The sequence below is a fragment of the Shewanella marisflavi genome, from assembly GCF_002215585.1.
Taxonomy (GTDB): domain Bacteria; phylum Pseudomonadota; class Gammaproteobacteria; order Enterobacterales; family Shewanellaceae; genus Shewanella; species Shewanella marisflavi.
In genome coordinates, this window is the sequence record NZ_CP022272.1 from 3918659 (window position 1) to 4034001 (window position 115343).

Genomic DNA, 115343 nt, shown 5'->3' on the forward strand with positions numbered 1-115343 from the left:
AGACAACCGCCGCAGTGAGGTGATCGATCGCGTGCGCCAGGCCGCACTAGAGGGCGGGCGTCAGGCCTATTGGGTCTGCACCCTGATCGAAGAATCTGAGGTACTCGAATGTCAGGCGGCAGAAGATACCGCCGAAGAACTAAAGCAAATATTGCCGGAACTTGCCATTGGTCTAGTGCATGGCCGCATGAAACCCGCTGAGAAACAGGCTGTCATGGACGCCTTTAAGGCGGGCGCCATTCAGCTGCTGGTCGCCACGACTGTGATTGAAGTTGGGGTAGATGTGCCCAATGCCAGCCTAATGATCATCGAGAATCCTGAACGTCTGGGACTGGCACAGCTGCATCAGCTACGGGGACGTGTCGGACGTGGCGCCGTGGCCAGCCACTGCGTGTTGCTCTATAAGGCGCCCTTATCGCATACTGCCACCCAACGCCTCGGCGTACTCAGAGACAGCAACGATGGCTTTGTGATCGCCCAGAAAGATCTGGAAATTCGTGGTCCGGGTGAAGTCCTGGGCACCAAGCAGACGGGAATTGCCGAAATGAAGATCGCCGATCTGGTCAGGGATCAGGCCCTCATTCCCCACATTCAGAAATTAGCCCTACATGTGATGCAGCAGGTACCGGAAAATGTTGACGCCATAGTGCTGCGCTGGTTAGGGGAGCGCCAGCAATACGTGCAGGCTTGACTAGGGCCTGCCAGCAATTAAATATTTTTTATTTCACTGGCCACCCCTAGACAAGCCCGGTGAATTTTGCAGAATGGAGTAAGGCCTCTGTGGTCACAGGGCCAATCCAGCCACAATTCAAGGAAATCTCATGCAAGTCAGTCAAGAAGATAGAATTGCCCCACAGACATCGCGCAATGGAATTAATGCGCTCAGTATTGCAGTGGTGATCATTGTGCTCATGCTCGCCGGCGGCGCCTATTACTTCCTCGGCAGTGACGAACCTCAGCCTGAGCCAGAGATACCGGCGCCCATAACCCTGCCCGAGCCAGAACCGGAGCAGCCCTTAGTGACAGACGCCGCCTTGCCTGAGCCTGACATTATCGAACCAGAGGTGGAAGACCCCATCCCTGAGTCCCCAAGCGAAACAGAAGTTCCGTTGCCAACATTGGCACAGAGCGATGAGTATATTGTTGATAAGACGGTCGAAGTCGCCAATGGCATGAAGATTGAGCCCATCTTGGTTGAAAAAGATATCGTCAGACACTTCGTGGTGTTTGTTGATAATCTGGCCCAAGGCGAATTGGCGCGTAAGGTCAGCCCGCTCAAGGCGCCCAACAGCAAGTTTACCGTCTCCGAGGTCACCAATAAGACCTATCTCAATCCTGATAGCTATCATAGATACGATCTCTACGCGAACTTCGTGGACAATCTGGATGAACAGCAGCTCTTCGCCACCTACAACAAGGTAAAACCGCTACTGGGCGAGGCATTTGAAGAGTTAGGTTATCCAGACATGAATTTCGATGATCGCATGATAGAGGCGATCGATGTCATGCTCTCAGCCCCCGTTATCGAGGCGCCCATAGAGCTAGACAGCGTCAGCGTTAACTACAAGTTTGTCGACCCTGCGCTTGAAGGCCTGCCCAATGCACAGAAGTTGATGATTCGCATGGGCCCAGAGAACAGCAAGAAGGTCAAAGCCGCCCTGCGTAAGCTCAAGAAGCAGTTAAAACAGTCATAACAGACCTGTCGCCCGATCCTGATCGGGCGACATTTTCCCTGCAGCCACGCCGCGATCCCACGCCATTATCTCTCAACAATCACATATTTATGTAAACCGTGAATAGGTGTACAATAGCCGCCCCACAAATTTACCTTGTGGCTTAGTTTCTGGTTATGGAAAACATCAGCAAGATGCTGTATTTAGAGGCAAAGTAGTGCGGTTACACTTTCATATACACTCAGCGGGTGCCTGGTCTCCCCATTACCAGCAACTGGACGACTGGCAGCAGTGGCCCTCTATTGCCAACGAGACAGAAACGTCAGCGCAGACTGTACCGGCTCTCAAGCAAGTGCCCGCCATGCAAAGGCGCCGCTTTAGCAAGCTCACCAAGATGCTGTTAGAGGTTGCCTTTCAGTGCGAGGCGCCGTCCCAGTGCCGCACCATATTTGCCTCGCGCCATGGTGAACTTAATCGCACTGTGGATCTGCTGCATGACATAGTGCGTCAGCAACCTATCTCACCCATAGGATTTAGTCAGTCGGTGCACAATACCGCCAGCGGTATCTTCAGCATTCTGACCGATAACCGCTCACCATCGACATCGATCGCCGCCAGTGAAAATACCTTGTCCCAGGCGATAATTGAGGCATACGGCCAACTGGCCGAAGATAACAGTCCACTTTTATTGGTCTTTGGCGATGAGCCGGTATCAGACATCTATAAAGAGTTTACCCAAGAGCCTGAGCTCCCCATCGCCCTCGCCTTACAACTCTCGCTGGCCGCGCCAGAGCAAAAAGGTCTGACGCTGACGCTGGATACGACCCCCTCTGCGACCGAATTGGCTGCGGTCCCGGAGATCGGCTTTGGCCAACTACTACATACCATTGCCAGCTTACAGCCACTCGAAGGCCGTCTTAACCAATACCTTTACCGGATAAACCATGACTAGCCAGGTCGTTGCCAAACGCCTGACCGGCATCGCCTATATCCCCCGTTGGCTAGGCGGTGTAAGCTGCTATATCGCCTTTGGCCTAGGCGGCTTACTCAGTTCGCTCACTATACTGCCGGTACTGAGATTATGGCCGGGCACGCAAGCGGCACGCGTCGCCCGAGTGCAACGGACTGTACACCTGATGTTTCGTGGCTTCGTACATATGCTCACCTGGGCGGGCGTGATTCGGGTAACCACCCAAGATCTTCATCGATTGCAACAGGCCAAGGGCAAGGTGATCATTGCCAATCATCCCACCCTAGTGGATGTGGTGGTGCTAATAAGCTTAATGCCCAATGTTGGCTGTATCGTCAAACAGGGGCTGTGGCGCAATCCGTTTATGCGGGGCGTGGTTTCTTGTGCCGGGTATATCCCCAACCGCGGCGCCGATCTGCTGCTCAATGACTGTAGTCAGGTACTGGCCCAAGGCACTAATATGATTATCTTTCCCGAAGGTACCCGCACCCGCAAAGGAGAGATAATTAACGATTTTGCCCGTGGTGCCGCCAATATTGCACTACGCACTAACACAGATCTGATCCCAGTTGTATTAAGGACCAATGCCGTTGGACTGACTAAGCAGGAATCCTGGTATCAGATACCTCGCCAAACCATAGGCATGAATGTCGAAGTAGGCGAAACTATTGAACATATCAGGTATCATGCTCAAGCTGGCGGTGATGCCAAAATGGCGCGGCAATTGACGCGGGATCTCGAAGAATATTATAAACAACAACTTGATATTAATTATGAGCTTACAAAACGAAATTAAACAACTCATCATAGATTGCCTCGATCTAGAAGATGTCAGCATCGACGATATTGAAACCGATGCACCCCTCTTTGGTGACGGTTTAGGGCTAGATTCTATCGATGCGCTTGAGCTGGGCTTGGCAATTAAGAAACAGTTCGATGTCAAAATCGAAGCCAACTCAGAAGCCACCAAGGCTCACTTCTATAGCGTTGCCAGTCTGGCAAGCTTTATCGAATCTCAACGCGGTTAGGAGGCAGCATGCAAAATCGTGAACAAATTCTACAGATGCTGACTCAGATCCTGGTCGATGAGTTTGAAATCGATGCCGACGATATCGCGCCAGAGGCGTCACTGTACCAAGATCTTGATCTGGACAGCATAGACGCGGTTGATCTGGTCATTAAACTGCAACAACTCACGGGTAAGAAGATTCAACCCGACGAGTTTAAAGCCGTTCGCACCGTCAACGATGTCGTGACGGCTATCGAAGGGCTAGTGAAGCAGTAATGCGTCTGTTTCTGCAATTAGTCACTGGCCTGGTGCTGCTGGGGTACCCCCTCGCCGTCTACTTTGGCCTAAACTATTTGCCGCCGGGAGTGATTGCGCTCGCCCTCTGTAGCCTGCTGTTATTGCGACTGGCGCTACAGAGACAGCAGGTGAGAGCCATGATGTTGCCCATCATAGTGGGCATTTTTCTGACCGCCGGAAGTTACCTGGCAAAACAGAACGCTTGGCTACTCTACTATCCTGTAGTGATCAACCTGAGCATGCTGGCGCTGTTTGCCTACTCGCTCAACCACGGCCCTACCATGATAGAGCGCCTTGCCAGACTCAAGGAGCCAGACCTGCCCGAGGAAGCGATTCCCTATCTGCGTAAGGTCACTATGCTGTGGTGTGGCCTGTTTATCTTTAACGGTGCCATGGCGCTGTACACGGCTAGCGCCACCAGCCTAGCCACTTGGACACTCTATAATGGATTTATTGCCTACCTGCTGATTGGTTTGCTACTCGGCGGAGAATGGCTATATCGAACATTCTGGTTAAAAAAGTCATGACAGCCCTACTCAAACATTGGCTCAAACACGGCCCTGCGAGTCAGCAGCTAATAAGCTTCAATCACCACGATATAGTGAACGGTGCCGCCTTTACCGCTCAAGTCGCAGCAGTCTTTGAGACCCTTAGCCAGCATCAAGCCAAACGCTGGTTGCTGGCCTGTGACAGCAGCGACCTCTTCGCGGTGGGCCTCTGCGCCGGGCTCTTAGCAGGTAAACAGCTCATCTTACCGGCCAATACCCAGAGTGGCACCCTGAGCGAACTCGCTCTGGAATTTGACGGCGTGCTGTCAGACCATCCTCTGTGCGAGGCCAAAGATCATATCGTCCTGAGTAAAGATCTGAAGCATGCTGGCCCCTGGCCAGTCAGTCAGGGTTTTGGCGAATTGATCTTGTTTACCTCGGGCTCTAGCGGTCAACCCAAGGCGATCACTAAGACACTTGATCAGCTCGATGCCGAAGTCACTGTGCTAGAACAGACTTTTGCCAATCACCTGCCCCAGTGCAGTGTGATCTCAACAGTCTCTCATCAGCATATCTATGGTCTGCTGTTTAAGGTGCTTTGGCCACTAGCCGCCAGCCGCCCTTTCCTAAGCGATCTGGTGGAATACCCCGAAACCTTAACTTATTACGCCAACCTGTTTCCTAATCTCTGCCTGATCAGCAGCCCGGCGCAGTTGTCACGCCTGCCCGATGCCCTAGACCATCAGCCACAGATGCGCGCGCCTAGCCTTATCTTCAGCTCTGGTGGCCCCTTGAGCCTGGAAGCTGCTAATGCCATTGCCCACTGTTACGGAAAACCGCCCATCGAGGTCTTTGGCAGCACAGAAACCGGTGGTATCGCCTATCGTCGCCAGCACGCTCACCAGCAGAACTGGAGAGCCTTTGCCAGTCACGAGATCAAACAAGATCCCCAAGATGGTGCGCTCTGGTTAAAATCCCCCTATCTACCAGACAACGATTGGCTCAAATGTGACGACAAGATAGAGCTACTCAGCTCCAACGAATTTGTGCTGCAGGGTCGTCTGGATCGCATCGTCAAGATAGAGGAGAAACGTCTGTCACTCGTGCAGATGGAAGCCCTGCTGGAGAGTCATCCACTGGTCGAGCAAGCCGCCTTAGCCGTATTGGAACAACCCAGGGTAATACTGGGCGCAGCCATAATGCTGTCAAGCGAGGGCAAACAACTGCTGGAAGCTCAAGGTAAGTTGGCGGTCAATAATGCCCTCAAGCAACATCTTCTCAGTCAGTTTGAACGTGTCACCCTGCCAAGGCGCTGGCGCTATCCTGATGCCTTGCCAATAAACACTCAGGGTAAGCGTATTCACGCTGAACTGTTAGAATTGTTTAATCATGATTAAGTCAAGTTTACCCCCCATTATCAGCAAACAGGTGCTGGAAGATGGCGTCGAGTGGCAACTGCGCATCGACGCCGAGCTGCCCTACTTTAACGGCCACTTTCCCGAGCAAGCCGTGCTACCCGGGGTGACGCAACTGGATTGGGCAGTGCAGCTGGGCGCGGCAGAATTTGGCTATCGTCCCGAGGTGCAGACCCTTGAGGTGCTCAAGTTTCAACAGTTGATCTTGCCTGGCAGCCAAGTCCGTCTCAAGATCAGCCTCAACCGTGCTAAACATAAGCTTACCTTCGCCTACTATCAGGACGATCAGCGCTACGGTTCAGGCCGTATTTGCCTTGCCCCGCTGCAAAGCAACCAGGAGGCTTGCTGATGCAACTGGCGTTAGTCATTCCAAACTACAACCATCGCCAGGCGATCAAAGCAACGCTCGCGCGCCTGGAACCTCTGGGAATGACCTGCTACCTGGTCAACGATGGCAGCGATGACGAAACCCGCCATCTCTTGTGCCAACTGGCGGCGCAATACGACTGGGTGCGATTGTTACATCACCCGTTCAATCGTGGCAAAGGCGCGGCGGTAATGACAGGGCTTAGGACGGCTTACGCCGATGGTTTTAGCCATGCGCTGCAGGTGGACGCCGACGGTCAACACGACCTCGACGATATTCCTAAGATGATCGAAACGGCACAGGCTCAGCCCCAGGCGCTGATCTCCGGACTGCCTCAATATGACGAATCCGTTCCCAAGGGACGCCTCTATGGCCGCTACCTCACCCACTTCTGGGTCTGGGTTGAAACCCTGAGTCTGGAGATCCAAGACTCCATGTGTGGCTTTCGCGTTTACCCCTTAGCCGCCACCGAACAACTGTTTCTCAGTGAACAACTGGGCGAGCGGATGGATTTCGACATCGAGGTGTTGGTCAAACTCTACTGGCAAGGCGTTGAGGTCAAACACCTGCCAACACGAGTGATCTACCCCGAAGATGGCACCAGCCACTTTCAAGGGGTGAAGGACAATGTGCGTATCTCCGTTATGCACACTAAGCTTTTCTTCGGCATGCTAAAACGTGCCCCTAAGCTGCTACGCCATAAACGCAGCCGACCACAGAAAGTGCAACATTGGTCGCGCATCGGCGAGCGAGGCAGCTACTGGGGGATCAAATTGCTGGCCGAGAGCTACAAACTGGGCGGCCATTGGTTATGCCGCGCCATCATGTATCCGGTGATCTGCTACTTCTTTGCCACTGGCTCTGCGGCGCGCCGTGCTAGCCAAGGGTTCTTACGTCAGGTACAAACGCTAGAACCCAAACATCCCGACCTTCAGGGCGAGATAGGCTGGCGCCATAGCCTGAAACACTTTTTCGCCTTCGGTAACGCAGCGCTGGATCGTATCGATGCCTGGTGCGATCGCATCAAGCTCAGCCAGGTCGATTTTCCCGACCGCGAACTATTGGCTAAGCCACTGGCTCAGGGCCAGGGCGCCGTGCTGCTGGTCTCTCACCTGGGGAATCTAGAGCTATGCCGCGCCATCTCAATTCACCAGCGCAAGGTGAAGGTCAATGTGATGGTGCTGACCCAGAACGCGGAGAACTTCAATCGGGTGCTGAAACAACTCAACCCAGATAGCGCCCTTAACCTTATCCAGGTCACCGAACTGGGCCCCAGCACCTCTATGTTGCTACAGCAAAAGATAGAGCAGGGAGAACTTGTGGTGATCGCTGGCGATCGTACTTCCACCAGCAGCGAAGGCCGGGTGCTCTACGCTCCTTTCATGGGCAAAGAGGCACCCTTCCCCCAAGGCCCGTTTATTCTGGCCAGCCTGCTGGACTGCCCTGTCTACCTGATGTTCTGCCTCAGAGAAAATGGCCGCTACCGTGTCCATGTAGAACACTTTGCCGACACACTCAAGGGGCCGCGCGCCGGCCGCATGGAACGATTACAACAGGCGGTAAACCGTTACGCCGAGCGACTGGAACACTATGCCCGCCGTGCACCGCTGCAATGGTTTAACTTTTTTGATTTTTGGCGCAAGGATGATGAACTCCTGCGCGAGGCCAAGCCTCAAACGCTCAACAGGACAGAGAAATAGATGACACAGACAACCCATAACCCTGCATCCAGCGCCCAGGTCAAGTTTGGCCAACGTAACCTCTCCCTCGAGGAGGTCGTTGCCATTGCCAAAGGTGCTCAGGCCAAGCTCGATGACAGCGCCGACTATCAGGAGTATATCCAAAAGGGGGCTCGCTTTATCGATAGCCTGCTGGCCGAAGAGGGCGTGGTCTATGGGGTAACAACAGGCTATGGCGACTCCTGCACAGTCACCGTTGGGTTAGATCTGGTCCATGAGCTGCCACTGCATCTGTCACGTTTTCACGGCTGCGGCCTGGGTAATATTCTCAGTGTCACCCAAGCCAGGGCCGTGATGGCCTGTCGCCTCAGCTCTCTTGCAGTCGGTAAGTCCGGGGTCAGTTATGAGCTGCTTCAACGCATCGAAACTCTTCTAAACCTTGGCATCACGCCGGTGATCCCCGAAGAGGGCTCGGTTGGCGCCAGTGGCGATCTCACGCCGCTATCCTATCTGGCTGCGGTACTGATTGGTGAGCGCGAAGTGTTTTACCAAGGTGAGCGTCGCGACACTGCTGAGGTTTACCGCGAGCTCAATATCACGCCGCTGACCCTGCGCCCCAAAGAGGGCCTCGCCTTGATGAACGGCACAGCCGTGATGACAGCGCTGGCCTGTCTAGCCTACGACAGAGCCCAGTATCTCAATCGCCTGGCCAGTCGTATCACCGCCATGGCGTCATTGACCCTCAAGGGTAACTCGAACCATTTCGACGATATCCTGTTTGCGGCCAAGCCTCATCCTGGCCAGAACCAGATTGCCGCCTGGATACGTGACGATCTTAATCACCATGAGCATCCTCGTAACTCAGACAGATTACAGGACAGATACTCGATCCGCTGCGCGCCGCACATCATAGGGGTGCTACAAGATGCCCTGCCCTTCATGCGTCAGTTTATCGAGACCGAGCTCAATAGCGCCAACGACAACCCTATCGTCGATGGTGAGGGTGAACACGTGCTCCACGGCGGTCACTTCTATGGCGGCCATATCGCCTTCGTGATGGACTCGATGAAGAACGCCATCGCCAATATCGCCGACCTTATCGACCGTCAGATGGCACTGGTGATGGACCCTAAATTTAATAACGGCCTGCCCGCCAACCTCTCGGGCGCTCAGGGTAACCGTAAAGCGATCAACCACGGCTTCAAGGCGGTGCAAATCGGCGTCTCGGCCTGGACCGCCGAGGCACTTAAAAACACTATGCCTGCCAGCGTCTTCTCTCGCTCCACCGAATGTCACAACCAGGACAAGGTGAGCATGGGCACTATCGCCGCCCGCGATTGTATGCGTGTGTTGCAGCTTACCGAACAGGTCGCTGCAGCCGCACTGTTAGCCATGACCCAAGGTATTCATCTGCGCATCGCCCAGGGCGAATTGTGTCACGCCTCGCTGGCCAGCTCAGTAGCCAAGACCCTAGATCAGGTCAGCGCCGACTTTGAGCTACTCACCGAAGACAGACCACTGGAAAGCGTGCTCAGACAGACGGTGGACAAGATCCAGCAGGGACAGTGGGAAGTGTGTCACTAGGAGGTATCAGATGAAGGCACTGCTCACCACAGAGATGGAGATGGTCATCCCCTTTCACGATGTCGATTCGATGGGGATCACCTGGCACGGCAACTACCTAAGGTATTTCGAGATCGTTCGCTGCCAGTTGCTGGACGAGATCGACTACGGCTACCGCAAGATGCAGGCCTCGGGCTATGCCTGGCCCATTATCGATCTACAGATCAAGTATGTGCAGGCCAGCACCTTTGAGCAGAAGGTCAAGGTGATCGCCTCATTAGTGGAGTGGGAAAACCGTCTCAAGATCACCTATCAGGTGCGTGATGCCCAGACCAATCAACGTCTGACCAAGGGGTATACTGTGCAGGCCGCGGTCGAGATCGACAGCAAGGAGCTTTGCCTGGTCACGCCCACTTGCTTTCGCGACAAGATAGCCCACCTGCTGAGCACAGAGGAGCGTGAATCCCTATGATGGCCAGACTCGACCTCAAGCTAGGGCTAAGCGCACTGCTGCTTTGCCTGAGTTTCATTAGCTTGGTCACTCATGCAGATCAATCAGCCGATTATGAGGCACTTTTTAAAGCGCCAGCGGACAAAGCAGCCTTAAGCGCCTTAGCTAAGCGTCTCGGTGGTGGTGACGCCGCAAAGGGCGAGTTTAGCCAATCCCGCTATCTCAAGGTACTGAAGAAACCGCTACTGAGTCAGGGAGAATTTCTGTTTCAGGACAAACTGGGGATCGCCTGGCTGCAAACTGCGCCATTCTACAGTGGACTGATTCTGACCCAGAATACCTTGGTGCAGATAGACGCCGACGGAAACAAGCAGGTAAGCCACGCCGATGAAAACCCTCAGGCAGGCGCCATGGCGCAGATGATGCCTAAGCTGATGAGCGCCTTGCTCAGTGGCGATCTCGTCCCACTAGAGACCCAGTTTACGCCGCATCTTATCCAACAAGCTGGCAGCTGGCTGCTGGGACTTGAACCCAAAGATCCCCTTATCAAGCAGGCGATGCCGCGCATCGTACTGCAAGGCGCCGAATCACTAGACTCGCTAACCCTGTTAGACAGCCGCGGCGATCGCAGCGTGATCAGCTTTAAAGCGCTGCAAAAACGCCCGCTGACACCTCAGGAACAGACCTATTTCGACCTGAGTCCGCCTCAGGCTCAGCCCGCGCAAGAGACAAGATGATCCTCAAGCTCAGCGACTGGCTAAGTCGTCTCTCCGCCAACACCAGACTCGCCATCTGGCTAGTGTTGCTGGCTGTCATGGCACTGCTAGCCCTGCAGGCATTGAATCGCGGCGCCGGCGTACAGAGCGATATTCTGGCCATGTTACCCAAGATCCAGGAAGATCCCCTGACCCAAAGGGCGATAGACAGGGTTGAGCAGCAACTGGCGGATCGCATCTACCTTGGCGTCGTCAGCCAAGATGAGCGCGTAGCAGTGCAAGCTGCCCAACAGCTGATGGCCACGCTCGGTGCGACCCCGGAGGCCTTTACCCAAGTGCAGAGCGCAGATCTACGCGGCGTCCAGGCCCTCAACCGCTTCTATTTTTCCTATCGATTCCACCTGCTTACCCCTCAGCAGAAGCTCAGGTTAGAAAATGGACAATTAGCGAAGTTAGAGGCTAATACATTAGCCCAGCTGTACAATGCCTTTGGTTACGCCAATAGCCAGCTACTCAGCCAAGATCCCCTGCTGCTCTACCCTGAGGTACTTAAACAGCTATCGCCACAACAACGACTCAAGGTAGTCGATGGCGTCTTGGTTGGGCAAACCAATACCGCAGATCAGCCGGCGGCCAGTGTCGCCATCATCATGGCTAAGGGTGTCGGCAGTGCCTTCAACCCCAAGGCGCAGGAGCGCCAGTTAAACACGCTAGAAAGCGCGATAACCCAGATGCAGCAAAGCATAGGGACTCAACAAGCGGTCAGTGTGCTGCGCGGCGGCGCACTATTTCATGCGGCCGCGGCGACCCAACAGGCCAAGCAAGAGGTTTCCAGCCTGGGATTGGCCTCGCTAGTTGGTGTGATTATTCTGGTGTGGCTGGCATTTCGCTCTGTCATGCCGCTCACCATAGCGGCCATAACAATTGGTACCAGCCTGTTATTTGCCATGAGCACCACGCTCTGGCTCTTTACCCAGGTACATCTGCTCACCCTGGTCTTTGGCACTAGCCTTATCGGTATCGCCATCGACTATAGTTTCCATTTCTATTGCGAGCGTTTGCAGGCCCAGGGCATCACCCATGATAGCCAGGCCGCCAGCAAGGCGGTGACCAAGGTGTTTCCCGCCGCCAGCCTGGCGCTGCTAACGACTGTGATCGCCTATCTCGCCATCGGACTAACGCCCTTTCCTGGTATGCAGCAGGTGGCCGTTTTCTGCGCCGCCGGACTCTTGGGCGCCTATTTGACGCTGATCTTCGCCTATCCCAAGCTTGCCAACAGCGCCATGAAGCCAGCTCCAAAGGCCTTGGGCTATGCCAGCAACTACTTACAACTCATGCAGCGTCTCGCTCGCCAATTCAGAGGAAAAGGCCTTGTAGCGCTGCTAGCTCTAGCAATAATGACCACATGGGGATTGTCACGCCTTGGCGTCAACGATGATATTCGCGCGCTGCAGCAAAGCCCAGAGCGAGTCACCCAGAGCGAGCAGCAGTTACGTCAGGTGATGAGTGGCGGTACCGACAATCAATTTATTCTGGTGCGCGCAGACACCCCCGAAGCCCTGCTAACACAGCTTGAGGGGCTAACGCCCATATTGGCAGCACTGCAATCGCAGCAGGCACTGGGCAACTTTGTCAATCTGGCTAATTACCTACCGAGCCAAGCAAGTCAGCAAACCGCATACCGACTTCAGGGACAGATCTATCAAGACTTACCCGCTCTGCTCGATCGCCTGGGCCTGGATGACAGCCTGGCGCCGCCGTTAATCCAGGCTTATGAAGCGAGCGCAGCCAAGACCATTATTCCTGATAGCTTTCTTGCCTCTGACGCAGGTGCTTTATTTGCGCCGCTCTGGCTAGCCCCTAAGGATAAGGGTGAGCAATACGCTGCTATCCTCTTACTCGGTGGCATCAAACGCCTAGAGACTCTTAAGGCGGCAATCGCTCCTCTAACGGGCGTCGGTCTGGTCGATAAGGTGCTGGATATTTCCGATGTGATGGCCAAATATCGCAGCCTCACCCTCGGCCTGTTAGCGCTGGCACTGTCGGTTGCCGGGACGATATTCTCCCTGCGCTTCGGTCTTAAGATGGCGCTATGGATAACCTCAGTGCCCGCCCTGGCGGCACTCTTGACCCTAGCCCTACTGGGGATAACAGGCTCACCACTGACCCTGTTTCATGCTTTGGCGCTGATCTTGGTATTTGGCATCGGCGTCGACTACAGCCTGTTTTTTGCCGAAAGCCAGCAGGGAGAGAGCGTGATGATGGCGGTCTTCATGTCGGCCTGTTCGACCCTGATGGCCTTTGGTTTGCTGGCCTTCAGCCAGACCCCTGCCATCCACTATTTTGGCCTGACACTCCTCTTGGGGATAGCCCTGACCTTTGGGTTATCTCCATTTATTCATACATTAACAAGGATTGATAAGTGATGATATCAGCGCAAACGCCGGAGCTTAAGGCGCATTATGATGTGATAGTGATAGGCGCCGGTCCCTCAGGGAGTGTTGCCGCCAGCCTGTTACATCAAGAGGGCAAGCGAGTGCTTGTGCTGGAGAAACAACATTTTCCCCGTTTCTCCATCGGCGAGAGCCTGTTGCCCTGCTGCATGCAGGTGATTGCCGAGGCCAATATGCTCGATGCCGTCAACCAGGCGGGTTATCAATTCAAAAATGGCGCCGCCTTCAACGCTAACGGCCGCTCCACCTACTTCGACTTTACCGACAAGTTTACCCCAGGTCCGGGCACCACGTTTCAGGTCGAGCGCGGCAACTTCGACAAGCTGCTCGCCGATACGGCCGCAAGCCAAGGGGTCGAGATCCGCTATGGTCAGTGCGTCGAGGCCGTCGATCTAACCCATCAACCCAGACTCACCATCAGCGACGAGCAGGGCCAGCGTTATGAGCTCAGCGCCGATTACCTGCTCGATGCCAGCGGTTTCGGCCGCGTCCTGCCGCGTCTTTTGGATCTAGAGCGGCCATCTGGTCTTCCCAGCCGCACCGCCATCTTTACCCATATCAGGGACAATATCGACAGCGTCGACATGGGCGATTATCACTTCGACCGCAATAAGATATTGATCAGCGTTCACCCGGACAACCGCGACATCTGGTACTGGCTGATCCCCTTTAGCGATGGCCGCTGCTCACTCGGAGTGGTAGGGGAACCTCACCTTCTCGGCGATGCTGATGATCTGGAACAGACCCTGATGCGTCTGGTGCGCGAAGAGCCCAGGCTCAAACAACTGCTCAGTCAGGCAGAAATTATTCGCGAACCCGCCAAATTGGCAGGTTACTCGGCCAACGTCAGCACTCTGGCCACGGATAAGTTCGCCTTACTAGGCAATGCCGGTGAGTTTCTCGACCCTGTTTTCTCATCAGGTGTCACCATAGCGATGCAATCAGCTTCTATAGCGACTAAATGTGTCGTGAAACAGCTCAATGGTCAGGCGGTCGACTGGCAAACCGAATACGCCCAGCCGCTGATGCGCGGTGTCGATACCTTCAGAACCTATGTCCAGGCCTGGTATGATGGACGCTTCCAGGATGTGATCTTCTATCAAGAGCCTAACCCTAAGATTAAGCAGATGATCTGCTCTATTCTGGCGGGTTATGCCTGGGATGAGAACAACCCATTTGTCGCCGAGTCTGAGCGTCGTCTTAATATGGTCGTGGAACTATGCCGCTAACCCGAGGCCTGATGCTTGCAGCCATCTTGCTGCTTAGTGCTTGCGCCCAAACGCTGGACAGGCAAACCTGCATGGTACTGGCGCAGGGGGTCGACTATTGTCTGGCGCCTCTGCCAGCAGAGACCAACATTAGCCAGAGCCAACTGGTGAAGCTCAAGGTAAAACAATCCAGACATCAACTGCTGAGCCAACTGGATCTCTCGCCGCAGACGCTCACCTTAGTAGGGCTTGCGCCCCTGGGGCAGCCACTGTTTACCCTCAGCTATGACGGCGACCAGCTAACCAGTGAACAGAGTCTACTATTGGGTGAGCAATTTAAGGCCGAGTATCTTCTTGGGCTGCTGCAATTGATATACTGGCCGACCGAGGATGTAAATCGCTATTTACAAGGGGCGACACTCGCCAGTTATGAGTGTGATGCACCGCGGTGCAGAAGATTATATGCTAACGACGGCGCGACCATCATGGATATCCGCTACAGTCAGACAGCACCTTGGGCAGCACAGGTAAACCTGGATTTTCAGCAGGCGCAGCTTTCGCTTGATATCCGGCCCCTTGAGTAAATCAACCGCGACATAGCAAAAGAACGGACACAATGACACAGATAGCTATCACCCACTTAGGATTATCCACACCACTGGGCGATGATCCCCAAACAGTCCTGCGCCACCTGCTCGACGGCGATACCCAGGGCATGCAGTGGCGTGACGACCTGATCCCAGACACTCGCGTACTCGTGGGCATGGTGAACTCAGCGCTGCCGAGCATAGCACCTGAGCTACAGAGATTTGACTGTCGCAACAACCAGCTGCTCCAATGCGCCGCCGAACAGATCGCCCCAGCCGTCGAACAAGCCAAGCAGCAATACGGCGCCGATCGCATAGGTATCGTCTTAGGCACCAGCACGTCGGGGATCGCCAAAGGCGAGAAGGCGCTGGCCTACCGCGCCGAACATGGTGTCCTGCCAGCCGATTACCTCTACTCTAAACAGGAGCTAGGCAACAGTTGCGACTTTCTGCAGCACTATTTTGACCTCACCGGCCCCTGCTATACGGTATCGACCGCCTGCTCCTCCAGTGCCAAGGTGTTCGCCAGCGCCAAGCGCCTACTACTGGCTGGCGTGTGCGACATGGTGATCGTCGGTGGTGCCGATAGCCTGTGTAAGCTCACCCTAAACGGTTTTCACTCGCTGGAGTCTGTCTCTAAGGCCCATTGCCAACCTTTTAGCCGCAACCGCGACGGCATTAATATCGGTGAAGGCGCCGCCCTGTTCACCCTCACCTTAGGCAAGGCCGAGCTGATGCTGGCCGGTGTGGGAGAATCCAGCGATGCTCACCATATCTCCTCACCCCACCCTGAAGGCACGGGCGCGGTTGCCGCCATCGAGATGGCGCTGCAAGATGCCGGTATCGCCCCATCACAGGTGGGCTATGTCAACTTACATGGGACGGCAACCATGAAAAATGACGCCATGGAGAGCCGAGCTTTACTTAAGGTCTTTGGCGAGCATATCCCCCCAGTGAGTTCTACCAAGCCCCTGACCGGACACGCCCTGGGCGCTGCCGGCGCCTTGGAAGCCGCCTTCTGCCTGCTCTTACTGTCACAATATAATGATCAGCAAGCACTGCCTCCTCAGGTAGGCGATCAAGAGTGGGATGGCGACAACCCTGAGCTTCCTTTTGTTACGCCGGGTCAAACCCAGGCACTCGACTACATCATGAGTAACTCCTTTGCCTTCGGTGGCAGTAATGCCAGCGTGATCTTCTGCCGGGGAGAGAGCTAAACCATGCCGACAATAACGCCATTAACCGATATCCCATTAGAACAGGTGCTGCCTCACCGCGCGCCGATGATCCTTATCGACAGGCTGCTGGAACATGCTCCCGATACCTTGCTCACCGAGGTCTGCATTGGGCCACAAAGCGCCTATTTCGACGCCGCCAGTCAATCTGTCCCCAACTATGTGGGCATAGAGTATATGGCTCAGAGCATCGCCGCCCTCGCCGGACTGGAAGCGAGCGCCCGGGGAGAGGCGATTCGGGTCGGTTTTCTGCTGGGCACGCGCAAGTTATCATTGGCAATCCCCGCCTATGAACAGGGCGAGTGTTATCAAACCCGGGTCACTCGCCTCTATCAGGAAGACAACGGCCTGGCGGTATTTGATTGTAAAATATTCCATAACAATCAACTTGTAGCAGAGGCGAATGTTAATGTATTCCAGCCCCAAGATACCCAAGCCTATATCTTGGAGAGTCAAGCAGGGAAAGAAGAAGAGAAAGTAAAATGAACAGACGTGTGTTAATTACCGGTGCCAGTCGCGGTATCGGCAAGGCTATTGCCCTTAAGCTGGCCGAAACGGGCCATGATATCGCCCTACATTTTCACAGCAACCAGGCGGCGGCCGACGAGACCCAGGCAGAACTTGAGGCCCTAGGGGCCAAGGTGAGCCGCCTGCAGTTCGACGTGGCCGATCGCGTCGGCGTCAAAGCCGCCATTGCCGCCGACATCGACAGTCATGGCGCCTATTACGGCGTGGTACTCAATGCCGGTATTACCCGCGACACCGCCTTTCCCGCCATGACAGATGAGGAGTGGGATGGGGTGATCCATACCAACCTGGATGGCTTCTACAATGTTATTCAACCCTGCACTATGCCGATGATCCAAGCAAGACAAGGCGGACGCATTATCACCATGGCCTCGGTATCAGGCATCGCAGGCAACCGTGGTCAGGTGAACTACAGCGCCTCCAAGGCAGGTATCATAGGGGCCACCAAGGCGCTGAGCCTGGAGCTGGCCAAACGTAAGATCACGGTTAACTGCATCGCTCCCGGTCTCATTGAGACAGATATGGTCAGCGACTTCCCTCAAGAGATGGTCAAGGATATGGTGCCGATGCGTCGCATGGGCAAGGCCTCAGAGATCGCCGGCCTGGCGAATTTCCTTATGTCCGATGAGGCAGCCTATATTACCCGTCAGGTGATCTCAGTTAATGGTGGCATGATCTAATGAATAGCAAGACTCGACGCGTAGTGATCACTGGCGCCGGCGGCGTCACCGCCCTGGGGCACGATTGGCCCAGCATCGCCCAGCGCCTGCAAGCAAAGCAAAACTGCGTGCAGCGTATGGAGGAGTGGGACAGATTCGACGGCCTTAACACGCGTCTGGCCGCTCCTGTCACCGACTTTGAGAAGCCGGCGCACTATTCACGTAAGAAGATCCGCGCCATGGGCCGGGTCTCTGTTATGGCTGCCTGGGCCAGCGAAAAAGCACTGGCTGACGCAGGCCTATTGGATGACCCTATAGTCACCTCAGGTGCCATGGGTATCGCCTACGGCTCCTCCACCGGCAGTACAGATCCTATCGTCGCCTTTGGCGACATGCTGAAGCACGGCGACATGTCGGGAGTCACCGCCACCAGTTATATCCGCATGATGGCCCATACCACGGCGGTTAACGTCGGCGTCTTCTTCGGTCTCAAGGGACGGGTGCACACTACCAGCAGCGCCTGTACCTCGGGCAGCCAAGGCATAGGCTATGCCTATGAGGCGATCAAGTATGGTCAGCAGGATCTTATGCTGGCCGGTGGCGCCGAAGAGCTCTGCCCCACCGAAGCCGTGGTATTCGACACCCTATTTGCCACCAGTACCAAGAACGATAACCCCAGCGAGACACCTAGTCCCTTCGATCGTGACAGAGATGGCTTAGTGATTGGCGAAGGCGCCTGTACCCTGGTTCTGGAAGAACTTGAGCACGCCAAGGCGCGCGGCGCTAAGATCTACGCCGAGCTGATTGGTTTTGGTACAAACTCGGACGGACTGCATGTGACCCAGCCCAACGCCGAGACCATGGAAGTGGCTATTCGACAGGCACTCAAAGATGCCGATCTGGCAGCCGACAAAGTCGGCTATGTCAATGCCCACGGCACAGCGACCGACAGAGGGGATATCGCCGAAACCCAAGCGACTCATGCCGTCTTTGGCGAGCGTATGCCTATCTCTTCCCTGAAGAGCTACACAGGCCACACCTTAGGCGCCTGCGGTGCCCTAGAGGCCTGGCTCACCATAGAGATGATGAACGCAGGTTGGTTTGCTCCCACCCTCAACCTGAACAATATCGATCCCGCCTGTGGCCAGCTCGACTACATCAAAGATGAAATGCGCCAGCTCGACACCGACTATGTGATGAGCAACAATTTTGCCTTTGGTGGCATTAATACCTCGCTGATCTTCAAGCGCTGGCGCGGCTAAATAGGTTACTGATCGCCACCAGTTCCCAAACCTGTGGCGGTCAATGCCTCACTGGCACAGGCCTTGCTGAGACCTTAGGTCCCTAAATACAAGATGGAGCTTAAGATGCAGTTTGTACTCGGTGTGGTCACCAACGCCAGTGTGGTCAAGATGCTTGAGCAGCACCTGGAAGATATGTACGCCACTTCCCCCGCAGAAAGTGTGCACGCTTTAGATTTAAGCGAGTTAAAACAAGACGATATTCGATTTTGGACCCTATGGGAAAGCGACCGACTCTGTGGCTGTGGTGCTATTAAGCGCCTCTCCTCAAACCATGGGGAGCTCAAGTCGATGCGAGTAGCCAACTACTATCGTCAGCGTGGTATGGGAGCCAAAATATTGCACCATCTTCAGGCAGATGCAGCACAAATTGGGATCACTCGTCTCAGCCTGGAGACCGGCAGTATGGGGTTCTTTCTGCCAGCGCGTCGCCTGTACCAAAAATTTGGCTTCGTAGAGTGCGCCCCTTTCGGTCAGTATCGCCCGGATCCCAATAGCGTATTTATGACGAAACAGTTGTCGTGAAATCTAGCTTGTACTGCTAAATCAGACTTGCACTCCTTAATAGATTAGAATAATCTTATTGAAGTTTTTCTAATTGTTGGGGTAGACCATGTTTCAATCACTCTTATCCAAGCTATCAGGTAGTCATCCGGCAGAGCAGTGCTGGCAACTGATCGAGCAGGGCGTGCAGGTACTCGACGTGCGCACGCCACAAGAATATGCCAGTGGTCATCTCCCCATGGCGACCAATGTGCCATTAGACCAGCTTTCCCAGTGGCTGGCTGAGCATAGCGATAAACAGACTCCTTTTGTCCTCTATTGCGGGGCGGGGATCCGCGCGCAAAAAGGCTGTGAGATCCTTAAAGCCAATGGTTTTGAATGCGCCATCAATGGTGGTGCCCTCAAAGATCTGCTCTGTTACCAACCGCAAAAGGCGCTGGAAGGCTAACAACTCATATGAAACAAGTGCCCCACACCCCAGCAGAGAAGGCCAATACGCCAGCTAGTCCTGCGCGCCCAAGATATCGCTTTAGTGCCAATCGCAGTCAAGGGTGCCACAGGGTGCGATATGTGGAGACGAGTCAACAGAGTGAAGAGTGCACCCTGTGCGAGCTGACACAAAAATAATGGCGCAGTAAAAAAAAGGCGCTCAACTTGAGCGCCCTAACCTAGAGATGGGTTAAAAAGATGATGATGAAAAGTATCAAGACTCAATACAAGACAGAGCCTAGGCTAAATTAAGCAACCAGCTGCTCTATGCTCTGCTTCGCCTCACTGATCCCCTGCTCGCTTGCTTCAGGTCCCATGTTAAGGGCTTCGCCGTAAACAGTTTCAACGTCAGTGATACCGATAAAGCCAAGTACAGTTTTCAGGTAAGGCACCACATGATCGCTGTCGCCATTTTTGTGCACGCCACCATGAGTGGTCACCAATACCGCACGCTTACCGTCGACCAAACCTTTAGGGCCAGTCTCTGTGTAGGTAAAGGTCACGCCCGCACGGGCTATTAAATCGATCCAATTTTTCAGCTGGGTGGGAATACTGAAGTTGTACATAGGCGCGGCGATCACAATCGTGTCGTGAGCCTTAAGTTCAGCCACTAACTCATCAGACAGTGCCAGCACCTCTTGTTGACGCGCAGTCAGTTCTTCGCCGCCACGCAGTCCCATGGCGATCTCACCGTCTAACACGGGCAGAGGCTGCGCCGCTAAATCTCTCACCGTCACCTCGGCGCCCTGGCCCTGCCAGTGCTGTTGCAGGTGGTCGATCAGCTTAGCCGACTGTGAATAATCCCCTAATATGCTCGATTTCAATACCAATACTTTTGCCATAACTTGCTCCAATTCAGAATCTCTGTAACAACCAATTGAGGCCAGTTTATCCAGCATTTAATTGAAGGATAAGCGCATAAAATGCGCCAAAACATTCTAAATAAACGAAAGAAAAAGCAAGGCAAATGCTAACCGCCAGCTTCAGCAGCAATCAGCCTCAGACAATTCAATAAATAACCGACTGATTAATATCAAGTTATCTTTAGCGCAAAAAATAATCATTAAATATTGAGCTGTCATTATGATCCCTTGGGCACATCTAGTCGTAACGCACTAGGAACTCAACCCTTGTTAAGGAGAAGCTGATGAAAACGATCTATCCGGCGCTAATGCTAAGTGCCATGATGGGTATTACGGCCTGTGACAGTGATGACTCAGATGAAGTAGTCAATATGGTTCCCGCGCCCGTTGCTGAAGCACATGTTCGTATTATTCACGCTGGCATCGACGCCCCCAAGGTCAACGTGACGGCTAATGATAACGAACTGCTTGCCGATGTTGACTACGGCATATCGAGTGGTTTCTTAACCGTCCCTGTTGGCATGTATGACGTAGAGGTCAATGCTCAAATCGCCGACGGATCTTTACTTAAGGTGCTTACCGCAGACCTGGATCTATCCGCCGATATGGAGTATACGGCTGTAGCGCTTGGTAAGGTGAGCGACGATACATTACAACTTAAGCTTGTGGCCAACCCCAGCGCCGATATTGCCGCTGATTATGCTCGTGTGCAGGTATTGCACGGCGCCTCTGACGTCGGCCTGGTCGATGTGTACGTCACCGCACCCGGCGCTGACATTAGCGACACAGCGCCCACGTTATCGGCTAACTTCCTCGATACCAGCACCCAGATAGAAGTCCCCGCCAGTGACTATCAGATCCGTATCACAGCATCGGGACAGAAGACACCGGTGTTCGATTCCGGAACCGTCCCCCTGATGGCAGATACTGATTATTTCATTACCGCGATTGCCAATGCCTGGAGCGGCGACTCACCCGTTGCCTTACTAGTCGCCCTGGCGGATCAGCAGGCGTTACTCCTTGATGAGATGAGTGGCAGCGATGTGCGGGTAATTCATGCGGTAGCAGACGCTCCGGCGGTCGATATATTTGTCGATGGAGCCACGACGCCCGCAGTCGACATGTTTAGCTTCGGGTCTGTGACAGACTATCTCAATCTCGCAGATGGCGCGCACACAGTCACAGTTGCAGCCGATGCTGACAACAGCGTGGTGGTTATCGATGAAGCCGCCCTCTCCCTGGAAAAGGGTCAAAGCTACAGCGTATTGGCAACTGGGTCACTAGGCGATATGGATATTAATCCTTGGGTAGTGATGGAAGAGGGTCGACGTGTTGCCACCGAGGCTAAGATAAACATTGCTCATGCAAGTTATTCCGCTGGCAATGTGGATATCTACCTCACCCCAGATAGCGATATCTCGTCGGCAACCCCGGTATTGAGCGATATTCCCTTCTTAGCTGCGTCGGGCAGTTTGTCAGTAGCCCCAGGAAACTATGTCGTCAGCGTGACCCCAACGGGCAGCAAAACAGTCGCAATCGGCCCTCTCGATATTAGTCTGGCCGCGGGCGGACTCTATGGTGTGGTGGCTGTTGATGCTACGGGCGGCGGCGCGCCATTGGGTGTGATCCTCTTGGATGATTTTGTCACCGCCATGTAGTGTAAACGCTAATACCATGTACCCAAGTTAAGCCAAGCGCCCCTTTTTGTGGGCGCTTTTTACTGCTTAGTCAAACAAGAGTGATCCCCTATCACCAACTGTCGCACCAAAGCAGACAAATTAGGGATTACTGTTCATTTTCTGGTATTCTATGGCGTTATTAAACATGACTCCTATGCATAAAGAATAATGCCCAAACAAGACTCTCTTTGGTTTAAATCCTTACGTTGGATCCAGAAGAAACTCGTGCACACCATAGTCGTGCCTCAGGATCCCTTTGCCGATCTTAACCTGGATTCAGACAGACCTCTGGTCTACGTCATGAAAACCGAATCCATCAGTGATATTGCCGCCCTGAGCGAAGTGACCGACAAACTCGGCCTACCCAGCCCTTATCAGCCGCTGAATGTCGAGGGCGAAGAAGCTCCACGCGTGGTCTGTGTCGAAGGCGCCAAACCCCTGTTTGGTCAAAGGGAAGGCAATGAGTTTTACCTCGACAGCTTCTCACGCCTGCTGAGTGCCCATAAACGTCACCCAGATCTGGATATTCAACTGGTGCCGGTCAGCCTCTACTGGGGCCGTACGCCGGGCAAAGAAGACGACACCATGAAGGCAGCCGTCCTCGAGCGCGAGAATCCCACCTGGCTGCGCAAATGCCTGATGATCCTCTTCCTGGGCCGCCACAACTTTGTGCAATTCTCTAATGCCATGTCCCTAAGGTATATGGCCGACGAACACGGCACCGACAAACGCATTGCCCAAAAGCTGGCACGAGTCGCCAGGGTTCATTTCAGTCGCCAACGTAAGGTGATGACAGGACCTGTATTGCCAAATCGTCAAAACTTATTTCACGCCCTGCTGAAATCTGAGTCGATGAAGAAGGCGATTCAGGAAGAGGCACAAAGCAAGAAGATCTCAGAGTCCAAGGCGCGCGAGACGGCCATGGAATACCTCGATGAGATCGCTGCCGACTACTCTGACAACCTGGTGCGTATCGCCGAGCGCTTCCTCACCTGGCTGTGGAACAAGCTCTACAAGGGGATCAACATCAAGGGCGCCGAGCAGATCCGTCAGCTGCATCACGACGGCCATGAGATCGTCTATGTGCCTTGTCACCGCAGCCATATGGACTACCTGCTACTCTCTTATATCCTTTACTACCAAGGCATGGTTCCGCCTCATATCGCCGCCGGGATCAACCTGAACTTCTGGCCGGCCGGTCCCATGTTCCGTCGTGGCGGCGCCTTCTTTATTCGCCGTAGCTTCCGCGGCAACAAGCTCTATACCGCGGTATTCCGTGAGTATCTGGATCAGCTGTTTGCCAAGGGCTATTCGGTCGAGTACTTCACCGAAGGGGGCCGCTCTCGTACCGGCCGCCTGCTGGCACCTAAGACGGGCATGATCGCCATGACCCTCAACAGTGTGCTGCGCGGTGTCGAGCGCCCAGTCACCCTAGTGCCTGTCTACCTGGGTTATGACCATGTGATGGAGGTTGCCACCTACCACAAAGAGCTGAGCGGCAAGAAGAAACAGAAAGAATCTGTTTGGCAGGTGTTTGGCGCTATCCGCAAGCTGGGTAACTTCGGTCAGGGCTATGTTAATTTCGGCGAGCCAATCACCTTACATAATTACCTCAACGAGCAGGTACCTCAGTGGCGCGAAGAACTGGCGCAAGATCCTGAGCAGAAACCAAGCTGGTTAACCCCTGTGGTCAATACCCTGGCAAACCGCGTCATGACTCGAATCAACGATGCCGCAGCGGTGAGCTCTATCACCCTGACCAGCCTGGTACTCTTGGCATCAGAGCAAAATGCCCTGCAGCGCAGTCAGCTGGAGAAGCAGCTGGATCTCTATCTGTCGCTACTCAAGAGCGTACCTTACACGGATTACACCTCTGTGGTCGAAGGCGATGGCGCCAAGCTGGTCGCCCAAGGTCTCGAGCTGAAAAAGTTGAAGCTGGACAGCGATCCGCTTGGGGATATCATCTCTATCGATGAGAGCCTGGCCGTTGCCATGACCTACTACCGCAACAACATCATCCACTTAATGGTGATCCCATCTCTGATTGCCAGCTGCCTGACCCGTCAGGACAACTGCACCAGGGCGGATATCATTGCCACGGTGAAAGATTTCTATCCATTGCTACAGGCCGAGCTGTTTATGGGGATCGACGATCTCGAATCTCACGTCAATCAGCTACTGGATCAGCTGCTGGCGGAAGATCTGATCAGCGAAAAGCAGCACTTCACCGTTAAGCCACATGGCCTTAATCAACTGCTGCTGCTGGCAGGTACCATTAGCGAGACCATGCAGCGCTACGCCATTATTTTCAACATTCTGGCCAACTCACCTAAGATTGAGCGTGCAGAGCTTGAGAGCGACAGCCATCAGTTGGCTCAGCGTCTGGGTGCGCTACACGGCATCACTGCGCCCGAGTTCTACGATAAGAAGCTTTACGGCACCCTAAGTGTCAAGCTTAAGGAGCTGGGTTATCTGGCCGATGACAGCCATAGCCAAGAAGTCCTGCGTATTCGCAATCGGGCCAACAGCCTGCTGCGTACCTCGGTAAGACAGACCATAGTTGACAGCGTAGCCGCGGAGCATAAAGCCTAATGGCAAATCATATGAATGCGGCCAAGCATAAGGCCTCTAGTAAATCGCTGCTCGGCGGCGCCATGATCATCGCCGGTACCGCTGTTGGTGCTGGTATGTTTTCCCTGCCCGTGGTGGGCGCTGGCATGTGGTTCAGCTATTCGGTACTGATGATGCTTGGCGTCTGGTTCTGCATGCTGGTTTCAGGCCTACTGCTACTGGAAACTAACCTGCACTATGAACCCGGTGCCAGCTTCGACACCCTCACCCGGGATACCCTAGGTAACTTTTGGCGTATCGTTAATGGCCTCTCTATCGCCTTCGTGCTCTATATCCTGGCCTATGCCTATATCAGTGGTGGCGGCTCTATCGTCAATCACAGCCTCAATAGCCTAGGGGTCGAACTCCCCCAAAGCATCGCCGGGCTCATCTTTGCGCTGGGACTGGCAATTGTCGTCTTTATCAGCACTAAGGCGGTGGATCGCATTACCACCATCATGCTGGGCGGAATGATCATCACCTTCTTTCTCGCAATCGGCAATCTACTGATCGAGATAGAACCCAGTAAGCTGTTTGTGCCCGATGGTGAGGCCAGCTATCTGCCTTACATGCTGGCGGCGATCCCCTTTGGATTGGTGAGCTTTGGCTATCACGGTAACGTACCCAGCCTAGTGAAATACTATGGCAAAGATGCCAGCACCATAGCCAAGGCCATTACGCTCGGCACCCTGATCGCCTTTATCATCTATCTGTGCTGGTTAATCGCCACCATGGGCAACATCAGCCGTAGTGCCTTCGTCGATATTATTGCCCAGGGCGGTAACATGGGCGTGTTAGTGGCCGCACTTTCTGATGTGATGGCAAGCGACTGGCTAACCACTATGCTGACTCTGTTTGCTAACCTGGCGGTAGCCTCTTCATTCCTGGGGGTCACCCTTGGTCTGTTCGACTATCTGGCAGATCTGTTTGGTTTCGATGAGTCATCTAGCGGACGCCTTAAGACGGCGGCTGTCACCTTCTTGCCGCCCACTCTGCTAGGGTTGCTCTTCCCTAACGGCTTCTTGATCGCCATCGGCTTTGCGGCTTTGGCAGCCACGGTATGGGCCGCCATAGTGCCTGCACTCATGGCCTATAAGGCAAGACAACTGTTTCCCGACAGCCAGGGCTTTAAGGTACCGGGCGGCACCGCAGTGATTGCCATAGTGATCTTTTTTGGTGTGCTGACGGCGGCCTGTCACCTGCTGGCCATGGCCGATCTATTGCCCTTGTATGGCTCGTAAGGTCAAGGAAGCATTGAGCTAAGCCAGTTTTCACCGCTTGGCTTACACGGCAAAGGCGCTCTAGGAGCGCCTTTTTGCTATATGGGCATTAGTGATGCAATTTCGGCTTCATGGTATCGGCGACCAGATGAAGCAAGGCTACCCATGCTTCGCGAACGTCCCGAGAATAGGCCTCGCCCAGTCCCGTCTTCAGTGTATACAGGAGTGCATTACCCACCGGAGTAAAATGCTCACGCTTAACGCCATAAGCATTGTGTCTGTGAGCGAGCTCCTGCAACTGAGGCACTAAGGCATCAAGATCATTGAGCCCCTCCACGGCCGCCTTTAACATGGCCAACAGTTTACGCCCCTGATGACGCAAATCCTGCTTAAATAGCGGCTTTAAATTTGGATCTATCTGAAACAGGGCATCATAAAATATCGCCGCTGCCTGCTCGCTAATGGGCTCAACTTGTTTGAAAGATGTTTGTACAAGATCGATTTGGGTGGATGTCAGGCTCATCGAAACTCCCTCTTCTGAATTAGTCTCCTCTCAGCATAGACATAAATGGCAAAACAGGCTTAACTAAATTGATATCACAAAAGATTTTTCATTAGGGAAGGTGCGAACAAGTCGTCGCAGAGCTCTGGCTTTGATAGCAGCGACAGTTCTAGGCATTCAACTGAAGGCATGCCGAGGCCTGCTGAAGTTGAATAACACCGAAATGGTGTTGCTATCAAAGCCCCGCAGGGCGAGGCTTACAGCGGTATTTGCTGCGTTACAGTTCTTGCGAAGGACTAGGGCCATTCGCAAGAACTGTGCCTTGCATCTATCCACTTTAAGCACACGCAGAGCAAGCACGGGACTTATTCGCACCTTCCTCAACAAAGGACTCCAAGATGAAGATTGCAAGCTATCAACATGGCGATCCCTGCTGGATTGAGCTGGCCAGTCATGAGGCCGCCTCGGGTAAGCACTTCTACAGCGAACTGTTCAATTGGCAGCTAAAGGATATGCCCATCCCTGATGGTGTCTACACCATGTTTGCCACAGAAGATGATGATATAGGCGCCATGTATCAGCTGCCGCAAAACATGATAGATGACAAGGTACCGACTCACTGGAGCATCTATTTTGCCGTCGACAACCTGGAAAACAGCCTAGAGGCAGTGATCGCGCACGGCGGCCAGATACTCTTAGGCCCTCACAGCGTAGGAGATGCAGGTAAGATGGCACAATGCCTAGACCCGGAAGGTGCTAGTTTCTCCCTTTGGCAAGCGGGCAATCATATAGGCTCTATGCGCATGGGCGAGCCAAATACCCTCTGCTGGGTCGAGCTATGTTGCCGCGACACCGCCAGAGCCATAGCCTTTTACAGCCAGGTCCTGGGTTGGCAAGTACGTGAATCTCAAATGGAGGATTTCATCTACTACGAATGGATGCAGGGTGAACGCGCTATCGGCGGCATGATGGCCATGACAGCTGAATGGGGCGACATGCCTCCCCATTGGATGCCCTACATTATGGTAGACAACTGTGATGCCACCGTCGCCAAAGCCACAGAGATTGGCGGCAGAGTCTGCGTACCGCCAACGGATATTCCCGAAGTAGGACGCTTTTCGGTGATCAATGATCCTCAGGGCGGTACCTTGTCAGTCATACGACTCACTACAGCGTAAATCCTTAGTAAAAAAGCACTAATCTTAGGGCTTAAAATGGAAGAGGCATTGCTTTAACTCTTTGTTTTAGTTAGGTTCATAACCTTGCACATTGACTTGGGCAATCTTGTTAACCACTAATCAGGGATGTAATAACATGCTTAAAAAATGGATGCCTATCATGGCGACGACACTCTTAATCGGCCTTAGCGGCTGTGCATCCACCCAAGAGTCAGACACAGAAACTGCTGACAACACCAGCAACAAAGCGACTAAAGAGTGCAAAAGGGTACGCTCAACAGGATCCAATATCGGCCGCTGTAAATAGCTGCCTTTGACTGATAAAAAAAGCACTGCCTAGGCAGTGCTTTTTTTATCTTTATGATTCAGACAGCTTCATCATGCCTCGGCTGAGCGCTTCAAGCGACGGCCATAGATAAGCAGGTAGAGGGCTGGTAGGACGAATAGCGACAACAAGGGCGCAGTGACCATACCACCCACCATAGGTGCGGCGATCTTCTGCATCACATCGTTACCTGAACCTGCACCCCACATGATGGGCAGCAGACCAAAGAAGATGGTGGCTACCGTCATCGCCTTAGGACGAATACGCATCACAGCACCTTCTATCAGCGCCTCCTTGAGATCCGTTACATACTCATAACCGCCAGTCTCTTTACGGTGCTTGATGGCATTATTGAGATAGACCAACATGACCACACCAAACTCGGCAGCCACACCCGCCAGGGCGATCATCCCCACCGCCACGGCGACCGACATGTTGTAGTCGAGCATATAAAGCAGCCAGGTACTCCCCACCAAAGCAAACGGCAGACTCAACATGATAATAGAAGCCTGCATCGTCGAGCCAAAGGTCATCATCAGCAGAATGAAGATCACGCCAAGCGCCATGGGGATCACCTTCTTCAGCTTGGCATCGACCCGCTGCATATATTCATACTGGCCAGCAAAGCTGTAGCTGTACCTTGGCGGAACATTTAGCTGCTGCCCCAAGGCTGCCTTGGCCTCATCGATATACTCACCAATCGAGGTGCCCTGAATGTCTACGAATACCCAGGAGATCAGGCGGCCGTTTTCACTCTTGAGCATAGGAGCCCCATCGGTGATCTCGATATCCGCCAGATTACGCAGCGGCAGATAATGACCCGACTTAGTGATCACTGGCAGCTCTCTGAGCTTCTCGATATTATCTCGCAGCGCCCGAGGATAACGCAGGTTGATCGGATAACGCTCCGCCCCCTGAATCGACTCGCCAATATCCATACCGCCTATGGCGTAACGCACCACATCTTGAATATCACTCAACGTCATACCGTAGCGCGAGGCGACATCCAGCTTAGGCGTAATATCGATATAGCGACCACCACCCACACGTTCGGCGTAGGCCGACTTGGTATTGGGCAGCTGACTCAGAATCGCCTCGATATCGGCACCCACCTTCTGCAGCTCATTCACATCGGCGCCGGTGATCTTAATCCCCACAGGGGTCTTGATACCGGTAGAGAGCATGTCGATACGGGTCTTAATGGGTTGCACCCAGGCGTTGGTCAAACCTGGCACTTTTACCGTTTTCTGCAGCTGGTCTATCACATCCTGTAGCTCGACGCCTTCACGCCACTCCTCTCTCGGCTTAAGCATGATGGTGGTTTCCAGCATGGTCAGCGGCGCAGGATCGGTCGCCGTCTCGGCGCGACCCACCTTACCAAAGACACGTTTCACCTCAGGTACAGTCTTGATTAACCTATCGGTCTGCTGCAACACCTCGGCCGCCTTACTGGCGCTGATTCCCGGCAGTGCCGTTGGCATATAGAGAAGATCTCCCTCCTCCAACTCAGGCATGAACTCGCTACCCATGTTGGTGACAGGATACCAGGCGCTACCCAGAGCCATAACCGCCAAGATCAAGGTGATCTTAGGGAAACGCAGTACCAGATTAAGAGACGGCTTGTAGAGGGCGATCAACACCCGACTAAGGGGGTTACTGGTCTCTTTAGGGATCTTACCGCGAATAAAGTAGCCCATCAGAATAGGCACTAAGGTGATCGACAGGATCGCCGCAGCCGCCATGGCAAAGGTCTTGGTATAGGCCAGCGGGCTGAATAAACGTCCCTCCTGGGCCTCGAGAGCGAACACAGGCACAAAACTTAACGTAATGATAAGTAATGAGAAAAATAGCGCAGGCCCCACTTCGATAGACGCCTTAGCAACAATATGCCAATGCTCCTTGTTGTCAGGATCACGCTGATATTCATCCTTGAAGTGCTCAAGGTGCTTGTGCATGTTTTCGATCATCACGATCGCGCCATCCACCACGGCGCCGATGGCGATGGCGATACCGCCAAGACTCATGATGTTGGCATTCACCCCCATCTTATTCATCACGATAAAGGCGATCAGAATCGACAATGGCAGGGTGATCACCGCAACCAGTGTTGAGCGCGCATGGAGCAGGAACAGCAGACAGACAAAGCCCACCACCAACATCTCCTCGATCACCTTGTGAAACAGGTTTTCCACCGACTCGTTGATTAGCTCAGATCTGTCGTAGGTCGGAATAATCTCCACCCCTTTGGGCAGACCCGCCTTTAGCTGTTCAAGCTTTGCCTTAACCGCGTCTATGGTTGCCAGGGCATTTTCGCCATAACGCATCACGATAATGCCACCAACGACCTCACCTTCACCGTCAAGTTCAGCGATACCGCGTCGAGAGGCTGGCCCCTTGCGCACTGTGGCCACATCTTTTAACAGCAAGGGCGTACCTGAAGGACTGGTTACCCCTAGCGGGATCTCTCTGAAATCCTCCAGCGTCTGACGATAACCCTTGGCGCGCACCATATACTCAGCCTCGGCCATCTCAATCACAGAGCCACCAGCTTCGGTATTAGATTTGGTGATAGCACTCTTCACCGCTGCAATATCCAGCTTATAGGTGACCAGCTTATCGGGTTCAATCACCACCTGATAGGTCTGCTCCATGCCGCCGACGGTGGCAACCTCAGACACCCCGGCCACACTCTGTAGCTCGAGTTTCAGGTACCAGTCTTGCAGACTCTTAAGCTGAGACAGATCCAGGCTACCGGAGCGATCCACCAAGGCATACTCATAGATCCAGCCCACGCCCGAGGCATCTGGCCCCAGCGAAGGTTGCAACCCTTGTGGCAAACGACTGCTAACCTGACTCAGGTATTCCAGCACCCGTGAACGCGCCCAGTAGATATCCGTACCATCTTCAAAGATCACATAAACATAAGAATCGCCGAAGAAGGAGTAACCCCTAACCGTCTTGGCGCCGGGAACCGACAACATAGCGGTAGACAGCGGGTAAGTGACCTGCTCCTCCACCAGCTGAGGCGCCTGCCCCGCATAAGGGGTCTTAATGATCACCTGTACATCCGAGAGATCCGGTAGGGCATCGAGCGGCGTATTTCTCAGCTCCTGCACACCCCAGACGGTGATCATCAAGGCGATGATCAACACCATCAGTCTCTGGTTGATAGAGGCTTCAATAATTTTCTTTAGCATGGTGCCCCCTAGTGTTGATGGCCGCTGCTAAGGCGCATCAAACTCCCCTTAAGGCTCGCCTCAGAATCCAGCAGGAATTGACCCGAGATCACCACCTGCTCACCTTGGCTAATGCCGCTTAAGATCTCCGCTTTACCTTGGGACATCATGCCCACGGTCACCTGACGAGCGACGAAGCCGCCATCATCTTGCTTGACGATCACCCGGTTTTCTTTACCTGTCTGGATCAAAGCTTCTTGCGGTATCACTAAGGCGTCCTCGTTCGGGCCGCCGTAGATCTCTATCTTGGCTAGAGTGTTCGGACGTAGCTCCACCTCGTTGTTTGGCAGCACAATACGCACTCGCAAGCTGCGAGTCACAGGGTCAAGCTCTGGGTAGATATAATCTATCTCTCCCTCGATATCCTTAAGTCCCATGGCAGGCACAGATACCTCTGTGGGTTGGCCGATAGCCAGCCAACTCTGCTCATTCTCGAATACATCGGCAATGACCCACACCTTAGACAGATCCACCACTGACATCACCTCGGTGGCGGGCTGAATATACATGCCATCACGAACCGACAGCTCTTTCACTATACCGTCAGCCTTGGCGTAGAAAGGCACCCGATACTGGGTCTGCTTGGTCTTCGCCAGTTGCTTGATCTGTGCCTTATTCATCCCCAACAGCTCGAGACGCAGGCCTGCCTTACGCACCAAGTCCTGATAGTTACCGCTATCCCTAGAGCTATTGAGGCTACTAAGCGCTAAAAGATAATCATCCTGGGCGTTAATCAGATCCGGTGAGTAGATCTCATACAAGAGCTGCCCTTTAGTGATCTTATCGCCTACGGCATTGATGGCTAATTTTTCAATCCAGCCATTAACCCTAGCGTGAATATGGTTGATCTGGCTCTCGTCGTAGCCAATCTGCCCCACGGTTTGCACAAACTTCCACAGCGTATCTCTTTCTGCCTTAGCGACCTTGAGCGCTAAGGCCTGCTGCATACCACCCGACACATCTATCTCTATCTGCTGCTGGTTACCACCCACTTCAACTTTCTCCAGGTTCATGCCACAAATAGGGCAAGTACCAGGCACGTCGCTGACAATGTGGGCATGCATGGGGCAAACATATTTAATCGATGGTTCGCCGGTGAGCGGTGCAGGTTTCGCCTGAGATAAGGGATCATGTTGACTGTGATCCATCTCAGCTTGCGACTTAGTGCTGGGCGATTCCTCTTCCTCTTCGGCTACCAGGAACATATTACACTTAGGGCAGCGGCTACCAGGCTCATGGCTGGTCTCTTCAGGGTGCATTGGGCAGACATAGGTCTTCGCCGCCTGCTCATTAATAGGGTCGGCCTGAGTCTCCTGCTCCACCAGGAACATATTGCACTTACGACAGCGGCTACCCGCCTCATGGCTGGTTTCCTCTGGGTGCATAGGGCAAGCATAGGTCTTCACTCCCTGCTCGCTAATGGGCTCGGCCTGAGTCTCCTGCTCCACCAGGAACATATTGCACTTAGGGCAGCGGCTACCAGGCTCGTGGCTGGTCTCCTCGGGGTGCATTGGGCAGGCATATGTTTTCAGGCCAGACTGATGCTGATGATTCTCATGTGCATGAGTGTCGCTGGCCTGGGTATAGCCTAATTGAGGTGTCGCCACCAGAAATAGGCTCAAAAGATAAGCAAGCTTTTGGCCTCTGTTTTTCGAATTTACCTGACTCATAATGCCTCATCTCCACTCATGAACTAGTGATGCTTGTGGGCGCTATCTGCGCTCGCCACAGGCTCAAGGAACATGCCACACTTAGGACATGAATCCCCTTTCGCACCCTTCACTTCTGGGTGCATAGGGCAGTGATGGCTTTGCTTGGCCATCTGATGTTTATGCTTAGGGCAGTTATCACAAGCCTTGCCTGCCTGCTTCGCCTTAGCTTGCTCCAGGTTCATACCGCACTTAGGGCAGGTATCACCTTTGGCACCTTTCACTTCTGGATGCATAGGGCAATCGTAACCACCAGCTTTGTCACCTTTAGCATGTTGATGATGAGGACATTTGTCGCAATTTTTGCCGTCATGCTTGGCCATGCCATGGTGAGCCGCTGGCTCCAGGTTCATGCCACATTTAGGGCAAGTATCGCCCTTGGCGCCTTTTACTTCAGGATGCATGGGGCAGTCATAACCTTGCTCGGCTACCGCGCCATGGTGCTGCTCGGCAAACGCCTGCGGGGCGGAAGTTACAAATATAAAAGCAGTTAAAATCAGACTGATAAGGGTTTTCATTTATGGACTCCATCAAATGATGACCGCAGCGGGATGCCGAGTTGCTTAATACTCAAACACACCATATTTAATATGCGGCTAATATAATTCATTTTTCGTTAAACATCAGTGAAGTAAATATTGAGGCGCTCCTGAGGATGGATCTTCTCCAAAATCAACAGGAATAAATTACGCCAATACACCGAGCAATAACGTCAATCGAAACTAAAGGGGTATATCGATTTAGACTCAGGCAACTCGACCACGAGACGCCAGATAAGATCAGACGATCGGAGGTCTGAAGGCTGAGCCTAAAGAAATAGAGTGGAAATGAGGCACTTGAGTGGCCAGAATAGACTCGGAACCCGCTACACCAGGCCAGGGCGTAACGGTAAACAAGGTGCCTGTCACAGAGATCACCACGCAGTGATTACAATCTCCCTTGCAAAATCCTTTGCCTTCACAGCAATGCTGAGCAGCGGGAAGCACATTTTGCTCATCATCGCAGCAGTGAGACTGCATCTTTGCGCCGTCATCATGACAGCCAGACCTCTCATCCATCTGCATCATGGGCTGCTCATCCGCCTGCGCATAAGACACCATAGACACGCCATTAGCCAGTAACACTTGGCCCAGCAATGTGAGCAGTGTCAAAACGACTAAAGTGTGGTGTCTAAGCGTACGACGCATGGTGAAACCCTATAATGAGATGTTCCAAGTCTATCACGATATCGATATTGGGCCTTGATAAAACTCACATTTCCAACATTTCAAGGCTGCCTTTCCTCGACGCGACTACTTCTCCAGCCAGATCTTTTCCATCAGCTGCTGATGATTCATCAGGGTAAGCTGCTGTTGTTGCCCACCTTCAGACATCAGAAGCGCCTTGGGCATGCGGATAAAGGTTTCGGCGTCCTGCTGAGTGACTATCTCAGGCAGCACCAGTCGATAAGCATCGTCGCTACGGACATCTAAGGTTAAATAGAGAGGTGCAGAGGTGATCCAGGCACCGGAATCATCGGCGTTATCGGCAAACAGGTCGCGATAGACTACCTCGACAAGTTGCTTACCTGAACCTAAGGATAAGACCTTCTGTTGCTGAACCAGCTTCACTTCGCTGCCTTGCACCTCTAACTCACTAGGCAAGGTAAGAGTGGCCGCACTGGCAACATTGGCGACAAAAAGGGTCAAGGCCGAGGCAAAAAGGCTGCTAACAAAATGACGTGTTTTCATGATTAACTCCCATCAGGTGTTCACCTGACAATTTAGCTGAATGCTTGGCCACGCAAGGCTCTTTAGCGGCGCGGCGGATTAATGTTCGTACGTATTACGCGAGTTAAGAACGAAGCATTAGCCTATGGGAGGGGGTGATAAGGGGGTAAGCTCGGCCGTCTGTAGCGACCAGGCAGAAGTAACAATAGGACCAGAATGATCTGGTACCGCCAGAGATGGCACCGAGGCGTCCAGCGCTCCCAGTATCGAGGCGCAGTGTGACACGCAATCACCGGGACCGATGGCGGCGCACAGGGCTTCACAATCCACCAGTTGACTAACACCACTCATTTGACAGGGCTCCCCCTGATGAGACATCACCCTGCCTAACTCGTTTTGAGATGGCATCTCTGTCTGTGTCATCTGCATATGACCACTCATTTGACCACTGTGCATAGTAGCAACCAAGGCACTGGGCATAGCCATCGCTGGCGTCAGAATAAACTGACCCAGAAGCGCTATGATCAAAACCAACTTGCCTAAGATGCGTGTCATAGAGATAAAAAGGGAAACCAAATAAGTGATAGTCACCATGATAGACCGGGCGACAGAGAAAAAGGTTCCTTTCAATGCAAAATATTTTTAATTAGTGCGAACAGTTGTCATATTAGCCCTGAATAATATGCTGAAAATATCAACAAAATCATTACCCAGTAGCAAAAGTGATGACAAACTTGTCATCTAACACCCTTTACTATAACTTTAGTAATTGCGCATATATTATGAGCAATTTGAGAAAATCTTGCTTATGTAAGATAGAGTTAGAGCTAGCTCTCATTTTACGGTTTTAAAGCCAGATCAATAGCCTTCTTCTGGTTATACTCTCAGCTACAGAGATGCATCAAATATAATAGATATAAATATACGTATTATTTTGGAGATAGAGTGATGAACTGGCGTGCACTATTCAAACCTAGCGCGAAATACTCAATATTTGCCCTGCTTGTGGTAGGTATTGTTGTCGGCGTTGTGGGCTACTTTGCAACACAACAAACTTTACATGCAACCAGTACAGATGAATTCTGTATGTCTTGCCACAGCAATCACTCTCTGAAAGATGAAGTGTTGGCGTCGGCTCACGGCGGCGGACGTGCTGGTGTTACCGTTCAGTGTCAAGACTGTCACTTACCACACGGTCCTGTTGACTACCTGATCAAGAAGATCATCGTATCTAAAGATCTCTATGGTTTCCTCACTATTGACGGCTTCAACACGCAAGAGTGGTTGGATGAGAACCGTAAAGAGCAAGCTGACCTGGCACTTAAGTATTTCCGTGCTAACGACAGCGCTAACTGCCAACACTGTCATACTCGTATCTACGAGAACCAGCCTGAAACCATGAAGAAGATGGCTAAGAGAATGCACGAAAACAACTTCAAGAAAGAAGCTGATAAGCGTAAGACCTGTGTTGACTGCCACAAAGGCGTTGCACACCCCTATCCTAAGGGATAAGAATCAGCTCACCCTTAGGTGACTCTTAAAGAAAAAGCCTCACAGTGTGAGGCTTTTTTTGTACAGGGATGTATTTATCCCCGGAGGCCATGGATGGCCTAAGAGGGGATTTGTACAGGGCCAAAAATGTTCTCGACATTTTTCGGCATTCCAACCCTCCATGGCAGTCAGCGTATTTATCCCCGGAGACCCATCCCACAACCCCAAGACGGTCTAAGAGGGGATTTATACAGGGCCAAAAATGTTCCCGACATTTTTCGCCATTCCCCCCCCTCCATGGCAGTCTGCGAATTTACCCCGGAGACCCATCCCACAAACCCAAGAAGGTCTAAGAGGGCTCGAGAGGAGAAGCTGATTAACAGAACCGCTTAGGCTCTAATCCGCTTTCGGCAGGCTCACATAGGTGCCTTCAAACTGAGCGCAGCACTGCTCGTCGCAGTAGAGCTCCACACTCAAGGTGACCTTAGCGCGCTTACCCGACGCCAGCACAGAGAGGTCGCCACCAGGCCAACTGACTCTGGCCTGAGGTGCTTGCCCCACTGGGGCAAGATAACGAATATCCGCCTTACCTAACACTATGTCCCCCTCAACACCGGCCAATCTCTGCTGCAGCCATACCATGCCCCAGCCTGTCAGTGTCATCAGGGTGTAGATACTACCGGCAAACATGGTGTGATGCAGGTTGATGTTAGGTGCCAAGGGGGCACTGACTGTCAGCGTCTGAGCTTGATAATTCTCTGGGGCTATCTGCATAAAGGCGCTCACCGGAATCGTCTTATGCCAGGTGCTTCCCAGTTCCCTAAGTAAATCCTCCATCTGCGGCGCCATGCTCATACCTGCAGATTAAAGGTGACCGGGCCATCATTGACCAGGCTAACCTGCATGTCGGCGGCAAATTCCCCAGTTTGCACTGGCACGCCTTGGGCGGCGCAGTAATCGACGAAGGCCTGATAAAGCTGCCTCGCCTGCTCAGGCGTTCCGGCCCCCGAAAAGCTGGGACGAAGGCCTCGGCCGGTATCGGCTGCCAAAGTAAACTGAGACACCACTAACAAACTGCCCTGTACCTGCTTAAGGTTAAGATTCATCTTGCCAGCTTCATCGCTAAACACGCGGTAGCTCATTACCTTGTTGGCTAATTTTTCCATCTTCACCAGATCGTCTTCCCGCTCGACGCCCAGCAATACCAATAGGCCCTTGTCTATGGCGCCTATGGTTTGGCCATTCACATCGACACTGGCCTGCTTGACCCGTTGAATTAACGCTATCACTCCCTTACCGACTCCTGTTACTTATTCTGGTTACATCACTGGGATAGGTTTAATCATATGTTCCGTGGTATTGGGCAGCGCCTCACCCACGCGCACTAAGGCATCGTCAATCCAGATCAGAAAACGACGCAACTCTTCCAGCTCTAGGGTATCGACAAAGGTCGCCGCGCCCTGCACCTGAATCACCTTGCCCTCTTCCCTCAGGGTGAACTTGGCGAAATTGAGCTTATCGTTCAAGGTGCCAATGAGCAGCATCAACTCTTTGGTGCCGATTAACTTAGGACTAACCGCATAGAAGCGACTCGCAAGAATACGGTCTATTCCCTCAGGATTTAAACTAGGCTGCAATACAAACTGATGCTCCCCCAACTGCACCCCAATGCGGTTAGGGCCAACCTTTTTCGCCAGATAGTTCTTATTGATCAGCGACACCAACAAAGCGTCGGCCGCCAGATCATTGCTCATGCCACTAAAATAGACGCGCTCTGGCACTGGTTGGGGCGTGCGTTCATTTGCTAATCCAGTGCCACACATCAAAAGCGCCATGATGGCGACTACGGTTTTTTTTCATTATTCTACTTCCTTAGACTCTTAATATTATTATGATTAGCTAGCTGTATCGACATACGTCCCTTACGAACGGCCACTTGCCAGATAACGCCCCATCTGTGTCACCGCCTCGGCAACCGCCTGGCACATGCGCGTGTCGGCCAGGGTATGATAACCCCCTTTCACCAGGCGAGACCTTAATAATTTAGGGCCATAGGCCTGTAAATATTCATCCACCAGACGCTGAGGGCAAACCCAGTCAAGTTCCCCCTGCAAAATGATGGTCGGACAGATCAGGTCGGCGCCGACCCGTTTCATCAACTGATACCCGCCAAAATAGTCGTGGCGGGCATAATGTAGCTCCAGACGGGCCAGCACACTGCCCTGCTCCACCAAGGCCTCACTCAACTCTAAGCCAGGTATCGCCAGCGACAGTTCCCAGCTCAACCAGCGGCGCACAAAAGCGCGGCGAACCTCGGCATCGACCTGATTCAGGCCCTCCTCGAAATGGTTAAATAGCTGCTGGAGCGACTCCCCCTGTCCAGCCGAAAACTGCTGATATTGAGTCGAGAAGATCTGCGCCGCGCCCCCTCGTCCGTAGAGCCACTCCATCCCCTCGGCAGAGGGAATAAACATGCCCCAATAGATCTGCGACAGTACCCGGTGGGGATAGACACAGCTATAGAGGTAGCCTAGGGTCGCACCAAAGGAACCACCGAGCAGACACCAGGCTTCGACGCCGGCCCAGTGACGCACACGCTCGATATCTTTGACCAGGCTGGGAAAATCATTATTGGCCACTTCGCCGCAGGGCTTAGAGCGCCCCGCCGCACGTTGATCCAGCAGATAGATATGAAAGCCCCGGTCGATAAACAGCTTAAGCTCTTGAGGATTGCAGCCCGCCCCCGGACCACCGTGAAGATAGAGCACAGGGATCCCCTGAGGATCACCATATTGCGCCAGAAACAGCTGGTGCCCCTCGCCAACATCGAGCCAATCCTGACGGATCAGCGGATGTGACTTAGCCGGACTCACCTTTTCTGCTCGTCGAAATGATCGTCAGACTCATCTGTCAGCTCCTTGTTCACCAAATCCATCAGGCGCTTATCCAGATACTCAGGCATAGCGGCAGTGATCTCGGCGCCGATCAGGACGATGAGCCAGGAGAGATAAACCCAGACAAATAAGATAGGAATGGTCGCCAGAGCGCCGTAGATCGCCTCATAGGCTGGAAACTCGGTGAGATACAGGGCGAAGCCCTTCTTGCCGAGTTCAAATAACAAGGCCGCCACTATGGCACCTAGCAGTGCATGGAAGAACTTCACCTTAGTATTGGGCACCACCATGTAGATCAATAGGAAGGTGGCGACCGAGAAGAACATGGGCAGGCGCTCCACCAGGATAGGCACCACACCGCTGAGATCTGCGCCATTAAACACCTTAAGTGAGACCACATAGGAGGTGGCCACCAGGCTGGCCCCCATCAACACTGGCCCCAAGGTCAACACCATCCAATACATAGAGAAGGAGACCACAAAAGAGCGCTGCTCCGTGGTGCGCCAGATACCATTGAGGGACTTGTCGATATTGGAGATCAACAGAATCGCCACCACCACCAGTGCACCGATACCCACGGCCGTGCCCTTAGAGGCGTTAGCGACAAACTCATTGATATACATCTGCACGCTGTCGCCGGCAGAGGGAATGAAATTTTCGTAGATAAAGGTCTCGATATGGACCCGAATGCCCTTGAAGACAGGAAACGCCGACAACATAGACATGGTCACCGCCACCATGGGCACCAGAGACAATAGCGTGACATAGGCCAGGTGGCCCGCCCGCATATTTATCTGATCTTCCGCGACACGCTGTTTTAGATGTATCATGAATTGCCAGATACCCAGCACAATCGAACGAAGCAAGCTCACATCTATTCTATTTATCACGTTATTCTCTTGATTCAAGTAGGGTTAACTGCGTATCTTGGTACAATAAGATTACAAGTTTAAAGACACTAGATACAAGTGTAAGGAAGAAATTGATGTCCCAACAAGGTTCGGCAGGCAATGTGATTGCCGCCATCGCAAGTTTCTTTTTCCCTGGCCTGGGCCAATTAGTACAAGGACGCATCCTGGCGGCACTCCTGTTTTGTGTCGTGACCATAGTGGGCTATGCCCTGTGGTGGTTGATCGTCCCGGCCATCATAGGCGGTATTGCTCACCTGTGGAGCATTATAGACGCCGCGAAATTTAAGGCCGATCAACCCTATTAAAGGAAATGTCAGGATGAGAAATCTACTATCAGCAACGGCCCTCGGCGCCATCATCATGCTTAGCGGTTGCCAGAGCGCCTACTATGGCGCCATGGAAAAGGTGGGCTATCATAAGCGCGACATCATGGTGGATCGCGTAAATGATGCCAAAGAATCCCAGGAAGAGGCTCAGCAGCAGTTTAGCTCGGCGCTGGAAGAGATGCAGGCACTGCTGAACCACGATGGTGGCGATCTACAGAGCGCCTACGAGAAGGCCAGAGACGAGTATGAGTCTTCCCAGGAAGCCGCCGACGAAGTCAGCAGCCGTATCGACAAGGTCGAAGATGTTGCCGAGGCATTGTTTGACGAATGGCAGGCAGAAATCGGTGAGATCAGCAAGGCCAGTCTGCGCCGCAACAGCGAAACCAAGCTGCGTGACACCCGCCGCTCTTACGAGCAATTGATCCGCACCATGCGCCGCGCCGAAAGCAAGATGCCACCTATCCTGACGGCCATGAAAGACAACATGCTCTATCTCAAGCATAACCTCAACGCCCAGGCCATAGGCGCCATCAAGGGCGAGTTTGCTAGCCTGCAAACTGATATCTCAAGCCTGATCAAAGAGATGAACAAATCGATTGCCGAGTCCAACCGCTTTATCCAATCGATGGAAGGCAACCAGTAATCATTGATAGCCCTAACCTTGGTTAGGGCTTTTACTATCCTCGTCCCGTCGCGACAAAGATCACCTAAATTCAACAAAATTAACGTTTTTTAGCGAAGCAGCGCACACATGTGACAGCTTGTCAGAACTCTTTAGCCCGACCCAGACTCTCATGGTTATCGCAACTTTTACTGGCTTTTGGCTATGAGCTTTATTGAATCTCTGACGTTAACCTTGGCCCTTCTCTATACCTGCAGTCTACTCTACTGGAGCGGCAAACGCTGGGGCGCTGTCATCAGCGGTGCAGCCTTACTGGGCGCCGGGCTATCAACCCTCTATTGGCCTCTGTTTATCGCCTTGGCAATCGCTGCCGGCCTGTTAGCCCTTGCCTATCGGTTTCGGCCTGCACTGACCAAAGGCGAGACCCGAATTAATGAGACCCGCCAGATGGTGCAGCACCTGTTGGCTCTTTCCATGCTGTTGGTTGGCATTCAATTTACCGCCAACGCCGTGATGCTAAAGCTTGGCATCACTCCCTACCTGATGCGACCCGACGTGGGCGACGCCTTTCTGCCCATAGCAGGCGCTATCGAACTCAAGGCGATCATCAGCCTTGGCATATGGGATCAAAACCACCCAGCCGCAGCCGTGATGCTGACAGTGGTGATACTCACAGGTGTGCTGTGTAAACGTGCTTTTTGCGGCTGGGCCTGCCCATTAGGACTTGCCGGAGAGTACCTGTATAAACTAAGAAAACGTTTCATCAAGCGTGAACTGTTGCCGCCCGCCTGGCTCGACTGGCCGCTGCGCATGCTCAAATATCTGCTGCTTGGCGGCCTGCTCTATATCGTGCTCGGCATGCCGACACAGAGTATTCCCCACTACCTGGAGGGGAATTATCATAAGATTGCCGATCTTAAGATGGCACTCTTCTTTATCACCCCAGGCCTTATCACTCTGGCCTGTTTCGGTGTGATTTTACTGCTGGCAGCCTGGCGTCGTCAGGGCTTTTGCCGTTATATCTGTCCCTATGGCGCCCTGCTCGGCCTAACCAGCTTCTTAAGCCCCTTTAAGATCCGCCGCAGCACCCAACACTGCCTTATAGAGGCCAAGGGGATGAACTGCGACAAATGCACCCGCGCCTGCCCGGCCAACATCAAGGTGCATGAGATACACACGGTTCGCTCGGACGAATGCCAGGCCTGTATGCGCTGCGTCTCCGCCTGTCCCAAGAAACAGGCATTGCAGCTAAGCAGCCGCAATGGCGTTACGCTGTCGGGCCGCGGCCTGACCATCATGCTGTTACTGCTGCTGTTTATGATCCCGCTTATCGCCTTTGTTGGAGGGTTCTGGGTCAGCCAGGCGCCAACAGAGATGAGGATGTATTTGATACAACATTTGGGGGCAATTGGGCATTAATGCCCTTTGGGTAAGGGATACCCTTTTGGCTGGGGGCCCCAGAGGGCGTGGTTATCTGATCGGAAATTGAAGGTCTAACCTTCGCTGCAACCTATAGCCTGCGGTGGGGTTTAGGTATTTGGTACTAATTGAGTCAGTTTGAAGGCCTCACCTTCAACGCAACCTATCACCTGCGGTGAGCTCATGTGCAAACACTATTTTGGCACGCTGTGAATATATCCCTATACGCTCCACGGCGGCTTCCCTGCCGCCGAGGGCCAAAATTGTGTTTACACCAGTATCTAACGTCTCTTCGATTTGGCTTTGTTTATAAGGCTGAGAGGCTTAACTTTTTGGATCATTTTGAATTTATGATATATATTTGAAGACCTTGCCTTCGCTGTAACCTCACACCTTCAATGTGCCCATGTGCAAACTTCTCTTAGAAAAAGTGCATGGCACATGACTTCATCAGTTTGTTATCAGACATGTCAGTCGTCATTTTGCATTACTGGGGCAATAATTAAATAGAGCATAAAGCTAGCCCAACTAACAAAAAATGTAGCAAATAACCAAATGGCTTTTTCTTTCCTTCCTACTCTCTTTGATTTTCCAATAACAATCAAAGGGATTAGCCAAACTATTAATACTAATAGAATAGGAAACCAACTAATAAAAAAGTTTAAATATACTGAATGGCCTTCCTGCATTTAAGATACTTCCTTGTTTTATGATACATGTTAGCGAGATTGCCGAATAGACGAATCGATAGTACCTAATGCATTCCGCTATACTAAATGTAACGCATTGAATTTTATATCAATGCATGCAGTTCTTTTCAATACAAAAGTAACCTCCGCCAAGATACAGCGAAATTTTGCTTATTTCATAAGAGGGCTAAGACTTCCTCGCATTCTCCAAAGCGAAAGAAGCCACCACCTTAAACGGCAACAGGTAACGTTTAATCGAAGAGACGTTTAGATAGGGGTGTAAGCACGCTTTTGGCTCTCGGCGGCATGGACGCCGCCGTGAAGCCCACATGGATGTGCTTGTGGCGGGCCAAAAGAGTGCTTGCACATCCCTCGCCGGGCAGGCGATAGATTAACCATCCAGTTACGGAAGCAAACACCATCACTAAACTCCTGTTCAGGTAAATGCTAACAAAAAGATGCCTATGGCTCCCCAGCTGCACCTGCCGCAGGCAATAGATTGACCACTAAGCCATGGTGTCAAATAACTCAGCTAAACAACCGTATGAGCCAGAAGCTCAATAGCTAAAATCCAGCACATCCCTCGCCGGGCAGGCGATAGGTTAACCATGCGGCCATGGTGTTAAATCGTTCCGCTAGATAACCGTCTCAACCAAAAACTAAAATCTAAGATATTGAAATATTGTCATTTCTAGTGGCCAACCCCTCAGTATTTTGGCTGCAAATACTGCAGCGGCGTTGCCCCGGTATGCTGCTTGAAGAAGGCGATAAAGGCGCTGTCACTGGAGAAGCCCAGACGGTAGGCGACATCATTGACCTGATGGTCGGTGGCCAACAAGGCGATTGCCTGTTGTAACCGCCACTGCTGGCGCCAGCTCTGATACGCCATACCCGTCTGCCGGGTAAAGATACGGCTAATGGTCTTGCTACTGGCGCCTAACTGCTGCCCCAGCTCCTTGAGGGTCGGCACATCACAAGGGGCACGCTGCAAATCTGCCAGCCAGGCTTGCAGGCGTCTATCGCTTGGCAAAGGTAACGCCTGGTAACTCTCCTTGGCCTGTGCCAACTCCTCGAAGAATAGCTGATAGGTGTTCACCATAGCTGCCGCCGGTTTGTCCCAGGGCCAAAAGGCCATGCGCTCCACCAGCGCCTTTAATAAGGGGGTCACCTCAAGAATTTGAATACGATTAGCAATAGTCTGGGTCAGATGCGGGGCAAAGTAGACAGAGCGGTAATCGACCACCCGTTCCATCACTACACTGTGGCGGCACTCAGGCGGGATCCAGGCGGCACGGGTGGGCGGCAATACACAATGAAGGCCCTCCAGCGTGATGGTCATACACCCCTGAGGAGCATAGAGCAGCTGTGCCTTGGTGTGGCTATGCATGCCTGAATCGTGCTGACCGAGACGGGCGGCGATACCCACCACCTCGGCTTCCAGCGCTTCAAGGTTTATTAGGCTCGACTCATCGATAAATGCCATAAGTCCTTATTTCGATATTTTTTGTCTCAATCATATTATTTGGACTATAGCAAAGGCCGTTAGACTGCACACTCTTTTGATAACGGCGAATCATTAACCATGAAAGCGACTCCTTCGATCCCCTTGATGGTGCTCCTGATGATGTTTCCCCAGATAGTGGAAACCCTCTACAGCCCGGCGCTGCCTCACATTGCCGCAGGTTTTGAGGTGCCACAGGCCATGGCGGGCCAGACCCTGTCTATCTATTTCCTGGCCTTCGCCCTAGGCGTGGTGTGTTGGGGCATATTGTGTGACCATCTGGGCAGGCGTACCACTCTGTTACTCGGCCTGTTGCTCTATGGTATCGCGGCGTTTGCCGCCCTTTGGGTGCCCAGCTTTGACTGGCTACTGACAATGCGAGCCCTCAGCGCCTTCGGCGCGGCCGTGGGTTCTGTGGTCACTCAGACCATGCTCAGAGACAGTTTCGACGGCATCGCCCTGGCTAAGGTGTTCGCTTACATGGGGATAGGGATTGCCATTGGTCCGGTCATCGGCATGTCCGTTGGTGGCTTGCTGGCTGACTTGGGCGGATACCGGGCGATATTTCTCACCCTGTGCCTCTTAGCCGTGCTGCTTTTTGGTATCTGCCTGCAACGCCTGCCTGAGACGCGCCCGGCTGGGCAGCTGCCCGGGTCAATCTGGTCACTGAGCAAGCGTATGGTTAAAGATGGCCATATTTGGCACTATGCGACATTGGTGGCGGGTTTTAATGTATTGCTGTTTAGCTACTACCTGCAGGGGCCCTTCCTGTTTCAGCGCCTAGGGCTGAGTATGCAGGCATTTGGTTATAGCGGCGTGGTGTTGGCACTAGGTACGCTGATTGGCAGTGCCGTCAACAAAGGCCTATTGCAGCGAGGCATGATGTCACAGCGCTTGCTGCAACTGGCTTGCCTGCTGGCCCTTACTGGTGCCATTGGGGTGTATTTCACCGAGACGCATCTGGGCTTTTTGTTGCCCATGGCCATCATAGTGGCCGCCTTTGGCATCGCAATTCCTAACCTGCTTAGCCAAGCCTTAGTCGACTATCGCGACCAGGCTGGCACAGCAGGAGCCCTGTTTGGTCTGCTCTACTATCTGCTAATCGCCTTGGGACTCGTGTTAGTGAGCCTAACTGGGCAATTGGGCGGTTCGTTAGTGATCACCGCCCTGCTGCTTACCCTGGCCACTTTGTTGGGAAAGCTTAGAAGCCTGATCCCACTTGGAAGTAGATAGCATTGTCGTCGCCGCTTCTCGCCAAATCGACACCCATGTGGATACCATAACGACGGGCAATCTGATAACGGAAACCCACGCCATAGGCATTTACCGAGTCTTGGTTTTCATAATTGCTGTCATTAGCCGTTTGGCCATAACCGTAGAAGCCAGAAACCGTCCATCTGTGGTCAAAGTGATACATCAACTGAGACTGCACAGTGGCGACCTGATCGCCTTGGTAACGAAACGCCGACACACCACGTAGGTTCACAAAGGGTTTCGCCGTTGGTGTCAGCTCGTTGTCATCACCGTAGATGGCGTCATAGCTGGCCGCGGCGGCGAAGGTCCAATGCTCAGTGATCGGCACGTAAACCTCACCACTGACATTCAAGGTTTGGTAATTAATGTCAGAGCCGATAGCCTCATCGAACACCATATATTCACTCGATACGGTGAAACCCTTCTTGGGGAAGAACATGTTGTCACGAGTATCATACTCGGCTACAAGTCCCAGACCCGAAGTTGTACTGCTATCACCTAAGCGATTTTTTAGAATCCAATCCACTAAGGCATCAGAAGAGGAAACGCTCGACTGGCTCCAGATCTGTTTAACCCCTAACATCAAGGGTGTTTTGGCTACCCTAAACTGCGCCTTTTGCAAGGCAAACACGGCTTGGGTCTCAGTATCAAATTGAATCGCATGCTCGGGGGGCAACAGGCCACCCAGGCGAGAGTAGATATCCAGGTTCGCATTGGCGACACCGGCAATACCCGTATACCGAATAGTATCTTGCAGCCAGGAATGACGATGACCGGCAAACGCAAGCCAGGTACCATTTTCGGTACCCGCCGCACCCACTAAAGTCATGGCCGCAGGCATAAGCTGGGCACCACCGTCGATAGATTCACGGGCCTTTTGCATACGACGAACTTTTTCCTCTTCGGTTTCATGCAGAAACAGGCCCACCAAGCCACCGCCCACGCCGACAGCGGGTTCGGTGATTAACATGGGGATCGGCAGAAAACCGTAGGCATTTTCAGCTAAATAATGACCCAGATCTAACTGGCCATCTTGCTCATCGAAAAAATCAGAAGCATCTGCAAGGGCCTGTGATGAAGCCATGAGCAAGGCGCACAAGAGAGTTTTTTTAATCATTGCTTAATCACCTGTAAATCTGTTTTAAAAATAAAATTGGCTAATGAGTCTAACTATTTGATGTGACACTCAGGTCACATCAAATTTAAAACCATTGAGACGACAATCAACATCAAGAAGCTTGATGTAATATATGAAACCGCCAAGGCATGAATGGTGCTTTTAAATCCATCCTGCTTATAAATGGCAGGCATGCCGAGACCTGAATGCTGACTACCACTGACGCAGCCGATTAAGTCGCTCGGACTCTTAATCCTGAAAATCCGATAAGCGATAGCAAATGAAAGCAGCTGTGATATCAGCACCACAGCACTACCAACTAAGGCGACCTTAATTCCGCTGGCATTCATGGCATAAATCATCTTCGGGCCAAAATACAAACCCGTGATCGCGGTAAACACCAGCAGTGACACGTTGCGTACAGCATTACTGGTATCTACAGGCAGCATATCTAGCGGGTTGATTTTGTGACATGCCCAGCCCACCGCAATGCCCGAAACCAAGCTGCTCAGACCCATACTGAAATAGAGGTAAATACCGCCTATATTGAGGTGCCACATGCTGATCATGTAAGCCAGTACCAAACCAGCGCCAAATAAGGCCTGATTCACACCGCTGTTTGGCGAGCGCTGACTAAAGTCATTTTTAACCAGCTGCACATCACAAGAACTGCCGGTGATCTGCAATATGTCATGGCGTTTCACCACTAAATCGGGAGTGATCTCCAGTGCCTGCTCATCTCGAAGTAACTCGGTGATACAAACACCTCTGTGTGTACTCTGATTTAAAGCGGTTTTTACCTGCTGCAATGACAGACCCACGAGTTCAGGCGTGTTGACCTGCATCAGATAGCTCTCTTCGCTAACATTGGTCTGGCTATCACAGGGAAGCTCTGTTCCTAACAAATTATCGTCGAAGTAAAACAGGGCATTGTGGCGACCGGTAATGGTGATGATATCGCCTATCGCGATTGGATCCCCATCCTTAAGCCCCTGGTCACTATTGCTGGCACGTGATAGCTCAAAAATAATATCGATAGATGGTGCCGTCAGCTGCTGCAGGGTCTTACCCACCACAGTGCTCTCCTGGTTCACCTCAAAAACACGCCTGACTATGCTATGCGCGCTGTTGATAGGCTTACGCATGGCCGACGGGGTGACATCGAGCAGATCGCTGCTCTCCGTCTGAAACCCCATCACCTTTGGCATAACCTTGGGGAAAAACCAAGACATCATGATCACCGGACCTAGCACACCAAAAATAACCGTGAGCATATAGCCTAAGATAATTTCACTTTGGGCCAGATTTTTAGCGGCTTCACTCACGCCAGAAAAATCACCGATAGCGTCAATGGCGGCACTAATGATTTCAGGATGAACAAAGCTGCCAGCCGTCATGCCAATTGCCATATAGAGATCCAGCTCGAATAGCCAGCTAGCAATAGCAAGGGTCGACACGGCAACGAGACTCATCAATACACTCGCTAGAAGTATAGACTTCTTGCGCAATTTCAGTGTGCTAATAAGGTGATAGCCCCCTTGGTAGCCCACCACATACATGAAAAAGCCAAAGAATACCCACCTAACGCTTGGCGTGATTTCGACACCATTTAAACCAACCAGCATGCCCACCAATAAGGTGCCCACTATGCTGCCTAAGCTAAAACGCCCTACCGAGATCTTTCCGACCAAGAACCCCAAGACCAAAGTGATCAAAATGGGGAAGTAAGGAGAAAAATTGAAAATATTTTGTAGTGTTTCCATCGCCTGACCACTTGAATGTTATAGGCATGCCTAGGTGTTCAGTCATGTCTAGTTAAATTCTATTTATCGTGGCCATCGCTCTCCCCTTTTGCGAACCACTCAAGTGGTGCAAAAGCTAAGCGTATAGACCTCGATTTCAGATGAATTTTATGCGCGACAATGAAACTTAGATAATCGTCTATGAAGGATGAAACCCTTCATAAAAGCCGACACATGACTTAAGTCATGCTAGAAGAATAGGTAAAAATTTGAATTACTTTAGAAAAAGTAAGGTATGAGGATAGGCCTCTGACGTTGCAGAGGCCAACCAATGTATTGTTAACTTGGTGAATCGAGCACCTTAAGGTAATCCATAATACTCTTGTAAATGACTTTCTTAACGATCATCACCTGCTTTGAATGCTGACACCAGAGTGACACGGGGACCTGAACGGCTTCTTTAAGCTGATCGAGCTCAATCTCAACAATATCGTCTGAATAATATTCAGATTGGACTATGGTTCGTGGCAGCAATGCCCAGCCCAATCCCTCTTGTACCATTCTGATAATAAGTGTCTGCTGGTCCACCACTTCATACTGAGAGGAGAGGATCACCCGACTTTCCATATCATCGTCAAGCATAGATTTGAGTACAAATTGGCGGGTCGATTTCATTGCGGTGTAAGTTTCATTCGACGGCATTCGCGCCAGCTCACTATTTTCGCTGGTAAAAGGCACAAAGGCGATGCTGCGCATTAACACCGAATCGATACTACTTATCACCTTACTTTCGAACACGTTGACCAGGCCAAAATGAATAGACCCGTCTTGAATCCCCTTCTTAATTTCGGCTTTCGAACGCACCAATAGATTAACCCTCATATAGGGAAATTCTTCTATTAGTGCATGACGTATCACAGTGAGCACATGCTGGGGAATAAAACTCGGGTAGGCAATGGTCACCGACTCTAACGTGCCATAAGACAGACTTAACGCGACGCGATCGAAGGTACGGGTTTGTTCTATGGCTTGCTTAGCGTAGTGATAGAGTAAATCGGCATCTTGAGTAGGCTCAACAGAGCGGCCAATACGCTCAAACAAGGTGATAGCCAACTGATCTTCTAAGTTAGTGATCACCTGGCCAATCGTCGTGCGATGCTTATCTAGCTTGACGGCTGCCTTACTGAAAGACTTAAGATCATAAACAGTAACAAAAGCAAGCAGTTGTTCTAAGCTAAAGTTCATTATTCCACTCCCTGAAAAATCTTACATGCCGCACTAATTCGCCAGCCATTCGAAAGGATATGTTGAAGCCCTAAACTAGCATATTCGTAAGTGTTTGTTTATCTGTTTTGATGGGTTTGATCCGTCATATGTGATTGTGACTTTATTTGCCAAACCACTAACATCGCTACCCTATCAAAAATACGGTGCCATCAAACCTCGAGATGCGCCATTTTCACATACATAAGGTTAAATACAGATGAACATCATGCCCCATGAAATAGCATTAGGTGATGTCTATTTCCCCCCCTTATTGCTTGTTGGAATACTGGCTTACCTTCTCGCGGCCATGGTTACCGCTATCGGAACCCGACTTGGCTGGCACAGGTATATTGCAGTACCAGCTATAGCAGAGCTCTCAATCACCATCATCTTCGTTGGTGTGATTAGTCAGTTTATTTCAATTTTCTAATTAGGTAACAAGATGTTAAGAAAATATTTTATCACGGCGATAATCGCTATAGCGGCCATTGCGACCCTATACAGCCAGTATCAGACTTACCTTGAAAACCCTTGGACCAGAGATGGCCAGGTGCGTGCCCATATTATTCAAATCACGCCAAGAGTCACTGGCCAGATCATCAATATGCAGATCGAAGACAACTCACAAGTTAAACGCGGTGATCTCTTGTTTGAAATCGATCCAAGTATTTACCAGGCCAGCCTGAATAAGGCGATCGCCAATGAGAAACAGGCGGCCACACTAGTGGATAAGGCAAAAAACGAGGCCCATCGCGCGGTGAACCTTGAAAAACTGACACCAGGTGCACAATCAGAATTAACCCTTAATAACCTGCAAAATGCCATTGATACGGCAGAGGCCAACCTATTGATGGCCAAAGCACAGGTCGAGGAAGCTAGATTAAACCTGCAGTACACCAAGGTAACGGCCCCAACGGACGGTTATATCACCAACCTCAACTACCGAGTCGGCTCTCAAGTGATTGCCAACAACCCTGTGGTTGCCTTGATCGACGCCTCAAGTTTTTGGATTGAAGGCTTCTTCAAAGAGACTGATCTTATGGATGTCGATGTCCAGGATAAAGCACAGGTCACCCTGATGATGCGCGACCATGCAATGCTTAAGGGTCAGGTTCAGAGTATTGGCTATGGTATTGCCAAATCTGACGGCAGTACAGGCAATGCCCTGCTCCCCAATGTTAACCCTAGCTTTCAATGGATACGTCTGGCTCAGCGTATTCCAGTAAAAATTAAGCTCGATCATCTGCCTGAAGATATGCAACTAAGAATAGGCATGACGGCATCGGTTAAAATTCTGAAGCACTAAAGTGAGACTCACATGCTCAGTTCATCATTAAAAGAAGCGATTAAGATCTCACTCGCTGTCGGACTCACCATAGCATTGGCGCTATTTTTTCAATGGGACAAACCCTATTGGGCCGCCATCACAGTGATTGCGATCTCAGCTAATGAATCCTTCGGTCACGGCATATTGCAGGGCAAGCTGCGCATCGTGGGTACCCTCACAGGTATCTTCTTTGCGCTAGTGCTGATCAGCCTGTTTAGCCAGGACCGCATGATGTTCATCGCATGTTTCCACCTATTTTTAGGTGTGTGTGTCTTCTTTAGCAGCCATAAGCGCAACGGTTATGCCTTCACCATGGCATTTACTGCCTTTGCTATTATCGCCATGCTTGGCGGCACCAATGGTACCGCCTCATTTGATATCGCGATCTTAAGAATTCAAGAAACCATGCTAGGTGTGGTGGTGTACTCTGCTGTCTATCGCTTTATATGGCCTGTCACAACAGAGTCACTGTTTTTCGATACCCTTAAGACAGTGACTAAACAGTTTACCTTAGCCAGAAAAGCTCTGGTTGAAGCTAAGACGGATAAGCACATACTAGATGCTAAATCTGATCTCTTTGCCAATCAGCAACATATCGATAAGCTAATGGAACTGTTGGCACTTCCTTTGGCCAGCACCTACCGGTTGCGCTATGAAAAAGCCAAGTGGCAGAGCGTTGCCTTGGCTTGCGATGGCATACAGGCGCACCTACTGAAGCTCGCTAAAGGGATACAACATGAGATGGATCCTAACGATCTCGACAATGGCCTCACCCAACTTGGTCATGAGCTCAGGCTACTTAATGCGACCATCACCAATGAACAGTCAAAAGACGCCGAGTTGATTCAGCACTGGACGAAGCGCGATAGCAGGCTTGATGCTAAAGTCGATGCCAAGATTGATGCCGCAGAAGCAAGAGCAGTCGCTGGAGTAGGAGCAAAGCGTAGGTTGCAGCGACAGCGTTTAACCAACGCCATCACTGCGGTCGCCAGCTCGTTAACCTGCTTCGCCCTATGGATCTACTTTGCCATACCGGGTGGTCCCATTTTTCCGCTTCTGGGCGCGGCCTTGGCTAACGCCAGTGTGCATATGCCTGTAAGTCTAGTAAGGCAGGCCAAATTGGCATGTCTCGCCTGGGGCGCACTGTTTCTGGTTGAGTATTGTTTAGTGTTAACCAACATCACTGAATTGTGGCAGCTTGTGGCCTTCTATAGCTTGAACACGCTATTGATTTTCACTGTTTTCAATAAGCCATCCCATGTTGTCATTCGAATCCTGGGCGGTAACATGCTACTGATCATGACCATGAATGCGCTACATGGCACCCCAAAATACGAGATCATCACACCACTACTAATGCTGATCATCATGTTGCTTTCCTTGACTGTGGCCCGGTTTTACATTCGCTTATTTAAGGCCGAGCCATTGTAGGACGCCGCCAACTCGGCTTAGACCACTGTGAATCTATTGACTATTTTGGGTTGCAGCCTTATTCGGGCGACAACCCAAAATATTTTTTCACTTTTAACAAAAAAAATAACTCCCAATGGGTCTGTTTAAAGCCCTACACAGAGTAAAACATCGCTCCCCGTTAACACTTAACGAACCCTACCACCAACAAAACCACTTTAAAAACAATAAATTACAAACGCAATCACCGCTTTCTCCATCCTACTGCAATTGAAGGGTTTCATCCTTCATAGGCGATTACTTAATTGTCACACCTGCTCATAAAATACCCTCATCGAATGAAGAAATCGAAACCAAGTGACTACTTCAAATCAGGTGTCAGGCAGTTTCGCAACGCTTCAACAATAAACAGTGAATCCAGATTCAGGGTTCGGCCAGTAAAAGACTAGGCAAACGGAAAGGGTAACCTACATGCAAAAGCTTCAATTTCGCACTATCAAAATGACTTCGGGTAAAGTAGCCATGCTTAAAGCGATTCCTTTGGCGCTAGCCTTATCTTTTGGCAACTTAGCCTATGCAGGTGACGATGCACTGCAAGGGGCACCTGCTGCAGTAAAAAGTGCAGAAGAATCTGTGCTAGAGCGTTACGGCATTACCGATGAGCTACTGAAACTGGGCCTAAGCTCACTGAGCTATGGCGACCAGCAAGTTGAGCACGTTAAACGCACAATTGAAATTGCTGGCGAGAAGCATGAGTCAGATGTGTTTTTAGTACAAAGCACAGACAACCGCGGCAACATAGATCTGCGCATCAAGTATGACCAAAGCAAGCTCGATGCCGATGAAGATGTGATCACTAAGATTGAAGAGATCACTAAGCTGGAATATCGCTTAAAAGACTACATGGAGAGCTACGACAAGTCTTCATTAGTCGTCAATGAGATCGGCCCAGACCATGTTGAAATTCACTTCAACTACTCTAAGTATGGTTTGCCGCAAGATATTGCCTACTTCCGTTTTATGCAGGTCAAACTAACTGTGCTCGACGGCAAGGCTAGCACTATGGAGATCACTAACAACGGTCGGTCTTTCGAGTATGACGACTATCGTGTGACCGAGTATGCACAGGAAATTGCCTTCGATACTCTGCCTAATGGCAAGATCATCGTGAAGGAGAAAAACATTAAGGCCAAGGGGCAAAAAGGTAAGAAGCCCGTTAACTACGAGGCAAAACTCGAGCCTGTCGCCTTTTATGATGATGTGCTAGGTGTAATGGTCATGGACCAGGATCTCCTGTCAATCGTCTCAGATCCCCGCATCCGCGAAGAGAAGGTAGATCTGGACAGACTATTCCCAATCTTGGGTGACTTCGTACGTCAACGCGGCATAGATGTACCGCTGCCATTCGGTGTCTCGGTAGCCTACCGCAACCAGGATATGGATGTCGGCTTCAACAGTTTTGACATCATGGGCGTTAACCTAGATGAGTTCTTCGACCCAGAAAGCTCAATCGGTACAGTAAATGCTGAAAGCTACTCATTACGAGCTGACATCAACATTCTGCCCTTCTGGAACGTGTTCGGCTATATCGGCAAGGTGAATGTTGATGCCGTGGTGGATGCCCACTACACAGGCAAGATGAAGGATGTGTTCGAAGACAAACTGGGCGTCGTCGGTGGCAAGCTGGCTTGTGCCGCAGTAGAGAGTCAAGGGGTAGATATCTGCTCACCTGGTGAGTTGAACGTCCCGCTGCATCTTGAATATGACCTGGTCGGCGTGGGTACTACCTTGTCGGTAGGTTATAAAGAGTTCTTTGCCTCGGTCACCGCGAGCTATAGTAAGACTCGTTTGGAAGGCACTAACAATTGGGGCGATGGCATCTTAACCGTTCAACCTATGCTGGGTTATCAGTTCCTTGACTACCGCGCTCAGGTCTTCGTCGGCGCCGAATATCAAGGCCTCAAGCCTAATATGGAAGGCACCTTAGGCTTCGATATTGGCGGCCAGGAGTTTAACTACAACGTAGGTGTTGAGATAAATAAGTGGGCCTACTTAATCGGTTTTAACAAGCAGATTGGTAAAAACTTAAACTTTACCGCCCTATACAACAAAGGTGAAACCAGAAGTGCCTTCACCCTAAACCTGGGCTACCGCTTCTAAACAGTCAACAAACTATCAACGACTCAATCTATTTGGTTGAGTCGTTTTTTATTTATTGTCCACACTTTGCAACTCTCGCGAAGCTAACCCTCTACTTCGCTCGTGATCCACCAGAACCAGCGATTTGCCAAATGACAAGGGCGCGTAGACCTCTCACCTGCTAGTACTTATCACAATCAGCTTAGAGAGGGTTCAATCCTTCATACACGATTATTGCCTGGTCATAAAGCGTACTACTATAGCCCCATCAAATGAGCCTCTGCTCATCCTATGCAGATATTTGGAGTCAAAAATGACAATGTTTTCACGCTCAGCCTTAGCCGTACTTATTTCGCTATCGTTAGCCGCTTGTGGTGGCGATGATGATAAATCAGGTGGCAACCAGCCAGTTCCTGAAGTGCCAGCTGTCGAGCCGCTGCCACCTCAGCAGATCACTGTACAGATTGGCGATCACAGCCTTACTGCCATGAAAGAATCTGTTGTCGTCGACGATATCGAAGGCGAAGCTGCACGGGTTGAGCTTGAAGCCTTTAAAGGCATCCCTTATGCCAATGCTGTCCGATTTGAACACAGTCAGCTCAATGCCCTAGACACAGTGACGGATGCCACTGAGTTCGGCAACGCCTGTCCGCAAAACCGCGACACCATCCAGGCTCAGTCAGAGGATTGCTTAAACCTCAACATCTGGCGTCCTGAAGATACCGCTGCATCTGCTGCTCTGCCTGTCTATGTCTTCATTCACGGTGGTGATTTTGAAGTCGGCTCAGGTGCCGATCCTCTGGTTCAGGCTGACAATGTCGTTGCCCAAGGCGCACTCGATGGTAAACCTTTTATTGCTGTGACCATCAACTATCGTCTCGGTATTCTAGGTAGCTACTGGCTTGATGGTACCAAAATGCCAGAAGGCGGTAACTTTGGCTTAGGCGATCAGAAGCGAGCACTGCAATGGGTGAACGAAAACATCGACCTATTTGGCGGCGATCCTGATAATGTCACACTTATCGGTCAGGAAGCAGGCGCTATGTCTGTGGGCATTTTGCAGCAAAGCCAGACCCAAGAAAACATTGCAGGCACCTACTTTCAACGCGCCATTATGCAAAGTAACGCCTATGGATTTGATTACAAATCCTATGGTCAGGCACAAACATTTAGCCAGAAGCTAGCACAATATAGCGAAGCGCTGCATCAAAATGATACCGAGTTGGCAGAGCTGACTCTGGAGCAGCTGATGCAGGTTCAAGCCAAAGCTACTGGACTGTTACACACAGTTGGCGCCTGGTCTGGCATCGACTGTATTGATACTGACGATCTGGTTGGCAGCGGCCTATGTTTCGCCGGTAAGCTAGACAGCGAAATGACACCTCAGCATCATTTGAAGCCATTTGCGCCCTACGTAGAGTATCGTGCTAAGGGGTTCTTGAAGCCTGAAATCAGCGGCCACCACCTCACCACTCAGCCGGCACAAACCGAATATACAGTACCTACTGTAGTTGGCTTTAACAGTAACGATGGCGCAACAACCAGCTTTTTGCCGAGCCTAACCTCGTTGATCCCAACGATCATTGAGTTGATCAAAGAGATGAATAATGCCCCTGAGGGCACAGAGCCATCGGCGCAGGCCATTCAAACCTGGCTTGCTTCTCAAGACAACCTTGACCAACTGGAGCAGCGCTTGATGCAGCTAACACCAGAGCAGGTTACCACGCAGGTAGAACTTGGCGATATCCTGCCAGGCAGCGCCTACGAGGCCATAGTGAAATTCTTCTTTGGCCTGGGCAATGGTGAGTTGGCTAACCAGTTGTTTGCATTAACCGATTACGCCCCTAACAACGAGAGTAACCTCTCGGGCGCTGTGGCAAACATGGCACAGTTTGGTCAGCTGACTAACGACTTACTCTTCAGCGGCCCGGCTCGCATTAAGGCAAAGCAGAGCAGCGACAAGGGACAGGTGGCCACTAGCTTGTATCAATTTGACTATAAGCCAAGCTTCAATAGCTGGACTGTCTACAACGAAGGGGAAACCATTCACCCAGGTGATATGTTCAGATCAACTAGCTGCTTAGGCAAAATATGTACGGGTGCAGAGCTGCCGTTCATCTTTAATAAGCCTTACAACTTGGCCGGTAGCCAGGTGAAGCCAAGTATTAAAGACACGCTACTGATGAACAAGATGTCACGTATCTGGTTTAGTGACGAGCTATTCGCCGACTATCAATATGATACTGCGACTGACAATGTGCTCAGCATCAATAAGGACGGTGAGATCTCAACGATCACCGACTGGGATGCCCAACAAAATGTTGGCGTAGATCCAGAGCTTAGAAAAGGCCGCCTAACCGGTCTAGAGCAGCTCGGTCTAATCATGAGCTATTTCGACAAGTAAGCCTTAACTCCCCTTCCTTAAGGCTGACTGGCAAATCGCCAGTTAGCCTTAAAAGCCGAATTAGGACTAGAAAGCCGATGATAAACAAATCTTTATACCGCACAGCAAGCACACTTTTGCTGTCATTATGCGCCCTGGTACTCACGGGATGCGCCAGCTCCTTCCCTGAGGTGGAGCCCACATTCGAGTCTGATTGGCAGTCTCAGCCCCATCAGGCACAGGTGTATCTGATCCCTAAGGCAAGTGAAGCGCTTGCGCGACGCATAGAGGCGATTCGCCATGCACAGCACAGTATCGATATCACCTATTTTTCCTGGAACAAGGATCTCTCAGGTCTGTCGCTACTCAACGAGTTGAAGCAGGCGGCTGATAGGGGAGTAAAGGTTCGTATCGTCTTAGATGATCTACTAGTGTTCAATGAAACTTGGCTGGCTGAACTGGGCCATCATGAACAGATGGAGATCCGCATCTTTAACCACTTCAATTCTCGTAAGGCGGGTTGGTTAGGTCGTAGCATCGACTTTCAACGCCACAGGGGCCAGCTGGATAATCGACTGCATGAAAAATATTTCAATGTCGATGGTCAGTTGATGATCTTGGGCGGGCGCAATATCGGTGATGACTATTTTGGTTACAGCCAGGACGCTAACTTTTTCGATTTAGATGTAGTCTTTAAAGGCGATATTATTCAGCCATTTATGGCTAACTACAAACAACTGTGGAACAGTGAGCTGGTGACCCCAGTTACGATGCTGATTAAGACCAAAGAAGCTGGCAGCTACCACCAATTTAATCAGGCATTGGAACATGCTCAAGCAGAAGAGACTCAAGTCGTTGAGGCGATTGCTAGCTCGCTAACCTCACTACCTGCCATGAGCTTTATTGATGCCAAGGTCACGCCTGTCTTCGACTCGCTAGAGAAAGTAAAAGACAATAAGCCTTATTTTAGAACTCGGGTTGAACGCCTGATGGAAGAACCGGTAAACAATGCAAGTAAAGCCGTTATCTCAACACCTTATTTGCTGCCGACTCAAACTAAGTTCAAAATTATTGAGAGTCTGACTCAACATAATGCGGCGGTGACTCTCATCACCAACTCGTCGGCATCGAACGACTCAGCTTTCGTCCCTGCCTACTTTGAGCAATATCGTCCCCAGTTATTGGAGATGGGGGTAGAGCTGTATGAATTTAAGGATAGCGCCATCAATGATGATCATCTCTATCATGGTGCAACCTACTATCACAATAAGACATTTATATTTGACGACAAACTCTCTTATATAGGTTCGTCAAATTTCGACCCACGCTCAGACTTTCTTAATATTGAGTTTGGCGTGGTGATCGATAGCCCAGCCTTTGCAGCCAAGTTGACAGACTATCTGCTGGGCAAGAAGGAACAGCTCTATTGGCATGTATCTCAAGCCGAAGACGGCACCATACGTTGGCATTCGGGTGAAGAGGTTCACGATGCCTCACCAAACTATGGTGACTGGCACAAGCTGCCTGATTGGTTTATCAGGCTGCTCGATACCGAATTCGAGCTATAAGCCTATACATCATTAATCGCAGTACCGGGTGACGACTGAATACAAGTCGTTGCCCGGAAAATGCCAACCTTAGCGCCTTAAACACCGTCTGCTCGCCTCTTCAAACCGCTCGCTTATCCATAATCTGGCTTTTCTGCCAGTCGTCCACACTCTGCTGTGAATGCCCTTGATTTCCAAACGTCTTACACTGATCCCTAAAAGAGATTCGAGAACCAGGTTCCCTCTCCTACAATTTGCACACTATTGTCTAAAAATGCATAGCACCGTACTAAAACAGGTGACTCTGTCATGCCTCACCTAACCTGTTCTTTGGCCCTCACTCCTGTGATGCTATATCAAGGTTGAAACCTAAAATTCAGGCTTGGCCACGACTATGTTGATGGCTGTGTTGATGGCTGTGTTGATGGCTGTGTTGATGACTATGTTGATGGCTGTGTTGATGACTATGTTGATGGCTGTGTTGATGACTATGTTGATGGCTGTGTTGATGACTATGTTGATGACTCTCAATAAGCCTGGGCATATGACCATCAGCATCACCCAAGATGAGAAGCAAGCTGACCACAGCAGTGCAATCTATGACCGCCAGTAACGGCTCTAACGGGCTAATTCAAACAGCTAATGCCAACTAGCTCATTCCCCACAGCAAATTCTAGTAAGCTAACGCCAAACAACTCACTCGGGATCGCCAACAGGCAAGTCGGTAACAATCAAGGCCTGCCACCTCCAAGTGAGGCGCCCAATGAGTAATGCCTCTAATTAAAGACCCCCTTCCCAAGAAGTGTCCGGCACGGCAAAGCGGGTAAAGGCTAGGCTGTAACCTGCAAGTCATTACCCCAGGCAAAGCCTGGTCACCTTGTCCACGAGGCGCCATAGCATGGTTGGTAGTGCGTATAGCCTTTTGGTTGGTGTCTATCGCCTTTTGGTGGTGCCTATGGCCTTTGATGGCCGCGAGTATTGCCTCTCGGCAAAGAGACATCCGGTTTTTTAGGCTGGGGAATAAAGCGAGTCTGCCATTGGGATATGGATTAATCGAGAAACGGTCTAAAGAGCTAAATGCCTGACATGCTGAGCGATGGAAACACGCTGCGACCAGACGATGGAAGGCTGAAGAAATGAAAAACGATACAGCTCAAACAGAGCAAGCGAGAACAGAGCAAGTTCACGGGTTAAACCAATTAGTATAAAGATGTGCTCGCTCAGCGACGATTTAGAACTAAAGGTTAGCGCTGATAAGGCAAGGCAACGAGTGAAGAGCATAGCTGAACTAGGGGCAAACGCGTTAACACAGTTTCATAAGTGCCCACTATAAGCACTTGGTCAACAAAATAGCATTCACTGACGAGCGCCTATCGGTCGCACGCTAATCGCACCAAGGCTATAACGCCAGAGATATAATGTTAAATCCATAAGGCTGATGCCCACAAACTTAGGCCAAAAAAAAGCCCGCACTGAGGCGGGCTTTATAAAACAATGGTGACTACTTATATTCTATGACACGGGCGACGTAGTTAAATTCGCCTGAATCACCATGGTAGTCGCGATAAAGATCGACTGAGAAAAATAGCGGCTTATCCTGCTCGATACGCTGCACGATCTTATGTTCTAGGTTAGTGATATCCTTCTCGCCATACGCATACTTACCATACACATAAAACTTGCGAGTTTTTTCTAGTTTATGCGCTTTGGCCTGCTCCCTCGTGACATAGATTTCACTGAATTTCTCAGTGATGACCCCCTGATATTTGACAGACTCAAAACTAGCCTCTTCATCTATAGTGACAAAGAGGTCGGCCTCTTCCGTCACAGTCACTAGCTGCTCCATATCATGGGCCAGCTGTTTGGTTTCCAGACGATCGACGTCCTGAGCAAAAACGCTGGTACTCAGTGCGACCAAAGTCAGTGACAAGAGTGCTTTTTTCATATTAATACCTTCTTTAAGGAGTTCATTATTTATGGGTTGTATACCTAAGAAACGCATTCTCAGGACTCATCCCTAGGGGACTTCTGTCGACCAGAGTTTATTGTTGATAGCCTTGTCATGCCCATACTGGTACAAGGACTTCATGTACTCGAAGTCGAACATATCTTTCGTGGCCTTTGGCGGATTGAACTCATCGTCGACATAGGCAAACGTTAGCTCTAAGCCACTCATTTCACTGAAATAAAGCATGCGATAAAGATCGCCTTTCGCCTGTTGAATCGTCATGCTAGTAAGACTTCTGGTCAACAACTGAACACCCTTGTCTTCAACTGGCTCGTAGGGCATTTTCAACAGGCCATTACGGATAACATGTACCTGTGGCTTAGTGGTTAAACCGAGCGCCTTGTTGAGCTTTTGATAGTCAACATTCACTACCTCAAAGAACATCTGCACCGTCATGCCACCATCGACGTGTAACTCTTCGAGACGCTGATTATCGTGCTCCACTTCAATAAACTGAGGTGGGAAAACCCCAGGAATTGATGAGCTTGCAGCTAGAATTTGGTGGATCAGACGCGCCTTGTTAGGCAAATGACTATCTGCAATTCGTCCTAGGTTCCACACCACCAGCTCTTCAGAATCAAAATGAGTGGTACCGATAAACAAACGACGACCCGCTCTATGCTGCTCAGCAATCTTTTCGATCATCTCAGGGGGATAAACCTGCTCGATAAAATCAAACATCTGCTCGCCATTGGTAAAGGCATCTTTAATCAGAGTGTTCAGAAAGTTGCGCTTACCTAAGATCATCTTATCGTTGAGGCCAAGCATCACCTGCTTTAGACGTGGGATCTCTTCGCCGCCCACAAACACAAAGGGTGCGATAAGCGAGCCAGCACTGATCCCAGTGACAATGGTGTAATCTTCCAGCTGCTCACTTTCATACAAGCCATTAATAATGCCCGCACCAAATGCTCCTTTAGCGCCGCCGCCAGACAATGCGAGGATATTCAGCCTTTCACCTCTCACTTTTAGAGGGGTGGTACCATCTTCGGCATTAAATAGAAAATCAGATGCATCATCAGACCAGACACGATAAGGCTCAGAGGCCGCATCGACTTCGTTAGACGCTAAAGTTACCGCGCGGTAATTATCTTTAGTCACTCGATTCTCAAGTGTGTGCGTTGAACTACACGCCGCGAGAAACAGGCCTAAAAACATCACCATAGGCAGAGACTTAGTGTTAACCATCATTATCTCCTTACTAGGTTCACCACTCTGTAGCAGTGAATTTAAAACAACAGATGAGCCAAAGGCCCGGCTAAAGTTAGCAAATGCCCAAAGCGTTCACTGAGCACCGCAAAATTCTTGAATGGATGTATTTTAAACAACTACTAGAGAGACAATTAATCGCATTTGTAGGGTCAGACCCTACAAACAAACATCAAAGAGACGCGACCCGAAAAGGATTGAGGAAAATATTTGATGGATCCAATCATGCAAAACGGATATTGTTGATGTTAATTGGTCGGTTACATTAGACAATTCGGATACGTTTGAACCTATAGGTCAATTATGAACAGAAAAACCTTGTTAATGAGTGCAACACTACTACTATCAGTCTCTGCCTACACTCATGCCAATATCATAGTCGACACAAAAAATGTTGATACCAACCAATATCATGCTGATATGTATGAATGTGAACAGCTTAGTCAGCAAATAGAGCATTCTGAATCAAAGTCTTTAGGCCATGACCTGCTGGGCTCTGCCGCGAAAGGGGCGGCAATCGGCGCGGCTGGCGGTGCAATATCTGGTGGAAGCGGCTCTAATGGTGCAAAAACTGGCGCAGGGATAGGTATTATTGGTGGCGCCTTAAAACATGGGGCAGAAAAACGTCGAGCGGAACAGAATTTTGAGCAGCAAACGCAAAATGTCATGCGTAACTGCATGGTAGGCAGAGGTTATACTGTACTGAACTAATGCACCTCATTGTTCTATTTATCAACCTGATTCATAGGGATCTGCAAACAGCGATCTCTATGAGTAGATAAATCGACTAAATGCGACGTTGAGTAACACGCTGACGAAGAGGTTATCTATAAGCCTGAATGAAACAGCGCCAGAATAATCTCTGACGCTGCTTGAAGACAATCCAGAAGGATAGCCTTTAGAAGCGATAGCCAAAGCTGACCGTTACAGCATCACGGGTTTCACCAAAGTTATACAGTGCTGTAATGTTATAGTGTCGGCCGATTTGCTTGTTGAAGCCAACCAAATAAGCCCACTCATTTATTTTTACACCCACATCATATTCAAAATCACCTTCTAATGCCTCCACGTAACCTAAGTTACCGTTAAGACGAGAGTCGATTCCTTGATATTCCGCACCTACCAAAATTTGCGCTCGGTAGTCTACCAACTGGTAGCCAATCATAGGTTGTACCACCAATAAGGAGTCTCCCCATGAGCTCTGGCCCTCTAAACGCGTCTTAGAAACGGTAGCATTTAATGTGGCAAAGAATTCCCGATAGCCAATCGCTAAGGTGGTACCTACACCCACTAAATCGTAATCCAACTCCAGAGGAATGCCTAACCGAGTCTCATCACACAAGGGGAGTCCATCATCGGCCAGGGACTCACACAATGCGTCACCCAGTTTCAAAAAATCCCCATTAAGACGATCACGGATCTCATTCATCGTCGCTGCTGTGTACTGCGCATCGATATCTGCCCGCACCTTGATCTTGCCTAGCAAAGCATAAACGTTCCAAAAGGGTAAAATAAACACATCACCACGAAGCGAAACACTCTCTGCCGTTACAGAAGCAAAGCTTTTACTTGGGTCAAAGTCTTTATCTAAGTTTTGATAGCCAAGTTTGCCCAGGCCTAGATTGAAGGTATCAAAACCTAAATCCATCGTTTGATTGCGGTACGCTATAGAGATGCCATAGGGAAGCGGTAGATCAATACCCTGCTTTCGAACGAGATCGGCCATCAAAGGGAAGGTTCGATCGAGTGCTATTTTTTGCTCTCGAATACGGGGATCGGAGACGACTTTAAACAGCTCCTCATTCTTCACTTCGATACCAGTCACATCATCATAGAAAACCACAGGTGTTGTGGTCACTTCCAGTTTTGCGGGTTTGCCTTTAAAGGTACCCTCGGCAATGACCGATTTTGTTTTGACGTACAGGGAACCATCACTTAGTTTGTCGAAGATGATCTCTTGATGATAATCACTGATGTTATAGCGTCCATACTCGAATGGCGCTGAATTCACGACAACCATTTTTTGCGGTTGACGATCAACCACATGAATATTGACTTTCATAAAACGAAAGTAAGCAACATCTTGAGGCAGCGCATATTTTGAGTAATTGAAACTCACAATTGCCGTTCTATCATCAATATCTTTAACCACGATAGAAGCAGCATCATAATTATCGGCATACTGACGTAACTTATATTCAGTTCGTGACAGATATTCTATTGAGTCAATTACATCGCCATCATCGACTAGGGAAAGGCCGTCTTCATCTTGGGAAAGTTGATCCGGAAAATATTTTACTCTCAGATCAATCACACCCTTCTCATTGGTTGTCTGAACTAAATAGAAAGAGGATTTAGCGGCTTCACCATCAATTGTGGTGATCTTCTCAACATGCTCAACAATATGATCTCCCTGCGTCAGAGAGCTGATGCCATATTTAGGCAAATGGTTAGGTATGCCATATTGTTCGAAAACGGTTTCTGCAGTCGCTGTTGAATACGGCAATGCGAAGTAACCCAAGACTATGGCAAACGCTCGAATGCCATTTTTACTCATCAATGCACATTGAACACGCTGATAGATTAAGCAGATAAAGTTAGCCAAAGTCTACATCTCCCTGTTAACTAATAAATGATGGTGTGAGAGAAACATTTTTCATAATCAATAACTTAATATTGGTATGCCAACTAATTGTAGATCGCTCATAGATACATTGCATCAACAATTACAACAGATTGGTGAAATCCGCATAAATGAACAAAGACTTTTCAAGAACGATATAAAGTATCAGTTCAAGGTGCTAACCAAGCGATGAAATGTTGCTCTTTTAGAGGATAAAGAGATCTTCTCACCAATCGATTGCAGGTGAAGTGATACTGCTAACAGTAAAAGAAGAAACTAAATTGATATTAATGTGAACGATTCAATTTCAACTTAAGTTCGGGCAATTGCGCTTGCATCGCTTCATAACCCACCTGCAGGGCTTCCCTGCGTGTTTCTTCATCACCAAAATTAACTAAGCTAGGGTCTGGAGCCGTTGGCACTAACACGATATCTGCGCTGTGGAGTTCATCTTTAGCGATAATACAGCTTTGAAGCCAAAAGGTGTTGGTCATCGCATCTATTGCACTGTAGTCCAGTGGAGGCGGTATACTGCAAAAGACATCGATACCGATAACGATATCGGCCCCCAGCTGCCGAGCAGCGTATACGGGAACCAGTGAAAGCACTCCACCATCAACCAGAATATCGCCATGGTGATAAATCGGTACAAAGGCGCCGGGCACGCTCGATGATGTTTGTACCGCCTGGCCTATATCACCAGCTGTAAACACTACCGCTTTGTGCTGAGTTAAGTTGGTGGCGACAATACCTGTGGTGATGGGCAGCTCTTGAATATCATCATAGCCAGTCTGCTTATTGACCCACTCAGCCAACGCCTTGCCTTTTAACAGACCTGCACCCGAAAAATTGATATCGATAATGTCGTGTTCGTTGAATTCGAATATTTTACGTTCTATGTCGGCGTATTCATTACTACTGTAAAGCGCCGCCGCAATTGAACCGATAGATGTCCCGGTGACGATATCGGCTTTAATTCCCGCTTCTTCAAGCGCCTTAATGACGCCAAGATGCACTAAGCCGCGCGCTGCACCGCCGCCAAAGGCGATTGCCAGCTTAGGTTTATGCGCTATAGAGGCTTGCTCTTCAATGGGTGTAACCGACACAGCAGGCAGCTTAATCTCTTGGGCTGTAAGCTCGTCATATTGATTTACACTCGAGCATCCATATGTTCCCACACACAACAAAGCGACAATGAGTCCTTTGTACATCTGTTGCCAAACTGGAGCATTACTCATCATAAGTTCTCAGTATTAGTTCTCTGTATCATCAGTTTTCAGCATCTCCAGGTCTTTGCTGTCCTGCTCTTTGGCATATTGTGCAATCACAGGAAACTGTGGATGTTCAATTCGCGTAGACCAGATTGCCGCGGGAATATGGTTAAAGGTCTCTGCATAGCTCGCATCTATCTCTAGCACTAGCTTTGCAACATCATCTAATTCAACCGACTCCACATTGGCAGGTAAGGAGATCACTGTCGGTGATGCATCGGCAAGATGCTGCAAGTCAGGATACTGGTCCGCCAATGCCTTAGGCAGTAGATAGGGAACCTGACGATCGCCAAGGTCGTAGTGACGCTGTAAAACCATATACTTATTTGGGATCGGCTCCTGCGAGTTCCACCATATCCCATCTACCGCCGCCAACACGGCCTTAGACTCAGCCTTCTCGACAATTCCCAGCTCTTTTAAGGTCGCATTTAGCCACAAGCTGGCGTTTTGGTTGTAATCGGTTTCACTTAAGACTTTATGTTGCTTGATTAAATTAAGCGTAATCTTGGCGCCCAACATATTGGAATAGAGATCTTCGAGCGAGTATGCCGAAATGGTTTCTGGCCACCCAGAAAAGCTCGCATATCCATGCCACTGCGCGATCTCGTGAGACTCAGCTTTAAAATACGCTAGACGTGCAGCCAAGTGTGCCGCCACTAGCCATTTTTGCTCATCGTTGAGTCGCAACACATCGAAAGCCTTCATTTCGATATATCTAGGCCCAAGCTCGGCGGGCAGCTCGATACGATGGTCATTTCCTAAATTGCTCAGTATTTCGAAAAATAAGCCTATCGTGTCATCAGCGGTATCGCGTACATGCGCCAGGTCGATAAAACCGCCTTTCGCCGAATATAAAATGCCGTTGCTTTCACCGCCACCATGGCCGAGTGCCGATGACGAGGAAGGTGTGTAATGATAGATACCGCTTGCAAACTTATGTGGACCGATATGCTCAAGTCCCACAACATTACGCAGTCTGAAAAAAGGGATGGGAACAGACCCAAGATTAACCTTCTGCATATCACCAAATGCACAGCAGGGACGCACATTTTGAGGCACGGTTAACTGCGGCAAGTTGGAGCCAGTCATATTCCAACGTTTAGTCGCCGGTTGCTCGACGGTCAGCATTTCTGCCACCTCATCTGACGTCGGCTCAGAATGAATTTGCCAACTGTTAGCCGCACAGCCCGCGAGTAGATAACATGCACTCAGTGCATAAAAATAACGTAAAAACATACGGTTCATATCTATTAAAACGCTTCGTTAATGGCAAAATAAAAACCACTCTGGTCATTACCAAAGCCCATATCCAATCGCAAATTGACTCTTTGCTTAATCTCAAATCGATAGCCAAGGCCAACAGTATAGAGCCAACTGTCTTGACCTAAATGATCAAACTCATCGGCCAAGGTACCCGCCCCTAACCAGTACACCATTCCATGGCGGCCGGTTATTGGCTGACGATACTCCAACTGAGAGATAAGCATGTTCTTATCTCGGTATTGGCCTTGTTCGTAACCACGTAAAGCTCCGGCCCCACCTAATAATGCCATCTGATCCCAGCTGACCTCGCCAAAATTAGACTCTGCGCGCAACTGCCAAGCGAGCACACCGGGAACCACTGACAAAGTGTAGTATTCGCTGTAATTCAACTTTACACGTTCAAAATCATTGTCTGAGCCTAACGCTGTACTGAAATTATGATACTCAAGCTCAACCAATCGCCCTTTCGACGCATTAAGCGCAAAATCTCTTGAATCGTAGGTCACGCTAACTAAACCGCCAAGGTTATTCTGTGTTTCAGGAAACTGGGCAATGCCATCGCCAAGCCAGGGTAACTCGACCTGCTGGAGCTCAATGTTAGCGGCCTCATTATGGGAGAATGTCATCCCTAGGCCTAAGTAGGTATAAGGGAATATCCTCGCCATTCCCGTCACTCCGGCAGAATAGGTACGGCGATCATAATCGACACGGCCATTGTGCTTGCCAGCATCAATGCCCAGTCCATGAAAGACATCAGGGGAATCCGTTAATTCTACATCGGCAAACAGGCGGTATTTATCATTGATCAGGTAGTTTGCATTGCGCACAGATACGCCATAGGCACCATTGATTGAGCCGAAACCATTAATGGTTATTGAACTTGGCTGAGAGACCGCATCATTGAGATCTAGCTTGTATAAACCAACCGCCGACACGCCGATACCGAACTTCTTCTCTGGTGTATAGAAAGGTCCCGGCATCACACTCCAGTCAACGCCCTTTTCTGGGTTAAACTGACCATCGGCACCTAACTCCAACAAAAATTTCTCTAGCCAATTCTGGTATTTCTGATACAGAGTCAACTCAGGTTCTTCTGTTGGCTCCTCACTGGCTGCAACAAAGCTCATGCTTGATGTGAATATGGACAAGCTAATAACAAGCATTACTTTTTTAATCATATCAGCACCTTAAAATCGACGTCCCAGTGCTATAAAGAGGGTCTCACGCTCACCAAATCCAGCCTCCATTAAGATATCCCAATCGCGATTAAAGGCATATTGGAAACCTAAGATACCATTCCAGTTTTCATCTGCACTTTGGCTAACGGCAAAGCCCGCTTCAGGACTTAGTGTATCGATCAAGTCCACCACCTGTGGCGGAAGATTTAAACTTTTCAGATCACCGGATAATTCTTGCTGAACATCTTGATACATGGCGCCCACAAACACCCTCAACTCACGACCGCCGTCGAACGCCCAACGGTAGCCTACGCGAGGAGCCCCCACTAAGGTTTTAATATTGCCATTAATGGCGGCAATACTGGTGTAGGTGTAGTTAATGTCTACCAAAGCAAACCAATTGCCTACGCCACCTGCCAAGGTAGTGCCTATACCATAGGTTCCACCATCCATATCCAATTGAAAAGTAGCGTTATCCGGCAAATTGGCTCCTGCAGTATCGAGCAGTAGGCATAAGGCTTTATTGCCAATACCAGGCACCGATGTGGCGTCACAATGCAAAGAAGTAATGTTAGCGGTACTGGTTCCTTCGGTGTAACCAATAATGCCGTATAGATTCATAAATGGAAAAATCCACACATCGCCTCGCAGCGTAACATTTGACCCTTTAAAATCAGCATGTGTGGCGTCGATATCTATGGCTTCGAGTACCGGATGCCCCGTCAGATCAATGCTATTGACCGTAACAGGATTGCTCATATCCATATAAGAAAGTGAAATACCATAAGGTTTTGGTAGGGTATAACCGCGCGCCTCTGCTTCCTCCCCCCAAATGGGAAAAAATGATTGCTGGGCAACACTCAATGGGGCAAAGAAGACAAGTAAAGACAGTAAAACCTTTATCGGCACCATGATATTCCTCCTAAAGATACACCTCTGACAACTGAAGCATACAAATTATTATTGATATTCATTAAACTCTGCCAGAAGCAAACATGACTTTTGTCGATGTCATACAGACTTGGCGATCAGTATTTAGCTCAAGTATCGCACACTTAGCGATTGAAACAGTGATGATGCTATGTCTTTGCAGCGCACCTCTCAAGATAGCGGTAAATTCAAGGCGCCAGCTTTACTAACAAACTCTCTCCCCCTAGAAGGATAGCAAAAAAGCCTAGGTATTCAGCGATATTGCTATTTTCTTATCCAAAATAAATACGCCAGACTGACCGAGCCCTTACCACCTGTTACCTTCAGTGACCAAGGCGAACAAGCTGAAAAGCTAGCATGGGTGTTTTACAGGCATATGGCCAACAAAATCATAATGACCTTAATAAGCAATCATTCTAGGCCAGCATAAAAAAGCCCCAGACACATTCATGTCCGGGGCTAGTAACTTAAGTTGCACCCTTATGGTGCAAACCCAAATTAAGCGTCTTTTGAGGCGCGGCTAGCACGCTTACGATCGTTTTCGGTCAGGTGACGCTTACGCACACGAATGCTTAGCGGGGTCACTTCTACCAATTCGTCGTCATCGATAAACTCAAGCGCCTGCTCAAGGGTCATCTGAATATGCGGTGTCAGTACCTGAGCTTCGTCGGTACCAGAGGCGCGCATGTTAGTCAGCTGCTTACCTTTCAGACAGTTCACTGTCAGATCGTTAGCACGAGAGTGGATACCCACTACCTGGCCTTCATAAACCTCGGCAGCGTGACCAATCATCAGACGACCACGGTCTTGCAGACCGAACAGAGCAAAGGTTAGTGCCTTACCAGTAGCGTTAGAGATCAACACACCGTTTTGACGCTGACCAATGTCACCGCCCTTCACTGGACCGTAATGGTCAAATGAGTGGTAGATAAGACCCGTACCCGAAGTGGCTGTCATGAACTCGGTTTGGAAACCGATTAGACCACGGCTAGGAATGATGAAATCGATACGTACACGACCCTTACCGTCTGGCTGCATGTCACGCATGTCGGCCTTACGAGTACCTAGCTTCTCGATCACCGCACCTTGGTGTTCTTCTTCAACATCCACGGTCAGAGTTTCAAATGGCTCGCACTTCTCGCCGTCGATATCTTTGATGATCACTTCTGGACGTGAAACCGCTAGCTCGTAGCCTTCACGACGCATGTTTTCGATCAGGATAGACAGGTGAAGCTCACCACGGCCCGATACGCGGAAACGGTCTGGGCTGTCAGTTTCTTCGACGCGCAGTGCCACGTTGTGTATCAGCTCCTGCTGCAGACGCTCAAGAATGTTACGTGATGTCACGTACTTACCTTCTTTACCTGCAAATGGAGAGGTGTTGACCTGGAAAGTCATGGTCAGTGTTGGCTCGTCCACAGAAAGAGGCGGCAAGGCTTCAGCGCTGCCTACGGCACATACTGTGTCAGAGATCTTCAGTTCACCCAGACCGTTAATTGCTACGATGTCGCCAGCATTAGCTTCAGTCACTTCGTGACGATCCAGACCCATGTAACCCAGAACCTGGCCAATCTTACCGTTACGAGTCTTACCATCGGCACACACAACAGTAACCTGTTGGTTTACCTTGACGCTACCACGCTTGATACGGCCAACGCCGATAACGCCTACATATGAGTTGTAGTCCAGCTGAGAGATCTGCATCTGGAAAGCACCTTCGGCATCAGCATCCGGTGAAGAAACCTTCTCAACGATGGTTTCGAACAGCGGTGTCATGTCGGTACCTGTGTCTTCAGGATCCAGAGTCGCGAAACCGTTGAGTGCAGAGGCGTATACGATCGGGAAGTCCAGCTGCTCGTCGGTTGCACCTAAGTTGTCGAACAGATCGAATACCTGGTCGATAACCCAATCAGGGCGCGCGCCTGGACGGTCGATTTTGTTGATCACTACGATAGGCTTAAGGCCCTGTGCGAAAGCTTTCTTGGTCACGAAACGTGTCTGTGGCATTGGACCATCGACCGCATCAACTAGCAGTAACACACAGTCAACCATAGAAAGTACACGTTCAACCTCACCACCGAAGTCGGCGTGACCTGGGGTATCAACGATATTAATACGATAATCGTTCCACTTGATGGCAGTATTTTTCGCCAGAATCGTGATTCCACGCTCCTTCTCAAGATCGTTGGAATCCATCACCCGCTCAGCGGCCTCTCCTCGAGTCTCAAGGGTTCCAGACTGTGCCAGCAACTTATCAACCAGGGTCGTTTTACCATGGTCAACGTGCGCAATAATGGCGATGTTACGTAAATTCTCTAACACGGATAAACCTCTTACCATCAAAAAAATAGGGTATTGATAACAGCTCTAATAATAGCTGTTGCAATAAAAAACGTGCCATTCTACTCTAGCAGAGGGCTCTCGCACAGGATTATTTTTTAGTCAGCATGAATAGTCAGGTTTATCTTGGTGCGCACCATCTTGGTGACCGCACCAGCAGGGTGCAAGCAATGCACCTTAATGGTGCAAACGTGCGATTCCCGTCACTGACCATCTTTATTGTTCCTATAAAAATCAATACTTTAAACTTTTGGCATGAGTCTAGCTATACTCATGCCATAACCGCGTTGGTCGCAACGTTGAATGATATAAGAAGGGCATCCCCTCTACTCTACTCGGAGACTTTAGAATGTCAGTTGAATCAGTTTTACAACAACTAGAAGAACTTGAAGTTAAGTTTGTTGATTTGCGTTTTACCGATACTAAAGGTAAAGAGCAGCACGTTTCTATCCCTACTCATCAGGTTGATGCCGATTTCTTTGAAGACGGTAAAATGTTCGATGGTTCATCTATTGCTGGCTGGAAAGGCATTAACGAATCAGACATGGTACTGATGCCAGACCCAACGACCTTCGTACTTGACCCGTTCACCGAAGAAACCACAGCGCTGATCCGTTGTGACATTCTTGAGCCAGGCACTATGACTGGTTATGACCGTGACCCACGCTCTATCGCTAAGAAAGCCGAAGAGTACCTGGTCTCTACTGGTATCGCCGATACCGTATTGATTGGTCCTGAGCCAGAGTTCTTCCTGTTCGACGACGTTAAATTCGGCACAGACATGTCTGGCTGTTTCGTTAAGCTAGACGCTAAAGAAGCGGCTTGGAACTCAGGTACTCACTATGACGACGGTAACACTGGTCACCGCCCATTCGTTAAAGGTGGTTACTTCCCAGTAGCACCGGTTGACTCTTCACAAGATCTTCGTAGCGCCATGTGTCTGGTACTGGAAGAGATGGGTCAAGTAGTTGAAGCGCATCACCACGAAGTGGCGACTGCCGGTCAGAACGAGATCGCAACTCGCTTCAACAAGCTGACTGAAAAAGCCGATGAAATCCAGATCCTTAAGTATGTGGTTCACAACATGGCCCACGCTTACGGCAAAACAGCAACCTTCATGCCTAAGCCAATCGTTGGCGACAACGGTAGCGGTATGCACGTTCACCAATCTCTGGCAAAAGACGGTGTTAACCTCTTCTCTGGCGACAAGTATGCCGGTCTGAGCGAGACAGCACTTTACTACATCGGCGGTATCATCAAGCACGCTCGCGCGCTGAACGCCTTTACTAACCCAAGCACTAACTCGTACAAGCGTCTAGTACCTCACTTCGAAGCACCTGTCATGCTGGCCTACTCGGCACGTAACCGCTCTGCGTCTATCCGTATCCCAGTAGTACCAAGCCCTAAGGCTCGTCGTATCGAGACTCGCTTCCCAGATCCAACGGCTAACCCATACCTGGCGTTTGCGGCACTGCTAATGGCTGGTCTTGACGGTATCCAGAACAAGATCCACCCAGGTGAAGCTATGGACAAGGATCTGTACGACCTACCAGCTGAAGAAGCGGCAGAGATCCCACAGGTTGCGACCTCTCTTGAGAACGCACTAGAGAACCTGGATGCAGACCGTGAGTTCTTGACTCGTGGCGGCGTATTCAGCAATGACTTCATCGATTCTTACATTGCACTGAAGACTGCTGAAGCCGAGAAAGTATCTCGCACGACTCACCCAGCTGAGTTCGAGCTGTACTACAGCCTGTAATCCTTTCCTGTAAGATAGGATTATCGCTTGAAGAAGCCGCCGCTTAAGGCGGCTTTTTTATGCCTATTTACCAAGAGATGCTATCGGCTTAACCACCTGACAAGCACCACAAAATTGATTTATCTTTATGACCAAACTGCTATCATGATCACGCCCAACAATTACCTTAGAATCCATTATGTCTAGCCGTGATCCCTTCCAGTCTTTTACCTGGCACAGTGATATTTTCAGTTGTCAAAGCAATGAAATCAGCACCTTTTATGCCCGCCTGTCTGAGCAGACCAGCCGACTGGGTCTACAGGCGCGAAAACTGGGCGATGCCGGGCCACACCCACTGGAACTGTATCAATCACCAGCGCAGAAAGCCGATCAGCCTTCTATCCTGATCAGCGCAGGCTTTCACGGTGAAGAGGCTGCCGGCCCTTGGGGTCTGCTCTACTTTCTCAACGAGCTGGAACCCGAACTCTTTAGTCAGCTCAATCTCAGCCTACTGCCTCTGGTAAACCCCACAGGTTTCAAGCGAGGACACAGATTTAATAAGCAGGGGCAAAACCCTAATCGTGGGTTCGTGCTGGAAAATGGTCGTGGCCGTAGCAACCAAGATACCTCAAGCGAGGGTGAGATCTTACTGGCGCACTCACAGCTGCTGGCCGCCGCCAGTAAAGATGGCATACTGACCTGCCATGAAGATGTGCTAATGAATGACACCTACATCTACTCTTTCGAGGCCAATCAGCAACCCGGCCAATTCAGCCGTGAACTGCGCGACGCCCTAGGACACTATTTCCCTATCGCCCAGGACGGACTGATCGATGATTGCCCGGTAAAAGATGGCATCATCTTCAACCATTTCGACCTCTCCTTCGAAGCCTTCCTGGTTCGTCTGGGCGCTAGCGTCGGCGTGTGTAGTGAAACCCCAGGCAAGCAAAGTTTCGATCAGCGCATTTTGGCCAATGCCGCCATCATCAAACGTTTCGTCGAGCTGACATTAGCGAAGCGTTAGAAAAACATTAGCAAAGCGCTAAAAACATTTCAGGACGAGACACTGTCTCTGATACAAAAGCCAGGCCCTAGAGCCTGGCTTTTTTGTTAACCCTTATCTTTGATAACCCCGCCGGCTAACCACTGAAGGGGCTCAAGGCCTCCAACAAGATCTGCATATCCTGCTCACCATTATAGATATGGGGCGAGATACGCATCCCTTGCTGGCGCACATCCAAGCTGATGTTGGCCTGAGTGAGCGCCTCTAGCACCTGCGACTGCCTCTCGCCAAAGTGCAAAATGGCGGTGCCGCTGCAACGAGAAGCCCCCCTGGGAGAACGCACTGCCTCGCCAAGTAAGTCCCAAATGCGCTCAAGTTGCATCAGGTTATGCTGGCGTACCTTGGCGCTCCCCAAGTCGGCAAAGTAGCTGATGCTGTGGGCAGCCATGGCATAGGGCGCCACCGAAGGGGTACCGCCCCAAAACTTAAGCGCCGAATCGTGATAGCGAAAGTCATGAATATCGAACTCGAAGGGATTCTCATGGCTAAACCACCCCACATCCCGAGGCTGACACGCTGCAAGTTGTTCACCATTGACCCAGAGATAGGCGGCGCCGGGGCCGCCGCAGAGCCACTTAACGCTAGAGCCCAACAAAAAGTCGGGCGCCAAGGCGCTAAGATCTAAGGGTAATACTCCGGCAGACTGGGCCACATCCACCAAAGAGAGCGCGCCCAAGGCGCGTACCTGGGGCAAAAGCTCAGCCAGTGGCGCCTGCTGCCCCGTGTTGGAATAGGCATGACTGATAAACACCAGATCGATATCGGCGCTCAGATGGGGCCGCCAAGTTTCCAGCAGGCTCACATCCTGATCGGCAGGAATAAAACGCAGCTCAGCCTCAGGCAGCGCCTGACGTAAGGCAAAGCCCATACTGGGAAAATCGTTCTCACTCATCAGGATCACCGCCCCAGGGCGCGTCAGTCTGGGCAGAGATTGCACCAGCTTGGTGAGGCCACTGGAGAGGTTGACCTGAGGACAAAACAACTTTGCATCACTATTAAACAGCCTGGCCAGCTGGATGCGAAAATCTTCCACTACAGCCAACCAATCTCCCCATGGTTCGCGCCCCGAGCCCTGCCAAGGCAGAAAGAAGTGCTCATCGAACGCCTGACGCAAGCTCTGCTGCGGCCGTCCCACCGAGTGATTCAGCAGATAAACCGCCTTAGGCATCACAAAATCTTTCTGGTACATGGATTACCCCTCTAAGCTGGCACGAAGTTTGGCCATATCATCGTAACGGGTACGAATATCATCGCGCTTGGCGGCGGCACGTCTGTCTCTGAGCTTCTCCAGCGCCCCCAAGAGTACAGGTAACGGCGGGCCACTGGCGGTCACTTTATCGATATGTTGGCTTTCCATCTGCTTGGCCGGCTGAGCAATATACTTTTCCACCAGCTGGTCGTGGTGCTGTATCGCCCCCTGACCGTGGGCATCACACACCTGCAGAAACTGCTGCAGGTTTTCGCGATACCAAGGCTGATCACGCTGCTCCCACGCGGCAAGAAACTCATCCATCAAGCTGGTGCGGCGCATGCAGTCGCGCAAGATGCGCTGATCTTCCGGCATCATATAGAGAAACTTATCCACCAACAGCTGAGAGTAAGATGCCTCGTTGGCGAAGCAGAGACCCAGCTGCAGATCGATCACATTGATCCCGGCAAAATCACCGGCGTTGGCGCCGCGATAAACCTGCTGACCGACACGGTAGGGCTTGTAGTAGGGGCGCACACTGTTGAAAAACGCCTGAGTATCGAGACGCTCAAACAGGGTTTGATTTGAGGCGATCACCTGATCCAGTGCTACCTTGGCCACGGCCAAGAGTTCGGCGGTCATAGGATGAGAGATCCCCAGGGGTTGGATTTTTAGCAGCGCATCGGCCGCCCGCTTGTAGGCCAAAATCCCCTTGGTATTGTAGTCGACAAAGAGTTTCTCATCGTCGAGATCGGTAAAGCGCTTATAAAGACCATTCACCGCGCGATTGTGGGTGGTCAGGTGAGCAGTGGCAAAGCGCGGGGTCACGCCGATAGAGGCGCCGATATGCATCGCCAGGGCAGAGGCCTCCAGCAGCGGCGAGCTGGTTTCACGGCTCGGTTCGGTGATCTCGTGACGACGACAGGCGGCCATATAGAGGCCAACATTGCCGAGCAGATCGAAGGCGGCATCGAAGCCCTCATCGGTATTGCCCTCGTCCAGCAAGGCCTTAATAAGGGTGCGCCCTTCCTGTTCCAGCCGTGCCTTAAGATCGTCGCCAATTCCCACCACATTAGCGGGATCGCTCTGCTGCATGTAGAGGCGCTCCAGCGCCGAGTTGATCTCGACAAACTCCTGCCTGATCCAGTGATCGAAGGCCGCGACATCTTGACTCATAGGGTTTTTATCTCTTAATTATTTTAATAATGACTCAATAAGCTACCATTAAGCCATTAGCGCAAACCTGCAATATCTATCACCAAAATACAGAAATTTTAGTGGATTCCGATCAAAATAAACCTTTAAATAGTGATAACCAACAAGATTAAATAAGCCATCTAGCGATAAGCCTTGCTATTAGGCTGTGACTCACCCCACTAAGAAGCTCTTGGACAATGAAACGACTCGACAGCAAAGACAAACAGATCTTAAGCATATTGCAAGATGAGGGGCGCTTGCCCGTCGCCGAACTGGCCAACCGGCTCAACCTGTCCGACACCCCTTGCCTGCGCCGCATCAAGAAGTTGGAACAGGACGGCTATATTCAGGGTTACAGCGCCCGTCTCGACCCAAAGGCGCTGGCACTCAATGTCATTGTTTATGCCTTTGTGCGACTCACCGAAAACTCCGCCACCTATGGCGAGCAGTTTGAACAGGAGATGAGTCGTCTACCTCAGGTACAGGAATGCTCGGTGATCACCGGCGCCTACGATTACCTACTTAAGATAGTCGCTCATGATCTGCTGGAATATGAAGGCTTCGTCAAACACTCTCTGGGCGGCCTTAAGTGTATCGCCAGCATAGAGTCGACCGTGGTACTGAAACAGACCTTCTCTCGCCATCAACTGCCTATAACTTAGGGCCTGTTTATCTTTCAGGTTTAATTTTTGTTCAATCTCAACGCGTTATGCTCAAGGGCTGTGCCATGACGCATAGTTGCACTATGGGAATGGCAAACAACCAAGAAATCGCTTGGAACGATTTCTAACAGTCGGTGGTGAAAGGCTGGAAGCCTTTCATAATGAGATAGACGCGTTTAGATGAACCCCTTGGGCTGCGCTTGTAGGCAATTGCTACTGCGTTATCGCCAGTTTGTGTAGCGTAACTACACGGCACAGGCTCTGCCTTGCACCAATCAACTACAAACGGCAGCAAAAACAAACAGGAAAGGTCAACAAGCCCTAGCCCTGATGCTTTTTACCGCGAAAGCGACTAATCTGTAGCAAAGACAAGGTATAAAAGGAATGTTTATGCGCCCGTTACTGCTGTTTACTCTGCTATTAGTGAGCCTGGGAGCTCAGGCAGCCATCTACAAATGGGTCGACAAGGATGGCAAGGTACATTACTCGGACACCCCGGTAGAGAACTCCACCCAGGTCGAATTCAAAGAAAATACCCAAAATCAGGTCAAACTGCCGCCCCCAGTGGTGCGCGAACACACTCCCCCCGCTAAGGAGGAGCCCAAGGCACTCTATAAGATGAGCATCACCAGCCCCATCGAAGAGGAAACCATTCGCGACAATAACGGCAATATTACGGTGATCGGCTCTATTACCCCAGATCTGGCGGCCGGTCATGTGCTGGTATTACTCATGGATGGCAAGGTGATGAGCCCGCCTCAGGCGACTCCCGTATTTAGTCTGGAAAATGTCGATCGCGGCGAACATAAATTTGAAATCAAGGCCTTGGCACAAAACGGCAAACAACTTGCATCCACTCCCCCTAGAACCGTCTTTCTTCACCGAACGACTATAAATGCACTTCCTAGGGCAACCCCATTTGGGGGCGGTTAAAAAATTAGACCTTAATTTTTAACAACTTAGAAATTCCCTTCGATAGGGCATCCGGTGAAGATAGCTTGCAGCGTGCACCAAATTGGTGCACCATTATGGTGCAACCTTCTTCCCGGGAGCCGTAAATGAACACAGACCCTCTGCTCAATCATCTGGTGACAGCCGTACTTGTCATCTCAGATGATCTCAAGCTGTGCTATGCCAATAGCGCGGCAGAGCAACTTCTTGGGTTAGGCAGTCATCGCCTCACAGAGCACAGCCTCCCCGACTGCTGCCAGTTACTCAGCATAGATTATCAGTTACTTCGCACAGCCATTCAGGAACATCAGGGGCTCACAATCAATACAGCCAACCTGGTAACGCTGGATGGTCAGCAGCATACGGTCGACATGACGCTGACACCACTGGAAAATCAGCCCGATCAGCCTGAACAAGGGCTACTGGAGTTACGCCAGGTGGATCAACAAAGGCGGATTCATCAGCAGTTGACCTTAGATGCCCAACAACAGGCGGCTCAGTATCTGGTGCGCAATCTAGCCCATGAGATCAAAAACCCCCTAGGAGGCCTCAGAGGCGCGGCGCAACTACTGTCTCGTGAACTAGAAGACGCCGACCAGCGCGAGTTTACCGACCTCATCATAGAGCAGGCTGATAGGCTGCGTAATTTGGTCGACAGGCTGCTCGGCCCTCAGAAGCCCACTGAGCACAGCCTGCATAATATCCATGAGGTGATCCAGAAGGTGCTCAAGCTGGTTGCCGTCACGCTGCCAAGTAATATCCATCTGATCCAGGACTATGACCCTTCTATCCCGGATATCGAAATGGATCAGGAGCAGCTGCAACAGGCGGTACTCAACATAGTACAGAACGCCATTCAGGCCCTGGAAGTTGAAGACGAGGGTGGCGAAATTCGCATCAAGACCCGCACCCAACATCAGGTCACCTTAGGCACTACACGCCATAAGTTAGTGCTGGCGCTGTCCATCATTGATGATGGTCCAGGGATCAAACCTGAGCTGATGGATACCCTCTTCTACCCTATGGTCACGGGTAGAGAGCAAGGGTCAGGACTAGGGCTTTCCATTGCCCACAATTTCGCCAGGCTGCACGGTGGACGCATAGACTGCGACTCAGTGCCCGGTAAAACCGAATTTACCATACTGCTGCCACTTAAGAGTTAGCGTGTGTGTCTTATGAGTATTCAACTTAAGAGAGTAGGTGTATGACAGAAAAAGTTTGGGTTCTCGATGATGATAGTTCGATACGATGGGTTGTCGAACGGGCGCTTAAAGGTGCCAAAATAAGCTGTACCAGCTTCGCCGCCGCCGAATCCCTATGGCAGGCGCTGGAGCAGGCACAACCTCAGGTGATCATTTCCGATATTCGTATGCCGGGCACAGATGGCCTGACGCTACTCGATCGCCTGCAGCTGCATTATCCCCATATTCCGGTGATCATCATGACTGCCCATTCCGATCTGGATAGTGCCGTCAGTGCTTATCAGGCTGGTGCATTCGAATACCTGCCCAAGCCTTTCGATATCGACGAGGCGATCGGTCTGGTGGAACGCGCCCTGAGCCACGCTAAAGAGCAATCACCTAAGGCCAAGAGCCAACCCGAAGTTAAAGCGCCCGAGATCATCGGCGAGGCCCCGGCCATGCAGGAGGTGTTTCGGGCCATCGGCCGTCTGTCGCGTTCCTCTATCAGCGTGTTGATCAACGGCCAATCGGGTACAGGTAAGGAGTTGGTTGCCGGCGCGTTGCACAAACACAGCCCGCGCAAAGACAAACCTTTTATCGCCCTGAATATGGCGGCAATCCCCAAGGAGTTGATCGAATCTGAGCTGTTCGGCCATGAAAAAGGTGCCTTCACCGGCGCGGCCAACGTGCGCCAGGGCCGCTTCGAACAAGCCGATGGTGGCACCCTGTTCCTCGACGAAATAGGCGATATGCCGCTGGATGTGCAGACGCGCCTGTTGCGGGTGCTGGCCGACGGTCAGTTCTATCGTATCGGCGGTCACTCACCGGTGCAGGTGGATGTGCGCATCATCGCCGCGACCCACCAAAATTTGGAGTCATTGGTCGCTAAAGGGGATTTTCGTGAAGATCTCTTCCACCGTCTCAACGTGATTCGGGTACATCTGCCGCCGCTGTCACAGCGCAGGGAGGATATCCCCCAGCTAGCACGTCACTTCCTCGCCACGGCCGCCAAGGAGATCAGCGTCGAACCTAAGATACTGACCAAGGCAACTGCCGAGACCTTAGCCAGCCTGCCTTGGCCGGGGAACGTACGTCAGCTTGAAAATACCTGTCGCTGGCTGATGGTGATGGCCTCAGGTCAAGAGATTCTGCCACAGGATCTGCCACCCGAGCTGCTCACCCCGAGTGCCAACAATGCCAGTAGCAATGACGCAAGCAAAGGCGGCTGGCAAGAGGCGCTGACTCAGTGGATCGATGAGCGTTTAAGCGAAGGTGAAAGCGATCTGCTGACGCAGATACAACCGGCATTTGAAAAAATTCTGTTAGAAACGGCGCTGAAACACACCAAAGGACATAAACAGGAAGCAGCTAAGCGTCTGGGCTGGGGTCGTAATACCCTGACGCGTAAGCTGAAAGAACTTGAGATGGATTGAGTGAAAGCACCCAGCTTAAGCTGGGTGCTTCTGTGCCTCTTCTACAGGTACATTGTTTGCGCTAACAACAACACTCTCTGACTGATATTCAGATTCGATAGATTCATTTGGCATAGCCGCTTGCCATAAAGCACCTACCCATAAACTTTGATTCGCTTTCATAATATTCCCCTCGTTTTTGCCAACTCGATCAAAGTAATACTAAGGCGATTATTAGTAAAATGAATAAACTGTATCCTGTGAATGCCATATAAGAATGAACATACCAATCAAGAGCTTACATTACTTCCTTACCCTAGTTGAAACGGGAAATTTTACTCGGGCAGCGGAAAAGTCATTTATCACTCAACCGACCCTGAGCAAGATAGTTCAGCGCCTGGAAGATAATTTGGGCCAACAACTGCTACACAGGAATAACCAGAAGATCGAATTGACCCAGGCGGGCATACTGCTACAACACAGTGCCCAAGAGATCTTGGGCCAATGGCATAGACTCCAAGAAGATCTCACCAACCTCAGCGGTCTAAAGTCAGGCAACCTGCGTCTCGGGGTCTGTCCCATGATGAGCAGCCTGATCATCGATCTGCTCACCGCCTTTCGCCAGCAATACCCTGGAATCGAGTTACAGATGTACGAATACGGGGGCTTCGGTTGCGAAAAGGCATTATTGAATAACAGCTTGGATATCGCCTTCACCGCCCTGCCCACCACCCATGACGAGGAGTTAGCCAACCGCGCTCTCACCCGCTATCCGCTGTTGGCCTGTCTACCCAAAGATCACGCCCTCGCTCAGCAAGATGCAGTCACCTGGCAAGACTTCGAGGCCTATCCCTTTATTCTTTACAACGAAGACTTCTCACTGGCCAAGCTGATCACGCGCCTAAGCCATCAGGCTGGCGTACAACTGAATATCGCCTTTCGCAGCGGCCAGTGGGACTTCTTGGCGACCATGGTGGAGGCACAAATGGGGGTCGCCATCTTGCCGGAACCTATCTGCCATAAGTTACAGGGCAGCGAACTGGTGTTCCGCCCCATCAAACCTAATCTCACCTGGGATCTGGCGCTGATCTGGCGTAAAGACTTACCCCTTACCCCGGCGGCTCAGGCGCTATTGGACCTTAGCGAACAAGCCCATCTACACCCTTGATGCGGGTTAAAAACTACCGAATATTCAACCGTAAACACTAGTAAATCAACCATCGAAAACTAGTAGATAAGCCGCTCACAGATAAAATCACTAGCGATGAGTCGAGCGGCTCCCTCTTGCACAATAAAGGTGCAATTTTTTTCGTACGATATTCAAACACAGCAGACGACCTCAAGCCCACGGCTAGCGTCATATGCGATTTTGTTTAAAACAATCAAACACCTAACCATAGTTTAACTGGTACTAATGTACCGTTAAAAAGCCTTGCCGCCGTACTATCCTGCCGTTAGTTTCCCTTAAGAGGTCAGATGTCTGATCTCAACACCTGAGTAACTCAACCTTAGTCGTCAAAACTCACTAAGGACAACATCATCAAAATAAGAGAAATAAGCCAATGAAGATCTACCAAAAGCTCATGATGCTGGGTCTGTTTGCTGTCAGCCCATTGACTTATGCCGCTTCCGGACTCGTGTTTATCCATGGTACCGGGCATCAGACCGATGCGCTGTCGGACTATTGGACGAGGGAATTTGTCGACTCAGTCCGCCAGGGGGCAGCCTCGCCCGATAACTACCTGGTGATCAACTGCGATTTCGACCAATACATGTGGGATGACGCCGCCGCAGGCTGCCTAGCCGGACAACTTACCCAGTTTATTGACAATAAAAACATCAAGGATCTCACCCTGCTGACCCACTCCAATGGGGGCAATGTGGTGCGCTGGATCCTATCCAATCCTACCTGGGACAGTCGCTATCCCAAGATCATCAGTGCCACCTCTAAGGTGATCGCCCTGGCCCCCTCCAGCGGCGGCACACCTCTGGCTGATGCCGTCACCCAAGGCAATGTTTTCGAGACCTCCCTTGGCTGGCTACTGGGCTATGGCAGCAATGCGGTAAAACAGCAACAAGTCAGCTGGATGAGCAGCTATAACAACAGCTGGCTCTATGGCACCACGGGTCGCCCGGCGCTGCCCTCTCCCTTCGAGGTCGTCGTGGGCTCAGATGTCGACTCCGCCATATGGGACGGCGACAGCTACTGCGCGGGCTATCAGTATCAAGTGGCCCTCGAGACCACCCAGAACTGGCTCGACAACTGCTCTGACGGCTTCTTGGAGTGCCGATCACAATCGGCGGCGGGCAGCGTCTGGTTTACCGATATCCAGCGCACCGCTGGCAAGGAGCCCCTGAGCCACCAGCAGAGCCGCCGCGCCTGCTTTAATCTCGACACCCTGATCCGCGACCATATCTAGGAGCCATAAGATGAAACCATCAATCAAAATGGCGAGTGTGTTCGCCCTGTCCGTCCTGCTGACCGCCTGTCAAAGCGATGATCCTCAGGCAGATAATGCCTCACAGGCCAGTGCCGTGACCGTCACTCAGGTGACCCTGCTGGCACCTTCCTCAGGGGATCTCGCCGTAGACACTCTGGCGGCCACCGAGCTGCCGCCAGTCAATGGCAATCGTGGCGGCGTGAGCTTCAGCGCCCCCATAAACCATACAGCCCAACTCATGGCACCAACCCAACTGGAACAGAGCAGTAGCGACCAGTATTGGCGCACCGTCTCAGGCGCTGAGCTGAATCAGGGAATCATGCTGGCTGTCAGCCAGAGTGATAGCGTGATTCGGGTGGCACCTAGGGGCGATGTTAGCTCGGGCGCACTGCGTCAGAGCCCGGCCATCTCGCCGGATCAACTGCGCCTCTACAAGGTCAATAAGCAAACTCTTGATAAGTCGGTCTCACTAATCCAATCCATGAGCGATCCTCAGGCAATGGCGACCGCTGGTATCGTCGACGACTCCAGCGCCTTAAGGCTGTCAAAGCGGGCAACGCCAGGTATGTATCAGCTACAAGTTGTTCAGCCCCTCAGTGCTAACGACAGCTATTTGGTCAACGTCAAGGAGAAGGGCAGCCCCTATCAGCTGACACTCTCTGCGCCTAAGCATCTGAGCAGTCAAACGCCCCTGTTGGCCTTCGATCTAAAGCTGAGCAACAGCGACATCGACCTTAGCCCCACGGCGACCCTGAAGCAGAGCGATGGCCGTTACCACAGCTTAGCCGTGGTCAAACAGGGCGAACAGTGGCAGGCCCAGCTACCGGACGATTTAACCCTGCCCAGCAGCAACTTGGGCCTGAGCGAGATCCAGCTCGACATAGAGACCCGGGTTAACGGCCTGCCGCTAATCCGCACCGTCAAGACGGCCTTTAAGCAATATGTGCCCGCAGCCAAGCTGCTAGACAAGGCCAACATACATTGGCAAGACACCAAGCCAACCCAAGCGGTGTTCGACCTGCAAGTCGCAAGCCCAGGACGCTATCAGGTGTCTGCCGTGTTAGCCGGCACGGATGCTCAAGGTAAACAGGGCAATATCCTGCGCGCCGAGACGGCTCAGTGGCTCGATGCCGATGGTCAGATAAGTCTGAGCTTCGACGCCGAGCAGCTCGCCGCTTCGGGTCTGGTGGCTCCCTACGCCATCAAGGCGCTTGAGCTTAAAGATCAGAGCCAAATGGCGCGCCTGAGTTATCTGGGCGAGGCCGCCTCACTCTAAGTCCGCTTAGTTTTAACCAAAAAAACAAGAGCGGCCTCTATGTTCATATAGAGGCCGCTCTTTCTATTTGCCTTAGACTCGTTATCTCACCCTATAACTCGGTATGAGGCTTTACCTTGTCAAAATCGGCCAATATGGCGTAGGCACAGGGGATAACAAACAAGACCAGCAGGGTCGATGCAAAGATACCAAACACAATCGACACCACCAGGGGCTGCACCACCTGAGCCTGCAGGCTGGTTTCCAGCAGCAGAGGTAACAAACCCGCCGCCGTGGTTAGCGAGGTTAAAAACACCGCCCTGAAACGCTCACGACTGGCACTCACCACCGCCTGATGCACACTATCCCCCTCATCCACATGGTGGCGAATATATTGCACCAGGAGGATAGAGTCGTTCACTACTATGCCCGCTAGGGAAATAAAGCCCATGATCGAGGGCATTGAGAGGTTATAGCCCAGTAGCAAATGGCCCCAGAGTACGCCGATCAAGGCCAAGGGGATCGCCAGCATCACCACGGCAGGTTCCAGATAGCTCCTAAACTGAAAACTTAAGATGGCGAACAGGCCAAACAAACCGATCAAGAAGCCCTTACCCATAGAGCTGCCGGTCTTAGCCGTCTCCTTGGCCGAGCCTTCGAAATCCACCCTCAGCTCTGGAAACTGAGTCTGTATCTGAGATAACCACTCGCGCTTGATCGCGGCAATGGTCTCGTTAGCATTGGCGCGCTGGTTGTCGACATCGGCCATCACGGTCACGTTACGCAGCCCGTTGATACGTTGAATACGCACGTAGGAGCGTTGATCTTGCAGCAAGGCAATGGACGATAACGGCAACTGACTACCGTCGTTAAGCATGATGGGGAAATTGGCCAGGGCATGCAGGTCCCCCGCCTGCTGCTTGTTGAGCCTGACCTCGATCTCGATATTCTCCGGCCCCACCTGCACCTCATCGGCGAGCTGACCATAGTAGGCGCTGCGCAGCTGCGATGCCACCAGCTGGCCATCGATACCGAAGCTCTCCACACCCGGGCGCAGGCTGACCTTGATCTCCTCCTTTCCGGGGCGCATGTCATCAAGAATGCCACTAATGCCATCAAACTGCCCAAGATAGCTCTGCAGTGAGACCGAGGCCTGTTTGAGCATATCCAGGTCATCGCCCTGCAAACGTATCTCGATATCCCTGCCAGCCGGTCCCATGGTGGGTTGCTTGAACACTAAGGACAGCGGCATGGCCAGCTCACCCGTCTCGATACGCCAATCGCGGATAAAATCCTCGATCAGCGTATTGCGCGTCTCGGCCGACAGCAGATCCAGCCTGACGGTCGCCACATGGGGGCCGCTCTCGCCAGCGTCGGCATTAAAGTTATATTGCGCCGTGATATCACGGATCAGTTCATGCTCATCTTCCACCTCATGGGTATACCTGTCGCCGACTCGCTTGGCGCTGGCAATTAAGGTTTCAACCACTTCTTGGGTCTGACTCAAGGCGCTGCCCGGCGGCAAGATGATGCGCGCCTCAGCGATATCGCCATCCAGATCGGGAAAGGGCACAAACTTAAGCGCACCGCCAACCACTAAGGCGATGGAGATCAACAGCAAGCCAAAGGTGGCACCAACACTGACATAACGCCAGCGCACCATAAAGCTCACCATGTCGACCAACCTATGGTTACGAAACGCCTCAAACCGGGCGAGGAATCTCGCCTTAAGCTCACCGATACGGTTTGGTGTCGTCTCGGGCTTAGCATGCGACAGGGAATGATTAAGGTGGTTGGGCAGAATCAGAAAGGCTTCAAACAGGCTGATGGTTAGCACCATGATCAGCACGGTCGGAATGGCGGACAATACAGCGCCCATCTGGCCATCCAGCCCCAGTAGTGCGCTGAAGATCAGCACTGTAGTCAGGAAGGAGGAAACCACACCAGGAGCGACTTTGCGCACGCCCTTAACCACTGCCTCGTGGGGCGCCATACCTCTGTCTATATGAGAGGCGATAGATTCGGCGATCACTATGGCGTCATCCATCATGATACCGATCGCCATCAAGAGCCCCACCAGACTCATAAGGTTGATCGATACCCCAAACAGGCTCATCAAATAGAGGCCGCCCATAAAGGCGACCGGCAGACCGGCCGACACCCAGAAGGAGTAGCGCAATGAAAAGAACAGCCACATGCTGAGAAAGACTAAGATGATCCCCTGCCAACCATTGGTTATCATCATCTGCAGCCTGTCTTGCAACACGGAGGAGAGATCATTGGTCAGTGTCAGTCGAATGCCATCCGGCGCGCGGGCCTGCTCCTGCTCAATAAACTCAGTCACCTTGGCCTTGATCCTCAGGGCGTCGTCGGCCTTGTTTTTCTGGATCTTAATCAGGGCGGCATTACTGCCATTGAACTTAATATGCTCCTCATCGAGCTCAAACCTGTCGCTGATGCTGGCAATATCACCCAGACGCACCACGCTGCCGTCGGGGTTAGAGGCGACGATGATCTTCGCCAGCGAGGCAGGTGTCACTTTACGCTCGTCGAATCTCAGCAGAATATTCTTATCTTTCAGCTCTATGTTACCCGCCGGCATCTTCACATTCTGCCGACCTACCTTATCGGCGATCTCGCCGGCGGTCAGGCCAAGCCTGCGCATATCCACCTCATTAAGCTCGATACGTAACTGATGATCGGAAAACCCGGCAATAGAGACCAAACTGACCCCAGCATCTATCTTAAGTCGACGCTTTAGATCTTCGGCGTAGCTCTTCAGGTGTGGCCAACTGGTATCGGCTACAACGGCAATATCCACCACAGGCTCGGCCCAATCCAGCTCCTTGACTATGGGCGATTCAATCTGACTGGGGAAATTCTTAATGGCATTAATCTGGGTTTGCACATCCACCAACATGCGCCCCAGATCGGCCTGAGACTCTAGCTTTAACCGCATCGAGGCGATCCCCTCCTGGGCATCACACTTCACCTCTTCGATATTGGCCAACCCATCGACGGCATCTTCCATGCTCAGGCAGATACTCTCCTCCACCTCCACCGGAGAAGCACCCGGATAAACCACGGAGGCGATCACATAGGGTGGTGAAAACTCGGGAAAGGTTTCACGCTTAATGCTGCTCATGTTGATCAATCCCAGCAGCAGGAAGGCCAGCATCAGCAAGTTGGCCAGAGTAGGATGCCTGGTGATGTAAGCTATCACAGCTTTGCCCCTCCCTCATTGGTCACAGGCTTAAGGGACATGCCGGCAATCGCCGGGATAAGGTCGTTGAGCACTAAGGTATCACCCGGGTTAAGCTCCCCCTCAATGGCCACCCATTGCTCGTGACGAAATAACACCTCGACCGGTTTAATCACCAGTTTCTGCTCAGCATCCATCAGATAGACCTGATTGCCGCGCAGCGCTCGCTCTGGGATCACCAAATGTTGCTTGGGCTTACCGCTGATCACCGCACTGACAAACATCCCCTTTGTCAGCGGTGGACGCAGCAGCAGGTCCATCTGATTAAAGTCCTGCTCAACCTCCAGATAGAGACCTATAGTGGCCTGATTTGGATTGACCGTTTCGGCGACCCGGGTAACTTTGGCTGGCCAACTAAAGCTATGATTACCCGCCTGAAAAGTGACTTCAGCCTGGAGATCAAATTCGTCGATGGAGGGCATGCTTCTAGGTTGTGATGCCTCGAACATGCTGCTGACCAGAGTACGCATATCCTGTAGCGACAGTTCCAGCTTGATTTCGGCCGTGCCTAGCCTATGCGCTACCAACATCACGGCGCCATTGGCCACCACCTGATCTTGCTCGATATTGATATCTGACACACGCGCATCGAAGGGTAGCACCACCTTAGTTTGATTCAGGCGACGCTCGGCGTCTTGCAAGGAAGCCCTATCGACACTGAGCTGAGCTTCACTCACCTTGCGATCATCGGGCAGCAGTTTTAGTGAGCTTTGCAGATCTTCCACCAACTTAGTCTGCGCCAACAGTGACTGTTTCTGGTTTTCCAGTTCAGAACTGGAGACTAAATTACGTTTCTTCAGGGTGAGCTTACGTTGATATTCCTGCTCAGCCAGCACCAGCTTTTGCTGCTCTATCTTGAGGCTGGTATTGAGGTTTTTCTCTTGTTGATCCAGGCGGGTCAGCTGCGCCTCGGTGGCATGTAGGCTTGCCTGAGCCTGAGCAACCTTGAGCTGATACTCAAGGGGGTCTATCTCTAGCACTAAGGTGCCCTGAGGTAACATGCGGCCGGTTTCTAACTGAGGATGACGATAAAGCACCTTGCCACCCACTTCGGCTACCGCCTGCCACACATGCTTGGGCTCAACCCGGCCAAAGCCGATCACTCTCGGAGAGATAGCCTGCTCGGTTAATGTCATCACCTCGACCGGCCTGGCCTTGTCATAACCCGCAACCAATGAAGGGGAAGGCTTAAGCAACGCCGCCAAGATCAACACCAGGGCGCCAATCCCTACACCGACCAACAAAAAACGTTTCTTGTTATTCATCACTTGTATCCTTTTCACCCATCAGACCGCGTTGCAGCAAATTGGCATTTTGCTCTGCAAGCTGCTGTAAAAATACTGGCGTGATCTCAATACCGATTCTTTGCAGGAAATTTTCCGGCACCAGAAACGGGAACACCATCATGGCGAAGAAGCTCAGCTGAGCACAGTGTGGGTCCACATCATCCTTCAGCAAGCCCTTCTCTTTTAATCGTTGAAATATCGCCATATTCTCGAAGTTAACTACCTCGTTGAAGGCCTTGGTCACTTCGGCATTTTCCGGCAGGCTCTGATCGAGTCCGGCGATGCGCAGAATCATTCTGGGAAAATGCGGGTGCTTGCTCATGACGCTGTAGTAAGTCTGCAACAATGCCGCCGGACTTTCCTGACGCACCTCTTTTCTCGCCTTGTGCAATTGGGCCAGCACGGGCATCGCCGTCTCATGGAGCATGGTCGAGAACAGACGCTCCTTCGAGCCGAAGTAGTAGCGGATAAGGCCAGGATCTGTACCCGCCTGGTTAGCGATCTCTCGAATAGACACCTGAGCATAGGGACGTTCGATAAACAGATTTCTCGCCGCCAGAATCAGCTTATCGCGATTTTGTGTGTCTCCGCTGGGACGGCCGACACGACTTTTTACTTCTGCCATAAAAATTCCTCAATAGAAGAATTAATACTAGAAGAACTCCATTTGAATTGGCAGGGAAATAATTCCCCTAAAGGCAGGATTATGTAGAATTTTGCTGGCGAAGTTCACATCTCTTCGCCAGCAGATTGACCACTAGACAGGATCTTGATGGATCAAGACTTCCACATGATCGAACAGGCTTCTTACCCGCGCCTCGGCGGCATCGGCAATGGCATGGGCTTCCACCAGCGGCAGGTTACCATCCAGTTCCAGATGACATTGAACGAAGGTAGTCTTGCCCGATGTACGGGTACGCAAGTCGTGGAAGCCATTAATGCGGGGATCTTTCTCTATCGCCTGTACTATCTTGAGCTTAGTATCGGCATCCAGCTCACGGTCCAGCAAGGACTGCGCCGAGCGGTAGCCCAGTTCCATCGCCTGTTGCCCGATAAACAGGGCAATCAACAGGGCAAACAGGCCATCGGCCCACCACCAGCCAAATTGCGACAACACCAGAGCCAGCAAGACGGCGCCATTTAAAAACAGATCCGATTTATAGTGCAGGGCATCGGCCTCAACAATGGTGCTTGAGGTCTTAGCCAAGGCGCGGCGCTGCAATAGCACCAAAGCCAGGGTTAACACGATAGCGATCACAGATACCACCACACCGACCATGGCATGTTGTACCGGCGCCGGGTTAATCAGTCTATCACCACCATGAAGTAGCAGCAGGAACGCCGAGCCTAAGATAAAAGCCGATTGTGCCAAAGATGCTAAGGGTTCAGCCTTACCGTGGCCGTACCTATGATCTTTATCTGCTGGCACTATGGCATAACGAATCGCGATAAAGTTGACGATAGACGCCAGGGCATCGGCAAAAGAATCGGTTAGAGAGGCGAGCATACTGGCGGAACCTGAGTACATCCAGGCCGCCAGTTTGATCACTATCAGGATGAGCGCTGTGGCCACTGAGGCGCGGCTAGCCAGTTTCACCCAAAAATCGTATTGGGAAGTGTCGGTCATAGGGTCACATTACAGCTAATTGTTAGCAGGGGAAGAATATGACCCAAGTGTAACTCAGTTAGACCTTATGGGCGATTACCTTTACGTCCACCTCGATTGGCAAAATTCTCCTTAAATTTAGCCTGCTGCTCTGGGGTAAGCATTTGATAGATAGCGCGTTGCATCTTCATACGCTCAACGGCGGCCATGGCTTTTCGCTCACTGCGCTGAGCCATCATTACTTGAGCATCGGCTTCATTGAAGCTGTCTGAGGTGATCATATCCAGCATCTGCTGCTTATGTGCGGCGCGCACCTCATCCGATGGACGACTCGCCTGCATCGCCTCGCGATGAGACTGCATCAACTCCTTCATCTGACTGCGCTGAGCATCGGTAAGCTCCAGGCCACGAAACATCTTGTGCATATCGCCATGATAGCCTCGGTGTTCACCACGCATCTCATGACGGCAACCGCCATCATTATTTGGGCCCGCGGCGTAAACTGCCGGAGCCAATAGGGCCGCACTGGTCATTAACGCAAACAATCCTGATTTTAGGGTCATCTTATTCATAATCTGCCTCTTACGCTTTTGCGGGTAGTTAATTTGCTCTGTGAAGAGCTTCGACACTTACAGTTTACGCCCCCCTATGTAATCCAGGGTTTTCAATTGGTAAACCTCTGTAAAGTTTACGCATCCCCCCATAATCTACTGTTGATGATGACTTTACGTAGACTTACATTCTTAGACTGCAATTGACGTCTAAACGGGTATACTCAAGCTGTTATAGGTGTAGAGAGACGTACCATGAGCCAAATTCTGTTAATTGATGACGATCTGGGACTAGCTGAACTGCTAGCACAACTGCTTGAACTCGAAGGTTTTACCCTAACACTCGCCCATGATGGTGAGGCAGGGCTCAACTTAGCCTTATCACAGCAGTTCGATCTCATTCTCTTGGATGTCATGCTCCCCAAGCTCAACGGCTTTGAGGTGCTCAAGGCGCTGCGGGCCAAGAAACAGACACCTGTGCTCATGTTGACCGCTCGCGGCGATGAAATTGACAGAGTGGTCGGGCTCGAAATTGGCGCGGACGATTATCTGCCTAAACCTTTTAACGACCGCGAATTAGTGGCACGCATCAAGGCAATCATACGTCGCACCAGCCAACAGGTAGACGAGCAGCAACCAGGCATCATAGAGTTTGCCGACATCAAGTTAGACCCCAGCCGTCAGGAGGTGGTCTGCCAGGATCAGCTACTTATCCTCACAGGCACAGAATTTGGCCTGCTATATCATATGATTCAACACAGTGGCGAAGTGCTCAGTAAGGACAACCTCAGCGAGAATGTATTAGGTAAGAAGCTGATGCCCTTCGATCGCAGCTTAGACATGCACCTGTCTAACTTACGTAAAAAGCTCCCCGAGCGCGCCGATGGACGCCCCAGAGTTAAGACCCTCAGAGGCAAGGGCTATATCTGGCTAACCTGATGAAAATTAGTAGTCTTCCTAACCGCATCTTTATCAAGCTGCTACTGAGCTTCTGGCTCTGTAGTAGCCTGATCATCGCCATCGTTGGCCTGCTGCCACTGCTGCAGCAGAACCATGATCAGGCCCCTATCCCACCAGATCTGCAGGAACTGTTAGAACGTGTCGTAAAGCGGTTAGAGGACAAGCCTGAGCTCCTGACCAAGAAGCGCGACAGACACTGGCACAGACTCAGAGAGATGGATAATAAGCCGGTGCGCTTCTATGTGGCCGATGAGCAGGGACAGCTAATCAACAACCAGCGAGCCTCTCACGGCATACGTCGTTTCATGTTGATGGCCGATGAGGCCGGACGCCCCATCAGTCACCAATTTAAGAGTGAGCTGCTGTTTGGTCCCAAAGTCTTCACCCTGCAAGGCAAGCGCTACAGCCTCTATGGCCGCCTGGCGGAGATGCACCCCAGACCCTGGTTTTTCTTCTTTGCCGAGAACATCGCACTGACACTAACCTTAGCCATCTTACTCTCAGGCCTGCTCTGTGGTCTGCTGGCATGGCACCTGGGTAAGCCCCTGCGCTCACTCAAACAGAGCGCCGAGGCGGTAGCAAGTGGCGATCTCAGTCACAGGGCAGACCCTAGTACCACGGCGCGTAACGATGAGATAGGCCAGCTGGCGCAATCCTTTAATGCCATGGCAGACTCCATCGAGTCTATGGTCAACAGCCAGCAGCGATTAATTAGCGATATGTCCCATGAGCTCAGAACACCACTGACCAGGCTACAGCTCGCACTGGCGCTGACGCGTAAAAAGGGACAAGACTCGAAAGAGATTGAGCGCATCGGCTATGAGGCCGAACAGTTAGAGGCGATGATCGCCGAATTACTGGAACTGTCGCGGGTGAAACTGGATGTGCATGAAAATAAACACATGTTGTCACTGGCGGAAACCCTGGGACAAGTGCTGGACGACGCTGAGTTTGAGGCTGAGCAGCAACAGAAATCTCTGGTGATCGACATTGACGATAGCCTGATGTTGAAACTTAACCCTCGCCCCTTGGCCAGAGCGGTAGAAAACCTGCTGCGTAACGCCATTCGCTATGCGGAGCGAGAGATCAGCATCCGCGCCTTTGCCGAGCCAAGCAAGGTAATCCTGGAGATCCTCGATGATGGCCCGGGTATTGAGGACCCTGCCGATCTACAATCCATTTTCGAGCCCTTCTATCGACCACAATCCGCTCGTGAGCGCGAATCGGGTGGCTGGGGACTCGGGCTGGCAATCGCCAAGGCCGCGATACAGGCTCACCAAGGACAGATCATCGCCACCAATCATCAACCTAACGGGTTAAAGGTGACCATCACGCTGCCGCGTTAGTGTACAGCTCTCTTTGCTGTAACCAGAGTGAAAAGGTTTGCTTGCTGGGAATACGTCTATCCGAATGTCCCATGAGCTGGGCCATCGCATAGCTAAATTGATAATAGGTCTGCACGTCATCACACCGCTTAACGCCATCATCGCTGTTAATCATGGTGCCGCGAATATAGTTTTTAAGTAGCTCATAACGATCAAAGCCGGGACACTCGCCAACGGCTGAGATCATGCTTTTATTCCATTGGCAGTACTGCTCAAACACCTCATTAAACCCGTCACGATACACCTCAGAGGCTTGCAGCAACAACTCTTGATTGGGCATCATGCGCTCTATCACAAAGCGCTTTTGAGCTAGCACATCATACAGACGCTGACAGTGATGAAACAGATAACATTCCAAGGGATCGGTATAGTACTCCTGCTCACGCTCGGCCACCTTGAGCCAACCTTGGTATTGGGCACAAGCGACCGCCACCACCAGATCGGCCTCTGTGGTGAAATGATTATAGATGGTTCCCTTAGATATCTGGCTGGCGCCAACAAGGTGAGAACGGCACAGTTCAAAGCTCTGATGCCCTCTAAGGCAGCGCTGCGCTACCTCCACAAGATAATCTGTTCTCTGTTCCCAACTACTCATATCGACCCCATCACACTTTGACAAACAAAATGATTGCAACTTCACAATCAAACCATAACAGTCTTATGTACCAGAGAATATTGAGTAATACTGATACCACTATGAACAAACTCAATAGCACATGTTAAAAATCGAATTACTGGAGAGTTTTATAGCTGTAGCCGAAGCGGGCAACCTGTCGAAAGCCGCCGATAAGATCTGTCGCACTCAATCGACCCTTAGCCTGCAAATTAAGAAGCTCGAAGAGAGCGTGGGCCAATCTTTGCTACTCAGAGACAACAAAGGCGTCACGCTCACCGAGTCGGGGGAAACCCTGTTGAACTACGCCTATAAAATGATGCAGCTTAATTCACAGGCGCTGGACGATCTTAAAGAGTGCCAGAACCGCGAGATCATCCGTTTGGGTGTACCCACAGATTACATCAAGCGCTATCTGGGGAGCTGTCTGCTCGAGTTTATTCGCGAATTTACCTGTATCGAGCTGGTAATAGATACAGATGTCAGTGGCAACCTGTATAAGCGGCTACAACAAGGAGAGTTTGACCTGGTCGTCGCCACCCACTGGCAGCCGCCGGTCAACGGCGAACTCCTGTTCGAGCGCAAATTTCACTGGGTAGCGGCCAAGGGTGGCAATGCCCATAAACGCGAGACCATACCCATGGCGCTCTACCCGGAAAACTGCCCGATACGCGCCCAGGTATTTGCCAACCATCAGCTATCTATGCGTCCTATCAATGTGCTGCTCTCCACGCCATCGCCTCAGGCGCTCTGTATGGCGGTCGAAAACGACTTGGCGATTGCCCCCATTGCCGAATTCAGGATCAACGACAAAATGCAGATTTTAGATCCGCTAGAGCATAAATTGCCTGTGCTGCCGACATTTAATGAAGCCTTATACCTTAATCCCGATACGCAAACCGATGCGACCTTGCAGCTGATCACTTTAATCAAGGCAAATGTGCACAATCTGGCTGAAATTGCCGACGACTAACACCATCCTTGAGCAATTAAAGAAAAGCCAACCCTGAGGTTGGCTTTTGTCGATTCACGTTAATGAGGCGGTATCAAGTTAGAAGTAATAACCAAAGTTAATATTGATACGCTTATCCCAACTGTCCCCGACCTCAGGCAAGCCCACATGGCCATTGTCGCGAGTCGAAGCATACATATTCTTACCGACAATAAAGTCGACCATGGTATAGGTCGCACCTGCCGCAATGGCGCAACCCGTAACATTTTGATAGCTGGTGTCATAACTATCATCGGCCACATCAGGGGTCACCATGCCAAAATCATTATAAAACTTCAGGCTGCCCCAGTCGGTCGCCAGGGACTTAGCAATATTGACGCTATATGCCTGGGCCTTTGCGGCGATCTCATACTGCCAGTTATAGGCTGCAACGGCGATCTTATTGCTATCTACTGCATCAGCCGCGTCATATTCATATTGCATCGCCTGCAGTTGCAAATTCCAACCTTTGTAACTGCTATCCAGATGAATCGCGACGGCATAACGGTCGCCATTGTTACCTGTCTTACCGTTATAGATCTGACCATACTCGACCGAGCCACCAATCAGCGTTTTACCGCCTTCATAGCTCACCTCATAGGTTTGACGCAGATTTAATTGGTTGGTCTCTTCGTTATTGTATTCGGTACCATTGACGACACCTGAATAGAGGTCGGTAGAATAGCGATCGGCGCGCCCAGCACCATATTCGGCATTCTTATAGAAAGCCATCTCAGTACCCCAGGCACCATGCTTATAAACCCCTTTGATGCCCAGATCATAATCATCTTCGAAGCCTAAGTAGTAGGGCACGCCAAACCAAAAACTGTTAGAGATAAAGCCAGGATTCCCAAAGGGAACCTGGTTAACGCCAAATTGCAGCTGCCAATCTGAATTAAAATCGTAGAAGCCATAACCAAAACGCAGTGCCTGCCAACCATCATAGAAACGATACTCACTGGCTAGGCCCCAGTCGCCAAGCTTGCCGTTGAATTTGATCGCCGCCATATCAAAGGCAAAGTCGCCACCTTTATCCTTCGAGCTTTCGCTGTAATCTTTATAGGCGTAGTTGACCCTCACAGTCCCGGAAACATCGATACCATCTTCCTGTGCCTGTACCATGCCCGTCATCATCGCCAGCGGCATTAATGCCGCAAGGAGAGACCAATTAAACTTCTTCATCATTTCACCCTTTATTGTTAATTGCCGTGCAACAAAGGCGCACGGCGAACCTTAAATTGGCCATATGCTTGGCCTTATTTTTACGCTGCTGTTACCACTTCACATGTGTCAGATCGCACTGAATCACTTCATCTTTATTCGCCGGTGTGCCTGGATTTTTCGCCGACTCACACAACAAGGTGGTGCCATAGTCATTACGCTTATCGTGGGCGTTACTTCTGGCCCAAACGGAGACGATGGCGCGCTCTTCAGGCTTGGCTTCGCAGCTACCGTCCACATCGAAGGCATGTATGGTGTTCTGATGGAAATAAAGCAGGGGATCTTGCTGATAGCTGCCGGCTAACCACTGGGTATGGCCGTTGTGCTGGGCGGCGTCGAATTGCACCCGGCGCATCTTGTCATCTTCTTTAACTGTGGTCAGCAGAGGAGAGTCGGCACGTACAGCAAAGCTCTTAAACTGATTGGCACACGCGGGTACGCGCATGTTGTAGTAGATCTCAGAGATAGCATGGTTATGGTAGGGATAAAGGGTATCGACAGACTGCACCGTCATCCCCACTTCGGCCCCCACCTTCTCGCCATTGATCTCATCGATGCGTAGCAATCCCCAGTGACCGAAGATCTCGGCATAGGCATAGCCACCGCGAATGTTGTTAAAGTTCTTATCGTTACGCTTACTCTCTTCGGCGTACATAGGGAACCAGCCCGCTGCCGCCCACAGGTTTGGCAGGGCATTGGCGCTGATATCATAGGGGAAGGCTGACGGCATCTTCACTTCATCACCGGTAACCATCTTGGCGAAGTGCTTAGTAAAGGTTTTACCCAAATTTTGTACTTCTTTATTGGTTACCTTGGTCTTGAAGAACTCATCGAAGGTGGTGCGCTTAAAGTGCTGCGCCACGGGTGAGTTCTTGGTGAGCTCGCCACCCGGGTTATAGATCCAGTTAACCTCTTCACGAGCACCGAAGCACTGTTTAGCCTTGTCTGGGTTATTGATCACCTGGTAGATGTTTTTCACCATCAGCTTCATATCACGGCGATCCATGATGCACATCTTCTGGCCACCTTGAGTCGAATCGAACAGGGCTTCGTCTGAGTTAAGACAGTGACTGTTCTCACCATTGGTTAAGGCCACGGCATAGGCTTTAAGGTAGGTCAGGGTCTCGTCCCACAGCATATCGACATACTTCTGATCCGCCGAGCCGTACTTGACTGGCTCACCCAGACACTTGAACTCAGCCTGATCGATTTCCTGCTGATCCAGAAAGTCGGGGAGGTTTGCCGCCATGGCACCATTTGCCGATAGCAACGACAAAGCAATAATTGTCTTTTTCATTCATCTCATCCTTAATTTACACATTATTTTTTCACCACTTGCGGAGCGAAATCATAGGCTTGGAATCCATTCCAAAAATGTAACCAGCACATATTTGCAACAAATTAAACGACAAAATGACAACCCAGCTCACAAACTGGATAACACATTGTTTATAAAGAAAATAGACAGATTTCAACTGCAATAAAAAAGCCCCTAAGTCATGTCAACCAAGGGGCATATAAAGCGAAACTGTTAACAGTAAATTGTCTTTGCAGGGATAATAAAACGGTCAATGTCGCTAAAAGTTTTTTTCACAAGCCAAGGGGAATGTGCCACAACTTGTGACCCCAAGTGGGGGGAGACGCTAAGATGAGAGAAGACCCATGATAGCCATGGGTCTCTCTTAGCAGAAGTTACTCTTTATGCTTGTCAAACTTAAAGGTATGACAGTTACTGCATAAAGGTTGCTTCGGCTTATGTTCGCCATGACACTCCTGACAAGGCAGGTCTTTACCATAGTGAAGGTTGTTATGTGGATTCTGCCACTTGTCTTCTTCGCTACGGGCCGTTTGCTCGGCTAAGTCATCGACATCGTGACACTGCAGACAAGCCTGATCCGATGGGAATTGCTTGATGCCATTGTCATGACACACCTTACAATCTTTGCCGATCACCTCTTTGTGCCAAGGGCGTTGATCGATCGCTTGAGCAGACAAACTCACTAAGCCACCTAAGACCAGCGCGAGTACAATATTTACCTTTTTCATTATTGATTCCTCTTAATAACCGGTCGTTAAGCTTTCATGATGCTGCGAGCAGCCGTCATGCCCATTACCATACACTCAGGAATTGAGCAGCTACCCAGGCGACTGACGCCGTGGATACCACCACACACTTCGCCTGCGGCGTAGAGTCCTGGAATCGGCTTACCGGTGAAGCTGTCTTTCACCTCGGCCTTGGTATTCACCTGCACACCACCTTGGCAGTAGTGCACTTTTGGCCATAGGCGAACCACAGTAAATGGCGCTTCGATATACTTATCTTTGGCCTTAGTCATGTTCTTACCGAACTGCTTATCTTCACCGCTCTTCACATAGCTGTTGTACTCTTCGATTTGCGCTTTAAGCGGCTTCAAAGGTACCTCAAAGTGTTTAGCCAACTCTTCGATAGTGTCGAACTTCCAACCCACGTTGTACTTGATCACCTTCTTGGTGTTTGGATGCTTCTTAGAATCCTTGTAGCTAGTGATCAAAATCGGTGGTAACGGATTGCCCTGCTCGTCACGACAAGCCAACTCGGCATCGGCACGGGTCTTACGGTCGGCAATCTCATTCATAAAACGCTTACCCGTCAGACGGTTGATCGCCATTGAATGCGGGAAGTTGTAGATTGAGTAGTTAGACACGTAGCCGAAGCCACCTTCGTCAGGCGATGCCCAAGGGCCGGATTGAATATGGGCCAAGTGAACCGGAATCGCGCCCAGACGGAACATCTCATACATGCCTTCACCGGTGGCACCTGGTGCATTGGTACAACCCACTTCTGAGGTTAGGGTTGGATCCTGAGCCATACGCAGATCGACGTTTTGTGCAAAACCGCCGGTCGCCATGATCACGCCGCGCTTAGCACGGATATTAACCACCTTGCCTGGCTGGTCTTCGCCAAAGTGATAGTTCTGACGCATTTTAACGCCAACCACTTCACCCTTGGCCCCCACTAGGAAGCCTTCGAACTTAGAACGATTGTGAGTATGAACCCCAAGCTTCTTACACTCTTTATAGAGCGGCTGAGTAATACCAGCGCCACAGCTCACCGTGGTTTGGTAAGTACGAGCTACTGAGTGACCACCCAGTTGCTGTAGATAAGGATGGAATTCGGCGCCCGCATCTATGGTCATCTGCAGGGCTTCAACGGCGTGCGAAGCCACATGACGCAGCAGCGCCTCGTCGGCGATACCACGGCCAGACTTAAGCTGATCCGCTACCATACGATCGACCGAGTCTTCTACACCCTCTTTCTTCTGCATTGGCGTACCCGGCGCCGCAAACAGACCACCATTAATGGCAGAGTTACCACCGAAGTAAGACATCTTCTCAAAGATATGAACATCTTTTGCGCCTTTGCGCGTGGCTTCAATCGCGGCCGCTAAACCGGCGAAGCCAGAGCCAATAATCAATACTTCTACTTCTTTGTCCCATTTCACACCGTCAGCTTTCTCGGAAACTGCCATTGCAGGCGAGGCTATTGCGACACCCGCAGCGGCACCCATACCTTTAATGAAATTACGGCGTCCTAGCAGATCTACCTTGCTCATCTGTTATCACCCTTTTTGTTTTATTCGACAGCGCCATCTTAGGGTTGGAACAGGTTCCAAAACGGGAGTTAATCAACAGTTACTTTTAAAACAACTTGTTCACATCGCCAAACTTATAACCAGCTCAAAAATTACACAGAAATACTACTTTGTGGGTATTTTGGAAGCCGTTCCAAAGCATGACGCCATGTCTCAAAGCCCCTAAGGCGGAATGAGACTTAGCTCAACGGCAAAATAAAAAGTCAGGCAAGATGCGGCCCGCACTGGTAAGTTAAGCCTTATACAGATCTAGCGCAGCCGACTTATGGAACTCGAAGATATCTATCGACAGGATTTAAGCCTATTAATTGCCCTGCAAGTCTTAGTCGAAGAACGCAGCGTCACCCGCGCCGCTAAACGGTTACACTTGAGCCAGTCAGCCACCAGCCGCATCTTAGGGCGGCTAAGGCAGATGCTGGATGATCCGCTATTTTCTCGGGTAGGCCAGCAACTTGTGCCGACCCAATATGCTCTGGACTGCTATCGCCAGCTTCAGGGGCCGACCAGTGAACTACTCACACTCTTAACACCCAATGCCTTCGTACCCAGCCAGTGCAGGCAAACTTTTACCCTGGCGGCGACTGATTTTGCCATTCAGGGTCTGCTGCCCTTTATTCTGCCTGAGATCTATCGCCAAGCCCCAAACATCAGGCTGAATATCCTGCCGGTACAGCACCAGACGCTTGCCTCTCAGCTGAGTTTACAAGGGGTAGATATGGCGATCTGCCGCGCCTTGGGTCAGGTGTCGCCACTTGCCAGCACCCCCTTGGGCAGAGTCGGTGTCAGCTGCCTGGTCTCCAGCTATCATCCGGTAGCGGATCGCCCATTAACCCTCACAGATTATCTGCACTATCCCCACGCCACCATCGCCATCAGCGACGGGGTTAAGGCGATCGTCGATGCGGCCATTGCCCAGCATCCGCCTCGGCACGAGTGTTTGCGTACCGCCCATTTAGACAGTGCCCTGGCCCTACTGTCGATTCATCCCCTTATTATCACCCTGCCCGAAGGACTGGCAGAGATGGCCGCCGCCCGTCACCGCCTCAGGGTTAAGCCCCTGCCCTTTGAGATCGCCGCGCTCAACTACAGCCTGTTTTGGCATTCGCGCTGTGAACTGGATAAGGCACAGACCTGGCTGCGGGGCATGATCACCGGCCTGATTAGGCCGCTGCTTGGCCAGCAGGGGGAGCCTTAGGCTCACAAGGGCAAACCCGGCGATAACAAGAGCAAACCTGAATACCGCAAGGCAGCACTTGGCCACTGGCTGGCAAGCAGGCAAAAAAAAGTGGCCAGTGGCCACTTTTATTGTTTGAGAAAGGCTACACCTTGACCAGTACCCGCCCGGTCACCTTGCCTTTGACTATCTTGTCGGCGTACTCGCCAAGCTGCTCTAAGCTGACGGTCTGACAGGCCTGCTGGTAATAGCTATCGGGCAAGAGTTCAAGTACCTGCTGCCAGGCCTTAACGCGTTTGTCTATTGGGCAGGCCACTGAGTCGATACCTAACAGATTTACGCCACGCAGAATAAAGGGCATCACCGTCGTCGGCAGGGCAAAACCGCCCGCCAGGCCACAGATAGCGGCGCTACCGCCATATTGCATCTGCGCTAAGGCGCTAGCCAACACCTTGTTACCTACGGTATCGACCACACCCGCCCAGCGCTGTTTCTCCAATGGACGGCACTCCTGTTCCAGCTCGCTACGGTCGATCACTTCACTTGCGCCCAGGGCTTTTAACCAGTCGCCATTCACCTCGACGCGGCCAGAGCTGGCAACGACCTTATAACCTAGCTGAGCCAGCAAGGTCACAGCCACTGAGCCTACGCCACCACTGGCACCCGTTACTAAAACCTCTCCCTGTTCAGGGGTCACGCCCGCCTGTTGCAGTGCCTGCACACATAACATGGCAGTCAATCCAGCGGTGCCAATCATCATTGCCTTAGCGCCATCACAGCCATTAGGCATGGGCACTAGCCAGTCGGCTTTTACCCGCGCCTTCTCGGCCATGCCACCCCAATGGTTTTCGCCCACGCCCCAACCTGTCAATATCACCTCATCACCTGGCTCAAAGCGGGAGTCGGCCGACTCGCTCACCACGCCAGCAAAGTCTATGCCCGGCACCATAGGGAACTGGCGAATGATCTTGCCTAATCCGGTGATCGCCAGGCCATCCTTATAGTTGAGCGATGAGTAGCTCACGTCCACCAGCACCTCACCCTCGGGTAGATCGCTCTCAGGCAGCATTTTCACATCGGCTTGGGTCTGTTTATCTAGCTGGGTCAATACGAGTGCCTTGAACATGGGGCCTCCTTAACAACAAAATGGACTGACAGATTAGTGCATCTGCCATCATGAATACACTGCACATTTTGCATAAACTACATGCATATTGCGCATAATCAGATCAGGGTTTAAGGCCCAAGGCCTTGAGTTTGCGATACAAGGTATTACGGCTAATCCCCAGATGTTTGGCGCAGCGGCTAACGTTGCCCTCAAACCGGTGGAAACTAGAGACAATATTAGCGTTTACCACCAGACTCAGCTCACTCTCGCTTGCCGTCATCTGACTATTTATCTCTCCAGCCTGATTAAGCTGAGCCTGTATGGTGTCCGGCAGATGTTGCCAGTTGAGCTCTGGGTCGCCGTCGGCCATCAGGCAAGCTACCTGCATCAGGTTATCCAACTCGCGCAGGTTGCCCGGCCAATCATGGGCCAACAGGCGCTGTAAGAGTTCTGGGCAAAGTTGCTGTGGCGCCTGACGATAGCGCTTATGCAGTTTATGTATGATGCGCTCAATATCGGTGCGCTGGCGCAGCGGTGGCAGTGACACCTGCAGGCCATTGAGGCGGTAATAGAGATCTTCCCTAAACGCGCCTTGGCTCACCAGCTGACGCAGATCGGCGTGGGTCGCGGCCACCACCTGAATATCCACCTTATAGCTGCGATTGCCGCCCACAGGCACCACTTCCCGCTCCTGCAAGACTCTGAGCAGCCGGCTCTGAGTCGCCGTCGGCATCTCACCTATCTCGTCGAGAAACAAAAAACCGCCATCGGCCTGACGTATCTTCCCCTCAAACCCTTGCCGACTAGCCCCGGTAAAGGCGCCGGGCTGATAACCAAACAACTCAGATTCCACCAGTTCGGCCGGCAGCGCGGCGCAGTTAACCGCTACTAAGGGACGCTGGGCACGAGCGCTTTGAGCATGGAGTTTCTTCACAAACTGCTCCTTGCCCACCCCGGTTTCACCACAGATCAGCAGGGGAATATTGCGGCTCACCACCTTATTGGCCTGCTGCCAGGCACGCTCTAACTTAGGGTCACGAAAGCGCACCCCTATCTGCTGGCTCACCAACTGGCTCGGCTTAGTGACAACCAACTCTTGGGTCTTGAGATGAAGGCGCTGCTGCTGACACACTGGGGCACCACTATGCCAACGACTCCCCAGATGTTGATGAATATCGTCACCAATAAGCGGGCGATGCAACAAGCGCTTCGCCATCGCGTTACAGCCTAAGATCTTGCCATCGGCATTGGCGACCACGATTCCCTGCCACCCCGAGGTGATGAGTGACGCCTGCTCTGCCAGATCGATGCGGTAATGACTGCCCGGCAGATGGCACAGCAGCGCGGTTTCTATCTGCTGCACCAGGCTGGCAATTAATACCAAGGTCTGCTGGGTGTGACGCTGCTGCTCGCTGGTGATATCGATAGCGCCAAGCAGCTCACCTTCGGGCGAAAAAATAGGGCTGGCGGTGCAGCTCATAAACCTGTGGTGACGAATAAAGTGCTGATCGCCTATCACGGCAACGGGCTGCCTGGCGGTCAATGCCGTGCCGATGGCGTTGGTGCCCTTATGCTCCTCGCGCCAGTTAACCCCCACATCCAGGGCCACATTGGCCAGCTTGTCAGAGTAACGGCTCACCCCCCAATGACAAAGCACATAGCCGTCACGATCTGAGAGGATCAACCGGCTCTGGGTATGGGTCATTATCTGGTTAAACAGTGGCAATGCATGTTGCTTGGTGAGGGCGATGAGTTGCTGATTGGCGTGATGCCGCTCGGCAAGTGCATCGGCGTTGAGGCGCAACTCTTGAGGTAACTTGGCTTCATCCAGCCCAGCCCCTTGGCTACGCGACCATGAGTCTGACAGCCAAGCTTGTGTCTGTAGAGCTATCGTCATAACTGTGTTCCATTTTGGCACACCTAAGGTGTGCTCTTATGTCACAGTGCATGCCAACTGCCAGTGCAACCCCTTCCTGGACCACGCACATTCGGACATCAAAAATTAGTTTTTCATCATACTGTTACTAATCCTACAGCACAACTCCTGCCAGTTTGGCCTGGGCTTTGCGTTAGCTAAAGGGAATCTGAGCCCTATTGAACACAAACGTGACACTCGATTGGGGCAGAGATAAAAAATTTAAACCTGTTGTTTTTTAAACATAAAAATAGGACGCCCGCCAGAGGCGTCTTTCGACAAGACAAAACCATACAAGGAAGCTCAAGATGATCTATAGCAAGCCAGGCAGCAAAGATGCCATCGTTAACTTCAACAGCCGCTACGACAACTTCATTGGGGGTGAATGGGTCGCGCCTGTGGGCGGAGAATATTTTGATAACCGCTCACCTGTCGATGGCCAGGTGTTTTGTCAGGTAGCCAGATCCGATGAACGCGATATCGAGCTGGCACTGGATGCCGCCCACGCCGCCAAGGATGCCTGGGGCAAGACCTCGGTCACCGAACGTTCCAACTTACTGCTGAAGATCGCCGATCGCGTCGAGCAAAATCTGGAGTTCCTCGCGGTGGCCGAAACCTGGGAGAACGGTAAGGCGGTGCGCGAAACCCTCAATGCGGATCTGCCACTATTTGTCGATCACTTCCGCTACTTCGCGGGTTGTATCCGCGCCCAGGAAGGCAGCGCCGCCGATATCGACAGCAATACCGTCAGCTACCACTTCCCCGAGCCACTCGGGGTCGTCGGACAAATTATTCCCTGGAACTTCCCGCTGCTGATGGCTGCCTGGAAAATCGCCCCGGCGCTGGCCGCAGGTAACTGCATCGTACTTAAGCCCGCCGAACAGACACCTGTCTCCATACTGGTGATGGTCGAACTTATCCAAGATCTGCTACCTGCTGGCGTGCTCAATATCGTTAACGGTTTCGGTACCGAGGCGGGTCAGGCACTGGCGGTCAGCAAGCGTATAGCCAAGCTGGCCTTCACCGGCTCGACCCAAATTGGTCACCATATTCTCAAGTGCGCCGCCGAATCGCTAATCCCCTCTACCGTCGAGCTGGGCGGCAAGTCGCCTAATATCTACTTTGCCGATGTGGTGGATCAAGAAGACGAATATCTGGATAAGGCGGTAGAAGGCATGCTGCTGGCCTTCTTCAACCAAGGAGAGGTCTGTACCTGTCCGTCCCGTGTGCTGATTGATGAATCTATCTACGACAAGTTTATCGACAAGGTTATCGCACGTGCCAAGACAATCAAGCAGGGCAACCCGCTGGACAGCGAGACTCAGGTGGGTGCCCAGGCCTCACAGGAGCAGTTCGATAAGATATTAAGTTACCTTGAAATTGGTCGAAGCGAAGGCGCCGAGGTGTTAATAGGGGGCGCCAGTTGTCAGCTATCAGGGGATCAGAGCAGCGGCTATTATATCGAACCGACGATTCTCAAGGGCAACAACAAGATGCGCGTCTTCCAGGAGGAGATCTTCGGCCCCGTCATTTCGGTCACCACCTTTAAGGATGAAGCCGAGGCACTGGCCATCGGTAACGATACCGAGTATGGCCTAGGCGCCGGCGTCTGGACCCGCGACATGAACCGCGCCCAACGCATGGGACGTGGCATTCAGGCCGGACGCGTGTGGATCAACTGCTACCACGCCTACCCAGCTCACGCCGCCTTCGGTGGCTACAAGAAGTCAGGTATCGGCCGCGAGACCCACAAGATGATGCTCAGCCACTATCAGAACACCAAGAACCTGCTCGTCAGCTACGACGTCAACCCGCTAGGTTTCTTCTAACCTAGCAATCTGGCTCAACCCAAAGCCTGCTGAGGCTGGATCTCAGCAGGCGCTATCCCTTCATTAAGGGACAGCTATCTTAGTAGCTACATCAAACCTATTTGGGACTTGGAAAGGGTGATTTTGACCATGGCTTCATAGTGTATTAATTGCCTGCGGCAGGTGCAGCGCGAGGGGAGCTTAATGGCCTTTCAGCGAAGGTCTTAGTATGTGAGCATCACACTACCTTGCTGTTTAAAGGGTTTCCTTGAACCATGACTTCATGGTGTATCAATTGCCTGCGGCAGGTGCAGCGCGACAGGAGCTTAATGGCCTTTCAGCGAAGGTCTTAGTATGTGAGCATCACACTACCTTGCTGTTTAAAGGGTTTCCTTGAACCATGACTTCATGGTGTATCAATTGCCTGCGGCAGGCTTATGTGCAAGCACTCTTTTGGCACGCCGATATTCCGTCCCTGGAGGCTTCACGGCGGCGTCCTTGCCGCCGAGAGCCAAAAGCGCGCTTACACTGGTATCTATCGTCTCTTCGATTAAACGTTAATGGTTAGCCTGACACTAAAACTCAATTAGACAGAAACGCGTTAGAGTATTTGTCCAGTAACGCCAAGGGCCCGGGCAGCTTTGTGGCGGAGCCACGCTTAAAGCTGTCCAGCCAGCTTGCTGGCGTACGTTGACCGCCTTGTTATGTGTTTTGCTTGATAAGCTTTGATTTTGCATATTTGTAAATTACAACTATGGAAAACACCCATGCAATTGCTTTAAAGCAGGCAATAAAAGTGAACCAAATTGGTCGAGAATGGAACGAAACCATATCTGTTACACGAATATTTTCAATTTCTAAGTTTGTAACAGCACCAAATAGCTGGCCGCCCAGCCAAAAAAATAAAAATATAGCTATAAAGAACCACAACAAGCTATTCTTAATGCCAAGCTCCTCAAATTTCATCACGCCCTCGTTAACACATAACGCCAAGCTAAGCGGCGCACGTTTGCGCGTCCTTGCTAGAGCGCCTTTCTAGCTTCTTGAGCTCTGAAGCTAGTTTATATTTTAAATTACTAATAGTTTCTTTTTGGTTTATAGAAGCTTGAACTTCAATTATGGGAATGCCAATTTTTTTAGCTTCGCTCAATTCCCACTGAACCCATTCTGATTTTTCTATAGAACGCGACCTTATTAGAATCATAAGTTGAGCATGAGAAAGCATTTCCTCAACATGACGTTGCTTTTCTGGCGCATCGTTGTGTAGAAGGTCAATATAGTGCGGACCATAATTCGACAACACACCTGACACCATTTTCAATGTATTACGATTAACATAGCTATCTCTGGTGGTATAGCTCACAAATATAGACATTATGGTCCAATCCAATTCATGGCATATGCTACCCAGCCGATAATACCGAGGCCTGCCAAGGCAAAATAGAGTGTCATAGAATGATTAAATGCGGCACCAAACCAAGTTACACTTAGATCTCCATTAGGATAATTGGTGATGGAATTTCTCTGTGCAATCGCATGCAACTTTTGATTCATGGCGCTTCTTGTTTTTCTTTGGAAATAGTATGCAGAAGAGTCAGCGATCCAAAATCCGAAACAAATTAGAAGTGGTATAACGAAGTACGAGTGATCAAGGCTATTGTCAGTCAGCTTAACCAACACAGCCAAAGCTGCACCTATAAGCCCCACGCAGATTTTTTTGAATTCAAAACAACTCTTGCTTATTTGAAGAGTTGCTTCGTGAAGTTGGTCGACACTTGCCCAGTCCAGTTCGTCTTCACATGATCTTTTGTATTCCGTCATTTTTCTTGTATATCTCCAAGCTATCAGAGGAAGCTAACGCAGCGCTTTGCGGCTGGTTTGTAGCGCAACGGAAAACCAGTCCGACAACAGCGCTTTGTTATAACTTTTAACCAACAATCTTCTTTTGCCTCTCATACTCTGAATTTAGCTCTAAAAAAAGAGCATTAATAAGAGTAAATAAAGTGCTATTTATTTCTCTAAATTCAGACTTCTTTTCAGATAAAACCTTTTTGAGATGCTCAGTTCGTACATACTTGTATGCCTTTACCTTATCCTCGTCATCAATGTGCTCGAAGTTATTAAGATAAAACAACTCAATTTTCTTTAAGTCTTTATCAATTAACGAATGTCGGTGAATAAGTGTATGCCTGATTTGCTCGTGCTCACTTAGATATTTGCTAATGGCTTTGACTGCTTTAAGAGTTTCTGGGCGGTGTTGAACCTTGTAGTTACTGACTATTACACCATGATTTACATTTGCTTCATTAATACACAGGTGAAATACAGCATTTACCAGCTGAAGAACTCGATCATGTACAGATTTGATACGAATTAAGTAGTTTTCAACATTGTAAATAAGATGGTCTGCCCGTGAAGCTTCTTTTTTTGAGTAATCAAAGTTCGATAGCAGCTCAATAGCTAAATCGAGTTGCTTACACCAAGAGATCGTATTAACCAGATAGAAACCTACTTTCTGGACGTAGTATTGATATTCAGATAATTCAATATCTTCAGGAAGTTCCGTAGCTAGTTTATCAACTTCAATGTCAGAAAACGCTACCTCTCCGTCTTTAAGTACAGATACCAAGAAAGAATTTTCATCTAATTCCGAAAACTTACTCATCACTCTCCTGAGTTATAACAGCTTATTAGCAAGACTAAAAAAAATTATCGTAAATCATACAGTAAAGTAAATACTGCCTCAGCACAATGCGAACAGGGTGATGTATTGGGTGGAACAAAATTCTTGCTGGTATTAGAAAAGCACTACCAAGACTAGCTAGAGAGTGAGTGTCCGTTACTCGCTCAAAGACAACATCCTTAGCGCAATTGCGTTAACACACTTTGGGGCAGAAATAAGTTAACGCTTTACTCCCTTACCTCCCCAACGCCGCCAAATCGAAGAGACTATAGACACAGGTGTAAGCACGCTTTTGGCTCTCGGCGGCATGGACGCCGCCGTGAAGCGTATAAGGACATATTCACAGCGTGCCAAAAGAGTGCTTGCACACAAGCCTGCCGCAGGCAATTGATGAAGGTGAAGGTTCGACCTTCAAATACAAATGCAGCTGGAAGCATCAGCCCGATCACCCCCATATATTCGGCATCACACTATTCGAATGCCCAGATATAAATAGTTTCTTAACCCCGCTATCGGGTCATAGACATGCCGCAGGCCCATCACCAAGCGATCTTCGGCAGCATCTGACTTCTAGGGAAGAAGAGAATGCCCAAAAATATCGGGAATCTTTTGGGCAGTGAAAAGCAAACTAGAACAACAGGGTAGATATCGCTAGTTAAACCCGTTTAGGGATACCTGGTCGCATTGCGCTAATCACTTACTATCAAGGCCGAACGGTTGAGTAATAAGCCGCGACAGCATCAATATCAGCCTGAGTAAGTTGACTGGCAACCTCAGCCATCAAGCCTCCATCATCATTGATGCGATCTTTCTTTTGCCATGCGTTAAGTTGCGAAGCTATATAACCTCGAGTTTGCCCCATTAGACGTGGTATTGCCGGTGGTAGACCGACTCCTCGAGGTCCATGGCAATTAGCACATGCTACCAATTGTCGAGCAATATCACCGCGCTCAGCTAGTTGCTCCCCCGCCGCCAAAATGTCAGCGTCTACCTTCAACGGCTCCGCATAGACAGGAGTGGGTAGAGAAGAGTAATAGGCTGCTACATCAATAATTTGCTTATCAGTTAAACCTGCAGCCATAGGTTGCATAAGCGCCTGCTTTCGACTGCCTGCACGAAAGTCTTGCAGCTGTTTTTGTAAATAATATTCGCTTGCTCCAGCTAAACTCGGAATGTCACCCATTCCCTGACCAGCGACACCATGGCAAGCGCTACAGGGGGCTGCGCCGCCGCCCCCTTGAATAGCCAACACCTTACCAGCATCTTTATCAGCGACCATAGTTGTATCAGCCATGAGTGAACACATAACTGACGTTGAGAATATTAATATACAAACTTGTATGTAATTTATCTTCATCATAATGACACCAATGGCCCAGGTGATTTTAGGTACTTAGAGGTTAACGCCTCCGCAGCACGATAGGTAAGCGCTCCCAAAGTACCCGTTGGATTATAACTTCCGTTATGCGCAAAAGCTGACGCACCAACAACAAACACGTTGGACACATCCCAACTTTGAAGGTAGGTATTAACGGCACTTATACTTGGGTCATCCCCCATCACAGCACCACCACAATTATGCGTGGATTGATAAATATTACAGTCAAATGGCCCTTTTCGCGCACTGGCTACAACCTGCTTGCCTCCCATGGCCTTGCCTATTTCCTCTAATTTGCTCGTGATATAGGCTGACATCTTGAGATCATTTTCTGAAAAATCAAAAGTCATCCGCAGCAATGGCTGGCCCCAAGCATCTTTATAGGTAGGATCCAGATCCAAATAGTTTGTCGGCGTTGGCATTGATGATCCATGCGCCCCAATCTTAACCGTGTGATTGTAGTGCTTGAGCATGGCATTTTTAAACTTTTGCCCCCAACGTGGTGTGCCGGGTGGAACAGGATGAAATCCAATTGGTTGACCATTGGTAATATTAGAATAGAGGTAAGCACCTCCTATAAAACCAAGTTTAGAGTGATCAAAATTATCTCCAGAGAACTCATCGATGGCCATCATAGTCGAACCCGAGGCCATAAAAGGATTGACCCTTACGTTGTCATCAAAAAACACCTCTGCACCACTAATGGTTTGGTAGGTGTAATTGCGCCCCACGACACCTTCTTGGGTAACTGGGTTATAGGGTTTGCCAATACCGGAAAGCAGCATCATTCGCACATTATTAAGTGAAAACATACTTAAAACGACTAGTGCTGCTGGCTGGAACACCTCTTCACCTGCCGCGTTGACATAGGTAACACCAATGGCTTTTTTGCCATCTTTATCTAACTCGACCTTTAACACTTGGGTTTGAGTTCTTAGCTCAAAGAGTTCGCTTTTGAGCAAGACAGGCAATACTGTTGTTTGCGGACTGGCTTTGGCTTTGTGCTCACAACCATAACGCTCACAAAAACCACACATAACACAGGCTTCCATGGTGAGACCAAGCGGATTGGTATAGCGTTGTGACATGGTGCACGATGGCATTGGAAACGGTTTATAGCCAAGGCTTTGTGCCGCTTTCGTAAACAAAGCTCCTGCGTAGGTTTGTTTCATTGGTTTGTTAGGATATTCGCTAGAGCGCGGGGCTTCAAAGGGATTTCCTCCCTCTTGAATTTTGCCCTGAATGTTACCGGCTTTACCACAGGCCCCATAAAGCTTTTCAAAACGATCATAGTAGGGCTCTAGCTCTGAATAGGTCACTCCCCAATCCTGAATAGAAAGAGATGGGTCGATAAAATCTTTGCCATAGCGCTTTTCTATATGTGATTTAAGGACAAAATCAGCCTCTTGAAACCGCCAAATATTGCCATTCCAATGCACAGCCGAACCTCCTAAGCCTGTGCCCGGTAAAAATGCTTGCCAACGGCGAATGGGTAAAGCGGTTTGATCAGATTTGTTTCGCATAGTCACCGCTTCTTTTTGGGCGCTCTGCATTAATCCTTTACGTATTGAATACTTGAGCTCATCGTGCATTGCGGGCGCCTGAAAATCTGGCACGGTATTGCGGCCACTACCTCTCTCTAACCCGACCACTTTCTGCCCAGCCTTGGTCAGTTCATGCGCAATGATCGAACCACTCATACCGACGCCAACAACTACCGCGTCTACGGCATCTAATGTCTTTACCATGAATTACTCTCCTTTCCCTGGATGAACCATATGTTTCGGCGCATTAGCCATACTAATGGGATTCGATGTTCGCACTTCTAAATTAATCCCATGCTTATCAGCAAGGTCATACCAAGATGCATAAGCGCCCGGAAACCCTATGGCTTTCCAGCCGACCATCTCTTTATTGCCACCATAGCTAGGGTCAGCTAAGTATCCTTCTAATGTGTTCTGCAATAACATGGAAAAAAACACCGCCGATGGTACGCCATCTAAGTCCATTGCACCGGCTTCCAATTTAGTTAAATAGGCATCCTGTTGAGCTTCGCTCATCTCGGTAAAGGGCGTACCAAGCGCTGCCAATTGCTTATTAATGGCGGTTAATGCCGTACGATAAAGTTCTGATGGAGTGAATTTAAGTTGGTAACCTTGTTCAGGCGTGCCCGGCTGCCACGGACCACTGACATACATATCCGATCCACCGCCCCATGGACTAGCTAGCGCCTTGTCAATAAAGTTAGTCACATCGGCTTCAAGTGCACCTGGCACATCTGGCTCTGATGGGATGATTCGCGCCGTGGCGGCCTGAACAAAAATCACTTCATCGGGATGAAGAAACAGATATTGTGGTGAGTTTGCTGGCTTGGGCTTATTAAGATTATCTGCAAATGCGTTACTGGCTCCCATGCTTGAGGCTACAGCCGCACCCGCTGCCACTATACCTGCAGCTTTGAAAAGCGTTCGTCTCCCTTCGTCAACCATTTCATCTTTATCTGCTTTGTCATTTTTCATAAACGATGTTTCCTCTATGAGTCCCTGGCGCCATGCCTAATCAAGGGTTATCCAAGTGTAGACGGCCGATATTCAATATGCAGAAAACATACAAAAAAAACTGCACTCATTAGGGACGCAATACTGGAGGTAAACAGCCTAGATGATCATCACAATAATGAGACCAGATTGCCGATTTAATGAATTGCGAGTAAGCGAAGAACCCCATAGTAAAGACTTAATCGGTTACGATGAGAATTTTCTATAACCTTGCTATTTTAGACGTCCGAGCATTAGAAGCAGATAGCGATGCCCTAAGTAACCAACTGACAGATAGATTATAAATCATGTAATTAGAGTGAAATTAAACAACCATCGCGCATCGCGCCTTCACATCTGATCCATAGGGATATGAGAAATATCAGCGTGAAGTAAGGAAGAACACAGGCCCTTTGAGCATCACATTGTGACTTCCATATACGCCCCCTTAGAACAGGCCAAAGGTCGCCATAAAGGCTCAACCTTCCCCCTCACTCTAAATGCCCCAAGTGGTCCCAAATATTCGGCATCACCTTGTTCGAATATCCTGATATAAATGGTTTCTTAATCCCGGTATCGAGATCATAGATATGCCGCCGCACCGCACCTATGTTGGCGCCATAGGCATGAATGCTGACCGAGACCCCCTCCGCGAGGGCGTTCGATACCCTGTGGATGTCGCCAATATCTGGCGAGACTAGATCGACACTGCCAACAGGCAACTCATGGCTGCCACTCGCCCGCAAGCCTGAGGTTTCAGTCTCCAGCTCATATTCCTCACAGCGCTCAGCGCCGCGCAGCACACCCACCATGCCCCACACTGTATGGTCATGAATGGGCGTGGTCTGCCCGGGCGTCCAGACAAAACTCACCACAGAAAAACGCTCAAGAGGATCACAATAGAGCAGATACTGCCGATAGCTTTCGCTGCTCGGCTGAGCAAAGGCATGGGGTAACCAGTCATCGTGAGCAATAAGCTCCGATAGCAGCGCCTTGCCATGGGTAAAGATACCCGCCTCATCGCTGCCGACTTGCTCAACCAACTGAGTAAAGGACTGAACAAAATCCCGCAATCTGCCAATGTTATCCATCACACACTCTCTGCCCTAAATACCATTAATCAAGGCTAGGTGATCTGCCGAAGACAATAAATAAGCAATAGGTCGATAGCAGATGATAGCCATAAGATAGAAGGGCAATAAAGGGATTGGGGAAATATCGGCGTTATGTAGGGAAGCTCACCGATCCTGTGATCACGACATTAGTGCTTCCATATAAAGCACCCGCCGGGTAGGCGATAAGAAACAGCGAAGGTTAGCCCTTCATAACCCCTGCAAACATCAACTCAGCCAGACGCCACAACAACTAACCAGCCACCCCTCACCAGTCAGGCAACTTCCCACGGCAAAAGGGCGGTTTTCCCCCATCACCATTTCCCTTATAATCGCCGCTCATCCGTTCAAAGGTACGCCAAGATGTTTCATATCGCCCTCTATGAGCCAGAGATTGCCCCCAATACCGGCAATATCATTCGCCTGTGCGCCAACAATGGCTGCCAGCTACACCTTATCGAGCCTTTGGGTTTCGATCTTGAAGAGAAAAAGCTGCGCCGCGCCGGGCTGGACTATAGCGATCTGACCCGAGTCACCCGCCATAAAGACTTTGAGAGTTTTCTTAGCGCCATGGCGGGTAAACGCATCATGGCCTGTACCACTAAGGGCAGTCGCCCTCACAGCGAAATCGCTTTTGAGAAGGATGATGTCTTGCTGTTTGGTCCCGAGACTCGCGGCCTGCCCATGGAGATAATCGAATCGATTCCCACCAGCCAGCGCCTGCGCATCCCCATGGCCGCCAGCAGCCGCAGTCTAAACCTGTCGAACTCGGTCGCCATCATCAGCTATGAAGCCTGGCGTCAACTCGGCTATCCGGGCGCCTGTTAACCCTGAGCAATGGGATTGAGGGCGATGCCGCGATAGACTTGATAGTCGTCATCGTCCTGATCCAGATATTGCACCTTCTGTAGCCATAACCAGCCGCTCCCTTGAGGCGTGAAATTAAGACGGATCATCGCCGGGCGCTGCTGCACTATCCCTTTACCTAAAAGCGAAAATCCCGCCCCTTCGCGGTACAGGCTAAAGTAGAGGATCTTGTCGGCATCCACGCCATTAAAGTAGGTTAGCTTGATCTCGCCATCACCTTCACGAAACCACCAGGTCTCGCTCAGAGGATGGCTGGCATGTTGGCTCACCGAGAGCATCAGCTGACGCCTGTCGGCGCTGCAGATCCCTTCGACCTGTACCGGTTTGATTTGCCCTTGGGGCCGAGACGCCTCTCCCTGCCACTCGCCCGCTAAAGCCTGACAGAAAGGCGACAGGGCGATCTTATCGGCCACCGCCATAGGCGTCGCTAACAGGGCGCACAGCAAAAAAAGTCGTCTAAAACAGTTCAACATCTTGTTTAGTTTGGTGTAGGTGATTATCTCTGTAACCTTGAAGTGCCTCATGCATCGGCACGCCTCGCAATAGCGCCTCAAACATCTCGCGCTCACAGTCGAGCGAATAATGCGCCTGGATCTCAGTCTGTAACGCCTGCCAAGCCGAAGGGGACTGACGCCGCTTCTCATCTCCCAACATGCCTTCCATCAGGCTTAAGGCGGTGATC

At 50.9% G+C, this 115343-nt stretch carries 106 protein-coding genes (2 of these 106 running past the window's edge); 56 read left to right on the plus strand and 50 right to left on the minus strand.

Translation table 11 applies throughout. From position 1 onward, the window contains the following. From recG to CFF01_RS19170, 23 genes are all read left to right on the plus strand, one after another. Positions 1-691, plus strand: partial view of an ATP-dependent DNA helicase RecG gene (gene recG, locus CFF01_RS17240; RefSeq protein WP_088905594.1) — the final stretch only. Its footprint begins 1385 nt before the window's first position; 691 of the gene's 2076 nt are visible here — the last part of the coding sequence; the start codon falls outside the window, past its left edge; its stop codon occupies positions 689-691. Between the two features lie 130 nt (positions 692-821). Beyond that, positions 822-1694, plus strand: a complete 873-nt coding sequence (locus CFF01_RS17245) for a DUF3014 domain-containing protein (RefSeq protein ID WP_088905595.1) — start codon at positions 822-824, stop codon at positions 1692-1694. Between the two features lie 196 nt (positions 1695-1890). Continuing rightward, positions 1891-2625 (plus strand): beta-ketoacyl synthase chain length factor, encoded by a 735-nt coding sequence (locus CFF01_RS17250; protein ID WP_088905596.1) that lies wholly within the window; start codon positions 1891-1893, stop codon positions 2623-2625. After that, the gene (locus CFF01_RS17255) at positions 2618-3439 is read left to right on the plus strand and encodes a lysophospholipid acyltransferase family protein (RefSeq protein WP_088905597.1); all 822 of its coding nucleotides are present in this window, start codon (positions 2618-2620) and stop codon (positions 3437-3439) included. The genes CFF01_RS17250 and CFF01_RS17255 overlap by 8 nt, the downstream gene beginning before the upstream one ends. Next, a complete protein-coding gene (locus tag CFF01_RS17260; protein ID WP_033539325.1) occupies positions 3417-3671 on the plus strand; it encodes a phosphopantetheine-binding protein in 255 nt (84 codons plus the stop codon). Before CFF01_RS17255 ends, CFF01_RS17260 begins: the two co-directional genes overlap by 23 nt. An 8-nt stretch (positions 3672-3679) precedes the next feature. Then, entirely contained in the window at positions 3680-3928 is a 249-nt protein-coding gene (locus tag CFF01_RS17265; RefSeq protein WP_033539324.1) for an acyl carrier protein, read from the plus strand. Next, a complete protein-coding gene (locus CFF01_RS17270; RefSeq protein ID WP_033539323.1) occupies positions 3928-4476 on the plus strand; it encodes a COG4648 family protein in 549 nt (182 codons plus the stop codon). Before CFF01_RS17265 ends, CFF01_RS17270 begins: the two co-directional genes overlap by 1 nt. After that, the gene (locus CFF01_RS17275; RefSeq protein ID WP_088905598.1) at positions 4473-5834 is read left to right on the plus strand and encodes an AMP-binding protein; all 1362 of its coding nucleotides are present in this window, start codon (positions 4473-4475) and stop codon (positions 5832-5834) included. The genes CFF01_RS17270 and CFF01_RS17275 overlap by 4 nt, the downstream gene beginning before the upstream one ends. Further along, entirely contained in the window at positions 5827-6201 is a 375-nt protein-coding gene (locus tag CFF01_RS17280) for a 3-hydroxyacyl-ACP dehydratase FabZ family protein (protein WP_088905599.1), read from the plus strand. Before CFF01_RS17275 ends, CFF01_RS17280 begins: the two co-directional genes overlap by 8 nt. Continuing rightward, positions 6201-7919 (plus strand): glycosyltransferase family 2 protein, encoded by a 1719-nt coding sequence (locus CFF01_RS17285; RefSeq protein ID WP_088905600.1) that lies wholly within the window; start codon positions 6201-6203, stop codon positions 7917-7919. Before CFF01_RS17280 ends, CFF01_RS17285 begins: the two co-directional genes overlap by 1 nt. Next, a complete protein-coding gene (locus CFF01_RS17290; protein WP_088905601.1) occupies positions 7920-9482 on the plus strand; it encodes an HAL/PAL/TAL family ammonia-lyase in 1563 nt (520 codons plus the stop codon). Positions 9483-9492: 10 nt separating this feature from the next. Next, positions 9493-9933, plus strand: coding sequence for an acyl-CoA thioesterase (locus tag CFF01_RS17295; RefSeq protein ID WP_088905602.1), 441 nt, complete (start codon positions 9493-9495; stop codon positions 9931-9933). Further along, positions 9930-10649 (plus strand): outer membrane lipoprotein carrier protein LolA, encoded by a 720-nt coding sequence (locus tag CFF01_RS17300; RefSeq protein WP_088905603.1) that lies wholly within the window; start codon positions 9930-9932, stop codon positions 10647-10649. The genes CFF01_RS17295 and CFF01_RS17300 overlap by 4 nt, the downstream gene beginning before the upstream one ends. Next, positions 10646-13054: an MMPL family transporter gene (locus tag CFF01_RS17305; RefSeq protein ID WP_088905604.1), complete on the plus strand. Its 2409-nt coding sequence runs from the start codon at positions 10646-10648 to the stop codon at positions 13052-13054. Before CFF01_RS17300 ends, CFF01_RS17305 begins: the two co-directional genes overlap by 4 nt. Further along, a complete protein-coding gene (locus tag CFF01_RS17310; RefSeq protein ID WP_088905605.1) occupies positions 13054-14310 on the plus strand; it encodes an NAD(P)/FAD-dependent oxidoreductase in 1257 nt (418 codons plus the stop codon). The genes CFF01_RS17305 and CFF01_RS17310 overlap by 1 nt, the downstream gene beginning before the upstream one ends. Further along, a complete protein-coding gene (locus CFF01_RS17315; protein ID WP_088905606.1) occupies positions 14301-14873 on the plus strand; it encodes a DUF3261 domain-containing protein in 573 nt (190 codons plus the stop codon). The genes CFF01_RS17310 and CFF01_RS17315 overlap by 10 nt, the downstream gene beginning before the upstream one ends. A 32-nt stretch (positions 14874-14905) precedes the next feature. Beyond that, positions 14906-16093: a beta-ketoacyl-[acyl-carrier-protein] synthase family protein gene (locus tag CFF01_RS17320; protein ID WP_088905607.1), complete on the plus strand. Its 1188-nt coding sequence runs from the start codon at positions 14906-14908 to the stop codon at positions 16091-16093. A 3-nt stretch (positions 16094-16096) separates the two neighbouring features. Next, the gene (locus CFF01_RS17325) at positions 16097-16597 is read left to right on the plus strand and encodes an ApeP family dehydratase (protein ID WP_033539313.1); all 501 of its coding nucleotides are present in this window, start codon (positions 16097-16099) and stop codon (positions 16595-16597) included. Continuing rightward, entirely contained in the window at positions 16594-17319 is a 726-nt protein-coding gene (locus CFF01_RS17330; RefSeq protein ID WP_088905608.1) for a 3-ketoacyl-ACP reductase FabG2, read from the plus strand. The genes CFF01_RS17325 and CFF01_RS17330 overlap by 4 nt, the downstream gene beginning before the upstream one ends. Next, positions 17319-18560, plus strand: coding sequence for a beta-ketoacyl-ACP synthase (locus tag CFF01_RS17335; RefSeq protein ID WP_088905609.1), 1242 nt, complete (start codon positions 17319-17321; stop codon positions 18558-18560). Before CFF01_RS17330 ends, CFF01_RS17335 begins: the two co-directional genes overlap by 1 nt. A gap of 105 nt (positions 18561-18665) precedes the next feature. Then, complete coding sequence (locus CFF01_RS17340; RefSeq protein WP_088905610.1) at positions 18666-19124, plus strand: GNAT family N-acetyltransferase; 459 nt, start codon at positions 18666-18668, stop codon at positions 19122-19124. 88 nt (positions 19125-19212) lie between these two features. Beyond that, the gene (locus CFF01_RS17345; RefSeq protein WP_033539309.1) at positions 19213-19551 is read left to right on the plus strand and encodes a rhodanese-like domain-containing protein; all 339 of its coding nucleotides are present in this window, start codon (positions 19213-19215) and stop codon (positions 19549-19551) included. 8 nt (positions 19552-19559) lie between these two features. After that, the gene (locus CFF01_RS19170; RefSeq protein WP_157705016.1) at positions 19560-19730 is read left to right on the plus strand and encodes a hypothetical protein; all 171 of its coding nucleotides are present in this window, start codon (positions 19560-19562) and stop codon (positions 19728-19730) included. A gap of 110 nt (positions 19731-19840) precedes the next feature. Here CFF01_RS19170 and CFF01_RS17350 read toward each other — a convergent pair whose 3' ends face one another. Next, on the minus strand, positions 19841-20434 hold the full coding sequence (locus tag CFF01_RS17350; protein ID WP_088905988.1) for an FMN-dependent NADH-azoreductase: 594 nt from the start codon (positions 20432-20434) through the stop codon (positions 19841-19843). Between the two features lie 305 nt (positions 20435-20739). Here CFF01_RS17350 and CFF01_RS17355 point away from each other — a divergent pair, with 305 nt between their 5' ends. The 3 genes from CFF01_RS17355 to mtr all read left to right on the plus strand — a co-directional run bounded on the left by CFF01_RS17355 (position 20740) and on the right by mtr (position 25985). Further along, the gene (locus tag CFF01_RS17355; protein ID WP_088905611.1) at positions 20740-22113 is read left to right on the plus strand and encodes a DUF4397 domain-containing protein; all 1374 of its coding nucleotides are present in this window, start codon (positions 20740-20742) and stop codon (positions 22111-22113) included. A 189-nt stretch (positions 22114-22302) separates the two neighbouring features. After that, positions 22303-24726: a glycerol-3-phosphate 1-O-acyltransferase PlsB gene (gene plsB, locus CFF01_RS17360; protein WP_088905612.1), complete on the plus strand. Its 2424-nt coding sequence runs from the start codon at positions 22303-22305 to the stop codon at positions 24724-24726. Then, positions 24726-25985 (plus strand): tryptophan permease, encoded by a 1260-nt coding sequence (mtr, locus tag CFF01_RS17365; RefSeq protein WP_033539306.1) that lies wholly within the window; start codon positions 24726-24728, stop codon positions 25983-25985. The genes plsB and mtr overlap by 1 nt, the downstream gene beginning before the upstream one ends. Before the next feature lie 88 nt (positions 25986-26073). Here mtr and CFF01_RS17370 read toward each other — a convergent pair whose 3' ends face one another. Further along, complete coding sequence (locus CFF01_RS17370) at positions 26074-26487, minus strand: globin family protein (protein WP_088905613.1); 414 nt, start codon at positions 26485-26487, stop codon at positions 26074-26076. Positions 26488-26864: 377 nt separating this feature from the next. Here CFF01_RS17370 and CFF01_RS17375 point away from each other — a divergent pair, with 377 nt between their 5' ends. Continuing rightward, entirely contained in the window at positions 26865-27644 is a 780-nt protein-coding gene (locus CFF01_RS17375; protein ID WP_088905614.1) for a VOC family protein, read from the plus strand. Positions 27645-27780: 136 nt separating this feature from the next. Beyond that, positions 27781-27951: a hypothetical protein gene (locus tag CFF01_RS19230; protein WP_181404194.1), complete on the plus strand. Its 171-nt coding sequence runs from the start codon at positions 27781-27783 to the stop codon at positions 27949-27951. Positions 27952-28022: 71 nt separating this feature from the next. Here the strand turns inward: CFF01_RS19230 and CFF01_RS17380 are convergent, their stop codons facing one another. From CFF01_RS17380 to CFF01_RS17405, 6 genes are all read right to left on the minus strand, one after another. Further along, positions 28023-31166 (minus strand): efflux RND transporter permease subunit, encoded by a 3144-nt coding sequence (locus tag CFF01_RS17380; protein ID WP_088905615.1) that lies wholly within the window; start codon positions 31164-31166, stop codon positions 28023-28025. A gap of 8 nt (positions 31167-31174) precedes the next feature. Beyond that, the gene (locus tag CFF01_RS17385; RefSeq protein WP_232479469.1) at positions 31175-32875 is read right to left on the minus strand and encodes an efflux RND transporter periplasmic adaptor subunit; all 1701 of its coding nucleotides are present in this window, start codon (positions 32873-32875) and stop codon (positions 31175-31177) included. A 23-nt stretch (positions 32876-32898) separates the two neighbouring features. After that, positions 32899-33432: a heavy metal-binding domain-containing protein gene (locus CFF01_RS17390; RefSeq protein WP_088905616.1), complete on the minus strand. Its 534-nt coding sequence runs from the start codon at positions 33430-33432 to the stop codon at positions 32899-32901. A gap of 261 nt (positions 33433-33693) precedes the next feature. Beyond that, positions 33694-34101, minus strand: coding sequence for a hypothetical protein (locus CFF01_RS17395; RefSeq protein WP_088905617.1), 408 nt, complete (start codon positions 34099-34101; stop codon positions 33694-33696). Between the two features lie 105 nt (positions 34102-34206). Next, positions 34207-34644, minus strand: a complete 438-nt coding sequence (locus tag CFF01_RS17400; RefSeq protein ID WP_088905618.1) for a DUF2057 family protein — start codon at positions 34642-34644, stop codon at positions 34207-34209. Between the two features lie 117 nt (positions 34645-34761). Beyond that, entirely contained in the window at positions 34762-35217 is a 456-nt protein-coding gene (locus CFF01_RS17405; RefSeq protein WP_088905619.1) for a hypothetical protein, read from the minus strand. Positions 35218-35571: 354 nt separating this feature from the next. On the opposite strand from CFF01_RS17405, the gene CFF01_RS17410 reads away from it, so the two are divergent. Then, a complete protein-coding gene (locus tag CFF01_RS17410; protein ID WP_033539299.1) occupies positions 35572-36135 on the plus strand; it encodes a NapC/NirT family cytochrome c in 564 nt (187 codons plus the stop codon). A gap of 375 nt (positions 36136-36510) precedes the next feature. On the opposite strand, the gene CFF01_RS17415 is transcribed toward CFF01_RS17410, so the two are convergent. The 5 genes from CFF01_RS17415 to CFF01_RS17435 all read right to left on the minus strand — a co-directional run bounded on the left by CFF01_RS17415 (position 36511) and on the right by CFF01_RS17435 (position 39838). Further along, the gene (locus CFF01_RS17415; RefSeq protein ID WP_088905990.1) at positions 36511-36951 is read right to left on the minus strand and encodes a thioesterase domain-containing protein; all 441 of its coding nucleotides are present in this window, start codon (positions 36949-36951) and stop codon (positions 36511-36513) included. 14 nt (positions 36952-36965) lie between these two features. Then, positions 36966-37403: a D-aminoacyl-tRNA deacylase gene (gene dtd, locus CFF01_RS17420; RefSeq protein WP_088905620.1), complete on the minus strand. Its 438-nt coding sequence runs from the start codon at positions 37401-37403 to the stop codon at positions 36966-36968. A 30-nt stretch (positions 37404-37433) separates the two neighbouring features. Continuing rightward, positions 37434-37949, minus strand: a complete 516-nt coding sequence (locus CFF01_RS17425; RefSeq protein ID WP_198387079.1) for a hypothetical protein — start codon at positions 37947-37949, stop codon at positions 37434-37436. 87 nt (positions 37950-38036) lie between these two features. Continuing rightward, complete coding sequence (locus tag CFF01_RS17430; RefSeq protein ID WP_088905621.1) at positions 38037-38987, minus strand: alpha/beta fold hydrolase; 951 nt, start codon at positions 38985-38987, stop codon at positions 38037-38039. Further along, on the minus strand, positions 38984-39838 hold the full coding sequence (locus CFF01_RS17435; RefSeq protein WP_408640522.1) for a virulence factor BrkB family protein: 855 nt from the start codon (positions 39836-39838) through the stop codon (positions 38984-38986). Before CFF01_RS17435 ends, CFF01_RS17430 begins: the two co-directional genes overlap by 4 nt. A gap of 155 nt (positions 39839-39993) precedes the next feature. Between CFF01_RS17435 and CFF01_RS17440 the strand changes: the two genes are divergently transcribed. The 3 genes from CFF01_RS17440 (at position 39994) to CFF01_RS17450 (ending at position 42286) form a co-directional block, all read left to right on the plus strand. Next, positions 39994-40224 (plus strand): hypothetical protein, encoded by a 231-nt coding sequence (locus CFF01_RS17440; protein ID WP_088905623.1) that lies wholly within the window; start codon positions 39994-39996, stop codon positions 40222-40224. A 13-nt stretch (positions 40225-40237) separates the two neighbouring features. Beyond that, positions 40238-40888: a DUF2959 domain-containing protein gene (locus tag CFF01_RS17445; RefSeq protein ID WP_033539293.1), complete on the plus strand. Its 651-nt coding sequence runs from the start codon at positions 40238-40240 to the stop codon at positions 40886-40888. Positions 40889-41071: 183 nt separating this feature from the next. Next, entirely contained in the window at positions 41072-42286 is a 1215-nt protein-coding gene (locus CFF01_RS17450) for a 4Fe-4S binding protein (RefSeq protein WP_088905624.1), read from the plus strand. 1395 nt (positions 42287-43681) lie between these two features. On the opposite strand, the gene CFF01_RS17460 is transcribed toward CFF01_RS17450, so the two are convergent. Further along, a complete protein-coding gene (locus CFF01_RS17460; RefSeq protein ID WP_088905625.1) occupies positions 43682-44458 on the minus strand; it encodes an AraC family transcriptional regulator in 777 nt (258 codons plus the stop codon). A 99-nt stretch (positions 44459-44557) separates the two neighbouring features. Here CFF01_RS17460 and CFF01_RS17465 point away from each other — a divergent pair, with 99 nt between their 5' ends. Then, entirely contained in the window at positions 44558-45709 is a 1152-nt protein-coding gene (locus tag CFF01_RS17465; RefSeq protein ID WP_088905626.1) for an MFS transporter, read from the plus strand. On the opposite strand, the gene CFF01_RS17470 is transcribed toward CFF01_RS17465, so the two are convergent. The 3 genes from CFF01_RS17470 to CFF01_RS17480 form a co-directional block, all read right to left on the minus strand. Beyond that, the gene (locus tag CFF01_RS17470; RefSeq protein WP_088905627.1) at positions 45678-46847 is read right to left on the minus strand and encodes a BamA/TamA family outer membrane protein; all 1170 of its coding nucleotides are present in this window, start codon (positions 46845-46847) and stop codon (positions 45678-45680) included. The two genes, CFF01_RS17465 and CFF01_RS17470, sit on opposite strands and share 32 nt — an antisense overlap. Before the next feature lie 74 nt (positions 46848-46921). Beyond that, on the minus strand, positions 46922-48610 hold the full coding sequence (locus tag CFF01_RS17475) for an aspartate-alanine antiporter-like transporter (RefSeq protein ID WP_088905628.1): 1689 nt from the start codon (positions 48608-48610) through the stop codon (positions 46922-46924). 318 nt (positions 48611-48928) lie between these two features. Further along, positions 48929-49834, minus strand: coding sequence for a LysR family transcriptional regulator (locus CFF01_RS17480; protein ID WP_088905629.1), 906 nt, complete (start codon positions 49832-49834; stop codon positions 48929-48931). Between the two features lie 238 nt (positions 49835-50072). On the opposite strand from CFF01_RS17480, the gene CFF01_RS17485 reads away from it, so the two are divergent. The 7 genes from CFF01_RS17485 (at position 50073) to CFF01_RS19175 (ending at position 59274) form a co-directional block, all read left to right on the plus strand. After that, positions 50073-50285 carry a DUF1656 domain-containing protein gene (locus CFF01_RS17485; protein WP_033539287.1) on the plus strand — a complete coding sequence of 71 codons (213 nt, stop codon included), beginning with the start codon at positions 50073-50075 and terminating at the stop codon, positions 50283-50285. A 12-nt stretch (positions 50286-50297) separates the two neighbouring features. After that, positions 50298-51161 carry an HlyD family secretion protein gene (locus CFF01_RS17490; RefSeq protein ID WP_088905630.1) on the plus strand — a complete coding sequence of 288 codons (864 nt, stop codon included), beginning with the start codon at positions 50298-50300 and terminating at the stop codon, positions 51159-51161. Positions 51162-51173: 12 nt separating this feature from the next. Continuing rightward, positions 51174-52613: an FUSC family protein gene (locus CFF01_RS17495; RefSeq protein WP_088905631.1), complete on the plus strand. Its 1440-nt coding sequence runs from the start codon at positions 51174-51176 to the stop codon at positions 52611-52613. A 450-nt stretch (positions 52614-53063) separates the two neighbouring features. Beyond that, the gene (locus tag CFF01_RS17500) at positions 53064-54752 is read left to right on the plus strand and encodes a hypothetical protein (RefSeq protein WP_088905632.1); all 1689 of its coding nucleotides are present in this window, start codon (positions 53064-53066) and stop codon (positions 54750-54752) included. Positions 54753-55044: 292 nt separating this feature from the next. Next, on the plus strand, positions 55045-57135 hold the full coding sequence (locus CFF01_RS17505; RefSeq protein ID WP_088905633.1) for a carboxylesterase family protein: 2091 nt from the start codon (positions 55045-55047) through the stop codon (positions 57133-57135). Between the two features lie 77 nt (positions 57136-57212). Next, positions 57213-58682 (plus strand): phospholipase D family protein, encoded by a 1470-nt coding sequence (locus CFF01_RS17510; protein ID WP_088905634.1) that lies wholly within the window; start codon positions 57213-57215, stop codon positions 58680-58682. 391 nt (positions 58683-59073) lie between these two features. Then, a complete protein-coding gene (locus tag CFF01_RS19175) occupies positions 59074-59274 on the plus strand; it encodes a hypothetical protein (RefSeq protein WP_157705018.1) in 201 nt (66 codons plus the stop codon). Positions 59275-60162: 888 nt separating this feature from the next. Here the strand turns inward: CFF01_RS19175 and CFF01_RS17520 are convergent. Together CFF01_RS17520 and CFF01_RS17525 are read right to left on the minus strand one after the other, a co-directional pair. Further along, on the minus strand, positions 60163-60606 hold the full coding sequence (locus CFF01_RS17520; protein WP_198387081.1) for a hypothetical protein: 444 nt from the start codon (positions 60604-60606) through the stop codon (positions 60163-60165). 72 nt (positions 60607-60678) lie between these two features. Beyond that, the gene (locus CFF01_RS17525) at positions 60679-61860 is read right to left on the minus strand and encodes a patatin-like phospholipase family protein (protein ID WP_232479470.1); all 1182 of its coding nucleotides are present in this window, start codon (positions 61858-61860) and stop codon (positions 60679-60681) included. Between the two features lie 321 nt (positions 61861-62181). Here CFF01_RS17525 and CFF01_RS17535 point away from each other — a divergent pair, with 321 nt between their 5' ends. Then, positions 62182-62589, plus strand: coding sequence for a glycine zipper family protein (locus tag CFF01_RS17535; protein ID WP_232479471.1), 408 nt, complete (start codon positions 62182-62184; stop codon positions 62587-62589). A gap of 187 nt (positions 62590-62776) precedes the next feature. On the opposite strand, the gene CFF01_RS17540 is transcribed toward CFF01_RS17535, so the two are convergent. From CFF01_RS17540 to typA, 6 genes are all read right to left on the minus strand, one after another. After that, positions 62777-64483 (minus strand): hypothetical protein, encoded by a 1707-nt coding sequence (locus CFF01_RS17540; RefSeq protein WP_198387088.1) that lies wholly within the window; start codon positions 64481-64483, stop codon positions 62777-62779. A gap of 305 nt (positions 64484-64788) precedes the next feature. Continuing rightward, a complete protein-coding gene (locus tag CFF01_RS17545) occupies positions 64789-65742 on the minus strand; it encodes a patatin-like phospholipase family protein (RefSeq protein ID WP_088905638.1) in 954 nt (317 codons plus the stop codon). Positions 65743-65754: 12 nt separating this feature from the next. Continuing rightward, positions 65755-67008, minus strand: coding sequence for a DUF4056 domain-containing protein (locus CFF01_RS17550; protein WP_198387089.1), 1254 nt, complete (start codon positions 67006-67008; stop codon positions 65755-65757). 14 nt (positions 67009-67022) lie between these two features. Next, the gene (locus tag CFF01_RS17555; protein ID WP_232479472.1) at positions 67023-68213 is read right to left on the minus strand and encodes a BamA/TamA family outer membrane protein; all 1191 of its coding nucleotides are present in this window, start codon (positions 68211-68213) and stop codon (positions 67023-67025) included. A gap of 9 nt (positions 68214-68222) precedes the next feature. Next, positions 68223-69125, minus strand: coding sequence for a hypothetical protein (locus tag CFF01_RS17560; protein WP_088905640.1), 903 nt, complete (start codon positions 69123-69125; stop codon positions 68223-68225). Between the two features lie 516 nt (positions 69126-69641). Further along, positions 69642-71465, minus strand: coding sequence for a translational GTPase TypA (gene typA / locus CFF01_RS17565; RefSeq protein WP_088905641.1), 1824 nt, complete (start codon positions 71463-71465; stop codon positions 69642-69644). A 367-nt stretch (positions 71466-71832) separates the two neighbouring features. On the opposite strand from typA, the gene glnA reads away from it, so the two are divergent. Both glnA and CFF01_RS17575 read left to right on the plus strand, forming a co-directional pair. Beyond that, the gene (glnA, locus tag CFF01_RS17570; protein ID WP_088905642.1) at positions 71833-73242 is read left to right on the plus strand and encodes a glutamate--ammonia ligase; all 1410 of its coding nucleotides are present in this window, start codon (positions 71833-71835) and stop codon (positions 73240-73242) included. A 178-nt stretch (positions 73243-73420) separates the two neighbouring features. After that, positions 73421-74245, plus strand: coding sequence for an N-acetyl-ornithine deacetylase (locus CFF01_RS17575; RefSeq protein ID WP_088905643.1), 825 nt, complete (start codon positions 73421-73423; stop codon positions 74243-74245). Positions 74246-74360: 115 nt separating this feature from the next. On the opposite strand, the gene CFF01_RS17580 is transcribed toward CFF01_RS17575, so the two are convergent. Continuing rightward, positions 74361-75473, minus strand: coding sequence for an aminotransferase class V-fold PLP-dependent enzyme (locus CFF01_RS17580; protein WP_088905644.1), 1113 nt, complete (start codon positions 75471-75473; stop codon positions 74361-74363). A 3-nt stretch (positions 75474-75476) separates the two neighbouring features. Continuing rightward, the gene (locus CFF01_RS17585; RefSeq protein WP_088905645.1) at positions 75477-76649 is read right to left on the minus strand and encodes a PrnB family protein; all 1173 of its coding nucleotides are present in this window, start codon (positions 76647-76649) and stop codon (positions 75477-75479) included. A gap of 218 nt (positions 76650-76867) precedes the next feature. Between CFF01_RS17585 and CFF01_RS17590 the strand changes: the two genes are divergently transcribed. The 4 genes from CFF01_RS17590 (at position 76868) to glnG (ending at position 80897) form a co-directional block, all read left to right on the plus strand. Continuing rightward, a complete protein-coding gene (locus CFF01_RS17590) occupies positions 76868-77332 on the plus strand; it encodes an Lrp/AsnC family transcriptional regulator (protein WP_033540729.1) in 465 nt (154 codons plus the stop codon). Between the two features lie 390 nt (positions 77333-77722). Continuing rightward, the gene (locus CFF01_RS17595) at positions 77723-78265 is read left to right on the plus strand and encodes a DUF4124 domain-containing protein (protein WP_198387091.1); all 543 of its coding nucleotides are present in this window, start codon (positions 77723-77725) and stop codon (positions 78263-78265) included. A gap of 125 nt (positions 78266-78390) precedes the next feature. After that, on the plus strand, positions 78391-79446 hold the full coding sequence (glnL, locus tag CFF01_RS17600) for a nitrogen regulation protein NR(II) (RefSeq protein ID WP_033540731.1): 1056 nt from the start codon (positions 78391-78393) through the stop codon (positions 79444-79446). 41 nt (positions 79447-79487) lie between these two features. Then, positions 79488-80897, plus strand: a complete 1410-nt coding sequence (gene glnG / locus CFF01_RS17605) for a nitrogen regulation protein NR(I) (RefSeq protein ID WP_033540732.1) — start codon at positions 79488-79490, stop codon at positions 80895-80897. Between the two features lie 15 nt (positions 80898-80912). Here the strand turns inward: glnG and CFF01_RS19180 are convergent, their stop codons facing one another. Further along, a complete protein-coding gene (locus CFF01_RS19180) occupies positions 80913-81059 on the minus strand; it encodes a hypothetical protein (RefSeq protein WP_157705022.1) in 147 nt (48 codons plus the stop codon). Between the two features lie 94 nt (positions 81060-81153). Between CFF01_RS19180 and CFF01_RS17610 the strand changes: the two genes are divergently transcribed. The 3 genes from CFF01_RS17610 to CFF01_RS17620 all read left to right on the plus strand — a co-directional run bounded on the left by CFF01_RS17610 (position 81154) and on the right by CFF01_RS17620 (position 84593). Beyond that, the gene (locus CFF01_RS17610; protein WP_033540733.1) at positions 81154-82044 is read left to right on the plus strand and encodes a LysR family transcriptional regulator; all 891 of its coding nucleotides are present in this window, start codon (positions 81154-81156) and stop codon (positions 82042-82044) included. A gap of 394 nt (positions 82045-82438) precedes the next feature. Further along, on the plus strand, positions 82439-83296 hold the full coding sequence (locus CFF01_RS17615; protein ID WP_088905647.1) for a hypothetical protein: 858 nt from the start codon (positions 82439-82441) through the stop codon (positions 83294-83296). Positions 83297-83306: 10 nt separating this feature from the next. Next, entirely contained in the window at positions 83307-84593 is a 1287-nt protein-coding gene (locus tag CFF01_RS17620) for a DUF4785 domain-containing protein (protein WP_088905648.1), read from the plus strand. Between the two features lie 91 nt (positions 84594-84684). Here CFF01_RS17620 and CFF01_RS17625 read toward each other — a convergent pair whose 3' ends face one another. The 5 genes from CFF01_RS17625 to CFF01_RS17645 all read right to left on the minus strand — a co-directional run bounded on the left by CFF01_RS17625 (position 84685) and on the right by CFF01_RS17645 (position 91298). Further along, complete coding sequence (locus tag CFF01_RS17625; protein WP_088905649.1) at positions 84685-87795, minus strand: efflux RND transporter permease subunit; 3111 nt, start codon at positions 87793-87795, stop codon at positions 84685-84687. Then, complete coding sequence (locus CFF01_RS17630; protein ID WP_088905650.1) at positions 87792-89099, minus strand: efflux RND transporter periplasmic adaptor subunit; 1308 nt, start codon at positions 89097-89099, stop codon at positions 87792-87794. The genes CFF01_RS17625 and CFF01_RS17630 overlap by 4 nt, the downstream gene beginning before the upstream one ends. Next, positions 89092-89745, minus strand: coding sequence for a TetR/AcrR family transcriptional regulator (locus tag CFF01_RS17635; RefSeq protein WP_088905651.1), 654 nt, complete (start codon positions 89743-89745; stop codon positions 89092-89094). The genes CFF01_RS17630 and CFF01_RS17635 overlap by 8 nt, the downstream gene beginning before the upstream one ends. 132 nt (positions 89746-89877) lie before the next feature. Then, positions 89878-90747 carry a cation efflux pump FieF gene (fieF, locus tag CFF01_RS17640; protein ID WP_033540740.1) on the minus strand — a complete coding sequence of 290 codons (870 nt, stop codon included), beginning with the start codon at positions 90745-90747 and terminating at the stop codon, positions 89878-89880. A 65-nt stretch (positions 90748-90812) separates the two neighbouring features. Then, positions 90813-91298: a Spy/CpxP family protein refolding chaperone gene (locus CFF01_RS17645; RefSeq protein WP_232479473.1), complete on the minus strand. Its 486-nt coding sequence runs from the start codon at positions 91296-91298 to the stop codon at positions 90813-90815. Positions 91299-91532: 234 nt separating this feature from the next. Between CFF01_RS17645 and CFF01_RS17650 the strand changes: the two genes are divergently transcribed. Next, entirely contained in the window at positions 91533-92216 is a 684-nt protein-coding gene (locus tag CFF01_RS17650; protein ID WP_033540742.1) for a response regulator, read from the plus strand. Continuing rightward, the gene (locus tag CFF01_RS17655) at positions 92216-93583 is read left to right on the plus strand and encodes an ATP-binding protein (RefSeq protein ID WP_088905652.1); all 1368 of its coding nucleotides are present in this window, start codon (positions 92216-92218) and stop codon (positions 93581-93583) included. Before CFF01_RS17650 ends, CFF01_RS17655 begins: the two co-directional genes overlap by 1 nt. On the opposite strand, the gene CFF01_RS17660 is transcribed toward CFF01_RS17655, so the two are convergent. Beyond that, a complete protein-coding gene (locus tag CFF01_RS17660) occupies positions 93567-94217 on the minus strand; it encodes a TetR/AcrR family transcriptional regulator (protein WP_088905653.1) in 651 nt (216 codons plus the stop codon). The genes CFF01_RS17655 and CFF01_RS17660 overlap by 17 nt on opposite strands. A 121-nt stretch (positions 94218-94338) precedes the next feature. Between CFF01_RS17660 and CFF01_RS17665 the strand changes: the two genes are divergently transcribed. Beyond that, positions 94339-95208, plus strand: coding sequence for a LysR family transcriptional regulator (locus tag CFF01_RS17665; protein ID WP_033540745.1), 870 nt, complete (start codon positions 94339-94341; stop codon positions 95206-95208). Between the two features lie 78 nt (positions 95209-95286). Here CFF01_RS17665 and CFF01_RS17670 read toward each other — a convergent pair whose 3' ends face one another. The 4 genes from CFF01_RS17670 to CFF01_RS17685 form a co-directional block, all read right to left on the minus strand. Further along, a complete protein-coding gene (locus CFF01_RS17670; RefSeq protein ID WP_198387093.1) occupies positions 95287-96411 on the minus strand; it encodes a hypothetical protein in 1125 nt (374 codons plus the stop codon). A gap of 88 nt (positions 96412-96499) precedes the next feature. Next, positions 96500-97744, minus strand: coding sequence for a cupin domain-containing protein (locus CFF01_RS17675; RefSeq protein ID WP_088905655.1), 1245 nt, complete (start codon positions 97742-97744; stop codon positions 96500-96502). Between the two features lie 395 nt (positions 97745-98139). Beyond that, complete coding sequence (locus CFF01_RS17680; protein ID WP_033540853.1) at positions 98140-98493, minus strand: cytochrome c3 family protein; 354 nt, start codon at positions 98491-98493, stop codon at positions 98140-98142. A gap of 26 nt (positions 98494-98519) precedes the next feature. Further along, positions 98520-100040, minus strand: a complete 1521-nt coding sequence (locus CFF01_RS17685; RefSeq protein ID WP_033540854.1) for a flavocytochrome c — start codon at positions 100038-100040, stop codon at positions 98520-98522. Between the two features lie 304 nt (positions 100041-100344). Here CFF01_RS17685 and CFF01_RS17690 point away from each other — a divergent pair, with 304 nt between their 5' ends. After that, positions 100345-101274: a LysR family transcriptional regulator gene (locus CFF01_RS17690; protein WP_088905656.1), complete on the plus strand. Its 930-nt coding sequence runs from the start codon at positions 100345-100347 to the stop codon at positions 101272-101274. Between the two features lie 124 nt (positions 101275-101398). On the opposite strand, the gene acuI is transcribed toward CFF01_RS17690, so the two are convergent. Further along, positions 101399-102379, minus strand: a complete 981-nt coding sequence (acuI, locus tag CFF01_RS17695; RefSeq protein ID WP_088905657.1) for an acrylyl-CoA reductase (NADPH) — start codon at positions 102377-102379, stop codon at positions 101399-101401. A gap of 103 nt (positions 102380-102482) precedes the next feature. Continuing rightward, entirely contained in the window at positions 102483-104258 is a 1776-nt protein-coding gene (locus tag CFF01_RS17700) for a sigma-54-dependent Fis family transcriptional regulator (RefSeq protein ID WP_088905658.1), read from the minus strand. A gap of 326 nt (positions 104259-104584) precedes the next feature. Between CFF01_RS17700 and exaC the strand changes: the two genes are divergently transcribed. Further along, entirely contained in the window at positions 104585-106105 is a 1521-nt protein-coding gene (gene exaC, locus CFF01_RS17705; protein WP_088905659.1) for an acetaldehyde dehydrogenase ExaC, read from the plus strand. Positions 106106-106786: 681 nt separating this feature from the next. Here exaC and CFF01_RS17710 read toward each other — a convergent pair. From CFF01_RS17710 to CFF01_RS17745, 8 genes are all read right to left on the minus strand, one after another. Further along, complete coding sequence (locus CFF01_RS17710) at positions 106787-107050, minus strand: hypothetical protein (RefSeq protein WP_088905996.1); 264 nt, start codon at positions 107048-107050, stop codon at positions 106787-106789. Between the two features lie 28 nt (positions 107051-107078). After that, positions 107079-107459: a TIR domain-containing protein gene (locus tag CFF01_RS17715; RefSeq protein WP_088905660.1), complete on the minus strand. Its 381-nt coding sequence runs from the start codon at positions 107457-107459 to the stop codon at positions 107079-107081. Next, positions 107459-107905, minus strand: coding sequence for a hypothetical protein (locus CFF01_RS17720; RefSeq protein ID WP_088905661.1), 447 nt, complete (start codon positions 107903-107905; stop codon positions 107459-107461). The genes CFF01_RS17715 and CFF01_RS17720 overlap by 1 nt, the downstream gene beginning before the upstream one ends. A 106-nt stretch (positions 107906-108011) precedes the next feature. Next, complete coding sequence (locus CFF01_RS17725; protein ID WP_088905662.1) at positions 108012-108749, minus strand: Cthe_2314 family HEPN domain-containing protein; 738 nt, start codon at positions 108747-108749, stop codon at positions 108012-108014. 721 nt (positions 108750-109470) lie between these two features. After that, entirely contained in the window at positions 109471-110061 is a 591-nt protein-coding gene (locus CFF01_RS17730) for a c-type cytochrome (RefSeq protein WP_198387094.1), read from the minus strand. Between the two features lie 62 nt (positions 110062-110123). After that, positions 110124-111893, minus strand: a complete 1770-nt coding sequence (locus CFF01_RS17735) for a GMC family oxidoreductase (protein ID WP_088905664.1) — start codon at positions 111891-111893, stop codon at positions 110124-110126. Positions 111894-111896: 3 nt separating this feature from the next. Then, on the minus strand, positions 111897-112664 hold the full coding sequence (locus CFF01_RS17740) for a gluconate 2-dehydrogenase subunit 3 family protein (protein WP_088905665.1): 768 nt from the start codon (positions 112662-112664) through the stop codon (positions 111897-111899). Between the two features lie 509 nt (positions 112665-113173). Continuing rightward, complete coding sequence (locus tag CFF01_RS17745) at positions 113174-113773, minus strand: cysteine dioxygenase family protein (RefSeq protein ID WP_088905666.1); 600 nt, start codon at positions 113771-113773, stop codon at positions 113174-113176. 384 nt (positions 113774-114157) lie between these two features. On the opposite strand from CFF01_RS17745, the gene trmL reads away from it, so the two are divergent. Continuing rightward, positions 114158-114622, plus strand: coding sequence for a tRNA (uridine(34)/cytosine(34)/5-carboxymethylaminomethyluridine(34)-2'-O)-methyltransferase TrmL (gene trmL, locus CFF01_RS17750; protein ID WP_033540243.1), 465 nt, complete (start codon positions 114158-114160; stop codon positions 114620-114622). Here trmL and CFF01_RS17755 read toward each other — a convergent pair. Together CFF01_RS17755 and CFF01_RS17760 are read right to left on the minus strand one after the other, a co-directional pair. Then, positions 114619-115134: a hypothetical protein gene (locus CFF01_RS17755; RefSeq protein WP_088905667.1), complete on the minus strand. Its 516-nt coding sequence runs from the start codon at positions 115132-115134 to the stop codon at positions 114619-114621. The two genes, trmL and CFF01_RS17755, sit on opposite strands and share 4 nt — an antisense overlap. Beyond that, positions 115118-115343 carry the end of a hypothetical protein gene (locus CFF01_RS17760; protein ID WP_088905668.1) on the minus strand. 338 nt of this gene lie beyond the right edge of the window, so only the last 226 of its 564 coding nucleotides appear in the window; its start codon lies off the right edge, out of view; the stop codon is at positions 115118-115120. The genes CFF01_RS17755 and CFF01_RS17760 overlap by 17 nt, the downstream gene beginning before the upstream one ends.

Coding starts and splice junctions, on each gene's coding strand:
- CFF01_RS17320 (WP_088905607.1), top strand. CDS start 14,906: ATGACACAGATAGCTATCACCCACTTAGGATTATCCACACCACTGGGC.
- glnG (WP_033540732.1), top strand. CDS start 79,488: ATGACAGAAAAAGTTTGGGTTCTCGATGATGATAGTTCGATACGATGG.
- CFF01_RS17450 (WP_088905624.1), top strand. CDS start 41,072: ATGAGCTTTATTGAATCTCTGACGTTAACCTTGGCCCTTCTCTATACC.
- CFF01_RS17340 (WP_088905610.1), top strand. CDS start 18,666: ATGCAGTTTGTACTCGGTGTGGTCACCAACGCCAGTGTGGTCAAGATG.
- CFF01_RS17525 (WP_232479470.1), bottom strand. CDS start 61,860: ATGATGGTTAACACTAAGTCTCTGCCTATGGTGATGTTTTTAGGCCTG.
- CFF01_RS17495 (WP_088905631.1), top strand. CDS start 51,174: ATGCTCAGTTCATCATTAAAAGAAGCGATTAAGATCTCACTCGCTGTC.
- CFF01_RS17510 (WP_088905634.1), top strand. CDS start 57,213: ATGATAAACAAATCTTTATACCGCACAGCAAGCACACTTTTGCTGTCA.
- CFF01_RS17730 (WP_198387094.1), bottom strand. CDS start 110,061: ATGGCTGATACAACTATGGTCGCTGATAAAGATGCTGGTAAGGTGTTG.
- CFF01_RS17315 (WP_088905606.1), top strand. CDS start 14,301: ATGCCGCTAACCCGAGGCCTGATGCTTGCAGCCATCTTGCTGCTTAGT.
- CFF01_RS17720 (WP_088905661.1), bottom strand. CDS start 107,905: ATGACGGAATACAAAAGATCATGTGAAGACGAACTGGACTGGGCAAGT.
- glnA (WP_088905642.1), top strand. CDS start 71,833: ATGTCAGTTGAATCAGTTTTACAACAACTAGAAGAACTTGAAGTTAAG.
- CFF01_RS17580 (WP_088905644.1), bottom strand. CDS start 75,473: ATGTACCAGAAAGATTTTGTGATGCCTAAGGCGGTTTATCTGCTGAAT.
- CFF01_RS17490 (WP_088905630.1), top strand. CDS start 50,298: ATGTTAAGAAAATATTTTATCACGGCGATAATCGCTATAGCGGCCATT.
- CFF01_RS17755 (WP_088905667.1), bottom strand. CDS start 115,134: ATGTTGAACTGTTTTAGACGACTTTTTTTGCTGTGCGCCCTGTTAGCG.
- CFF01_RS17585 (WP_088905645.1), bottom strand. CDS start 76,649: ATGAGTCAAGATGTCGCGGCCTTCGATCACTGGATCAGGCAGGAGTTT.
- CFF01_RS17685 (WP_033540854.1), bottom strand. CDS start 100,040: ATGAGCAAGGTAGATCTGCTAGGACGCCGTAATTTCATTAAAGGTATG.
- CFF01_RS17700 (WP_088905658.1), bottom strand. CDS start 104,258: ATGACGATAGCTCTACAGACACAAGCTTGGCTGTCAGACTCATGGTCG.
- CFF01_RS19180 (WP_157705022.1), bottom strand. CDS start 81,059: ATGAAAGCGAATCAAAGTTTATGGGTAGGTGCTTTATGGCAAGCGGCT.
- CFF01_RS17255 (WP_088905597.1), top strand. CDS start 2,618: ATGACTAGCCAGGTCGTTGCCAAACGCCTGACCGGCATCGCCTATATC.
- CFF01_RS17535 (WP_232479471.1), top strand. CDS start 62,182: ATGAACAGAAAAACCTTGTTAATGAGTGCAACACTACTACTATCAGTC.
- CFF01_RS19175 (WP_157705018.1), top strand. CDS start 59,074: ATGGCTGTGTTGATGGCTGTGTTGATGACTATGTTGATGGCTGTGTTG.
- CFF01_RS17280 (WP_088905599.1), top strand. CDS start 5,827: ATGATTAAGTCAAGTTTACCCCCCATTATCAGCAAACAGGTGCTGGAA.
- exaC (WP_088905659.1), top strand. CDS start 104,585: ATGATCTATAGCAAGCCAGGCAGCAAAGATGCCATCGTTAACTTCAAC.
- CFF01_RS17645 (WP_232479473.1), bottom strand. CDS start 91,298: ATGAATAAGATGACCCTAAAATCAGGATTGTTTGCGTTAATGACCAGT.
- CFF01_RS17725 (WP_088905662.1), bottom strand. CDS start 108,749: ATGAGTAAGTTTTCGGAATTAGATGAAAATTCTTTCTTGGTATCTGTA.
- CFF01_RS17550 (WP_198387089.1), bottom strand. CDS start 67,008: ATGTTTTTACGTTATTTTTATGCACTGAGTGCATGTTATCTACTCGCG.
- CFF01_RS17560 (WP_088905640.1), bottom strand. CDS start 69,125: ATGGTGCCGATAAAGGTTTTACTGTCTTTACTTGTCTTCTTTGCCCCA.
- CFF01_RS17745 (WP_088905666.1), bottom strand. CDS start 113,773: ATGGATAACATTGGCAGATTGCGGGATTTTGTTCAGTCCTTTACTCAG.
- CFF01_RS17620 (WP_088905648.1), top strand. CDS start 83,307: ATGAAACCATCAATCAAAATGGCGAGTGTGTTCGCCCTGTCCGTCCTG.
- CFF01_RS17285 (WP_088905600.1), top strand. CDS start 6,201: ATGCAACTGGCGTTAGTCATTCCAAACTACAACCATCGCCAGGCGATC.
- CFF01_RS17410 (WP_033539299.1), top strand. CDS start 35,572: ATGAACTGGCGTGCACTATTCAAACCTAGCGCGAAATACTCAATATTT.
- CFF01_RS17595 (WP_198387091.1), top strand. CDS start 77,723: ATGCGCCCGTTACTGCTGTTTACTCTGCTATTAGTGAGCCTGGGAGCT.
- CFF01_RS17375 (WP_088905614.1), top strand. CDS start 26,865: ATGAAGATTGCAAGCTATCAACATGGCGATCCCTGCTGGATTGAGCTG.
- CFF01_RS19170 (WP_157705016.1), top strand. CDS start 19,560: ATGAAACAAGTGCCCCACACCCCAGCAGAGAAGGCCAATACGCCAGCT.
- CFF01_RS17475 (WP_088905628.1), bottom strand. CDS start 48,610: ATGGAAACACTACAAAATATTTTCAATTTTTCTCCTTACTTCCCCATT.
- CFF01_RS17405 (WP_088905619.1), bottom strand. CDS start 35,217: ATGGTGACTATCACTTATTTGGTTTCCCTTTTTATCTCTATGACACGC.
- CFF01_RS17325 (WP_033539313.1), top strand. CDS start 16,097: ATGCCGACAATAACGCCATTAACCGATATCCCATTAGAACAGGTGCTG.
- CFF01_RS17660 (WP_088905653.1), bottom strand. CDS start 94,217: ATGAGTAGTTGGGAACAGAGAACAGATTATCTTGTGGAGGTAGCGCAG.
- CFF01_RS17335 (WP_088905609.1), top strand. CDS start 17,319: ATGAATAGCAAGACTCGACGCGTAGTGATCACTGGCGCCGGCGGCGTC.
- CFF01_RS17505 (WP_088905633.1), top strand. CDS start 55,045: ATGACAATGTTTTCACGCTCAGCCTTAGCCGTACTTATTTCGCTATCG.
- CFF01_RS17635 (WP_088905651.1), bottom strand. CDS start 89,745: ATGGCAGAAGTAAAAAGTCGTGTCGGCCGTCCCAGCGGAGACACACAA.
- CFF01_RS17575 (WP_088905643.1), top strand. CDS start 73,421: ATGTCTAGCCGTGATCCCTTCCAGTCTTTTACCTGGCACAGTGATATT.
- CFF01_RS17415 (WP_088905990.1), bottom strand. CDS start 36,951: ATGGAGGATTTACTTAGGGAACTGGGAAGCACCTGGCATAAGACGATT.
- CFF01_RS17485 (WP_033539287.1), top strand. CDS start 50,073: ATGAACATCATGCCCCATGAAATAGCATTAGGTGATGTCTATTTCCCC.
- CFF01_RS17675 (WP_088905655.1), bottom strand. CDS start 97,744: ATGAAAAAGACAATTATTGCTTTGTCGTTGCTATCGGCAAATGGTGCC.
- CFF01_RS17665 (WP_033540745.1), top strand. CDS start 94,339: ATGTTAAAAATCGAATTACTGGAGAGTTTTATAGCTGTAGCCGAAGCG.
- CFF01_RS17395 (WP_088905617.1), bottom strand. CDS start 34,101: ATGCGTCGTACGCTTAGACACCACACTTTAGTCGTTTTGACACTGCTC.
- CFF01_RS17680 (WP_033540853.1), bottom strand. CDS start 98,493: ATGAAAAAGGTAAATATTGTACTCGCGCTGGTCTTAGGTGGCTTAGTG.
- CFF01_RS17715 (WP_088905660.1), bottom strand. CDS start 107,459: ATGTCTATATTTGTGAGCTATACCACCAGAGATAGCTATGTTAATCGT.
- trmL (WP_033540243.1), top strand. CDS start 114,158: ATGTTTCATATCGCCCTCTATGAGCCAGAGATTGCCCCCAATACCGGC.
- plsB (WP_088905612.1), top strand. CDS start 22,303: ATGCCCAAACAAGACTCTCTTTGGTTTAAATCCTTACGTTGGATCCAG.
- CFF01_RS17245 (WP_088905595.1), top strand. CDS start 822: ATGCAAGTCAGTCAAGAAGATAGAATTGCCCCACAGACATCGCGCAAT.
- CFF01_RS17300 (WP_088905603.1), top strand. CDS start 9,930: ATGATGGCCAGACTCGACCTCAAGCTAGGGCTAAGCGCACTGCTGCTT.
- CFF01_RS19230 (WP_181404194.1), top strand. CDS start 27,781: ATGCTTAAAAAATGGATGCCTATCATGGCGACGACACTCTTAATCGGC.
- mtr (WP_033539306.1), top strand. CDS start 24,726: ATGGCAAATCATATGAATGCGGCCAAGCATAAGGCCTCTAGTAAATCG.
- CFF01_RS17380 (WP_088905615.1), bottom strand. CDS start 31,166: ATGCTAAAGAAAATTATTGAAGCCTCTATCAACCAGAGACTGATGGTG.
- CFF01_RS17650 (WP_033540742.1), top strand. CDS start 91,533: ATGAGCCAAATTCTGTTAATTGATGACGATCTGGGACTAGCTGAACTG.
- CFF01_RS17370 (WP_088905613.1), bottom strand. CDS start 26,487: ATGAGCCTGACATCCACCCAAATCGATCTTGTACAAACATCTTTCAAA.
- CFF01_RS17545 (WP_088905638.1), bottom strand. CDS start 65,742: ATGATGAGTAATGCTCCAGTTTGGCAACAGATGTACAAAGGACTCATT.
- CFF01_RS17480 (WP_088905629.1), bottom strand. CDS start 49,834: ATGAACTTTAGCTTAGAACAACTGCTTGCTTTTGTTACTGTTTATGAT.
- CFF01_RS17655 (WP_088905652.1), top strand. CDS start 92,216: ATGAAAATTAGTAGTCTTCCTAACCGCATCTTTATCAAGCTGCTACTG.
- CFF01_RS17500 (WP_088905632.1), top strand. CDS start 53,064: ATGCAAAAGCTTCAATTTCGCACTATCAAAATGACTTCGGGTAAAGTA.
- CFF01_RS17330 (WP_088905608.1), top strand. CDS start 16,594: ATGAACAGACGTGTGTTAATTACCGGTGCCAGTCGCGGTATCGGCAAG.
- CFF01_RS17260 (WP_033539325.1), top strand. CDS start 3,417: ATGAGCTTACAAAACGAAATTAAACAACTCATCATAGATTGCCTCGAT.
- CFF01_RS17630 (WP_088905650.1), bottom strand. CDS start 89,099: ATGAATAACAAGAAACGTTTTTTGTTGGTCGGTGTAGGGATTGGCGCC.
- CFF01_RS17275 (WP_088905598.1), top strand. CDS start 4,473: ATGACAGCCCTACTCAAACATTGGCTCAAACACGGCCCTGCGAGTCAG.
- CFF01_RS17670 (WP_198387093.1), bottom strand. CDS start 96,411: ATGATGAAGAAGTTTAATTGGTCTCTCCTTGCGGCATTAATGCCGCTG.
- CFF01_RS17735 (WP_088905664.1), bottom strand. CDS start 111,893: ATGGTAAAGACATTAGATGCCGTAGACGCGGTAGTTGTTGGCGTCGGT.
- CFF01_RS17615 (WP_088905647.1), top strand. CDS start 82,439: ATGAAGATCTACCAAAAGCTCATGATGCTGGGTCTGTTTGCTGTCAGC.
- CFF01_RS17710 (WP_088905996.1), bottom strand. CDS start 107,050: ATGAAATTTGAGGAGCTTGGCATTAAGAATAGCTTGTTGTGGTTCTTT.
- CFF01_RS17445 (WP_033539293.1), top strand. CDS start 40,238: ATGAGAAATCTACTATCAGCAACGGCCCTCGGCGCCATCATCATGCTT.
- CFF01_RS17305 (WP_088905604.1), top strand. CDS start 10,646: ATGATCCTCAAGCTCAGCGACTGGCTAAGTCGTCTCTCCGCCAACACC.
- fieF (WP_033540740.1), bottom strand. CDS start 90,747: ATGACCGACACTTCCCAATACGATTTTTGGGTGAAACTGGCTAGCCGC.
- CFF01_RS17740 (WP_088905665.1), bottom strand. CDS start 112,664: ATGAAAAATGACAAAGCAGATAAAGATGAAATGGTTGACGAAGGGAGA.
- CFF01_RS17690 (WP_088905656.1), top strand. CDS start 100,345: ATGGAACTCGAAGATATCTATCGACAGGATTTAAGCCTATTAATTGCC.
- acuI (WP_088905657.1), bottom strand. CDS start 102,379: ATGTTCAAGGCACTCGTATTGACCCAGCTAGATAAACAGACCCAAGCC.
- CFF01_RS17590 (WP_033540729.1), top strand. CDS start 76,868: ATGAAACGACTCGACAGCAAAGACAAACAGATCTTAAGCATATTGCAA.
- CFF01_RS17345 (WP_033539309.1), top strand. CDS start 19,213: ATGTTTCAATCACTCTTATCCAAGCTATCAGGTAGTCATCCGGCAGAG.
- CFF01_RS17400 (WP_088905618.1), bottom strand. CDS start 34,644: ATGAAAACACGTCATTTTGTTAGCAGCCTTTTTGCCTCGGCCTTGACC.
- CFF01_RS17470 (WP_088905627.1), bottom strand. CDS start 46,847: ATGATTAAAAAAACTCTCTTGTGCGCCTTGCTCATGGCTTCATCACAG.
- CFF01_RS17440 (WP_088905623.1), top strand. CDS start 39,994: ATGTCCCAACAAGGTTCGGCAGGCAATGTGATTGCCGCCATCGCAAGT.
- glnL (WP_033540731.1), top strand. CDS start 78,391: ATGAACACAGACCCTCTGCTCAATCATCTGGTGACAGCCGTACTTGTC.
- CFF01_RS17290 (WP_088905601.1), top strand. CDS start 7,920: ATGACACAGACAACCCATAACCCTGCATCCAGCGCCCAGGTCAAGTTT.
- CFF01_RS17295 (WP_088905602.1), top strand. CDS start 9,493: ATGAAGGCACTGCTCACCACAGAGATGGAGATGGTCATCCCCTTTCAC.
- CFF01_RS17610 (WP_033540733.1), top strand. CDS start 81,154: ATGAACATACCAATCAAGAGCTTACATTACTTCCTTACCCTAGTTGAA.
- CFF01_RS17390 (WP_088905616.1), bottom strand. CDS start 33,432: ATGAAAACCCTTATCAGTCTGATTTTAACTGCTTTTATATTTGTAACT.
- CFF01_RS17385 (WP_232479469.1), bottom strand. CDS start 32,875: ATGAGTCAGGTAAATTCGAAAAACAGAGGCCAAAAGCTTGCTTATCTT.
- CFF01_RS17425 (WP_198387079.1), bottom strand. CDS start 37,949: ATGGCGCTTTTGATGTGTGGCACTGGATTAGCAAATGAACGCACGCCC.
- CFF01_RS17265 (WP_033539324.1), top strand. CDS start 3,680: ATGCAAAATCGTGAACAAATTCTACAGATGCTGACTCAGATCCTGGTC.
- CFF01_RS17555 (WP_232479472.1), bottom strand. CDS start 68,213: ATGATTAAAAAAGTAATGCTTGTTATTAGCTTGTCCATATTCACATCA.
- CFF01_RS17350 (WP_088905988.1), bottom strand. CDS start 20,434: ATGGCAAAAGTATTGGTATTGAAATCGAGCATATTAGGGGATTATTCA.
- CFF01_RS17465 (WP_088905626.1), top strand. CDS start 44,558: ATGAAAGCGACTCCTTCGATCCCCTTGATGGTGCTCCTGATGATGTTT.
- CFF01_RS17270 (WP_033539323.1), top strand. CDS start 3,928: ATGCGTCTGTTTCTGCAATTAGTCACTGGCCTGGTGCTGCTGGGGTAC.
- CFF01_RS17355 (WP_088905611.1), top strand. CDS start 20,740: ATGAAAACGATCTATCCGGCGCTAATGCTAAGTGCCATGATGGGTATT.
- CFF01_RS17310 (WP_088905605.1), top strand. CDS start 13,054: ATGATATCAGCGCAAACGCCGGAGCTTAAGGCGCATTATGATGTGATA.
- CFF01_RS17435 (WP_408640522.1), bottom strand. CDS start 39,838: ATGATACATCTAAAACAGCGTGTCGCGGAAGATCAGATAAATATGCGG.
- CFF01_RS17460 (WP_088905625.1), bottom strand. CDS start 44,458: ATGGCATTTATCGATGAGTCGAGCCTAATAAACCTTGAAGCGCTGGAA.
- CFF01_RS17520 (WP_198387081.1), bottom strand. CDS start 60,606: ATGAAAAAAGCACTCTTGTCACTGACTTTGGTCGCACTGAGTACCAGC.